At 62.5% G+C, this 115,343-nt stretch carries 94 protein-coding genes, 4 tRNA genes and 3 pseudogenes (2 of these 101 cut by a window edge); 66 read left to right on the top strand and 35 right to left on the bottom strand.

Annotated features, from left to right (window positions below; translation table 11 throughout):
- A protein-coding gene (gene proS / locus AXW84_RS20725; protein WP_068237847.1) for a proline--tRNA ligase crosses the window boundary here: on the bottom strand, positions 1-783 show its 5' portion. 693 nt of this gene lie to the left of the window's left edge; 783 of the gene's 1,476 nt are visible here — the first part of the coding sequence; it begins with the start codon at positions 781-783; its stop codon lies off the left edge, out of view.
- Between the two features lie 271 nt (positions 784-1,054).
- On the opposite strand from proS, the gene AXW84_RS20720 reads away from it, so the two are divergent.
- Both AXW84_RS20720 and AXW84_RS20715 read left to right on the top strand, forming a co-directional pair.
- Positions 1,055-2,458 (top strand): hypothetical protein, encoded by a 1,404-nt coding sequence (locus AXW84_RS20720; RefSeq protein ID WP_068237843.1) that lies wholly within the window; start codon positions 1,055-1,057, stop codon positions 2,456-2,458.
- Positions 2,459-2,539: 81 nt separating this feature from the next.
- Entirely contained in the window at positions 2,540-4,096 is a 1,557-nt protein-coding gene (locus tag AXW84_RS20715; RefSeq protein WP_068237840.1) for an OmpP1/FadL family transporter, read from the top strand.
- A gap of 76 nt (positions 4,097-4,172) precedes the next feature.
- Here AXW84_RS20715 and AXW84_RS20710 read toward each other — a convergent pair whose 3' ends face one another.
- Positions 4,173-5,207, bottom strand: coding sequence for a hypothetical protein (locus AXW84_RS20710; protein ID WP_068237837.1), 1,035 nt, complete (start codon positions 5,205-5,207; stop codon positions 4,173-4,175).
- A gap of 84 nt (positions 5,208-5,291) precedes the next feature.
- Here AXW84_RS20710 and AXW84_RS20705 point away from each other — a divergent pair, with 84 nt between their 5' ends.
- Entirely contained in the window at positions 5,292-6,005 is a 714-nt protein-coding gene (locus AXW84_RS20705; RefSeq protein ID WP_068237834.1) for a c-type heme family protein, read from the top strand.
- A 126-nt stretch (positions 6,006-6,131) separates the two neighbouring features.
- Here the strand turns inward: AXW84_RS20705 and AXW84_RS20700 are convergent, their stop codons facing one another.
- Positions 6,132-7,055, bottom strand: a complete 924-nt coding sequence (locus AXW84_RS20700; protein ID WP_082774022.1) for a DUF535 family protein — start codon at positions 7,053-7,055, stop codon at positions 6,132-6,134.
- 232 nt (positions 7,056-7,287) lie between these two features.
- On the opposite strand from AXW84_RS20700, the gene AXW84_RS20695 reads away from it, so the two are divergent.
- Positions 7,288-8,550, top strand: a complete 1,263-nt coding sequence (locus AXW84_RS20695; protein WP_068237828.1) for a protoporphyrinogen/coproporphyrinogen oxidase — start codon at positions 7,288-7,290, stop codon at positions 8,548-8,550.
- Between the two features lie 83 nt (positions 8,551-8,633).
- Here the strand turns inward: AXW84_RS20695 and AXW84_RS20690 are convergent, their stop codons facing one another.
- The 4 genes from AXW84_RS20690 to AXW84_RS20675 all read right to left on the bottom strand — a co-directional run bounded on the left by AXW84_RS20690 (position 8,634) and on the right by AXW84_RS20675 (position 14,358).
- Entirely contained in the window at positions 8,634-10,472 is a 1,839-nt protein-coding gene (locus tag AXW84_RS20690) for an alpha-amylase family protein (protein ID WP_068237825.1), read from the bottom strand.
- A 137-nt stretch (positions 10,473-10,609) separates the two neighbouring features.
- Positions 10,610-10,849 carry a hypothetical protein gene (locus AXW84_RS20685; RefSeq protein ID WP_068237822.1) on the bottom strand — a complete coding sequence of 80 codons (240 nt, stop codon included), beginning with the start codon at positions 10,847-10,849 and terminating at the stop codon, positions 10,610-10,612.
- A gap of 99 nt (positions 10,850-10,948) precedes the next feature.
- Positions 10,949-12,526 carry a DUF1501 domain-containing protein gene (locus tag AXW84_RS20680; protein WP_068237819.1) on the bottom strand — a complete coding sequence of 526 codons (1,578 nt, stop codon included), beginning with the start codon at positions 12,524-12,526 and terminating at the stop codon, positions 10,949-10,951.
- A gap of 140 nt (positions 12,527-12,666) precedes the next feature.
- The gene (locus tag AXW84_RS20675) at positions 12,667-14,358 is read right to left on the bottom strand and encodes a DUF1800 domain-containing protein (protein ID WP_068237816.1); all 1,692 of its coding nucleotides are present in this window, start codon (positions 14,356-14,358) and stop codon (positions 12,667-12,669) included.
- Between the two features lie 225 nt (positions 14,359-14,583).
- On the opposite strand from AXW84_RS20675, the gene AXW84_RS24110 reads away from it, so the two are divergent.
- The 3 genes and pseudogenes from AXW84_RS24110 (at position 14,584) to AXW84_RS20660 (ending at position 17,313) form a co-directional block, all read left to right on the top strand.
- Positions 14,584-15,267 carry a hypothetical protein gene (locus AXW84_RS24110; protein WP_068237813.1) on the top strand — a complete coding sequence of 228 codons (684 nt, stop codon included), beginning with the start codon at positions 14,584-14,586 and terminating at the stop codon, positions 15,265-15,267.
- A gap of 327 nt (positions 15,268-15,594) precedes the next feature.
- Positions 15,595-16,770: a glutathionylspermidine synthase family protein gene (locus tag AXW84_RS20665; RefSeq protein WP_068237810.1), complete on the top strand. Its 1,176-nt coding sequence runs from the start codon at positions 15,595-15,597 to the stop codon at positions 16,768-16,770.
- Positions 16,771-16,983: 213 nt separating this feature from the next.
- Positions 16,984-17,313: pseudogene (locus tag AXW84_RS20660) on the top strand (GxxExxY protein).
- Between the two features lie 115 nt (positions 17,314-17,428).
- Here the strand turns inward: AXW84_RS20660 and AXW84_RS20655 are convergent.
- The 4 genes from AXW84_RS20655 to AXW84_RS20640 form a co-directional block, all read right to left on the bottom strand.
- On the bottom strand, positions 17,429-18,091 hold the full coding sequence (locus AXW84_RS20655) for a phosphatidylserine decarboxylase family protein (protein ID WP_068237807.1): 663 nt from the start codon (positions 18,089-18,091) through the stop codon (positions 17,429-17,431).
- A gap of 239 nt (positions 18,092-18,330) precedes the next feature.
- Positions 18,331-19,614, bottom strand: coding sequence for a Glu/Leu/Phe/Val family dehydrogenase (locus tag AXW84_RS20650; protein ID WP_068237804.1), 1,284 nt, complete (start codon positions 19,612-19,614; stop codon positions 18,331-18,333).
- Between the two features lie 132 nt (positions 19,615-19,746).
- The gene (locus AXW84_RS20645; RefSeq protein ID WP_068237802.1) at positions 19,747-20,712 is read right to left on the bottom strand and encodes a phosphatidate cytidylyltransferase; all 966 of its coding nucleotides are present in this window, start codon (positions 20,710-20,712) and stop codon (positions 19,747-19,749) included.
- A 39-nt stretch (positions 20,713-20,751) separates the two neighbouring features.
- Positions 20,752-21,735: a CPBP family intramembrane glutamic endopeptidase gene (locus AXW84_RS20640; protein WP_068237800.1), complete on the bottom strand. Its 984-nt coding sequence runs from the start codon at positions 21,733-21,735 to the stop codon at positions 20,752-20,754.
- Positions 21,736-21,928: 193 nt separating this feature from the next.
- Between AXW84_RS20640 and dusB the strand changes: the two genes are divergently transcribed.
- The 4 genes from dusB (at position 21,929) to AXW84_RS20620 (ending at position 26,332) form a co-directional block, all read left to right on the top strand.
- Complete coding sequence (dusB, locus tag AXW84_RS20635; protein WP_068237797.1) at positions 21,929-22,924, top strand: tRNA dihydrouridine synthase DusB; 996 nt, start codon at positions 21,929-21,931, stop codon at positions 22,922-22,924.
- 119 nt (positions 22,925-23,043) lie between these two features.
- Positions 23,044-24,252: an ATP-binding protein gene (locus AXW84_RS20630; protein WP_068237794.1), complete on the top strand. Its 1,209-nt coding sequence runs from the start codon at positions 23,044-23,046 to the stop codon at positions 24,250-24,252.
- A 264-nt stretch (positions 24,253-24,516) separates the two neighbouring features.
- Complete coding sequence (locus tag AXW84_RS20625) at positions 24,517-25,572, top strand: hypothetical protein (protein ID WP_068237791.1); 1,056 nt, start codon at positions 24,517-24,519, stop codon at positions 25,570-25,572.
- A 100-nt stretch (positions 25,573-25,672) separates the two neighbouring features.
- Positions 25,673-26,332 (top strand): LEA type 2 family protein, encoded by a 660-nt coding sequence (locus AXW84_RS20620; protein ID WP_068237788.1) that lies wholly within the window; start codon positions 25,673-25,675, stop codon positions 26,330-26,332.
- A 102-nt stretch (positions 26,333-26,434) separates the two neighbouring features.
- On the opposite strand, the gene AXW84_RS20615 is transcribed toward AXW84_RS20620, so the two are convergent.
- Together AXW84_RS20615 and AXW84_RS20610 are read right to left on the bottom strand one after the other, a co-directional pair.
- Positions 26,435-27,508, bottom strand: a complete 1,074-nt coding sequence (locus AXW84_RS20615; RefSeq protein ID WP_068237784.1) for a lipocalin family protein — start codon at positions 27,506-27,508, stop codon at positions 26,435-26,437.
- 51 nt (positions 27,509-27,559) lie between these two features.
- Entirely contained in the window at positions 27,560-28,309 is a 750-nt protein-coding gene (locus AXW84_RS20610; protein WP_068237781.1) for a carboxypeptidase-like regulatory domain-containing protein, read from the bottom strand.
- 162 nt (positions 28,310-28,471) lie between these two features.
- On the opposite strand from AXW84_RS20610, the gene AXW84_RS20605 reads away from it, so the two are divergent.
- The 8 genes from AXW84_RS20605 to AXW84_RS25240 all read left to right on the top strand — a co-directional run bounded on the left by AXW84_RS20605 (position 28,472) and on the right by AXW84_RS25240 (position 39,618).
- Positions 28,472-28,981, top strand: a complete 510-nt coding sequence (locus tag AXW84_RS20605) for a hypothetical protein (RefSeq protein ID WP_157887164.1) — start codon at positions 28,472-28,474, stop codon at positions 28,979-28,981.
- Positions 28,982-29,062: 81 nt separating this feature from the next.
- The gene (locus AXW84_RS20600; RefSeq protein WP_068237775.1) at positions 29,063-30,802 is read left to right on the top strand and encodes an amino acid permease; all 1,740 of its coding nucleotides are present in this window, start codon (positions 29,063-29,065) and stop codon (positions 30,800-30,802) included.
- Positions 30,803-30,901: 99 nt separating this feature from the next.
- A complete protein-coding gene (locus AXW84_RS20595; protein ID WP_068237772.1) occupies positions 30,902-32,038 on the top strand; it encodes a Fic family protein in 1,137 nt (378 codons plus the stop codon).
- Between the two features lie 101 nt (positions 32,039-32,139).
- Complete coding sequence (locus tag AXW84_RS20590) at positions 32,140-33,030, top strand: DUF4007 family protein (RefSeq protein ID WP_068237769.1); 891 nt, start codon at positions 32,140-32,142, stop codon at positions 33,028-33,030.
- On the top strand, positions 33,014-36,268 hold the full coding sequence (locus AXW84_RS20585) for a hypothetical protein (protein ID WP_071892378.1): 3,255 nt from the start codon (positions 33,014-33,016) through the stop codon (positions 36,266-36,268). Before AXW84_RS20590 ends, AXW84_RS20585 begins: the two co-directional genes overlap by 17 nt.
- Positions 36,258-37,364: a phosphoadenosine phosphosulfate reductase family protein gene (locus AXW84_RS20580; RefSeq protein WP_068237762.1), complete on the top strand. Its 1,107-nt coding sequence runs from the start codon at positions 36,258-36,260 to the stop codon at positions 37,362-37,364. Before AXW84_RS20585 ends, AXW84_RS20580 begins: the two co-directional genes overlap by 11 nt.
- A gap of 24 nt (positions 37,365-37,388) precedes the next feature.
- Positions 37,389-39,146: an ATP-binding protein gene (locus AXW84_RS20575; RefSeq protein WP_082774019.1), complete on the top strand. Its 1,758-nt coding sequence runs from the start codon at positions 37,389-37,391 to the stop codon at positions 39,144-39,146.
- Between the two features lie 13 nt (positions 39,147-39,159).
- The gene (locus AXW84_RS25240) at positions 39,160-39,618 is read left to right on the top strand and encodes a hypothetical protein (RefSeq protein ID WP_157887163.1); all 459 of its coding nucleotides are present in this window, start codon (positions 39,160-39,162) and stop codon (positions 39,616-39,618) included.
- On the opposite strand, the gene AXW84_RS20570 is transcribed toward AXW84_RS25240, so the two are convergent.
- Positions 39,601-40,983 (bottom strand): hypothetical protein, encoded by a 1,383-nt coding sequence (locus AXW84_RS20570; RefSeq protein ID WP_157887162.1) that lies wholly within the window; start codon positions 40,981-40,983, stop codon positions 39,601-39,603. The genes AXW84_RS25240 and AXW84_RS20570 overlap by 18 nt on opposite strands.
- A gap of 245 nt (positions 40,984-41,228) precedes the next feature.
- Here AXW84_RS20570 and AXW84_RS20565 point away from each other — a divergent pair, with 245 nt between their 5' ends.
- From AXW84_RS20565 to AXW84_RS20550, 5 genes are all read left to right on the top strand, one after another.
- On the top strand, positions 41,229-41,555 hold the full coding sequence (locus AXW84_RS20565) for a hypothetical protein (protein ID WP_157887161.1): 327 nt from the start codon (positions 41,229-41,231) through the stop codon (positions 41,553-41,555).
- The gene (locus AXW84_RS20560) at positions 41,552-41,764 is read left to right on the top strand and encodes a hypothetical protein (protein WP_068237751.1); all 213 of its coding nucleotides are present in this window, start codon (positions 41,552-41,554) and stop codon (positions 41,762-41,764) included. The genes AXW84_RS20565 and AXW84_RS20560 overlap by 4 nt, the downstream gene beginning before the upstream one ends.
- Positions 41,765-41,872: 108 nt before the next feature.
- Complete coding sequence (locus AXW84_RS20555; RefSeq protein ID WP_236943183.1) at positions 41,873-42,505, top strand: SDR family NAD(P)-dependent oxidoreductase; 633 nt, start codon at positions 41,873-41,875, stop codon at positions 42,503-42,505.
- Between the two features lie 18 nt (positions 42,506-42,523).
- Positions 42,524-42,754 (top strand): hypothetical protein, encoded by a 231-nt coding sequence (locus AXW84_RS26070; RefSeq protein ID WP_236943182.1) that lies wholly within the window; start codon positions 42,524-42,526, stop codon positions 42,752-42,754.
- A 199-nt stretch (positions 42,755-42,953) separates the two neighbouring features.
- Entirely contained in the window at positions 42,954-43,649 is a 696-nt protein-coding gene (locus tag AXW84_RS20550; RefSeq protein WP_442905616.1) for a helix-turn-helix domain-containing protein, read from the top strand.
- Between the two features lie 18 nt (positions 43,650-43,667).
- Here the strand turns inward: AXW84_RS20550 and AXW84_RS20545 are convergent, their stop codons facing one another.
- Complete coding sequence (locus tag AXW84_RS20545) at positions 43,668-44,213, bottom strand: DUF1684 domain-containing protein (protein WP_157887160.1); 546 nt, start codon at positions 44,211-44,213, stop codon at positions 43,668-43,670.
- Positions 44,214-44,570: 357 nt separating this feature from the next.
- Here AXW84_RS20545 and AXW84_RS20540 point away from each other — a divergent pair, with 357 nt between their 5' ends.
- On the top strand, positions 44,571-45,122 hold the full coding sequence (locus tag AXW84_RS20540) for a hypothetical protein (RefSeq protein WP_068237749.1): 552 nt from the start codon (positions 44,571-44,573) through the stop codon (positions 45,120-45,122).
- Between the two features lie 95 nt (positions 45,123-45,217).
- On the opposite strand, the gene AXW84_RS20535 is transcribed toward AXW84_RS20540, so the two are convergent.
- Complete coding sequence (locus AXW84_RS20535; protein WP_257722070.1) at positions 45,218-46,201, bottom strand: DMT family transporter; 984 nt, start codon at positions 46,199-46,201, stop codon at positions 45,218-45,220.
- 156 nt (positions 46,202-46,357) lie between these two features.
- On the opposite strand from AXW84_RS20535, the gene hemA reads away from it, so the two are divergent.
- Complete coding sequence (hemA, locus tag AXW84_RS20530; protein WP_068237746.1) at positions 46,358-47,635, top strand: glutamyl-tRNA reductase; 1,278 nt, start codon at positions 46,358-46,360, stop codon at positions 47,633-47,635.
- 80 nt (positions 47,636-47,715) lie between these two features.
- Here the strand turns inward: hemA and AXW84_RS20525 are convergent, their stop codons facing one another.
- Positions 47,716-48,036 carry an ArsR/SmtB family transcription factor gene (locus AXW84_RS20525; RefSeq protein WP_068237743.1) on the bottom strand — a complete coding sequence of 107 codons (321 nt, stop codon included), beginning with the start codon at positions 48,034-48,036 and terminating at the stop codon, positions 47,716-47,718.
- A gap of 218 nt (positions 48,037-48,254) precedes the next feature.
- Here AXW84_RS20525 and AXW84_RS20520 point away from each other — a divergent pair, with 218 nt between their 5' ends.
- Entirely contained in the window at positions 48,255-49,367 is a 1,113-nt protein-coding gene (locus AXW84_RS20520; RefSeq protein ID WP_068237740.1) for a mechanosensitive ion channel family protein, read from the top strand.
- 85 nt (positions 49,368-49,452) lie between these two features.
- Here AXW84_RS20520 and AXW84_RS20515 read toward each other — a convergent pair whose 3' ends face one another.
- A complete protein-coding gene (locus AXW84_RS20515; protein ID WP_068237736.1) occupies positions 49,453-50,325 on the bottom strand; it encodes a TerB family tellurite resistance protein in 873 nt (290 codons plus the stop codon).
- 244 nt (positions 50,326-50,569) lie between these two features.
- On the opposite strand from AXW84_RS20515, the gene AXW84_RS20510 reads away from it, so the two are divergent.
- The 3 genes from AXW84_RS20510 to AXW84_RS20500 all read left to right on the top strand — a co-directional run bounded on the left by AXW84_RS20510 (position 50,570) and on the right by AXW84_RS20500 (position 52,086).
- Positions 50,570-50,644: transfer RNA gene (locus AXW84_RS20510), tRNA-Val, on the top strand.
- Between the two features lie 80 nt (positions 50,645-50,724).
- Positions 50,725-50,802, top strand: a tRNA-Val gene (locus AXW84_RS20505).
- Positions 50,803-50,904: 102 nt separating this feature from the next.
- Positions 50,905-52,086 carry a hypothetical protein gene (locus AXW84_RS20500; RefSeq protein WP_068237733.1) on the top strand — a complete coding sequence of 394 codons (1,182 nt, stop codon included), beginning with the start codon at positions 50,905-50,907 and terminating at the stop codon, positions 52,084-52,086.
- 21 nt (positions 52,087-52,107) lie between these two features.
- Here AXW84_RS20500 and coaE read toward each other — a convergent pair whose 3' ends face one another.
- From coaE to nusB, 7 genes are all read right to left on the bottom strand, one after another.
- Positions 52,108-52,722 carry a dephospho-CoA kinase gene (coaE, locus tag AXW84_RS20495; RefSeq protein WP_068237728.1) on the bottom strand — a complete coding sequence of 205 codons (615 nt, stop codon included), beginning with the start codon at positions 52,720-52,722 and terminating at the stop codon, positions 52,108-52,110.
- A gap of 16 nt (positions 52,723-52,738) precedes the next feature.
- A complete protein-coding gene (locus tag AXW84_RS20490; RefSeq protein ID WP_068237725.1) occupies positions 52,739-53,449 on the bottom strand; it encodes a hypothetical protein in 711 nt (236 codons plus the stop codon).
- 3 nt (positions 53,450-53,452) lie between these two features.
- Positions 53,453-53,767 (bottom strand): preprotein translocase subunit YajC, encoded by a 315-nt coding sequence (gene yajC / locus AXW84_RS20485; protein ID WP_068237722.1) that lies wholly within the window; start codon positions 53,765-53,767, stop codon positions 53,453-53,455.
- A gap of 22 nt (positions 53,768-53,789) precedes the next feature.
- A complete protein-coding gene (locus AXW84_RS20480; protein ID WP_071892369.1) occupies positions 53,790-54,299 on the bottom strand; it encodes a DUF1573 domain-containing protein in 510 nt (169 codons plus the stop codon).
- 92 nt (positions 54,300-54,391) lie between these two features.
- On the bottom strand, positions 54,392-55,390 hold the full coding sequence (locus AXW84_RS20475; protein WP_068237715.1) for an isocitrate/isopropylmalate dehydrogenase family protein: 999 nt from the start codon (positions 55,388-55,390) through the stop codon (positions 54,392-54,394).
- Between the two features lie 153 nt (positions 55,391-55,543).
- Positions 55,544-55,852, bottom strand: coding sequence for a YtxH domain-containing protein (locus AXW84_RS20470; RefSeq protein ID WP_068237712.1), 309 nt, complete (start codon positions 55,850-55,852; stop codon positions 55,544-55,546).
- A 79-nt stretch (positions 55,853-55,931) separates the two neighbouring features.
- Positions 55,932-57,230: a transcription antitermination factor NusB gene (gene nusB, locus AXW84_RS26065; RefSeq protein ID WP_236943179.1), complete on the bottom strand. Its 1,299-nt coding sequence runs from the start codon at positions 57,228-57,230 to the stop codon at positions 55,932-55,934.
- 281 nt (positions 57,231-57,511) lie between these two features.
- Between nusB and AXW84_RS20460 the strand changes: the two genes are divergently transcribed.
- Positions 57,512-59,296, top strand: coding sequence for an ABC transporter ATP-binding protein (locus AXW84_RS20460; protein ID WP_068237704.1), 1,785 nt, complete (start codon positions 57,512-57,514; stop codon positions 59,294-59,296).
- Between the two features lie 13 nt (positions 59,297-59,309).
- A complete protein-coding gene (locus tag AXW84_RS20455) occupies positions 59,310-59,708 on the top strand; it encodes a VOC family protein (protein WP_068239848.1) in 399 nt (132 codons plus the stop codon).
- On the opposite strand, the gene AXW84_RS20450 is transcribed toward AXW84_RS20455, so the two are convergent.
- Positions 59,705-60,184: a T9SS type A sorting domain-containing protein gene (locus tag AXW84_RS20450; protein WP_068237701.1), complete on the bottom strand. Its 480-nt coding sequence runs from the start codon at positions 60,182-60,184 to the stop codon at positions 59,705-59,707. The genes AXW84_RS20455 and AXW84_RS20450 overlap by 4 nt on opposite strands.
- Before the next feature lie 181 nt (positions 60,185-60,365).
- Here AXW84_RS20450 and AXW84_RS20445 point away from each other — a divergent pair.
- The 4 genes from AXW84_RS20445 (at position 60,366) to AXW84_RS20430 (ending at position 61,909) form a co-directional block, all read left to right on the top strand.
- Positions 60,366-60,439, top strand: a tRNA-Pro gene (locus AXW84_RS20445).
- 110 nt (positions 60,440-60,549) lie between these two features.
- A tRNA-Pro gene (locus AXW84_RS20440) sits at positions 60,550-60,623 on the top strand.
- Positions 60,624-60,729: 106 nt separating this feature from the next.
- The gene (locus AXW84_RS20435; RefSeq protein WP_157887159.1) at positions 60,730-61,278 is read left to right on the top strand and encodes a hypothetical protein; all 549 of its coding nucleotides are present in this window, start codon (positions 60,730-60,732) and stop codon (positions 61,276-61,278) included.
- Between the two features lie 202 nt (positions 61,279-61,480).
- On the top strand, positions 61,481-61,909 hold the full coding sequence (locus AXW84_RS20430) for a hypothetical protein (protein WP_068237694.1): 429 nt from the start codon (positions 61,481-61,483) through the stop codon (positions 61,907-61,909).
- Positions 61,910-62,156: 247 nt separating this feature from the next.
- On the opposite strand, the gene AXW84_RS20425 is transcribed toward AXW84_RS20430, so the two are convergent.
- Both AXW84_RS20425 and AXW84_RS20420 read right to left on the bottom strand, forming a co-directional pair.
- The gene (locus AXW84_RS20425; protein ID WP_068237691.1) at positions 62,157-62,687 is read right to left on the bottom strand and encodes a GyrI-like domain-containing protein; all 531 of its coding nucleotides are present in this window, start codon (positions 62,685-62,687) and stop codon (positions 62,157-62,159) included.
- A 35-nt stretch (positions 62,688-62,722) separates the two neighbouring features.
- A complete protein-coding gene (locus tag AXW84_RS20420; protein ID WP_157887158.1) occupies positions 62,723-62,914 on the bottom strand; it encodes a hypothetical protein in 192 nt (63 codons plus the stop codon).
- A 203-nt stretch (positions 62,915-63,117) separates the two neighbouring features.
- Here AXW84_RS20420 and AXW84_RS20415 point away from each other — a divergent pair, with 203 nt between their 5' ends.
- The 6 genes from AXW84_RS20415 (at position 63,118) to AXW84_RS20390 (ending at position 70,614) form a co-directional block, all read left to right on the top strand.
- A complete protein-coding gene (locus AXW84_RS20415) occupies positions 63,118-64,524 on the top strand; it encodes an FAD-dependent oxidoreductase (protein WP_204248394.1) in 1,407 nt (468 codons plus the stop codon).
- 123 nt (positions 64,525-64,647) lie between these two features.
- Complete coding sequence (locus AXW84_RS20410; protein ID WP_068237685.1) at positions 64,648-65,364, top strand: LytR/AlgR family response regulator transcription factor; 717 nt, start codon at positions 64,648-64,650, stop codon at positions 65,362-65,364.
- A 150-nt stretch (positions 65,365-65,514) separates the two neighbouring features.
- Positions 65,515-68,403, top strand: coding sequence for a DNA polymerase I (gene polA / locus AXW84_RS20405; RefSeq protein WP_068237683.1), 2,889 nt, complete (start codon positions 65,515-65,517; stop codon positions 68,401-68,403).
- A 63-nt stretch (positions 68,404-68,466) separates the two neighbouring features.
- Positions 68,467-69,534 (top strand): serine hydrolase domain-containing protein, encoded by a 1,068-nt coding sequence (locus AXW84_RS20400; protein ID WP_068237681.1) that lies wholly within the window; start codon positions 68,467-68,469, stop codon positions 69,532-69,534.
- Positions 69,535-69,625: 91 nt separating this feature from the next.
- Entirely contained in the window at positions 69,626-70,048 is a 423-nt protein-coding gene (locus AXW84_RS20395; RefSeq protein WP_068237679.1) for a DoxX family protein, read from the top strand.
- Positions 70,049-70,131: 83 nt separating this feature from the next.
- Positions 70,132-70,614 carry a DinB family protein gene (locus AXW84_RS20390; RefSeq protein ID WP_068237676.1) on the top strand — a complete coding sequence of 161 codons (483 nt, stop codon included), beginning with the start codon at positions 70,132-70,134 and terminating at the stop codon, positions 70,612-70,614.
- Positions 70,615-70,701: 87 nt separating this feature from the next.
- On the opposite strand, the gene AXW84_RS26275 is transcribed toward AXW84_RS20390, so the two are convergent.
- A complete protein-coding gene (locus AXW84_RS26275) occupies positions 70,702-70,824 on the bottom strand; it encodes a hypothetical protein (RefSeq protein ID WP_257722069.1) in 123 nt (40 codons plus the stop codon).
- Positions 70,825-70,891: 67 nt separating this feature from the next.
- Positions 70,892-72,163: a tetratricopeptide repeat protein gene (locus AXW84_RS20385; RefSeq protein ID WP_157887156.1), complete on the bottom strand. Its 1,272-nt coding sequence runs from the start codon at positions 72,161-72,163 to the stop codon at positions 70,892-70,894.
- A gap of 165 nt (positions 72,164-72,328) precedes the next feature.
- Between AXW84_RS20385 and glyA the strand changes: the two genes are divergently transcribed.
- The 3 genes from glyA to AXW84_RS20370 all read left to right on the top strand — a co-directional run bounded on the left by glyA (position 72,329) and on the right by AXW84_RS20370 (position 75,059).
- Complete coding sequence (gene glyA / locus AXW84_RS20380; RefSeq protein ID WP_068237670.1) at positions 72,329-73,621, top strand: serine hydroxymethyltransferase; 1,293 nt, start codon at positions 72,329-72,331, stop codon at positions 73,619-73,621.
- A 94-nt stretch (positions 73,622-73,715) separates the two neighbouring features.
- A complete protein-coding gene (tatC, locus tag AXW84_RS20375) occupies positions 73,716-74,615 on the top strand; it encodes a twin-arginine translocase subunit TatC (RefSeq protein WP_335339477.1) in 900 nt (299 codons plus the stop codon).
- Positions 74,616-74,708: 93 nt separating this feature from the next.
- On the top strand, positions 74,709-75,059 hold the full coding sequence (locus tag AXW84_RS20370; protein ID WP_068237664.1) for a hypothetical protein: 351 nt from the start codon (positions 74,709-74,711) through the stop codon (positions 75,057-75,059).
- Positions 75,060-75,265: 206 nt separating this feature from the next.
- Here the strand turns inward: AXW84_RS20370 and AXW84_RS20365 are convergent.
- Positions 75,266-76,098 (bottom strand): annotated as a pseudogene (locus AXW84_RS20365) (IS5 family transposase).
- Between the two features lie 68 nt (positions 76,099-76,166).
- On the opposite strand from AXW84_RS20365, the pseudogene AXW84_RS20360 reads away from it, so the two are divergent.
- A pseudogene (locus AXW84_RS20360) lies at positions 76,167-76,998 on the top strand (IS5 family transposase).
- Between the two features lie 272 nt (positions 76,999-77,270).
- Here AXW84_RS20360 and AXW84_RS20355 read toward each other — a convergent pair.
- The 4 genes from AXW84_RS20355 to AXW84_RS20340 form a co-directional block, all read right to left on the bottom strand.
- Positions 77,271-79,550, bottom strand: a complete 2,280-nt coding sequence (locus tag AXW84_RS20355; protein ID WP_157887154.1) for a GH92 family glycosyl hydrolase — start codon at positions 79,548-79,550, stop codon at positions 77,271-77,273.
- A gap of 136 nt (positions 79,551-79,686) precedes the next feature.
- Complete coding sequence (gene kduI, locus AXW84_RS20350; protein ID WP_068237659.1) at positions 79,687-80,517, bottom strand: 5-dehydro-4-deoxy-D-glucuronate isomerase; 831 nt, start codon at positions 80,515-80,517, stop codon at positions 79,687-79,689.
- A 16-nt stretch (positions 80,518-80,533) separates the two neighbouring features.
- Complete coding sequence (gene kduD, locus AXW84_RS20345; protein WP_068237656.1) at positions 80,534-81,304, bottom strand: 2-dehydro-3-deoxy-D-gluconate 5-dehydrogenase KduD; 771 nt, start codon at positions 81,302-81,304, stop codon at positions 80,534-80,536.
- A gap of 221 nt (positions 81,305-81,525) precedes the next feature.
- Positions 81,526-82,557: a LacI family DNA-binding transcriptional regulator gene (locus AXW84_RS20340; protein WP_068237654.1), complete on the bottom strand. Its 1,032-nt coding sequence runs from the start codon at positions 82,555-82,557 to the stop codon at positions 81,526-81,528.
- A gap of 435 nt (positions 82,558-82,992) precedes the next feature.
- Here AXW84_RS20340 and AXW84_RS20335 point away from each other — a divergent pair, with 435 nt between their 5' ends.
- The 20 genes from AXW84_RS20335 to AXW84_RS20240 all read left to right on the top strand — a co-directional run.
- Positions 82,993-84,636: a right-handed parallel beta-helix repeat-containing protein gene (locus AXW84_RS20335; RefSeq protein ID WP_082774017.1), complete on the top strand. Its 1,644-nt coding sequence runs from the start codon at positions 82,993-82,995 to the stop codon at positions 84,634-84,636.
- Between the two features lie 170 nt (positions 84,637-84,806).
- Complete coding sequence (locus AXW84_RS20330) at positions 84,807-87,734, top strand: hybrid sensor histidine kinase/response regulator transcription factor (RefSeq protein WP_157887153.1); 2,928 nt, start codon at positions 84,807-84,809, stop codon at positions 87,732-87,734.
- A gap of 281 nt (positions 87,735-88,015) precedes the next feature.
- The gene (locus AXW84_RS20325; RefSeq protein WP_068239842.1) at positions 88,016-88,909 is read left to right on the top strand and encodes a PfkB family carbohydrate kinase; all 894 of its coding nucleotides are present in this window, start codon (positions 88,016-88,018) and stop codon (positions 88,907-88,909) included.
- A 57-nt stretch (positions 88,910-88,966) separates the two neighbouring features.
- Positions 88,967-90,160, top strand: a complete 1,194-nt coding sequence (locus tag AXW84_RS20320) for a glycoside hydrolase family 88 protein (protein WP_068237644.1) — start codon at positions 88,967-88,969, stop codon at positions 90,158-90,160.
- 91 nt (positions 90,161-90,251) lie between these two features.
- The gene (locus AXW84_RS20315; RefSeq protein ID WP_082774016.1) at positions 90,252-93,497 is read left to right on the top strand and encodes a SusC/RagA family TonB-linked outer membrane protein; all 3,246 of its coding nucleotides are present in this window, start codon (positions 90,252-90,254) and stop codon (positions 93,495-93,497) included.
- Between the two features lie 18 nt (positions 93,498-93,515).
- Entirely contained in the window at positions 93,516-94,970 is a 1,455-nt protein-coding gene (locus AXW84_RS20310) for a RagB/SusD family nutrient uptake outer membrane protein (RefSeq protein WP_068237638.1), read from the top strand.
- 145 nt (positions 94,971-95,115) lie between these two features.
- A complete protein-coding gene (locus AXW84_RS20305) occupies positions 95,116-96,315 on the top strand; it encodes a DUF4861 family protein (protein WP_071892366.1) in 1,200 nt (399 codons plus the stop codon).
- 32 nt (positions 96,316-96,347) lie between these two features.
- Positions 96,348-99,014 (top strand): glycoside hydrolase family 3 C-terminal domain-containing protein, encoded by a 2,667-nt coding sequence (locus AXW84_RS20300; protein ID WP_068237633.1) that lies wholly within the window; start codon positions 96,348-96,350, stop codon positions 99,012-99,014.
- 37 nt (positions 99,015-99,051) lie between these two features.
- Positions 99,052-100,092 carry a hypothetical protein gene (locus tag AXW84_RS20295; protein ID WP_068237630.1) on the top strand — a complete coding sequence of 347 codons (1,041 nt, stop codon included), beginning with the start codon at positions 99,052-99,054 and terminating at the stop codon, positions 100,090-100,092.
- 73 nt (positions 100,093-100,165) lie between these two features.
- Positions 100,166-102,079, top strand: coding sequence for a heparinase II/III domain-containing protein (locus AXW84_RS20290; protein ID WP_068237627.1), 1,914 nt, complete (start codon positions 100,166-100,168; stop codon positions 102,077-102,079).
- Between the two features lie 54 nt (positions 102,080-102,133).
- On the top strand, positions 102,134-103,048 hold the full coding sequence (rbsK, locus tag AXW84_RS20285) for a ribokinase (protein WP_068237625.1): 915 nt from the start codon (positions 102,134-102,136) through the stop codon (positions 103,046-103,048).
- 81 nt (positions 103,049-103,129) lie between these two features.
- Positions 103,130-105,736, top strand: coding sequence for an SUMF1/EgtB/PvdO family nonheme iron enzyme (locus AXW84_RS20280; protein WP_157887152.1), 2,607 nt, complete (start codon positions 103,130-103,132; stop codon positions 105,734-105,736).
- A gap of 78 nt (positions 105,737-105,814) precedes the next feature.
- Positions 105,815-106,810 (top strand): GRP family sugar transporter, encoded by a 996-nt coding sequence (locus AXW84_RS20275; RefSeq protein ID WP_068239839.1) that lies wholly within the window; start codon positions 105,815-105,817, stop codon positions 106,808-106,810.
- Positions 106,811-107,008: 198 nt separating this feature from the next.
- Positions 107,009-108,466 (top strand): ADP-ribosylglycohydrolase family protein, encoded by a 1,458-nt coding sequence (locus tag AXW84_RS20270; protein ID WP_335339476.1) that lies wholly within the window; start codon positions 107,009-107,011, stop codon positions 108,464-108,466.
- 73 nt (positions 108,467-108,539) lie between these two features.
- Positions 108,540-110,528: a glycoside hydrolase family 2 TIM barrel-domain containing protein gene (locus AXW84_RS20265; RefSeq protein ID WP_068237620.1), complete on the top strand. Its 1,989-nt coding sequence runs from the start codon at positions 108,540-108,542 to the stop codon at positions 110,526-110,528.
- Between the two features lie 62 nt (positions 110,529-110,590).
- A complete protein-coding gene (locus tag AXW84_RS20260) occupies positions 110,591-111,517 on the top strand; it encodes an alpha/beta hydrolase (RefSeq protein ID WP_068237617.1) in 927 nt (308 codons plus the stop codon).
- Positions 111,518-111,616: 99 nt separating this feature from the next.
- Positions 111,617-112,264 (top strand): DUF4861 family protein, encoded by a 648-nt coding sequence (locus AXW84_RS20255; RefSeq protein WP_068237614.1) that lies wholly within the window; start codon positions 111,617-111,619, stop codon positions 112,262-112,264.
- Positions 112,240-112,539, top strand: coding sequence for a hypothetical protein (locus tag AXW84_RS20250; RefSeq protein WP_204248392.1), 300 nt, complete (start codon positions 112,240-112,242; stop codon positions 112,537-112,539). Before AXW84_RS20255 ends, AXW84_RS20250 begins: the two co-directional genes overlap by 25 nt.
- 97 nt (positions 112,540-112,636) lie before the next feature.
- Positions 112,637-114,034 carry a sugar porter family MFS transporter gene (locus tag AXW84_RS20245; RefSeq protein ID WP_068237607.1) on the top strand — a complete coding sequence of 466 codons (1,398 nt, stop codon included), beginning with the start codon at positions 112,637-112,639 and terminating at the stop codon, positions 114,032-114,034.
- Positions 114,035-114,047: 13 nt separating this feature from the next.
- On the top strand, positions 114,048-115,343 hold the 5' portion of the coding sequence (locus tag AXW84_RS20240; RefSeq protein WP_068237605.1) for a tetratricopeptide repeat protein. Its footprint extends 2,043 nt past the window's final position; the window shows 1,296 of its 3,339 coding nt (coding positions 1-1,296); it begins with the start codon at positions 114,048-114,050; its stop codon lies off the right edge, out of view.

The following is a 115,343-nucleotide window of genomic DNA, read 5'->3' as shown; positions in this document are numbered from 1 at the left end:
GTCTTTGGTGGCAAACTGCACGTCGAAGGCCTTGGCGAAGTTCTGGCCCAGGAAGTGGCTGGTGCCGGCTTGCAGCGCCTTGCCGTCCTGCATCAGCGCCTCGATGCAGTAGGTATCCTCGGCGCCGGCGAACCGCTCGTTGGCGGTCTTCACGCCCTTCACCACCGGCAGGGCCATGTGCTCTTCGGCAAACTCGGCGTACACGTCGAGCATCTGGCGGGTTTCGGCCACGGCCTCCTCGGCGGTGGCGTGGGCGGTGTGCCCTTCCTGCCACAAAAACTCGGCGGTGCGCAGAAACAGGCGGGTGCGCATCTCCCAGCGCACCACGTTGGCCCACTGGTTGATGAGCAACGGTAGGTCGCGGTAGCTCTGCACCCAGTTCTTGTAGGTACTCCAGATGATGGCCTCCGAGGTGGGGCGCACGATGAGCTCTTCCTCGAGCTTGGCGGCGGGGTCCACGCGCAATTTGCCGGGGCGGTCGGGGTCGTTTTGCAGGCGGTAGTGCGTCACCACGGCGCACTCCTTGGCGAAGCCTTCGGCGTTTTTCTCCTCGGCTTCGAACAGGCTTTTGGGGATAAAAATGGGAAAATAAGCATTTTCGTGGCCGGTGCGCTTGAACATATCGTCCAACTGGCGCTGCATTTTCTCCCAAATGGCGTAGCCGTAGGGCTTGATGACCATGCAGCCGCGCACGGCCGAATTTTCGGCCAAGCCGGCGCGCTTCACTAAGTCATTGTACCAGAGCGAATAATCTTCCGCGCGGGTGGGCAACTTTTTACTCATAATCGGCAGCTAAGAGGGTAACCGAAACGGCTCCCGGAATTGGTACAACATTTGACCTACTATACGGGCACCGTTTCGGGGTCAAATTACGTTATTAAACCACAGACCCGAAGGGCCCTCTAACCTCCCGGAAATGCGCTGGCCGAATGCAGCCAACTCTTTCGGTGATTAGCCGTTGAGAAGAAGCCCCGCGCTGGCGCTTCTTCACTAGGATTTCGCCTTCAAAGCTGTTACTTTACGTCTAGTCTATTCCGCCTTTTTCCACTCGCTCATGAAAACCCCGCTCACCGCCTATCTGCCTGCTTTGGCGCTCCTTGCGCTGGGCGGGTGCGCCGGAACCACGGCCGTTACCACGTCGGAGAACGACGGGGTGTATTATTCATCCAAAGACCACACCACGGCCATTGCCACCGCGCCGGCGCAGCGCTACACGCCAGTGCAGCAGGCCCCGTCGCAGGGCTACACCAGCGCGGCTGGGGCCCCGGCCGCCGGCACCGACGAGGCCACCAACCCCGATTACAACGGCAACAGTGCTGCGGCCACTACCTCCGGCTCCGACCAGTACTACGATGGGAGCACGGCCAACAGCTACGATCCCAACACATCGCTTTTCAACCAGCCCTACACGGGCCCCGGTATGGGCGGCTACATGCCCAACAGCCCGTACACTTCGCTGGGCTACGGCGGCGCTGACCCATATGCTTACGGCGGCGGCTTTGGCGGCTACGGCGGTGGTTATGGCGGGTACGGCGGGTTGTCGCCCTACAGCGCTTTTTATAGCCCATTCTATAGCCCCTTCGGGTTTGGCTACGGCTCGGGGCTAAGCATTGGCTTCGGCTTTGGCCGCCCCTTTGGATACGGCTACGGCGGCTATGGTGGCTACGGCTACGATCCTTTTTACAGCCCGTTCTATAGCCCCTTCGGCTACGGTGGGTATGGCTTGGGCTACGGCCTGGGCGGCTACGGCTACGGCGCTGGGTACTACGGCAACAGCTACCGCCGCAACGTAATCTACACCGGCAATGCCGGCGGCCGCGCCGACTATAACGGTGGCAATGGCAACACCGTGCTGGTGGGGCCCCGCGGTGAACGCTCGGCGGCAGCCTATGGCGCCCGCGGCGCTGTTATCAACGGCGGTACCGCCCCGAATAACAACCCGGCAATGGCCGGTGGCCGTGGTACCATGGGCAACCCTGGTATGGCGCCGGGCGGCGTCATTACCAACGCGCCAGCGGGGGGGCGCTTCGACCGTTCGGCCGGAGGCAATGCAACTGGCCAATACGCTACGCCTAACAACATGGACCGGGGGGCGCGGGGCGGTAGCTTTGAGCGGCCCGCCGGCCAGCCGCAAGCCCAGCCGCAGAACATGGGCGGGCAGGCCCAGCAGGCCCAGCGTCACGGCTTCTTCCGCGACATGTTCTCCGCACCCAGCAATGGCATGAATGGGGCCCAGGGCCAAGCCGCCAACGGCAACTATAACCAGCCGCGCCAGCGCTCGTTTGAGCAGCCGCAGCAACGCTCGTACCAGCCACAGCAGCAAACGCAGCAACGCTCGTTTGAGCGGCCCCAGTTTTCGCAGCCTTCCAACGCGGGGCCGCGCGGTGGCGGCGGGTTTGGTGGTAGCAGCGGCGGTGGGGGTGGCGGCCGTAGCGGCGGTGGCCGGGGCCGTATGTAAGGGCCCGAACAACCGATTTTTGATAAGCTTCCCTTTGCGAGCCGGCCCAACGGCCGGCTCGCTTTTTATTTCTTTCCACACATGAAAAAACGGATTTTATGGCTTTGCCTAGCCCTCGCAGTGGGGCAGGCCGGCCACGCCTATGCCCAGGCCCCCGACGATGCGCTGCGCTACTCGCGTCTTCAGTTTGGGGGGCCCGCCCGCACCCAGGGCATTGCGGGTGCCAACGTGGCCCTGGGGGCCGATTTTGGCAACCTCACCAGTAACCCCGCGGGCCTGGGGTTTTATCAGAAATCAGAAGCGCACGTGGGCGTAGGCGTGGGCATCGGAAGCAGCAATAGCTCGCTCAACGGCAGCAACAAGGTGAACGATAACGCTAACAGCGTGAATGTGCCCAGCATTGGGCTGGTGCTGGCTACCCGCCGCCCCGATAACGACCAGAGCTACTGGCGCGGCGGTGCGTTTGCGTTGGGCTTTACGCGGCTGGCTGATTTCAACGTGGCCTCGAATTATTCGGGGAGCGTAACCGATAACCATTCGTTCTTCCAGTACCTGCGCGAAGGGGACGTAAGCCAGTTAAGCAATGTAGATGCTCAATACAGAAACAATCAGTATACCAACATCGACGGGCTGGCGTACGGGGGGTACCTCACTGACTTGCTAGTAAAGCGGCGCAACCAGAATAATCCCAATGCGCCGGCCGATTCCATCGGCACGCGCAACCGGGTGGGCGACATTGCGCAGGGGGAACGGATTGTGTCGTCGGGCTCGATGTCGCAATTTGATCTAGGATACGGCGGCAACTACCGCGACAAGCTATACATCGGCTTGGGTGTGGGCATTGTGAGCAGCAACTACCGGCAGTCACGCGACTTTTCGGAAGCGGAGAATACCGCGTCTACGCCATTTGTTAATCTGCTGCTGCACGACGAGTTGCACACCACTGGTACCGGCATTAACGGCCGGCTGGGCCTAATTTACCGGGTGGCCAACGCCGTGCGCCTGGGGGCCTCGGTGCAGACGCCCACCTTCATGCGCATGACTGACACGTACAGCACGTCGCTGAATACCAACTTTACGCCTCAGGGCCAGACGGGCGCTACCATTATCAGCAACGTGTACAACAGCACCGTGCCGGGGACCTACGACTACACCATCACCACGCCGTTCCGGGCCAACGGAGGCGTAGCTGTTGTCATCGGCAAGTACGGTTTCCTAACCGGCGACGTGGAGTACGTGGGCTACGGCCAAGCGCGCATCAACAACGACCCGAATGGTGCCAACGGCGACAACAGCTCGTTTGCCGCGCAAAACCAGCGCATTCAGGACTTGTACCGCAACACCCTCAACTTCCGGGTGGGGGCTGAGGGCCGATTCGACATCTTCCGGGCGCGCTTGGGCTTCGCCACCTACGGCGACCCCTATAAAACCACCAGTGCTGGCAACAGCAGCGCCCAGAATTTCTACACCGTGGGGCTGGGCATACGGCAGAAGAGCCTGTTTGTGGACTTGGCTGGGGTGTATACCACTGTCAACCGTTACTACTCGCCCTATACCCTCAACAGCGGCCAGGAGCCGGTGGCGGCGGTTAGCAACAGCCGTTTCACGACCAGCGTCACGGCAGGCTTGGCCTTCTAGCCGCGGTTTTTGCCAATGCCCAACGGGGCCCCCGGCAACTTGTTGGGGGCCCCGTTCTGCGTTGTGGGGGAGGTGCTTATTTCTGCACCAGCACTTGGCAAGTAATGACGGTGGCCGGCGTACGCACCAAGTCGGCAATGAGCAGGGCCCCGTACTTGGCGCCGCCGGGGCCCGTGGCAGTGGTATGGAAGGCGATGACCGCACCTTTTACTAGCGGAGCAGTTTGTAACGAATCGCCGCCTGCCACGGTGCCGGTGGCAAACGTGGAAGCGAGCAGGGCGTTGGTGGTAAGGCCTATGAAGTCAGTGGCCGCGAGGGTAGTGGCGCGCAGGGCGGTACTGTGCGTATTTACCCCCCACCCCGTGGTGACGAGGCTGCCGGACTTTGTGGATACCAGCCGTAGCGTGGGGCCCTGGGTGGTGCATACTAGGTCGACCAACGCCCGGTTGGCGGCCCGGCTGGCCACCGATTCGGGGTTGGTGTAGGCCACGGCGAAGTGTGGTAGCAGCAGGCCCTGGCGCAGGTTTACGTAGGCCAGGGCCTGGTTTTGGGCGGCCGTGAGTGGGGTGCCCGGCTGGCCCACGGGCACGGACCCGAAGTAGGCGCGGTAACTGTGCACCACGGCCGTAAGGGAATCGGTGCGGCGCAGCGACAGGCGGTAGGCGCGGCTGGCGATGGAGCCCGTCTCGTCGGTCACGGCGTATTTCCACGAGTCCACCCCCGAGGCCGTGCGGCCCGTCAGCAGGTTGGTGAAGGCAATGTCCTTGGTGCCGGGGGCCAGCAGCGAGTCGAGGTACACCAGCGGAGGGTCATCGGGCGTGCTGGAGGCCAGGTAAGTAGAGATAGTCGTGGGGTACAGCACGGGTGTGCGGGTGGGCGACGACGCGAGGGTGATGCGCAGGTGCTTCAGGTTGGGGCCATCGTCGAGGTTGGTGGTCTGGGCGTAAATCTTGCTGGCCAGCGAGTCGGCCGTTACGGTGCCCGTGGTGATGATGCGCGAGGCGCTGATGAAGCGGGTGGCCCCCACGAAATCGAGGCGCGGCGAAAACGCAATTTTGGTGCAGGCCGCGGCCAGCACCAGCAAGGGCAAAACGCGGAGGAGGAAGCGCATACGGCAAAGGTACGGGCCGGGGTAGGGCCCCCGGCCAAACAAGCCTGCCAACGGCGGGTTGCTGGGGTATATTGCCCGCTCGCTATGGCTACTTTCGTTTCGCTTGCTTCTGGCCGCTGCGCGCTGCGCGGGGCCCTGTGGCTGGGGCTGCTGGCCGCCGCCGCCTGCCGCCCCGACCAGATCGAACACCTCAAAGACCACAAGCGCATCGGCATCGAAGCCGAAAACTGGGTGGTGAAGCGCATCATGCCCGCCGACCTAATGCACGCCACCCGCTGGGCCGGCGACTCGCTCACGGCCACCGCCGACACGCTGCTGCGCCGCACCCTGGCCCGCGCGCTGGCTGCCGGCGGCGTGGCCGGGGCCCTGCCCCTGTGCCGCCCCGAAACATACCCTTTTGTGGATTCGCTGGCCCGGGTGCTGCACGCCAACGCCCGTCGCGTAAGCACCCGCCCCCGCGACCCCACCCACCGCGCCATCCTGCTGGCCGCCGAAACCCAGACCGACACCACCCGCACCCTACACCGCGAATCGCCGGAAGTATTCTTCTACCAGCGCCCCATCGTGCTGAACAACAGCTTGTGTCTGCGCTGCCACGGCACTGTGGGCCGCGACATCGCCCCGGCCGACTACGCCCTCATCCGGCAACAATACCCCCAAGACCAGGCCACCGGCTACCGCCTCGGCCAGCAAATGGGAGCCTGGCAGCTCAGCCTGGAGCGCGGCGGCGTGGCCGAGTTCTGGACGATGAAAACCCGCAAAAAGTGGAAGGAGCACAAGATGCCCAAGCTGTTTTGAGCCCCACTGGGGCCTGGTTGGCCCTAACGCTATCAGCCAAGCATACCCAGCGAAGGCCGGCTGGCTGCGCTGGGTATGCTTGGCTATTTTGCTTGTGTATTATCCGTTGGTAGCGCTCGGCAAAACCTAATTCAGCGCTGCCTGCCGGTCCAGCAAATGGCTTTCAAAGCCAACGCGAACGGCTTCGCAGATTTCGTCTTTGTATTGGCGCTTGCGCAAGGTGCGCTCCCGGCGCTTGCCTTTGATTAGCTCAATGGGCGTCTTGACCAGCGGCAGCGCCAGGAAGAACAAGTTGTCTTGCGTTCGTTCGGCCTGAAAGGACTCCCAGAACGAGTTATAATCAAAGGTAATCGTGTCGTATAGGCGTTCCTCGGTGCTGATGCCGGCTAAAATATTGATATCTAAAGCGGCCGCAACGCCTTGCAGGGCGGCAATGAGCAGGGCCGCTGGGGTAATATCATGGCAGCTTTTGGTGCACTGCCGGATCAAGTCGAAGTTGCGTGTGCCTTGGATGCGGCTCACGAACAGCACCTGCTCTTGCGGGCTGTGGACGTACCGGCCCGGTGCTACTACGAAAGAGATATTGTAGAGCGATACGCCGTTGTGCGCAAAAGTCAGGGCTAAGTCCCCCTCGAAGTCAATGCCGCTGGGAAAGGTGAGTTGAATGCTCATCACGCCATCCTCTTCTCGGCAATCTTGCCAAAGCGGCACCCCGGTGAGTAGCGACGTAAAGAAGTTGCTCTGTACCTGCCGGGTTAAATAATCGTAGTGATTGTAAAGAATACCCAAGCGCGCCTGCCGTGATAAGTTGTTAGCCAAGTAATTGCCTAAATATTTATAGCCTAGTCGGGGTTGGTGCTTGATGAGTGCCCGCAAGCTAGGGCTGTTCATAAGCCGGTTGAGCTTGAAGTGCGCCGGTAAATCGAGAACGATTGGAACGGCGCGCAAACCAGTTTTAAAGGCGAACAGTCCACCACGCTCAAAGGCTTCAGTAACTACGCGGAGCGTAGTGTGAAAAATCGTGGGTACGCGAAGAATAGTTGGATTCATTTTCTAAATAATTGATGTGTGAAAGGAGGAGTAGAAGGCAATGGCATTTATCATTTATTAAACTGTATAAGCGCCGCTAAAAATTATACTAAATATTTGACAAAAAACACTTTAAATACATTTTTAGGTGAATATTCAAAGCTAATTGTTTGCAAGTATTTAACAAAGTTTTGGGACTCGGTGCGCACCGCATGCGCCAACCTTGGGGCCCAGTTTGGAGTTAATCCGGGCCATGACTGCTGACTCTTCTGCTCCCATTGTTATCGTCGGGGCTGGCATGGCCGGCCTGGCTTGTGCTACCTGGCTGCACCGTGCCGGCCGCGCCGTGCGCGTGCTCGATGCGGCCGATGCCGTGGGCGGCCGTGTGCGCACTGACGCCACGCCCGACGGCTTTCGCCTCGACCGCGGCTTCCAAGTGCTGCTGACGGATTACCCCGAGGCCAGGCGCATGTTCGACTATAAGGCATTGGACTTGCGAGCCTTCCGCTCGGGAGCCGTCATCCGGCTGCCCAATGGCACCGAAACGACCTTACAGAACCCGTTGCAACGCCCGCTGGCGGCGTTTTCGGCGCTTGCCTCGCCCATCGGCAGTCTGGCCGATAAGCTGCGCATCCTCAGCCTGGTGCGCCACGTGCAACAGCACACGCCCGAGGAGCTGCTGGCCCGCCCAGCCACCGACACGCTGAGCTTCCTGCGGCGCTACGGCTGGAGCGAAACAATGATCGACAACTTCTTTCGGCCCTTTTTCGGCGGTGTATTCCTCGACCGGGGCCTAAGCACGGCCAGTAACTTCTTCGAGTTTGTATTTCAGCAATTTGTGCGGGGGCAAGCCGCAGTGCCAGCCTTGGGCATGCAGCAGCTACCCGAGCAGCTGGCCGCCCGCCTGCCAACGGGCACCCTCCAACTGAACACTGCCGTAGAGGCATTGGATGGGCCTTCCGTGCGCCTGGCTTCGGGCGAAACGCTGGCCGCCGCGGCCGTGGTGCTGGCCGTAGACGGCCCCGCCCTGGCGCGCCTGCTGCCCGCCGCCGGGGCCCCCGACGCTGGCAGCCGCCCCACTACTAATACATATTTTGTGGCCGAAGGCCACTCGCCCGGCCGCGGCGACGGTTTGCTACGCCTCAACGCGGCACCGGGGGCCCTGGCCCACAACGTGAGCTTCCCCGCCGACGTGGCGCCGGCCTATGCCCCGGCCGGCCGGGCCCTGGTATCGGTAAGTACCCACGGCGATACCGGTCTTTCGGAAGCGGCGTTGACCGTACGCCTGCACGAAGAGTTGATTGCTTGGTTTGGGCCCAACGCCCGGCAGTGGCGGCACCTGCGCTCCTACCGCATCGCGCACGCCCTGCCGGTGTACCCTGCCGGCCAGCCGGTGCAGCAGCCCCTTAAGCTGGCCGAGGGCCTCTACCGCTGCGGCGACTGGACTGCCTACCCGTCGCTGAACGCGGCGCTGGCCACTGGCCGTCAGGTGGCTGAGGCCATTATTGCCGGGTAAAACGTAGCGTGGCTAAAGTCCGTGCTATAATTGGGCAGCGACCGTTCAACTGCGCTGACTCGCAGAGCCCACGCTACACTGTGCTACTTGCGCTTTAGCTCGTATACATGGGCCGAAAGTGGCTCCAGGACTTCGTTGAGGGCTTGCAGGGGTGCGCCGTCATTCAATAAATCGGTGTAGGTGTACACGGCTTGGGTTGTGCTGGGGATGCCCATTGCCTGGAAAGCGGCGGGCGAGATGGTAAGGCCCGGCCGGTAGGCCTTATCGGGGCTGAAGTTGACGACTACCAGCACCTGCTGCTGGTTGGTGTAGCGCAGGTAGGCGTAGAGGTGGTGCTGGTTGTACTGCTTGCCGAGGTTGTTGGCGTCCTGCAGCTCGTAGAATTTGCCCCGGCGAATGGCGTCGCTGGTGCTGGCCAATGTGAGCAGGCGCCTGTAAAAGTCGCGCAGCTGCTTTTGCTCCGCACTCAGCTTGCCGCCGTCGAACTTGCCTTGGTTCAGCCATTTCTGGTGCTCGGGCACGCCCCAATAGTCGAAGATGGTGGTGCGGCCGTCCTCGCTGCTGAAGCCCTCGCTGCCGCGGCCGGGCTCACCCACTTCTTGCCCAAAGTACAGCATCACGGGCCCCGAGGCCAGCGTGGCCGTCACGGTCATGGCCGGCACGGCCCGCAGCGGGTCGGTGGCAAAGTCCTTGCTGGCAATGCGTTGCTCGTCGTGGTTCTCGAGGAAGCGCAGCATGTGCGACGAGAACCCGCGGCTTTCCTGCTGCCACACGTGCGTCAGGTCTTCGGTGCTGCCCTCGTTGCGCATCAGCCGGCGCAGGCCGTCGTAGAGACCCACCTTGTCGTAGAGGTAGTCGAAATGACCCTTTTCGAGGTACGTCTTGTACTCCTTATTGTTGTAGGCTTCGCCGATGAAGACGAGGCCCGGCTTCACCTTTTTCAGCTCGGGTATGACGTAGGCCCAGAACTCGACGGGCACCATTTCCACCATGTCGCAGCGGAAGCCGTCCACGTCCTTCTGGGCCCAGAATACGAGGATGTCGCGCATCTTCTTCCACGTGTCGGGCACGGGGCTGAAGTGCAAGGCCCGGCCGTGCTGGTAGTCCACGCCGTAGTTCAGCTTCACGGTTTCGAACCAGTCGTTCACGCTGGGCGCGGCCGAAAACACGTCGTTGCCGGTGGCCTTGGCGGGGTTTTCGGCGTACTTGCCGTCCTCGCGTGGGCCTTTCAGGGGCCCCAGCGGGTTGTAGCCGGCGGGCACCACAAAGGGCTGGCCGGGCAGGTAGTAGAAGTTGTTCTGGGGCCCAAAGGCCAGGGTTTTGTCGTCGGCCGCGCCCAAGTCCACCACGCCCGCGGGCTTGGCGTCCGACTTGTAGGAGCGGGCCACGTGGTTGGGCACGAAGTCCATCAACACCTTCAGGCCGTGGGCGTGGGTGCGCCGAATGAGCGCCTCGTACTCGGCCATGCGGTTTTTGGGAGCCACGGCCAGGTCGGGAGCTACGTCGTAGTAGTCCTTGATGGCGTAGGGCGAGCCGGCGCGGCCCTTCACCACGTCGGCGTCGTCGGCCGGAATGCCGTGGGTGGAAAAGTCCGTCATGGTGGCGTGCTCAATCACGCCGGTGTACCACACGTGGCTCACGCCCAAGGCTTTGATTTCGTCCAGGGCCCTATCGTTGATGTCGTTGAACTTGCCGCAGCCGTTCTCGGTCATGGTGCCATAGGGCTTGTTCAGGGCCACCTTGTTGCCAAACAGCCGCGTCATCACTTGGTAAATGATGAGCTTATGGTCCTGGGGCACCTCGTCGGTGGTGTTCGGGTCGGCGGCCGGGGCGGGCGCGGGCAGGTGAGTGGGCACGGAGGAAATGGGCAAGGAAGGCGCGGCCAGGGTCAGTAAGCCAGCGGCCAGCAGCAGGTTTTTCATAGGCCGGCAAGTTAAGCAAACGGCGCGCGTGCTGGATTAACAGCCCCGGCTCGGGGCCCCAGCTCACCCCGGTGGGGCCCCACAAAAAAGGCGCGGGCCCTACCGGGGCCCGCGCCTTGCTGGCAGCGTTGCGCTGCTTAATCGTCGCTGCGTTTGATGAGCACCACGGCCACAGCAGCCACGGCAGCAATGCCCAAAATCAGCTGCGTGGAGGTGAATTTTTTGGCGGCTTTGCGCAACAGGATGCCGCCGTTTTTCAGCAGGTCGTCCATGTGCTCGGTTTTGCCTTGGAACACGTGGTAGGCACTTTCGAAGGTGCGCACGAGGTCTTCGGGCATAATTTTTTCGAGTTGGATGTCGAGGTCGTCGGAGGCCATGGGGTTAGGGCAAAACGGGTAAAAGAATCAATTGGAGCGGCCCGGCGGGGCCCGCGCTTTCCTTCTACGGGCCGGCCGAACCGGGGTTGTGGCCCCGCTTTATTCCACCACCAAAATGCGCGAGCCCGACTTGCTGCCCTCACGCACCTGGCAGTAGTAGGCCCCCGCGGCGAGGCCGGCCAGGTCGAGCGGCAGCTGCTGGGGCCCCGCGGCCAGGGCCCGGTCGAAAGCCACCTGCACTTGGCGGCCCAGCGCGTCGAGCACCGCCACTTGCACGTGGCCGCCGGCGCTTTGGTAGGCCACGGTGGCCTGGCCGCCGCGCGGCACGGGGTTGGGAAATACGCTGAACTCGGCCACCTGGGCGGCGCTGCCGGCGGCCAGCGCCGTGGCCGGCCGCAGCACGGGCACGTACGGGAAGCTCTGGCCAAACAGGGCCTGCAATGTGCTGGGCGCCACTTGGAACCAGTCTTGCAGAATGCTGGTGTAGATGCTGCGGAAATCAAATTGCAGCGGGATGTTGTCGTTCACGCTGGCCGCGGCGGGCAGCTGGGGGTTGGCGCCGTGCACGATGGGGTTCACGCGGCTGCCGAACACGAACAGCGGGGCCGCCGCGCCGTGGTCGGTACCTAGGCCCGAGTTGGACCGAATGCGCCGCCCAAACTCCGAAAACGTGAGGCCCACCACCCGGTCTTGCAGGCCCAGCCGCACTAGGTCGTCCTGAAAGGCGGCCACCGCTTCGGCCAGCTTGCCCAGCAGGGCGGCGTGGGTGCCGCCCGTGGTGGCGCCCGTGGCCGGCACTTGCAGCGCGTGGGTATCGAAGCCGCCCATGTTGCACACGTAGATGCGGGTGCTGAGGCCCCCGGCCACCAACTGGGCCACAATTTTGAGTTGGTCGGCCAGGCCGTTTTGGCCGGCGGTGGGGTACAGCGGCGAGAGGTTTTTGGCCCGGCCCGCCGCCGCCTGGATGGTGGTGGTGTACACCTGCGTCTGGGCTACCACCTGGCGGATGAAGGTGAGCTCGTGGCCGGCCGGCGTGGCGGGAGCTGCGTCCACGCCGCCGCTCAGCAGCTGATAGAACGACGAGGTGCTGGCGATGGCCATGCCCATGTTCACGGCGGGGCCCTGCACGCAGTTGCTCACCACCGAGCCGATGGTGACGGCCAATGGGTCGGGGTTTTGGGCGCTGGGGTAGCCGGTGGGGAAGCCCGGGTACTCGCCGTCGAGGTAGCGCCCGGCCCAGCCCGTGGCCAGCGTCACGTCCGACGACGAGCCCGAGGTCCAGATGTCGGTGGCTCGGAAGTGTGAGAAGTTGGGGTTGGGGTAGCCCACGCTCTGCACCACGCCCACCTGCCCGTTCTGGTACAGGTTCTGGAGCGAGGCCATGGCCGGGTGGATGCCGGTGGCCGCCGTGAGGGGCAGCACGGCCGCTTCAGGCAATGCAATGTTGCCGCGCGCCGCCATCAGGGCCCCGTACTGGTCGCGCGGAATAATCATGTTCAGCCCGTCGTTGCCGCCCTGCAACTGGATGATGACCAACACCTTGTCGGTGGCCGTGGTGGCGTTGGTGAGGGCCACCAGCTCGGGCGAGTAGCCGTAGGCCCCCACCGGCAGCCCGCCCAGCAGGGCCGCGCCCGCTGTGGCCGCCGCCGTATTCTGTAGAAAGTCGCGCCGTTTCATATGGAGCCGCTAAATTGTTGACGGATAAATTGTTGGATTGATGATTTGCTCACTGTGGGGGCTGGGGTTTCGACAACAGCCCACAGCTATTCAACCGGCGCGTAGTAACAAAAAGAATTAATCACCAGTCATTCAACAATTTAACTCAGGTGGTATTCGGCCAGGCCCATCAAGGAGCGCAGCATGGCTTGCAGCTTGGTGGCTACGGCGGCTTTCTTGGCGGCCACGGAGGGCGTGGCGGCGTAGGCCGTCCACTCGTTGGTCCACTCAAAATCGGGCAGGCCGGGGATGAGGGCATTTTTGAGGAACGCCAACTGGGTCGCCGTCAGGTCGAGGGGCACCATCAGGCGCACGAACTCGGCGATGACCAGGTTGGGGTCGGAGGCCGTGGCCGGGGGCAGGGCCAGCACCAGGGCCACGGGGTCGATGCGGGCCAGCACCCCGCCGCGCGAAACCCCGTTGCCGATGTACAGGTCCGTCGCCTGGTTGCGGCGGGGCAGCGTCACGGCGTTGATCCACAGCTCGTGGAACTGCGGCGTTTGGTAGTAGGGGGCCCAGCCGGCCACGTTGGGCGGGTCGCCCAGGGTTTGCTGCTGCACCAGGGCCAGGCCGTAGAGGTATTCCCAGTGGGCGTACTGCGCCACCAGGCTGCTAGCCGGTGGAAACGCCACCTGCATCTGCCGCACCAGGCCCACCGTGAAATCGAGCGGGCTTTTGATGCGGCAGCCCACGGCGGCCACGTCAAAAAAGTGCTCCGAGCCGAAGAGCTTGCGCAGCACCGGCACCACCTCAAAGTTGCTCTGGACAAGCAGCGTAGCCAGCGGCTGAATGACGTTGGCTTCCGTGTCCGCGTCAATCGAGTAGTACACAAACCAGCGGTAGAGCTTGCGCACCAGGAACCGCGCCGTTTCGGCCTGCGCGAAAATGAGGTTGATCAAATCCTGGTACTCGGCGGCCCCGTTGGGCGCGATAACGGCGTTGCCGAAGGCCGCGGAGAACTGCTTGGGCTTGGCGTCGTGCCGGCTGGCGGTGAAGTAGCCGTTGATGGCCACCCGGTCGTCGCGCCAGCCAGTGAGCACCCGGGCGGCGGCCTGCACGTCGGCCTCGGTGTAGTTGGTGTAGTTGCCCGCCCCAATCAGGGGCCCCTTGCCTACGGTGAACAGCTCCAGCAGCTCGCGGCCGTAATTCTCGTTGGGGGCCCCCACCACGCTCTGGTTGCCGTTGAGGTAGCGCAGCATGGCGGGGTTGACGGTCACGTCCTTGGCCAGTTGGCGCACGTTGCCCAGCGCGTGCTGGCGCAGCAGCCGCACGTACTCGTAGCCGTAGCGAGCGTCGTTGATGTTGCCGAGCTCCACCACAAAATGGTTGTGCCAGAACAGCGTCATCTGCTCGCTCAGCGAGGTGGTTTGGCCCAGCTGCTGGCCCAGCCACCAGTCGCGCAGCGACACCGAGCGCACCCCTTGCAAAGTTTGGTCGAAGGCCTGCGTCACCCAGGTTTGGCCAAGGGGCACGGTCGTGTCGGTGGCCGACACGTTCAGGGGCGGGGCCGGGGTCCCGGGAGCCGCCAGCAGGCCGTCGAGCGTGGGGCCCAGGCCCGCCGCCGCGGCCGTAGTTATTTCCGCCCGGGTGGGCCCAAACAGCGTGCGCCGCAGCAGGTGCGCGGCCTGGGCCGGGCCCCAGGGCCCCGCGTAGGCGGCCAGGGTGCCGGCGGTAGTGCCGGCCAGGCGCAGCGGCAGCCGCTGGTTGGCGTGGGGGCTGATGGCCTCGGGCGGCGGGGGCCCCGGGGCGGGCGCGGGGGCCCCGGGGCGCTGGAGAAAAGCACGGCGGTTCATGGGCGCTTGGGAAAAGTGGGCGCGGGGTTTTCCTAAAGATGGCGCAAATGGATGAAAGTTTAATGATGAAGAAGTTATGAGTAAAAAAAGATGCCTGGGGCAGCGGGTAGCCGCTGCTTTGGGCCCGCCGCCGCTGGCCTTGCCGGGGCCCCAGGCGGGACCGGCGCGGCGGTTTTTGGGGTGGATGCAATACCTTCGGTGCTGGTCTTTTTCCCTCCCGCAGCCATGAAAAAACACTTTCACTCCCTCGGCGACTGGCGCCGCAACGTGCTGCTGGTGGCAGCCGCCGGCAGCCTCGGCCTCAGCCTGTCCGCCTGCTCGGGCGACGACGGCCGCCGCGCCGACAACAACGGCGCCGACGGCAGCTGGAGTGGCCAAACCTACAGCCAGGGCGTCGTCACGGAAATGACCGAGGTGAAGCCCGGCGAGTGGAAAATCACCGCCGAGCGCCCCGCCGGCAAGGAGGAAGTGGCCGCCGTGCTCCACCACTTCGACGGCAAGGTGGACACCCTCCAGGGCCAGGCCCTGCAACGCCAGATGCAGGACTACAGCCGCCAAAACCCCGAAAACCGCGCCCAAAGCTCGGGCCTGATGAACGTGCTGATGTGGAGCGGCATCGGTTACATGGCCGGCCGCTACATGACGCCCAACCCCGGCTACTACGCCAACCCCGGCCTGCTCCAGCAAAACCAGGGCTGGCGCGCCAACGTGGCCCGCGAGCGCCAGGACCAGGGCCGCGGCTTCTTCGGCCGGGGCTTCGGCGGCGGCCGCACCTCGGCTAACGCCGGCATTCAGGAAAGCGGTTCCACGGTGCGCTCCTCGCCGCGGCCCAGCTTCCGTAGTAGCGCCCCGGCCGGCCGCAGCAGTGGCTTCGGCAGCCGCGGCGGCTTCCGCGGGTTCGGGGGTTGATGCCGCTGGGGCCCCAACTGCGATGCAATTGAGTTAATTAAAAGAACGTCATGCAGAGCTAAAAGAACGTCATGCAGAGCGTAGCGAAGCATCTCTCCCGCGTAACTAGAGCGGCTTCGGAATCAGCGTACAGTTAGCGACTGGGTAGTTGTAGAACGGAGCGGCACCCTGTTTAACGTCCGCCTAGCAACGGAGTGCCACTCCGTTTTTACAAGGCCCTGGACACTGACTCCGAAACCGCTCTAGTTACGCGGGAAAGATGCTTCGCTGCGCTCTGCATGACGTTCTTCTTTGTTCGTTTTTGCCTTATCTACACGCCAACCAAAAATGGTAAACTTGCTACCCCTCACCGGCGACGTCTCGCCCGCCGTGCGCGCCCTGGGCTGGGACTGGGCCCTGGAAGACGCCTGCCAGCACTACGTGGCCCGCGAAGCTGTGCAGCTCGCCGAGGCCGACGCCGAAACACTGCTCCAGGCTGCCGACACGCTCTACGACATGCTGGTGGCCGCCATTCCCGATCCCATCCCGGACGCGTTTTTGCAGCAGCTGGCCATCGCGCCCAACCTCTGGGAGGCCGTGCGCCACTCCTGGAACGACGAGCGCCACTGGCACCTCTACGGCCGCTTCGACCTGGCCCTCACCGCCGAGGGCCCCAAGCTGCTGGAGTTCAACGCCGACACCGCCACCGGCCTGCCCGAAGCCGCCGTGGTGCAGTGGGCCAGCCTGGTAGCCGCCGGGCAGTCGGGCGACGACCGCCAGGCCAATGGCCTCTTCGAGGGCCTCGAAGACCAGTTCCGCCACTGGCGCGCCCTCAACAACGACCGCCAGGCCACCCTGCTACTCGTGCACCTGCCCGGCAGCGCCGAGGACGAAGCCAACTGCGGTGTGCTGGCCGAGGCCGCCCGCACCGCCGGCTTCGCCGACACCTACGTGTGCCCGGTGGACGATATGCGCGTATCAGTAGACGGGGCCGACCGCGGCGTGTGGGCCGAAACCGTGCCCGGGCAGTGGCAGCGGTTCGATTTCCTGTTCAAACTCGTGCCCTGGGAAATCCTGGCCGACGAGGAGCCGGCCCTCACCACCGACCTCACCCACCTGCTGCTCACCCGCGACGTGGTCATCGCCAACCCCGCCTACGCCCTGCTGTTCCAAAGCAAGGCCCTGCTGGCCCGCCTCTGGGAGGTATTCCCGCACCACCCGCTGCTGCTCGAAGCCAGCCTGGGGCCCCTGCCCGGCCACCACGTGCGCAAGCCGCTGCTGGGCCGCGAGGGCCAGAACGTGGCCGAAGTGGGCCCCGACGGCCAACCCGCCGCCGAAGTACCCGGCGAGTTCGGCGACCAACCCACGCTCTACCAGCGCTGGGCCGAGCTGCCCACCGATGCCCCGGGCCGCCGCTACCAGGCCGGCGTGTTCTGGGCCGGCGAGGCGTGCGCCATCGGCTTCCGGCGCGACGCTGGGCTGATTACGAACCTGTCGGAATTTGTGCCGCACGTTTTGTTCTGAACCGCAGATTAAGTGGATTTAACGGATAAGAACGGATTCGTTGGGGCCCTAATTGGGGCTTCCTTGGGCTATTCTCTCACCTTGTGTTTTAGCTGGTTTATTCTATATTTTTGGTTTATCGTTTTTATGGAAAAGGTTTTTTATGGAAAAGGTTACTGTTGATTTAGTGTCCTATAAGGAGTTGACGGGTAAGGTGATTGGTTGCGCAATGCGGTGCATCGCGTGTTGGGTACGGGTTTCCAAGAGGTTGTTTATCAGCGGGCGCTGGCCGTGGAGTTGGCGTAATGCAGCATTAATGCCCAGCGCGAGCTGGAAATGCCGATTTACTACCGGCAACAAGAAGTTGGTTCGCGTCGCGTCGATTTCCTGATCGAAGACACGGTCTTGCTGGAGTTGAAAGCCCTGCACGAGCTCACGCCCACCCACCACGCCCAAATCATCAACTACTTGGAAGCCGACCGCCTGCCTATCGGCCTGCTCATCAACTTCGGGGCACCCTCCCTCCAATACAAGCGCTTCGTGAAAACGCACCCAGTGTACTAATCAGTGCCTAACCCCAAACCAAAGCACCCTGGGCCCCGGCCCCAAAAGCAAAAAACGGATAAAAACGACCCCCAAGGAATCCGTTCTTATCCGTTAAATCCACTTAATCTGCGGTTCAGACCTTCAGTTGGCAAATTACGGTTTCGCCGCCTTTCACTTTCTGGCCCAACTCCACCTTCACATCGGCGTCGATGGGTACGAACAAATCGACCCGTGAGCCAAACTTGATGAAGCCGAACTCCTCGCCCTGGTTCACCTCGTCGCCCTCGTTCACGTACCACACAATGCGGCGGGCCATGGCCCCGGCAATCTGGCGGAAGAGCACGAGGGGCCCCGCGTCGCTTTCCACTACCACGGTGGTGCGCTCGTTTTGGGTGCTGCTTTTGGGGTGCCAGGCCACCAGGTAGTTGCCGGGGTGGTACTTGAAGTACTTCACCATGCCCGAAATCGGGTTGCGGGTCACGTGCACGTTGATGGGCGACATGAACACGCTGATTTGCTTGCGCATATCGTCGAAATACTCGGGCTCGTACACGTCCTCAATTACTACTACTTTGCCGTCGGCCGGGGCCAGCAACAGGTCTTCGTGGGTGAAAAGGTGGCGGAACGGGCTGCGGAAAAACTGGAGCAGCGCCAAAAACGCTACGACCGAAACTCCAGCAAAAATGCGGTTGAAGAGCACCGCCCCCCGGTTGAACTGGTAGAGGGCCAGGTTCAGGGCCAGCAGCACCAAAACAGTTACGAACAGGATGCGGCGGCCTTCTTTGTGTACTTTCATAAAGCGCAGATTTTGCAGGATATGCGGATTTCGCAGCGTGCAAAATCAAGGTTGTAGAGTATAACAGGCTTAACGGTAACCAGGGGAAACTAGGTTGCACGGCCCGAAAATTACGGCCAAATGCAGAAACGGCACGGGCCAGGGGCCCGTGCCGTTTCTGCTGGGGAAACGCGGCCGAACTTAATGGCCCTGGGGCCCCTAAGATCAGTGCAATGCGGCGGAGCGGCGGACGCTCCGGCCTAGAAGCCGCCGCGGAACTTGTAAGTCTGGGCGACCTTGTCGATGGCCACCACATAAGCCGCGATGCGCAGCGAAATGTTGTATTTCAGGCTGGTTTGGTACACTTTCTCGAAGGCGTCGGTCATGATGCGGTCGGCGCGCTCGGTCACCATCTCCTCGGTCCACTTGAAGCCCTGCTTGTTCTGCACCCACTCGAAGTAGCTCACCGTCACGCCGCCCGAGTTGGCCAGGATGTCGGGCACCACCGAAATGCCTTTTTCGTAAATGATGGGATCGGCCGAGGCCGAGGTGGGGCCGTTGGCGCCCTCCACGATTAGCTTGGCCTGGATTTGGCCGGCGTTGTGCTCCGTAATAACGTCCTCCACGGCGGCGGGCACCAGCACGTCTACGGGCGAGGTCAGCAACTCGTCGGGGTCCATGGGCACGGCCCCGGTGAAGCCTTCGAGGCGGCCGCCGTGGGCGTTTTTGTAGGCAATGGCCTCGTCGATGTTGATACCGTCGGCATTCCAGTAAGCCCCCGATATATCGGATACGGCCTTTATCTTCAGCCCTTTGTCAAACATCAGCTTGGCCGTCCAGGAGCCCACGTTGCCGAAGCCCTGAATGGCCACCGAGGTGTTCTCAATGGCCATGTCCAGCTTGACCATTGCGGCCAGGCACGACACCATCACGCCGCGGCCGGTGGCCTCGGTGCGGCCCAGCGAGCCGCCCATCACCAGGGGCTTGCCCGTCACAACGGCCGAAGACGTCATGCCCACGGTTTTCGAGAACTCGTCCATCAGCCACGCCATTTCGCGGGGGCCCGTGCCCATGTCGGGGGCCGGAATGTCGCGGTCGGGGCCGAATACGTCCTTGAGGGCCAGCGTGTAGGCACGGGTCATGCGCTCAATTTCGCCGGCGCTCATCGTGGTCGGGTCGCAGATGATGCCGCCCTTGGCGCCGCCGTAAGGAATGTCCACCACGGCGCACTTCCAGGTCATCCAGGCCGCCAAGGCCTTCACCTCGTCGAGGTACACATTCTTGTCGTACCGGATGCCGCCCTTACTGGGGCCCAGGATGGTGTTGTGAATCACGCGGTAGCCCTCGAACACGCGCACCTTGCCGTTGTCCATCGTCACGGGGATGTGCACGATGACCTGCTTGTCCGGGGTTTTGAGGACGTTGTAGGTTTCTTCGTCCAAACCGAGGATTTCGGCGGCGACGTTGAAGCGGGACATCATCGATTCCAGCGGGTTTTCGCGGTCGATGAGGGGTGCGGGTTCTTTATAAACGGTAGCGGCCATGATTGATAATAGGGGTTAATGAGGGGTTGTCGGGTGGGATGGGAAGAATACGTTTTGGCGGCGCAAAGGTATTGATTGCGCACCATATACGAACGATTGTTAGTGCCGTATTGTCCCGCCGCCGCTCCGCAATTACCCCGCCAATAGTTGCAGCAGCACCAGCACCGGCAGCACCAGCAGGAATGCGTCGAAGCGGTCGAGCAGGCCGCCGTGGCCGGGCAGGAACGTGCCCGAATCCTTCACCCCCGCGCTGCGCTTGAGCATCGACTCGGCCAGGTCGCCCAGGGGCCCAAACACCGCCACCACGCCCGCCGCCACCAGCCGGTGCGTGAGCGGAATGTCGGGCACGAACTGCCCAAACGCCCAGCCGGTAACCAATGCCAGCAGGGCCCCGCCGGCCCAGCCCTCCCACGTTTTGCCCGGCGAAATGCCGGGCGCCAGCTTGTGCTTGCCAAAGTTTTTGCCCGCGATGTACGCCCCGGTATCGGCCGCCCACACGAGGACGATGAGGCAGAAAACGTGGCGGGGGTCGTAATTTTTGTACTTGTCAAACGCAACGGCATTGAGGAGCGCCATCGGCAAACTGATATAGAGTAGTCCGGCTAAAGTTGTGGCTATATTAGTAAACGGCTGCCCATTATTGGGCCAACGAATTATTTCCCAAACAATCAACACGGGCGTTAGCAGCGCTCCAAATATGAAGGCTAAGTAAACGATAGAGTCAGCGCTTAAAAAGCGAATTAATTCTAACGAACCCTTAGTTGATGCAGCAGGGTCAAGTGGCGGATATGCGGTTGTGCCACCAGCTAATAAACCGAAGAGGTCAGATGTAATAAAGTAAACGCAACCGAAAATGACCGTCCCCGCCACCATGCCAATCCACTTGGCCGGCCGGTACCCACCCGCCCGCATGATGCGGTAGAACTCCTTGAGCATTACGGCCTGCACGGCGGCGAAAAACAGCCCGAACGAGATGGGGCCCCCGTAGGTGCAGCCGATGAGCAGCGCCGCCGCCACGGTGCCCCAGATGACGCGCAGGCGCAAGTTGCTGGGGACGCGCTTGGCGGGGGCGTCGGCGGGGGGCAGGTCGGGGTTCAAAAGCAGGAGTGAAAGAAGGGCAAGGGAAAGGACGCCAAATTACTGCATGGGTTGGCCGGGGCCCACCGCTACGCCCTGGCGGCTGACGGTGCGCATCTGGCGCGGGGCCCCCATGCGTTGGCGCAGGCCCCAGAGCAGCCCGCCCGCCAGCGCGGCCGAAGCCAGGGCCAGCGGCCAGGGCAGCGCCGCGGTGCTGTCGGGGTCGAAGGCCGTGTTCCAGCCGAAGGCCCCGCGCTGCACCAGGTACAGCAGCACCAACTGGAAGGCGTTGTTGGTGAAGTGCGCGGCCATGGGCACCAGGATGTTGCCGCTCCACTCGTATAAGTAGCCCAAGATGAGCCCCAGCACAAAGCGCGGCACAAACCCGAAAAACTGGAAGTGGATGGCGCTGAAAATGGCCGCCGCTATCCACACGCCCGCGTGCCGCGACCCGAACCAGCGCACCAGGTTCTGCTGGATGACGCCCCGGAATACCAGCTCCTCGGCCACGGCCGGTACCACGGCGATGACGACCACGCCCACCACCAGCCGCCCCGCGCTGCTGAACTGCGTCAGGAACTTGGTGAGGGCCCCGGCTTGGTCTTCGCTGGCACGGGCCCACACCTCAAAGCCGTGCAGAACCGTGGGGAAGTGCACGTCCGCGTTCCACGCCACCAGCACCGACATGAGGGGAATAAGCACCAAAATGAGGGCTCCCGCGGCCAGCGGCCAGCCCGCGCTGCCCAGGCGGCGCGGGGCGAAGTAACCCGCCCACGGCGCGCCCACTACGGCGGGCATGAGCGCGGCCCCGGCCCCCAGCCCGGCCAGCGAAAAGCCCTGCAAAAGCATCAGCGCGGCCCAGCCGTGGGGATGGCCGGCGGGGTTGGCGCTAATTTGCCCAAAGGCGGCCAGCGAGTAACCGTACACCTGCGTGATGAGCAATAGGGCCCCAAAACTGCCCAGGCACAGGCCGGCAAAGGCCAGGCCCACCAGCACCAAAATTTGCAAAAGCGGGTGCATGGGGTGGGCAGGGAAACCTTTCATGGCGGCGGGCAAGTTCGGGAGGTCGTAAATTTACCCCAGATTTAATTTAGGCTTGATTAACGCAAGCCAACAAGGACGTCATGCTGAGCCTGTCGAAGCATCTCTACCGCGCAAGCAGCCCAATCGGCGCAGCGAAGCGGGAGAGATGCTTCGGCTGCGCTCAGCATAACGTTCAAAAATCCCGCTATTTCCCGTGGTCAACATAGGTCCCAATATCCAGCTTCCCGACTTCCCGCTCCTGCTCGCCCCGATGGAGGACGTGAGCGACCCGCCCTTCCGCGCCGTGTGCAAGGCCAACGGGGCCGACCTGATGTACACCGAGTTCATCTCCTCGGAGGGCCTCATCCGGGCGGCGGCCAAGAGCCGCAAGAAGCTGGATGTGTTTGATTACGAGCGGCCCATCGGCATCCAGCTCTTCGGCTCCGACGTGGAAACGATGGGCGAGTGCGCCGCCATCAGCACCGAGGCGGGCCCCGACCTCATTGACATCAACTACGGCTGCCCAGTGAAGCAGGTGGCCTGCCGCGGCGCCGGCGCGGCCCTGCTGCGCGACGTGCCGAAGATGGTGGAAATGACGGCCGCCGTCATCCGCAACACGCACCTGCCCGTGACGGTGAAGACCCGCCTGGGCTGGGACGAAGGCACCAAAAACGTGGAGGACGTGGCCGAGCGCCTGCAAGACATCGGCATTGCAGCCCTCACCGTGCACGGCCGCACGCGGGTGCAACTCTATAAGGGCGAGGCCGATTGGCGGCTGATTGCCAAAATCAAGGACAACCCGCGCATCCACATCCCCATCTTTGGCAACGGCGACATTACGACGCCCGAAAAGGCGCTGGAGTACAAAAACCGCTACGGCGTGGACGGCGTGATGGTGGGCCGCGCCAGCATCGGCTACCCCTGGATTTTTCGCGAAATCAAGCACTACGTGGCCACCGGGGCCCTGCTGGCCCCGCCCACGCTGGAAGAGCGGGTGGCTATGTGCCAGATGCACTTCGACCGCAGCGTGGAGTGGAAGGGGCCCCGGGTGGGCATCTTCGAGATGCGCCGCCACTACGCCCACTACTTCCGCGGCCTGGAGGGCGCCAAGGCTTGGCGCACCCGCCTCGTGGACGCCGAAACGCCCGAGGCGGTGTACGAAATCATGGCCGAAATTGCCCGCAGCGAGGCCGTACTGGTGGGGGCTTAGTTGTCGGTTGGTTGTTGTCAGTTGTTAGGCAGTGGGGCAAGCATGAGTTATTTGCTATGAATTACGTTAGCAACTGCTGCTGACAACCGACAACGAACAACTGACAACTAAGGCCCTGAATGATTCCGATTTACGACCAGAAATCCCGCGTTAAAATATTGGTGGCGGTGGGGGCCCTGCTCATCGGGGCGGCCACCGTAGTGTACACCAACATCTTGGTGCGGCAGGTGGCCCAGCGCGAGCAGGAGCAGATTGAACTGTACGCCAAGGCCCAGCGCTACATCGTGAACTCGGAGGAGGAAAGCGGCCTCATTTTCGTGCAGGAGCAGATTATCAACGTCAACAAGACGATTCCCATCATCTTTACCAACGAGTCGGGCGTTATCGGTGGGGCCCGCAACGTGGACATTCCGCGCCACCTGGCGCCGGCCGATTCGGTGGCGCGCCTGCGCCACGAGCTGGCCCTGATGAAGGAGCGCCACCCGCCCATTGTGGTGGAGTACGCCGCCGGGGCCCGCGACTACATCTACTATAACGACTCGCACCTGCTGGCCCAGCTGCGCACCTACCCGCTGGTGCAGCTCGGCGTCATCAGCTCGTTGGCCGTGATGGCCTACTTCGCCTTCAGCTACTCGAAGCGCTCGGAGCAAAACCGCGTGTGGGTGGGCCTGGCCAAGGAAACGGCCCACCAGCTGGGTACGCCCCTCAGCAGCTTGGTGGGCTGGCAGAGCTACCTGCGCGAGTCGGAGCGCTTTGCCGGCGAGCCCATCGTGGAAGAGCTGGGCAAGGACATCAAGCGGCTGGAAATCATCACCGAGCGGTTTTCCAACATCGGCTCGGTGCCGGTGCTCAACGACGAAAACCTGCTGCAAGTGACGCGCAACGCCATTGCCTACCTCGAAAGCCGGGTGTCGAAAAAGGTGAAGTTCTCCATCGAGACCGACCTGCCGCTCGACACCCCCGCCCGCGTGAACGTGCCGCTGTTCGACTGGGTGGTGGAAAATATCTGCAAAAACGCCGTGGATGCCATGGAAGGCCGCGGCGCCATCACGCTGCACCTGCGCCGCGTGCGGGTGCGCCGCAGCTGGTACCGCCGCGCCGCGCCCGGCCGCCAAGTGGCCGTCGACATCACTGACACGGGCAAGGGCATTCCCAAAAACAAGCTCGAAAGCGTGTTCCTGCCCGGCTTCACCACCAAGCGCCGCGGTTGGGGCCTGGGCCTAGCCCTGGCCAAGCGCATCATCGAAAACTACCACGAGGGCAAGCTCTTCGTGAAGTGGAGCGAGTTGGGCCGCGGCACCACGTTCCGCATCGTGCTGAACCAATGAGCGATAACCTGCACTAAACGGTAAAACTGGAGGAAGAAGCCCGGCGGCCGTGGCTGCCCGGGCACCGCGTGGGAACTGGGGCCCCAGCCGCCCCGTGCAGAAGCTAGTCAGTGTGCAACGATTAGCACTGAGGACGAGCGAGCTATAAGAACATTCAACGGGAAAAAATAACTATACTAATAACTGGACCGTATACGGCCCGGATTTTATTGTGTTTAACCAAGTTTATTTTTCGAGAGGCTACAATGCCTTGACCCCATTCCCATGAACCCTACTTTTGACCCGAACAACCCGAACCGCCCAGCAACCGCTGTAACCAATACTACACTGGAGAGCCTGGCCTATGCCGCGCCGACCGCCTACGCGGCCCCGCAGCGGCGCATTTCCTGGGGGGCCGTGTTTGCCGGGGCCCTGCTGGCCCTTATCACGGAACTGGCCCTAAGTCTGCTTGGTGCGGGCATCGGCCTGAGCACCGTTGACCCGCTTCAGGAGCAAAATCCTGTGAATGGCCTTGGCACTGGGGCCGTCATCTGGTATGGTATCAGCACCTTGGTGGCCCTGTACGTGGGTGGCTTGGTGGCCGGCCGCTTGGCCGGGGCCCCGCGCCGCGCCGATGGCCTGCTGCACGGCCTGCTAAGCTGGGCGCTGGTAACGCTGTTCACGTTTTACCTGCTCACCACGGCTGTGGGCAGCATCATCAGCGGGGTGGGCGGCGTGGCCGGCCGGGCCCTCACCGCCGCCGGCAGCGGCATCGCGGCCGTGGCCCCCGGGGCTGGCGACGCCATTAAGGGCGAACTGAAAGAGCAGGGCATTGACCTAAACGATGTGAAGCGCGAAGCCCGCCTGCTGCTGCGCCAAACCGGTAAAGCCGACCTCCAGCCCGCGGCCCTCGAAGGCCAGGCCCGCGCAGCCGGCCGCACCGCTAAAGCCGAAGCCGGGCAAAGCGCTGCCAACCCCCAGGACGCTGGCGACAACTTTGACCAGCTCATTGATAACCTGACTTCGAAAGCCGAAAACATTGGCAACGCCGCCGACCGCGACGCTGCTGTGAACGTAGTAATGAAGCGCACCGGTAAGACCCGCGCCGAGTCGGAGCAGATTGTGGACAACTGGATCAGCACCGCCAAACAGGCCCAGGCCAAGCTGAAGGAAGCCAAGGATGCCGCTGCCCTCAAGGCCCGCCAGGCCGGCGACGCCGCTGCCTCGGGCTTGTCGAAGGCGGCCATCTTCGCCTTTATTGGCATGGTGCTGGGCGCCGCGGCCGCTGGCTTCGGTGGCCGCCAGGCCACGCCCGACGAGCGCCTGGTAACCCGCGCGTAACGGCCTGTAGTTGAACGGCCTTCCCAGTGCGGGGAGGCCGTTTTTTTACGCCCTTTTATTCCCTTCTGGCCATTTTTCCCACTCTTTCCCCCGTTTCTTCATGGCTGTTTTTTCGCTCACGCGCCGGCCCTCGGGGCCCCATCTGTCCGCCGCCTTGCTTGGGGCTGCACTGTTCGCCAGCAGTTGCGCCGGCCTCAACCAACAAAAGGAAGATGGTAAAAACTTCAAGGACTGCGAGTTCATGCTGCAAGCCATCGAGCAGGCCACGCTCGGTGGCGTGGACGTGACCAACGTGTGCTCGGCCGCCGACTTGAGCGGGGGCGACCGCGCCCGCATTGTGGCCGCCTACGCCACCGGCTCGCTACCCCTGAACATGCGCGTGAACCTGCAAGTGGCGAACCCCAATAACGAGGTGGCGGCCCTCAACGACTTGGATTATAAGATACTGCTCGACGGCAACGAGGTAGCTACCGGAGCCACTACCCAGCGCATCGAGGTGGGACCCAACAGTACGGCCATCGCCACGGTGCCCGTGAATGCCGATGGCGGCCTCGAATCGGTGGGCAACTTCGCCCTGGGTCTCGCTGACCGCAACCGCCAACCCACCCGCGTGACGATTGCCATCCGCCCCACCGTGAAAATCCTCGGCACCACCATCAAGCGCCCCGGCTACGTCACCGTTGAAAAAGACGTGACGGCTCGCCAACTGATCAACGAGCGCGCCACCCGCCCCAATTCGCTGAAAACCCCGCGCCCGTAAGGCCACTTATCAGGTGTCAATTAACATTTATACAGCCGTTTAGTTAGCCAATTGGGCCCGCAGAACGGCTGTTAAATGTTAATTGGTAACTGATGAATGAAATCAGCGGTTCGTGATTTCCACGTAGGCCTTGCCCGTGACGGGCTGGCCGCGGTGGGTGCCCGTGACGCGGCACATGCCCTCCCAGTAGTACATGGTGAAGGCGTGGAAGAAGCGCAGGGCCAGCTCCTGGTTGGGCACCAGGGGCTCTACGGTGAGGTCGTAGCCCTGGCTGGGCACCTGCACGCGCCACTTGGCGGGGTACTTTTTCTTCGATTTTGGGCTGGTCCAGTACGTGAGGGGCGTGAGCGTGAAGTCGGGCCCGGTGAGGTGCAGGTTCTGGCCGTCGGCCCCGCCAAAGGTGCCGTTGCTGAGGGTTTGGCCGGTTTCGGAGTTGCGCAGCGTGTTCAGCATCAGCTCCTCGCGGGGCTGGTCGAGCTGGATGCTGAGCCAATCCCAGCCCACGCCCTTGGCCACGATGCTAGTGCAGTTCCACTGCCGGTCGTACCACAGCTCGCCGGTTACCTGGTGGGTTTTGCCGGCCACCGTGAGGGTGCCGGTGGTGGCCAGGCGCGGGTAGGAGTAATAGCCGGCCGTGATGCCGCCGCCGTAGTTTTCGTAGCCCGTGCCGCCGCCGTGCAGCATCACGGCCTTGGCAGGCGTGGTGCGCAGGTCGAGGGCGTAGCCGGCGTTTCGCTTGCCGGTGAGGGCGGCTTGCAGCTGGTAGCTGCCCTCCTGGCCATCAAATTTCCAGACCTGGGGCCCCTTGTGCTCGCGCAGGCGCACGGGCAGCGAGTCGGTGAGCAGGCGCGGCAGCTTGCCCAGCTTGTAGTCGTAGCGGAACTGCTGGCCCTGGGGGTCGGTCAGGGCCAGGTTCACCATCTGGTAGTCGTCCTTGCCGTCCTTCAGGTTGAAGTGAAAAAACACGTACTCCACCCCGAACTGCTCGCCGGTGGCCGCGTCGGTAAGGTGGCCGGTGAGGTACCACCACTCCAGCGAGTTTTTGGGGTGCACGGCTTCCTCGCGGGGCAGCTCGGCGCGAGTAGCGGTGGGGTTGAAGCGGGTAGTGGGGACGGGCTTAAAAGTGGAACACGCGGAAACCAGCAGCAAACCCAGGGCAAAAGGCAGAAATCTCATACCCCGAGAAAAGGCTTTTCGGGGCGGAAAAGTTTGGCCGGAGCCATCGGTTTAGCCCCGGCGGAAAGGCTGGGCGAGCCAGTAATAGAAGCGGCGCGGGTGCCAGGGCCAGGGCTTGCGCAGCGAAACCGGGCTAACTTCTCCCAACCATACGGTGCTGAGCGCAAGCGCCATTTCCAGGGTGGGGGCCCCAGCTTTGGCCGCAATCGTTATTTGCTGCGTCTCATACCCAACGAAAGAAACGGTCGCAGTCAAGCGGTCAGGCCTAGCATAGCTTTCCGGCACCGTCAATTGAAAGGTGCCGTCTGCTTTGGTTGAGCACCAAGTGTTGGTGCCTTGCACGGAAACCGTAGCGCCCGGTAGCCCCTCGTGGGTGGAGCCATCGGTTATCCTGCCTTGCACCAACACCTGCTTTGATAACTGGCTGCCGGCCACCTGCGCCGCCGCCGGGGCCCCCAGTGGCCGTAGCTCCGTGGGTACTTGTGCCACTGCCGGGGCCCCCACACCTTCGCGCAAGCCCCACACCGCCGCGGCCGCCGCTAGCCAGGCGCGCCAGCGGCTGGGGGCCCCCACGGCCAAGGGCTGCAAGGGCCTGCCCAACTGCTCCGCCGCGAACCGGCCGCAGGAGCGGCCGGCCGCTTGCTGCAACACGGCCAAAATCTCGGCGTCAGTTTTTTGGGTAAAGTCCACCACCGTATTTTGGCAGGCGGCGCAGTGGCGGCCGGGGCCCCGGGGCGTCATGGCGGCCCAGCTTTCGGCGCAGGGCGTGGGGATGTGGACGGAGGTGAGGCGAGCCGCCATAAGCAATGAAATAGGAGGTGGTTCCTCTCCTGATGCCGGGCCTTCCCTAATTGCACACGGGGCCCTAACAATTGCCCAGCAGTCCGCCCAACCATCCCTACAAAACCTTGTACCTTGGGCAGCGTTGAACCGGCGTTGCCCACCCTTTTGCCCCTGCTCGTTATGGCTCCTTCTTTCCGCATTGCGTCGCTCGTGCTGCTACTCACGCCCTTGGCGGGCCGTGCCCAATCGAGCGGGTTGGGGCTGGAAGTCCCGGCCCCAGCGGCGCCCAGCAAGGGCCGTTTCCTGGCGGGGGCCTACGCGGTGGGCAACTACGTGCCGCTAAATACCCCCGCGGCCTACGGCTACGGGGTGCAGCCCTACCTGCGCTACCAGCTGGGTGCTAGCGCCACCGGCCGGCCGCGGCCCTTTGTGCAATACACGTTTGACCCCTACCGGCTACAAGCCTACGGGGCGGGGGCCCCGTACGGCCCCGAGGGCGGCGCCTTGCCGGCCAACGCCGGCTTCGCGCCGCTGGCCCTGCGCAACGGGCCGTATAATAATTCTTATGGTAATTATAACGGCTACGGCGGCGGCATGGGCACCGTGTCGGTGGGCGTGCCGGTGCGCATCGGCAGCGGTTCGGCGGTGCTGAGCGTGGGCGGCAGCGTGATGAGCAGCCTACTGCGCTAAGGCAGCGGCGGGCCCCCGGCAGACTACAAGCCGCTCAGCGGCCCTATCTTTTGCCCTTCAAACCCGCCCCGCTTGCCTTTCATGCGTTCCGATAATTCTCTTTTTCGCCGCAAAACCATCGCGGCCATCTTGCAAAACCCGCCCGCCGACCACGAGGGGCCCGGCGGCGGCCTCGAGCGCCACCTCACCGTGCGCGACCTTACCGGGCTCGGCATTGCGGCCATCATCGGGGCCGGTATTTTCAGCACCATCGGCAAGGCCAGCCTCGACGGGGGCCCCGCTGTATCGATGCTGTTCGTATTTACGGCGGTGGCCTGCGCGTTTTCGGCGCTGTGCTACGCCCAATTTGCGGCCACTATCCCGGTCAGCGGCTCGGCTTATACTTACGCCTACGCCTCGTTTGGCGAACTGGCCGCCTGGATCATCGGCTGGGCCCTCATCATGGAGTACGCGGTGGGCAACATCGTGGTGGCCATCTCGTGGAGTGACTACTTCACGGGCCTGATGGACGGCATTGGCTGGCACATTCCGGCCTACCTCAGCACCGGGGCCCAGGGGGCCTACCAGGGCTACGCGGCCGTGCAGGCCCTCATGGAAGCTCACTTGCCGCTGGCCCAGGCCACGCCGGCCCAGCTCGAAGGCTACAAAATCTGGAACTCGGCGCCGGTGCTGTTCGGCGACTGGCACCTAGTAGCCGATGTGCCGGCTTTCGGCATCACGGTGCTCATCACCTGCCTCGTGTACATTGGCATCAAGGAAAGCAAATACGCCTCCAACCTACTGGTGGTGTTGAAGTTGATAGTGGTGGCGGTGGTCATTGCAGTGGGGGCCTTCTACATCAAGCCGGCCAACTGGCACCCGTTTGCGCCCCACGGCGTGGGCGGCGTGCTCAAGGGCGTGTCGGCGGTGTTCTTCGCCTATATCGGCTTCGATGCCATTTCGACGACGGCCGAGGAGTGCAAAAATCCGCAGCGCGACCTGCCCCGGGCCATGATGTACGCCCTCATCATTTGCACGGTGCTCTACGTAGTCGTCACGCTGGTGCTCACCGGTATGGTGAGCTACAAGGAACTGGGCGTGGGTGACCCCTTATCGTTCGTGTTCGCCAAAGTGGGCCTGCCGCGCCTCTCGGGCCTGGTGGCCGTGAGCGCCGTGTTTGCCATGGCCTCGGTGCTGCTGGTGTTCCAGCTGGGGCAGCCGCGCATCTGGCTCACCATGGCCCGCGATGGCCTGCTGCCCAAGGTATTCACCCGCATTCACCCGCGCTTCCACACGCCCTCGTTTGCCACCATCGTCACGGGTATTTTCGTGGGCGTGCCGGCCCTGGTGCTCAACATGGACCTGGTGGTGGACCTGACTAGCATCGGCACCCTGTTTGCCTTCGCGCTCGTCTGCGGCGGCATCCTCATCATCGACCCCTACGGCCGCTCCGAGGCCCGCTTCACGGTGCCGTACATCAACGGCAAGTGGCTGGTGGTAACCGTTTTGGTCATCGGTGGGGCCCTGCTCTGGCGCTACAACCAGGCCGAGGTGCGCACCTTCGCCCACCTGGCCAGCTTCGGCGAGGGCTACGAGGGCTTCCGCCACCAAATCCCGATGCTCGTGTTCCTGCTGTTCTGCGGGGGCCTGGCCGTGGTGTCGTTCCAGAAAAGCCTCTCGCTGCTGCCCACCCTGGGTCTGCTCATCAACTTGTACCTGATGACGCAACTCGGCATTAGCAATTGGGTGCTGTTCTTCGCTTGGCTGCTGATCGGGCTGGTGGTGTACTTCGGCTACGGCCACAAGCACTCGCGGCTGAACGGGGCGGCAGTGGGGGAGTAGAAACCTGGATTATAGAATTCCATAATCCAGGTTTCAGCCTAAACTTGGATTATGGAATTCTATAATCCATCTTCGCACTTCAATTAAATAGGTAGTGTGATGGACCTGAAAAGCTTTCGGGCAGGATTTTGGCAGCCGCAAGTTGGCTATAAAAGTTTCCAGCCGAGCCCTGTTAATCAGACGTTTACCTGGGACGACCCGGAACTAAATGTGTTGCTGGAAGAGGCCACCCTAAAGTTGGGCGAGCTGAACACGTACTCAGAACTGGCCCCGAGCATCGATTTGTTCATTCAGATGCACGTGGTGAAGGAGGCAACGCAGTCGAGCCGCATCGAGGGCACCAAAACGGCAATGGACGAGGCGCTGATGCGCAAGGAAGACCTGCAACCCGAGCGGCGCGACGATTGGGAGGAGGTGCATAACTACATCGATGCGTTGAATGGGGCCATCACCGAGCTGGACCGCCTGCCGCTGTCGCTGCGCCTGCTGCGTAATACCCATCAGCAACTGATGCAGGGGGTGCGCGGGCAGCACAAGACTCCCGGCGCGTTTCGCACGAGCCAAAACTGGGTTGGCGGGGCCACCCTGCGCGACGCGGCCTTCGTGCCCCCGCACCACCTCGACGTGCCCGCCTTAATGGGCGACCTCGAAGCGTTTCTGCATAACAAGGAGGCACGAGTGCCGCACCTCATCAAAATTGCCATCGCCCACTACCAATTCGAAACCATCCATCCGTTTCTGGATGGTAATGGCCGGCTGGGTCGCCTGCTGATTACGCTGTATCTCGTCAGCAACGGTATTCTGCGTAAGCCGGTACTCTATCTGTCGGACTTCCTGGAAAAGCATAAGAGCAGTTACTACGACAACCTCACGCACGTGCGGACGCACAATGACCTGAACCGCTGGTTGCGCTTTTTCCTGGTGGCCGTGGCCGCTACCTGCGAGCAAGCGCTCAGTACGCTCAAGCGGGTGGTAGCCTTGCGGCAGGAGGTAGACGGCGAGCGCATCCACCCGCTGGGCCGGCGCATTCCGCAGGCGCAGCAGGTGCTACGGCTATTTTATCAGAGCCCGGTGCAATATGCCCGCGACGTGGTGCAGGCAATGGATGGTGCCCCCACGACTACCCAAAAGCTGCTGACCGACCTCGAAGGATTGGGCATTCTGCGGGAGGCCACTGGCTTCAAGCGTAACCGGATATTCGTCTTCACGGAGTATTTAGCCTTGTTTGAGAAGTAAACAACCGGCAGCTTTTCAGAGTCAGTGGCTTAGCCAACCCCGCCGATTTCCGGCCCAAAGTGCCCCCAGCGCCCGGCGTACCTTCGCAGAAAAACGCCGCCATGCTTGCTTCCCGTCTCTTATTTCAGGGCCATGACACCTTTCTCTGCCGCAATAGCTGGCTGAAAAAAGGCTACGACTTCGTGCAGGAAGGCGGCGGCTTCAACGATGCCGACGCGGTGGTGCGGTTGGGGGTAGGCAAGAATATGGTAACGGCCATTCGCTACTGGCTGCGGGCCTTTGGGCTGGCCAACGAAAATGACGAGCTGCTGCCGGTGGCCCACGAGCTGCTGGCCGCCACCGGACTCGACCCCTACGTGGAAAGCGAGGCGACCGTGTGGTACCTGCACTACCTGCTGGTGCGCACCGGCCGGGCTTCGCTCTACCATTTCGTATTCAACGAGCTGCGCAAGGAAGGTTTTTCCTTCAACCGGGCGCAACTGCGGCAGTTTATTGTGCGCAAGTGCGCCGAGCGCAGCTCCTCGATTAATGACAATACCCTGGACTCGGACCTGACCGTGTGCTTGCGCAGCTACGCGCCCTCGGGCAAAAGTGGCCGCTCGGATAAGGTGGATATTGAGGAGGAATCGAACGGCCTGCTGCAAGACCTGGGGCTGCTCACCATCAGCAATACCGATGAGGGGGTGCGCTACCACATCGAAAACCTGGAGCGGCCCGAGCTGCCCTGGCCCGTGGTGCTGCGCGTGATTTTGGAAAACCCGGCCTGGGGCGACAACATCAGCTTCACCGACCTCGAAGTGGCCCCTGACTCGCCGGGCCTGGTATTCGCCCTTAACTCGGCCGGCTTATTTACTAAAATCGAGGAGATGATAGCCCGGTTTCCAACGGCCATTATCTACTCTAGCACGGCGGGCAACCGCGTGCTGACCCTTAAGCGCGAGCTGCTCGACGTGGCCGCCATCATGCAGGAACACTATGGCCAAACCGTTTAGCCCTTCCGTCAACATTGTGCGCGACGCGGCGCAGCCGCTCAATTATCTGCCCACGCCCAACGCGCAGCTCGTGTACCGGCAACTGGGTGCCAACTACCGCACGGGCACGCACTGCTTCAATATCGTGGGAGCCTATGGCACGGGCAAGTCGGCCTTTCTGTGGGCCTTCTGCCAAACCCTGACCGGGCAGCAAACTTACTTCGCGGCCGATGGCGACCCGCTGACGGGCCGGCCGGCGCGGTTTGAGCAGTTTGTGGGGCAGTATGTGTCGCTGCGCGAGGTATTTGCGCAGCGCTTCGTGCCGGGCGGCTCAGCCGCTACGCCCACGCCCGAGATTCTGGCCGGCATCGAGGCCCACTATCGCGCCCACGCGCCGGGCCTACTCGTGCTGGTGCTGGACGAGTTTGGGAAGTTTCTGGAACACGCGGCCCGCGAAAACCCCGAGCAGGAGCTGTACTTCATTCAGGAGCTGGCCGAGTATACCAACGATGCCACCAAGCACGTGCTGCTGCTCACCACCGCCCACCAAGACGTGAGCGCCTACGCCGTGGGGCTGAGCCGCCCGCAGCGCCTGGAATGGGAAAAGGTGAAGGGCCGCCTCAAGGAGCTGACCTTCAACGAGCCGGTGGAGCAGCTGTTACTGCTTGCTGCTGAGCAGCTGGCTACCAATGAACTGCCCACCGCCCCCGACCCCGCCACCAACGAGCGGCTACTCGCGGCCATTGCGCAGGCGCAGGTGTTTCCGCTGCGCGACTACTTCACGGCCGAGATGCAGCGCCGGCTGTGGCCGCTCGACCTGCTGGCTGCCGCCGTGCTGGTGCAGGCCCTGCAACGCTACGGGCAAAACGAGCGCTCGTTGTTTTCGTTCCTGCGGGCCAACGACTACCTGGGCCTGGAGCAAAGCGCGGCAAGCGGCACCTACTACAGCGTGAGCCGGGTGTACGACTACCTGAGCTACCACTACTACGCCCTGCTTTCCTCGCGCTTCAATCCCAACTTCGCGCAGTGGGCCATCATCCGCGACTCACTCGACCGGCTCAGCAAACACTTCGAGCAGCAGGCCGACCTCGACGCGGCCCGGCAGCTGGTCAAAACCATTGGGCTGCTCACCATCTTCGCGCCGGCTGGGGCCGAAATCAGCGCCGAGTTTCTGGAAGTGTACGCGCAGACGAGCCTGGGCGTGCCCGCCGTAGCCAACGCGCTGCGGACGCTGCAAACGCAGCAAATCGTGCGCTTCGTGGCCCACAAAAACAGCTACATCCTGTTTGAGGGCACTTCGCTCGATATTGAGCTGGCCATTGACGAGGCCGGCACCCTCGTGGAGCAGGTCACGGACGTGGCCACGCGGCTGAGCGGCTTCTTCGATTTTCCCTACATTCCGGCCAAGCAGGTGTCGTTTGAGGTGGGCACGCCGCGCATTTTTGAGGTGCGCATGACCGACCATGTGCTGCTCGATGAGCCGGAGGGTGAAGTAGATGGCTTCATCAACCTTATTTTCTCGGATACCATTACCGAAGAAACGCTGCGGCGCACGGTGGGCGAGCGGCGCACGGCCACGCTCTACGGCATCTACCGGCGGGCGGGCGAGATAAAGCGGCTCATCCGGGAGCGCGACAAGGTGGCCAAGGTGCGCGACCAAAACCTGGGCGACCGCATTGCCGTGCGCGAGCTAGATGGCATTCTGGAGCACCAAGATGCCCTGCTGCGCCACTACGTGCTCGATAGCCTGTACGCTGCCGACGGCAACATCACCTGGTTTTTCAACGGGCAGGCGGCCACCGCCTTTGAGGGCCGCCGGGCCTTCAACCGCTGCCTGTCGGCCATTGCCCACGAGGTGTACCCGGCCACGCCTGCCTACCGGAGCGAGCTGGTCAACCGCACCAATTTGTCGGTGCCCATCCTCACGGCCCGCAAGAACTTCATTCGGGCTTTGTTTGAGAAGTGGCAGTATGCTGAGCTGGATTTCCCCGCTAAAAACTTCCCGCCCGAAAAAACCATCTACCTCTCGCTGCTCAAGGAAACCGGGATGCACCGGATATTGGGCGGCGAGTACACCCTGACCGCGCCCACCAACACTACTTTCTTACCCCTTTGGGAAGCGTCGGAGGCGTTTTTGCAGCGTTCGCAGGACGGGCACCTCAAGGTGCGTGAGCTAATGGACATGCTCACAGCTAAGCCCTTTAAGCTCAAGCAAGGCTTCGTGGACTTCTGGGTGCCGGTGTTCCTGTTTATGAAGCGCCACGAGTTTGCGCTCTACGGTGAGCAGGGCCGCTACATTCCTGACCTCACGGCTGACGTAGTGGACTTGTTTACCAAGAACCCGGCCCTGTACACAGTGAAGGCGTTCTCGCTGCTGCCCGAAAAGCTGGCGCTGTTCAACGAGTACCGCGAGTTGCTGGAGCTTGCGCCCGCCGAGCAGATGTCGAACAGCAGCTTTATCGAATCCATCAAGCCGTTTCTGGCTTTTTATAAGCAATTGCCAGCTTACGCTAAGAAGACAACCAAGCTTTCGGCCACTACGCAGCGGCTGCGCGAAACTATTGCTGTTGCCAAAGACCCGGAAGCGGCTTTTTTCGAGCAGTTTCCGGGCGCGTTAGGCTTCAACCGGCTAGAGCTTCAGCGCGATGCGGCCATGCGCGAGCGCTACGTAAGGACGCTGCAAGATGCCATTGCCCGCCTGCGGCAAGCCTACCCCACTTTGTTGCAACGCCTCGAAGAGTTTATTGCCCACGAGGTAGCAGCTACTGAGCCCGAATTTGCGCAGTATAAGAGGCAGTTGCAGGACCGTTTTCGGGGCCTCAGTCCGGCGCAGCTACCGGAGGGGCTACGGCAGTTTCAGCAGCGCTTGATGTCGCGGCTTGATGACCGAGATGCTTGGTTAAATTCGATGGCCAATGCGCTGTTGAGTAAAAGCCTAGCTGATTTCACCGATGCTGACGAAACGCGGTTTCAGGATAAATTTCAGCAGTCTGTACACGAATTGGATAACCTTAATGACCTTGTACAGCGGCAGCATGAATTTAATCCAGACGTAGAAGATTTCTTCCGTATCAGCATAGCGGCGTTTGGAGAAACAGAGAAAAAACTTATTATCCGTCGGCCTAAGCTTGCGAGCGCTGCTCGCACAGCCGATGCTGAAGTAGAAGAAAGTATTCGAGCGTTGCTAGGGCCGGACAAATCACGAAACCGGGTTATCTTGGCCCGACTATTACAGGAGCAACTATCCGATGAAGAATAAGCCACTTCGGCATGTGTTAGGTATTTCGGGCGGCAAAGACAGCGCCGCGCTGGCTATCTACCTGCGCCACCGCCACCCCGAGCTGGAAATGGATTACTATTTCTGCGACACGGGCAAGGAATTACCAGAAACCTACACCCTCATTAGTAACCTTGAAAACTACCTAGGGCAGAAAATAACGCACCTCGACGCGGTGACAGGTAGCCCCGAAGACTCGTTCGACCACTTCGTGCAGGTGTACGGCGGGTTCCTACCCTCGTCGAGTGCCCGGTGGTGTACCAAGAAGCTGAAATTGGAGCCGTTTGAGCGCTACGTGGGCACCGACCCGGTAGTATCCTACGTGGGCATTCGGGGCGATGAGGACCGGGAGGGCTACATCTCGCGCAAATCTAATATTCAGTCCATCTTCCCATTTCGCCGCAACATCTGGAGCGAAGACGTAGTGCAGCGGGTGTTGCAACCCGATTCCCTATCCCGTTTGGGCGGACTTTATGCCGAACTAAGCGAGCCGGCCACCCGCTCGCGCATACTCGCCCTCGCCGAAGCGCCCGTAAGTCGGAGTTTCACCCGCCCGCAGAAGCTGAATGCACTGCTTGATGCTGACGTGAAGCTGTTTAACCAAGTAGTATTTCAGCTACTGCGTGATACGGCCTATCCTTTAGCACAGGCTCCTGATTTTGCTTTGCTCGACAACGATGAGAACCTGATTCGGGAAGACATTTTTCGGTTGCTGCGCGAAAGTGGGGTGGGTGTGCCGGCCTACTACGAGAAGCGCACCTTTGAAGTAGATGGCCAAACGGGCGAGTACGCCCGCAGCCGCTCCGGCTGCTATTTCTGCTTCTTTCAGCAAAAAATTGAGTGGGTATGGCTCTATGAGCAGCACCCTGAGAAATTCAAGCAAGCACTAGCCTACGAAAAAGACGGCTACACGTGGATGGAGGAATCACTAACCGACCTCATTAAGCCCGAGCGTATCCGGCAAATCAAGCTTGATACTATTGCAAAACAGCAGCGTACTAGGCAGCCACAAAGTGTATACCTATTGGACGTTCTTGAGGATGAAGAAAGCGTAGGTTGCGCTTCCTGTTTTATTTGAGCATTTTATAAACTCATAAATTCGATGAACTCCCCTGTTTTTCTGCCAATAAATCCTGGTCGCGTTTTGTACGGCCTTAGCCGTATTGGCTATACACCGGAATCGGCCGTTTGTGATATTGTTGATAATGCAGTAACTGCGGGGTCAAAAAATATTGATATCCTCATAGTAAAACGAGAGGTAAAGGGCCGTGACACTCTTCGCAACAACGTTAGTGAATACCTCATTATTGACGACGGGAAGGGAATGGATGAGGCTGGTATTCAAAACGCGCTAACCCTTGGCGCGTCGGAAGTCAACTATGCCTCGAATTCACTGTCGAAGTTCGGATTGGGTTTAAAATCGGCGGCGTTTTCGCAGGGTGATGAATTGGACGTAATCTCATCGCCGGGAGGTGGAGCACCATTTATTAAGTACCGAGTATCGCTGCCGAGCATTACGGACGAGTATTTCGCTACCCGTCAAGACCTGTCCGACGAGGACCGTACACTATTATCGAAGTATCTGGCCGATGGACACGGTACAATAGTGCGTGTGGGTGAAGTGCGACGCGAAGGGCATCCGTCCGTGCGAGATACGTTAGAGTTGCTACGCTATCGGGTAGGAGTTATTTACTACTACTTCATGCTCGATGGAGCACTTACTATTCGTCTGGAAGACAAGAAAATCGCGCCCGTTGATATATTGTTTACCAAAGAGGCACATGGCAACATGGACGACGCGACTTGGAATGGCCGCGAAGTCAAGTGGTTGCAACACCCGCTTGAAATCCCGCTCGATAAAGAAACCGGGGTAGTTTGCACGTTAGAAGTGACGCAGCTTCCTCACCCGCCAACCTTTACTGCTGATGGCCGGGGTCAGGACAAAATAATCCGCGACCAATATCGCATAACCGCTAAAAATTACGGATACTACGTGTACCGTAACAAGCGCCTTATTGCCTGGGCTGATTCACTTGACGGCATGATTCAGACCGACCAAGATTTATGGTCGTTCCGTGGGCGTATTCTTATTGACGACTCGGCCGATAATGTCTTCAATATTGACGTTAAAAAAACGTCCATGAAACTGTCGGAAGAGGCTTGGGATGCCATCTTCGACCTTACCAAACACTACAAGCGTAATAGTATCAAAGCATGGAATCGGGCCATCATGCTAAAGAAAGAGGCGGAAGCACAGGATGCCAACCGTCACAGCAACGATATCATCGCGCATCTCAACACCCCCGAAACTCTTCCGGGACAGCCGGTACTCTCACCTACCAAAAGCGCGGAAGTAGATGAACAGATTGCAGAATCCTTCAAAGCCAATGTGCAGCAGCAGGCTGAGCAAGCGGCGGCTATAAAAGCCGCCGTGCATGGCCCTGATAGCGACCCAAAAACCGAGGAAGAGCAGTTTGAGGAAGTACTAAAAGGCGACCCGAATCCTTACCTGACTAAAATATTCCGGGTGCCGTCGCTGCCTGACAATCAATTGTGGGAGCCGTATTATGATGCTCAACACGAGTATTGTGTGCGTATCAATCGTTACCACCGTTTTGCTAAGCTGTTATTTGAAGAAAACGCTAATAATTCAGACATGCAGGTGCTGTTTGAGTTATTTCTACACCAATTGTCGGTTGCCGAAGTACAGTTCCGCAAGCTCTTTCATGAAAACTTCCCTAGTCTAAAACTGAGTGACGAGAAGGTTGAAAAATTGACTAGTGAGTTTCGTAAGTACGCCGCTGGCAACCTGGCTTATATGTGTGGCAAGCTTGATGATAAGCTCCCGCGCAACGAATAGCCGCTAGAAGCTTATGTCGAATGTGGTACGTACCGAAGTAGCCGATATTTTTAACGGTCGTGACAGGGCTTACATATATATCTGGCTTTCAAAACTGGCCGGAGCAGTGTATGTAGGCCAAACCGCTGGACCCAATGGTACCCTAGGCCGGGGCTACGCGCATTTTCGCAGTCGTGGGCAATTACGCCGACAGATGGACAAAAAGCTAGGCGTGGAGCCAGAGGACTTCAATGACTTCCTAATAACTTCTTATTTACTACCAGTAAAAGAAGAATTTATTGGCCCTGAAAGCTCCTACCGCGAAGCCGTGGAATATTTGGTTCAGCGCACGTTACAATTGCGGCGCGGACAAGTGCGGCCAGGATTTCGTATTATCTCTTGGGTACGAGACAATGACCGAACCCGAGACTTATCCGTGCAACTATTAGCACAGCAGATAACCGAAGATTTTCTACTACATTATAGTTTGTAATATCCTTCTGCGGCGATGAAAGGTGCTACCCAACAGCTTCAGCAGCTCTGGGTTGAAGCTGAGGTTCTTGGTTACGTTCTTTAGCAGGTCCTGCGCATCGGTGCTATCCACGGCGATGGCATCCTTGCGCTTCTTTTCCAGCTCGGCGAGGCGGCCACCGGGCTTGCCGAGCTGCGCCATCAGAAACTTGCGCAGCTCCTTAGTTTCCTCGCCCTCTTTCAGCCGGTCGCGCGAGCCCATAAACAGCTCGCCGCGAAACTTGGGTAGCAGGTGAGTGCAATCGACGTGAATGAGCAGGCTGTTTTTCAGCAGGCTGAGCTTCAGCGCCCGCGTGATAAACTCCGATGAGTAGGAGCCGTGGACCTGCCCGTTCATGGCGAAGAGCACGGCCATGTTGTTCTTGAAAAACTCGTCCTGAATGGTCTTGTTGCTTTCCTTGACCGTTTTGCCCTCCACCTTGGTGCGAAACACGTAGCACGTCACGCGCATGGCCCCGAACTCACGGGTCTGGAAATCTTCCGTGAAGCTCGTTTCCACGTACTTGCTGTCCTGCTTTTCCAGCCGCTGCTTCAGGCCGTAGAGCACCCGCTCTAGGGCTCGGTCTTTGGGGTAGCGCTCCTTAGTTTCGACGGTGAGCAGCGGCAGCGCCGGGTCAAACAGGTATTCGTTGAGGCTGCGGCCCAGGTCGCGGGTCACCATGCGCGAGCCCTCCGGCAGCTTATAAGAATACAGCTTGAGCACGGTGCCTGTGGTAAACCGGCGGTTGTGCAGGCCCAGGTCGAGGTCGGTGATGGGGAACGATGGAATGCGCCCGCCAACCGTGAAGTACTCGTACCAGGTGTTCTTCTTGTCATTCTCCTCATCGGCCCGCAGCTGATGCTTGCGGGTGAGTGTGAAGCCGAACTCGCCCGTACCATCGTAGCGCCGCGAGGCAATAAGCTGATAGCCATGCCGGCCACAAAACACAATGGCCCCGCTGCCGCCCATGTTGTACTTGCCCTGCACAAAATGCACGTTGTTCTTATTGCCGCGCAGCAGCGACAGCAGCGTAGTTTCGAAGTTAGCCGGGTGCTGCCCCTCGCCGTTGTCGTAGAGCACGAGCGACGGCTGCCGCACCGACCCCGAAGCGATAATCTGTATGTTCTCAGCCTGCGCCCGCCGGAAGCCCGGCAGGTCCCAGTTGGCCGCCGCTGCCCCGTAAAACAGCCGCACGGCCTCGTCCATCGTGCGGGGCGCGGCGGCCGACGTGGGGTCCAGGTCCGCCTCGTAGTACTTGCGCATCAGGGTGGCATCAATCGAGTTAGTCAGCTTCTCCACGAGCGCCGCAATCGGCGAAGCCTGCTGATTCTCGATAACGCCGTACATATTCTCGTTGCCCCCTAGCGGCTTCCAATTAGCCTGAGCAAATACGGCCGGCTCTCGTTCAATAATTCGCTCCACCGCCTGCTCGTCGGGGCAATTGAAAAGGGCTAAAAATAAAGCTTTTAGGTCAGTAGTGTTTGTAAATAAATCCATGTGTTTGCCGGGCGTACTTTCAGAGGCAAGGTAAGCTTTGAGGAGCGGCTATACACCAGAATTTCACTATGAAACTACTCTTTCTTACCTTGCTCTTGGCCCTGCTTCCCCTGGCGTTCGGCATTTGGGTAAATAGCACTGCCCCTTACCCACCCACCCGCGCCTACAGCCCCGCCCACTGCACCCGCTACTGCGCCGCCCACAGCTGCCGCCACGCCACCCGCGCCAACAGCCCGGTGTACTTCCGGCTGCGGCCGCTGTACGCGGCTACCGTTGCAGGGCTGATGGTGGGCGGTGGGGCGCGCTATGCGGCGGTCAACATCGGCTTTTACCTGGTATTTATTTCGGGGCTGCTCTTGTGGCTCACGTATGGGGCGATGCGCAATGCCCGGCGCATCCGCCAATTCCGCCAGCTGGTATGAGCCCGTTCGACCATCTGCTGGCCCGTTTCGTTCACCTCGCGTTCTGGTACTGCTGCGACTTTATGGTGAACCTCGGCAACCGCACCCATACGTCTTATAACGAGGCCAATACCTGGGTGCTGCTGCTTGGTATTCCGGGGCTGCTGACGGTGCTCGTGGGGGTGCGGGTGGCACAGGGGTTTCAGCTGCGGCGGTTGCGCCGCCGGTAGCTGGGCCAAAGGAATTGAGCTTTTTAGCAAAGCAACATTGAGCCGCTCAACAAAGCTGGCTCCGGGGCCCCGCCAGACCTTTGCAGGGAACTTAACCCTTTCAAAATCATGAGCAAAGTATGGTTTATCACCGGCAGCTCGCGCGGCTTGGGCCGGAGCCTGACCACCGCTGTGCTAGTCCACGGCGACCAGGTAGCCGCCACCGCCCGCCACCCCGAGCAGCTCGCCGACCTTGTGTCGCAGTACGGGGCCCGCATCCTGCCGCTGGCGCTGGATGTAACTGATAACAAGCAAATATCCGACGCCGTGGCGGCTGCCGTGGCCCGCTTCGGCCGCCTCGATGTGGTGGTGAACAATGCCGGCTTCGGCATCACGGGGGCGGCGGAGGCCTACACTGGGGAGCAGGTACGCGGCCAGCTGGAGGTCAACCTCTACGCGCCCATCGCCGTGACGCGCGCCGTGCTGCCCTACTTGCGCCGGCAGCGCAGCGGCCACATCCTGCAAATCAGCTCGATGGGCGGGCGCGTGGGCAACCCCGGCGTGAGCATTTACCAAGCGGCCAAATTTGGGCTGGGCGGCTTCAGCGAGGCGCTGGCCAAGGAAGTGGCCCCGCTGGGCATCCGCGTGACGTGCGTGGAGCCCGGCGGCTTCCGCACCGACTGGGCCGGCGCGTCGATGAGCTACGCCCCGGCCGTGGAAGGCTACGAAATGACCGTGGGGCCCCGCATTGAGCTGTTTTAGAGCGGTGGCTTCGTGCCCATGGGCGACCCCGACAAAGCCGCGCAGGTCCTGATTGCCCTCGCCGCCCACCCCGCGCCGCCCGTGCACCTGCTGCTGGGCAGCGAGGCCGTGGCCATCACCGAATTTGCGGAAGCCGCCAAGCACGCCGAGCTGGAGCAGTGGCGCGCCGTCAGCATTTCCACCGACCACGACGAAGCCGTTAACTTCCTGGAAACGGCCGCCGGCCAAGCCTACGTGCAAAGCCGCTAGCCCGCCGGCTGGCCACATTACCCGGGCCGGCTGGTCGCTAACCCGACGCCCAGCCGGCCGCGCGGCACCTTATTTTAGCCCATGCTCAGCCGCCAGGAAGCGCCCGCCAGGCCCCCCATTCTCTACTCCTGCTACACCAACCTCAGCCGTGAGGGCGAGCAGTTCGTGCCTGAGCATATGTTCAGCTGCCAGCTGCTAGCTGGCCGGCACGCTGCTGCTCTACGACGGCGACCAAACCCACGAGCTGACGGCCGGCACGTTCCGGTTGGTGAAGCGCAACCACTTGGTCAAATTCAAAAAGCAGCTCTCCGCGGACGGCGATTTTCAGTCGCTGTCCGTGTCGTTCGACCAGGAAACGCTGCGGGCGTTCAGCCGCGAGTACGGCTACCGCGCCGAGCCGCTGCCGGCCGGCGGCGCCTTATTCCCGCTGCGCCCCGACGCCCGCTACCAGGGCTACCTCGCCTCGCTGGGGCCCTACCAGCAGCTGGCGGCGGCCACGGCCGGCCCGCTGCTGGCGCTGAAGGTGCGCGAGGCCCTGCTCATTTTGCTGCAAGCCAACCCCGCGCTCAAAGACGTACTTTTTGATTTTACGGAGCCGGGCAAAATCGACCTGGCCGCGTTCATGGAAAAGAATTTTCGCTTCAACGTGGCCCTCAGCCGGTTTGCTTACCTCACGGGCCGCAGCCTGGCCACGTTCAAGCGCGATTTTGAGAAGCTCTTTCGCCTGTCACCCAGCCGCTGGCTGCTGCAACGGCGCTTGCAGGAAGCCCACTACCTGCTCAAAGAACGGGGCTGGGCCCCGTCGGACGTGTACCTGGCAGTGGGGTTTGAGAACCTGTCGCACTTCTCCTTCGCCTTCAAAAAAACCTACGGTCGGGCCCCATCCCACCTCTGACCGGCGCCGCCCGGGGCCCTAATAGTCGCTCTGCACCCCGGCCGGGATGGCCACCGCCAGCCGGTTTTCGACCGGCGGCACGGGGCAGGAGTAGGCCGGGCTGTAGGCGCACGACGGGTTGTATGCGCGGTTGAAGTCGAGCTGCAGGGTGCGGCTACCGGCGGTGGGCTCGCGCAGGTCGAGGTAGCGCCCGCCGCCGTAGCTGCCGTGGCCGTTGGTGAGGTCGGTGAACGGCACGAACAAGTAATCGGCAAAGCCGGGCCGCGTCATCAGTTCCAGGTTTTGGTACACGCTCAGCTTCAACGCCTGGCCGGCCAGCGTGAAGTACAAGTCGCCGTACTTGCGGTACATCGGCCGGCGGGCGGTGCTGGTGGGCATGGCAAACGGCGCGGCCGTGGAGTCGCGCACCAGCCGCGCCGGCACGCAGTAGCGGTAGCCCACCGGGTAGTAGGGCAGTGCCCGAAACGCCTGCCGCGCGGCCGCCGGCAACGGCGACTCTTTGGGGTCGCTGAACTCGTGGTTCAGGTCGCGTTGAAATTTGGCTACGCTCCGGGCGTGAGACACTGAGTCGGTTCGTGCCCCCGGCGCCGTTTGTGCCAGTGCGGGGGGGGCGCACAACAGTAGCCCCACCCCGGCAATTAGTTGAAAGATGCGCATGGCGTAAAGCTAGGGCCCCGGGTGGCGCCTCTAAACCTACCATTGGCTACCTAGGGGCGAAGGGGTTGGTGAAGCGGTTTAGGAAGTCGTCGGTACGTCATGCCGAGCGCAGCCGAGACATCTCGCGCGCAGCAGTAATCCAATCGGCGCAACGATGCATGCGAGATGTCTTGGCTGTGCTCGGCGTGGCGGCCTATTCTTGACTTTTTAGGCTTCCTAAATCGCTTCGATATTTGCCCCGGCTTACTGCCTCACCGCCCGCCCGTGCTGCCGCCCGGCGAAACCGCCCTGCTCACTTTTCGCCTGCACGGCACCATTCCGGCCGCCGCCGCGCATGCGCTGCAAGCCGCGCGGGCCCAGCCGGCCGGCGCCGACTACCACCGGGCCCAAAAGCAATTCTTCGCCCGCTTCGACGCCGTGCTCGACCGGGGCCCCAGCGGCCCGCGCCACTTCGAAACCGAGAAAATAGCCGAGGTGCTAGCCGGCGAAATCCTGATGCTGGCTGAAACCGGCTTCGTCGTGCACGGCTTCGCCATTTTGCCCAACCACGCGCACCTGGTGCTGCACCTGCCGGCCCGCAGCGGCCTGTCGTTCGCCAAAGCCGTGGACCTGCTGCACCTGCGCACCGCCGCTGCCTGCCGCCGCCTGGTGCGCCCCAAGCTGCCGCCCGAAGCGGAGTTCTGGCACGCCGGCTGGCTCGAAATTCCGCTGCTCGCCGCCGCCGAGCTGGCCGGGGCCCTAGCCTACGTACGCGGCAACGCCCGGGCCGCGGGCCAGCCGGCGCGGTTCCAGGCGTGGCCTTATGTGAATGAGTAGATGAAGGAATGGTTGAATGGAAGAATGAGTGAATGGAGGAATAAATATTCGTAAGCTTGGCAAATTTTCATTCACCCATTCTTCCATTCACCCATTCACCGCGCCCGGTGGATGATGAACACGCCGGCCAAAATAATGGCCATGCCCGCCGCGTGCCATAGGTTGAAGGCCTCCCCGTCGAGGGCCCCCAGGCCCAGCGCCACGATGGGGATGAGGTACGTGCTGGACGAGGCAAACAGCGCCGTGGACTGCTGGATGAGCTTGTTGAACAGCACCATAGCTACCGCCGTGCTCATGGTAGCCAGCAGGGCGATGTAGCCAAATGCCGTCCACGCCCCCGGCACCACCGCCAGCTTATGCACAAAATCGGTGCCCAGCAGCAAATAAGCCAGCGCCGGGCCCCCGATGAGCAGCAGCAGGACGGCCGTGACCGTAAGCGGCGCGAGGCCGCTTAATTTATATTTTATCACATTCACACTTAAGCCGTAGCCCACCGTAGCCGCCACGATGTAGAGGCCGTACCAGGCGTTGCTCGCGCCGGCCGGCGCGGTGGCGGCGCCGGCGCCGCCCAGGCCCATCAGCACCACCGTGCCCAGTAGGCCCAGGCCCACGCCCAGCGTGCGGGCCCCCGTAAGGCGCTGCCCAAACAGCAGGGCCCCTACCAGCAACGCAAATACCGCCGTGAGGGCATTGAGCACGCCCGCCAGCCCCGAAGCCAGCCGCGTTTCGGCGTAGGCGAACAGAAACGCGGGCAGTAGTGTGCCAACTACCCCGCTCAGCGCTAGCCACTTGAAGCGGCTGCGCTCGACGCGCCCCACGTGGCGCAGGGCAAACGGCAGCAGCAGCAGGGCCGCCACGCTCACGCGGCAGGCCCCTAGCTCCAAGGCCGAAAACACCACCAGTCCCTTTTTCATTAGAATAAACGACGTACCCCAAATGGCGGCCAGCAGCAGCAATAGGCCCCAAGCCGCAGCAGGGGTAGGCGCTGCGGCCGGGACGGGCAGGGATGTTTCGGGAGCAACGGCCAAGGCGGTGGGAGCGAGAACAGACGGAGCCGCTGGCAGGGTGGGTACGGGCATAGTGCAAATGTACAGCCGGCGTTTAGCCGAAATATCCGGCGGTTTGCCCACCAAATAATTGCTTTGCCAAGCCCGAACCCTATTAGTAATTAAGCTGTTTTAATCTTCGTCAATCCAGCCGTAATTTTGTGGCCCCGGTCTCCTCCCGGCTTCCCTATGTCTCACCCGTTTAAGGCCGTTAGTCTCTCGTTCAAAAAAGCACCCCTCGCCATCCGCGAGCTGTTGGCCTTGGATGAAGCTGCTTGTCGCCGTTTCTTGAATACGCTGCGCCAAGAGCTGGGCCTGTCCGACCTGCTCGTGCTCAGTACCTGCAACCGCACCGAAGTGTACTACGCGGCCGACGACGACCGCAGCCGCGAAATTATTCTCGCACTGGGGGCCCTCAAGGGCCGGCCCGACGTAGGTAACTTCTTGCCGTACTTCGACTTGCTAACCGCAGCCGATGACGCCGTGCAGCACTTGTTCGACGTAGCCATGGGCCTCAATGCCCAGGTAGTGGGCGATTTGCAGATCAGCAACCAAGTGAAAATGGCCTATCAGTGGTCGGCCGACGCCGACGCCGCGGGGCCCTTCTTGCACCGCTTGCTGCACACCATCTTCTTCACCAATAAGCGCGTGCAGACCGAAACGCGCTTCCGCGACGGCGCTGCATCGATGAGCTACGCCACCGTGGAGCTGGCCGAAGAACTGACCGCCGACGTGGCTAACCCGCGCGTGCTGGTGGTGGGCCTGGGCGAAATCGGGGCCGACGTGTGCCGCCATTTGGCCGTTAGCAAGGCGTTTGCCAGCGTTGCGCTCTGCAACCGCACCCGCAGCAAGGCCGATGCCCTGGCCGAGGAATGCGGGGGCCTGAAGGTGGTCAACTTCGAAGACCTAACCGGGGCCCTGCGCGACGCCGACGTCATCATCTCGTCCATCAACCGCAGCGAGCCGTTCTTCACCACCGACCTGGTGCAGCACCTCGACGTGCTGAGCTTCAAGTTTTTCATCGACCTGAGCGTGCCCCGCAGCATTGCCCCCGACGTTGAGCTGGTGCCTGGCGTGCTGGTCTACAACGTTGATGCCATCCAGAGCAAGGCCTCCGCCGCCCTGGAAATGCGCCTAGCCGCCGTGCCCCAGGTGCGTGCCATCATTGCTGAGAGCATTGCCGGCATGCAAAGCTGGGCCAAGGAGATGCTGGTTTCGCCCATCATCCAGAAAGTGAAGGCAACCCTGGAACAACTGCGCCTCGAAGAGCTGGACCGCTACCAGAAAAAAGCGACCCCCGCCGAAAGCAAGCTGCTCGACGAGGTGACCCGCTCGCTTATGCAAAAGGTGCTTAAGCAACAAGTGCTGCACCTCAAGGCTGCCTGCCAGCGCGACGAAGCCGAGGCCGGCCAGCTAATGGAGCTGCTCAGCAACTTCTTCGACCTCGAGCGCCAACCGGTTGCTTAATCTTTCAAAAAATAATTTATAAAACGCAAAAAGGTCGCCCATCGGGCGGCCTTTTTGCGTGGAAAGCCAGCGCAACAGCGCTAAACTTTGCCCGAATAATCTTCCAGCGTATCGATAACTTTCAGCAGTTGGGGCACGGCCAGCGAGTAATAAATCTTGGTGCCCACTTTGGTCGATTTCAGCACGCCCCGGTCTTTGAGGGTAATCAGGTGCTGCGAGGCAATGGCTTGCGGCAAGTCCAGTGCTTGATAGATATCGGTGACGGACAGTTGGTTGTCTTTGCCCTTGCCTTTGCCGAGCAAGTCGACGATGGCCAGGCGCTTGGGGTGGGAGAGTACTTTTAGCATTGCCGCGGCGCGGTCCAGCTGCTGCGCTTCAACGCGCGAAAGGAGAGGTTTCATGCAGTAATTTAATGAGCCTATGTATTCTATTAATCTAGAATAAACCTTATACAATATCTTTTGAAATATAGTTCGGCCGCGGGCAGGTATAACATTCGGGCCGAGCACTGGCAGGGGCTCAAGCACGGGGCCCAAAATAGTCCCCAAAACCAATAGGCTAGCGCCTAGACGCGTACTTAGACTCAGCAATAAGTTGCTTTTCGTTCTCAGAATAAAATATGGAAATACCTCCTTTTCTGCACCACCAAGTGCTGGGCAACGGGCTAATCGATTACGCGTGGGCCCTGCTGGTGCTGGTGCTGGGCGCGGGCCTGAACCGGCTGCTCTCGCGCCTAGTCAGCACTGCGCTGTTTCGCCTCACCAAGCGCTACACGGCCGGCGTGAGCGAAACGGAGCTACGCGACTTGCTCATCCAGCCCCTGAGCATCCTGCTGTTTCTGGTAACGTTCTACATCGCCTTTGGCCTGATTCGCTACCCGTTGCCGTTGCAGGGCGTGCCCGGCGTAGAGCCTTGGCCCAAGGTGGCGCTGCTGGGCCTGTTCCACTTAGGTGTGATTATTGCCGTATTGTGGGGCATTACGCGGCTCATCGATTTTGCGTTGCTGGTGGTGCAACGCCGCGCCATCCTCAAGGCCGTGGGGACCAACCGCCTCGACAACCAGTTTTTGCCCTTTGCCAAAGACTTGCTGAAGGTGTTTGTCTCCGTCATTGGGCTGCTGGTAATCCTAGGCCAAGTGTTTGGCGTGAACGTGACGGCCCTGATTGGGGGCCTGGGCATTGGCGGTTTGGCCGTGGCCTTTGCCGCCAAGGAGAGCCTAGAAAACTTGCTCGCCTCGTTTACCATCTTCCTCGACCAGCCCTTCGGTGTGGGCGACCTCGTGACGGCCGGCGACGTGAGCGGCACGGTGGAAAAGATTGGCTTCCGCAGCACCCGCCTGCGCACGGCCGAAAAAAGCTACCTAACCGTGCCCAACAAAAGCATGATTGATAAGCCGTTGGATAACCTATCGCTGCGCACTTCGCGCCGGGTGGGCTTCACGCTCATTTTCGACCAACGTACCACCAGCGCCCAACTCCACGCCATTATTGCCGGGGCCATTGCCTCCGTGCAGGCGCACCCGCTCGTGACGCAGGAAGTGCAGATAAAATTTAACGCCCTCACGCCCAATGGCAAAGAAGTAACCGTGCAGTACTTCATCGAAACCAGCAGCTACGACGAATACCTCGACACGAAGGAAGACCTCAACTACCGCCTCGTGGAGGTGGTAGAAAAGGAGGGCGGCCTGTTTGCCAGCACCACTACCACCACCCTGGTCAAAGCCGGCGCGTAGGGCCCCATAGAATAAAAAAGCGGCCACTCCAGCAGGAGCAGCCGCTTTTTTGCATTAAAAACGTTCAGGATCAAGGCCTTGGGGCCTAGCGGTTGCCGCCAAAGATGCCGCTGAGCAAGCCGCCCATGCCGCCGCTCAACAGGCCACCGAGGCCGCTGCCGCCTGCGCTGGCTGGCTGCGAGTTGGGCTGGCCGCCCAGCCCGCCCAAAATGGACATCATCGAACCCAACCCGCCGCCGCCGATGGCCGAACCCATGCCCGAGCCTTGGCCGCCGCCCATCACGCTACCCAGCAGGCCGCCGAGCATGCCACCCATGCCGCCTTGGGTCGCCCCACCCAGCAGGCCGCCCATGCTGCCGCCCATTACACTACTCAGCAAGCCGCCGCCCGACGACTGGTTGCTATTGTTATTGTTGCCGCCCATGCGCGAGATTACCATCGGGGCCACCACGCCGAGCAGGCCCGCCATCAGGGCCCCCTTGGGAATGCCTACGCCGGAAAGCTTGCCGCCCATGCGTTCCAAAAAGCCCTCTTTGGCTGGGTCCTGCGGGTCGTGGGGTACGGTAGCAGCTTGGTCGACCACCGTTTCCAGGGTTTGCTTCTGGTCAGCGTTGATGCCCAGGTACGCGGCCATTTTGCTCACCATGGCTTCTTCATCGTTGGAGTAAGCTCCGTCGGCACGGGCAAAGCTGATGAGGTCAGTGATGAGCGAAAAACGCAAATCGCTGCTTTTCAACACGTCTAGGTTCTGCTGAATGGTCTGGTTATTTGAGTCTTGGGCGGCGGCCAGCACCTGCTGCGTTGAGCCGTCCGACAGGCCTGCCTGCTGGGCCAGGGCCTGTAAAAATTCGGTTTCGTTACCCGACGCCTGCCGGTCGGCCGTGGCTAGGCTGGCAATAGCACTTAAATAGGCCGTTTTCTCGGCTTCCGAATAGTTTTTTAAGAGTTGCGTATCCATGGGTGGTGAAAGGAAGGAGATAGGCAAAATTGCCAGGTACTTCAACGCAGGCGAGCAAATTACGTTTTGAGGCCCCGCGCTGCGACCAGTTGGGCGAAAAAGGTCGAAATTTATCTATCTGAAAATAAAATGGTTGACTACCATTTTCTGCTTTTTAACCCAGAAATAGCGCTCTGGGGCCCCGACGGTTTGGACTAGGCAAATAAAATCCCCCATCTTTGCATTCCCAAACAAAAATACCCCCGGGAGATTAGCTCAGCTGGTTCAGAGCATCTGCCTTACAAGCAGAGGGTCACTGGTTCGAACCCAGTATCTCCCACACTGATAAACAGTTATTTAGTATACTAACAAAGTAGCAGTTTTGATTTTGGTTTACACGTTGGTTTAAACAAGTACCCCGGGAGGTTAGCTCAGTTGGTTTAGAGCGCTTGCTTCACACGCCAGAGGTCGAAGGTTCGAATCCTTTACTTCCCACCATCTTTTGAAACGCCCACTTGGCCCCGGCCGGGTGGGCGTTTTGCTTGGGGCCTCCAGACGGTCCTGCCCACTTTGGGGCCCCAAATCGTTAATTTTGCCCCAATGAGCTACACCCTGCACGAAGTTGATTCGCCGGCGCGGCACCGGCAGTTTCTCGCGGTGCCGCAGCGCCTGCATGGCCACCGCCCGCAGTACATCGGCCCGCTCGACAACGAAATCGAGGCCGTGTTTGACCCCCGCAAAAACCCTAACCTAGCTACTGGCGAGGCCATCCGTTGGGTGCTGCTCGATGCCGAGGGCATTGCCGTGGGCCGCGTGGCCGCCTTCCTCAACCGCGAGGCCGTGGACGTGAAAAATTCCGACCTGCCCACCGGCGGCCTAGGCTTTTTTGAGGCCCCCAACGACCCCGTGGCGGCCCAGCACCTCTTCGATGCGGGCCGCGCCTGGCTGGTAGCCCGCGGGATGCAGGCCATGGACGGCCCCATCAACTTCGGTGAGCGCGACCGGTTTTGGGGCGTGCTCATCGACGGGTTCGAGTGGGAGCCCAATTACGGCATGTTCTGGCATCCGCCATACTACCAGCAACTATTTGATAACTACGGCTTTAAGGTTTATTTTAAGCAATATACCTGCGCTCGGCCGGTGCTAACGGAATTGCACCCCAGCTTCGCCCAGCGCTTGGCCGGCTTCGAGGCCGACCCGCGCTACCGCTTCGACTACGGCCGCAAGGCCGACCCCGAGAAGCTGGCCCAGGACTTCCACCACGTGTACAACTTGGCCTGGGGCCGCCACGCGGGCGTGAAGCCCATGAACCTCGACCAGGCCCGTGACTTAGTGCGTGAAATGAAGCCGGTGCTCGACGAGCGCCTGCTGGCCTTCGCGTACTGCGACGACGAGCCGGTGGCCTTCTTCCTCAGCCTGCCCGAGCTGAACCAGATTTTCAAGCACGTGGGCCGCCGGCTCGACTTGCTGGGCAAGGTGCGCTTCCTGTGGCAGCAGTGGCGCTACCGCCGCAGCCGCGACAAGAAAATGCTCGGCATCATCTACGGCGTGGTGCCGGCCCACCAAGGCACGGGCCTCGACTCAGCGCTGATTCTGGACGCGCAAAAACGCTTCATATCAGGTGGCTACACCGATATTGAGATGAACTGGATTGGCGACTTCAACCCGCGGATGCTGGTGACCACGCGCTCCATCGGCGCCAAAATTCGTAAAACCCACGCCACTTACCGCTTCCTCTTCGACCGCGACCGGTCCTTCGAGCGCAGCCCCATCATCCGCTGAGGTGGGCCCTGGGGGCCCCGGCTACCCGGCGGCCGGGGCCCCCAGGGCCCGCAGTTGCGCGTCGAGGGCCAGCACTTGGGGCAACACTAATTGTACGTCGTCGTTGTGAACAACGTAATCAGCGCGCTGCTGGCGCTCGTCTTCGCCCAGCTGCTTGCCGATGATGGCCCGTACATCGGCGGCGGTTCGGTGCGGGTCGCGGCGTAATACGCGGGCTTCACGCACGGCCAGCGGCGCGGCCACGGTGATGATGCGGTCGAGGGTTTTATAGGCCCCCGACTCGTAGAGTAACGCCGCCTCCTTGAGGATGTAGGGGGCCCCGGCGGCTTGCTGCGCGGCGGCCCAGCGGACAAAATCCTCGCCCACCCGTGGGTGGACCAGCGCATTAAGCTGCGCTAGCTGCGCCGGGTTGGCAAACACGGTGCGGGCCAGCGCGGGGCGGTTGAGGTGCCCGGCGGCGGTGTAAGCGTCAGGACCGAAAGCGTTTAGCAACTGCCCGCGCAGTAGTACGTCGTGCTCCATTACCCAGCGGGCGCGTTGGTCGGAATCGTACAGTGGGATGCCCAGCAGGCCGAACACGTGGCTCACCACGCTTTTGCCCGACCCAATGCCGCCGGTGATGCCAATGCGTAACATGCGCAAACAATGAAAATTAGTGGGTGCCGCGCCGGCTAGGCGGACGGGCCTGGAGCTCGGCGCGCACCTGGGCAGCGGCGGGCTGCACCAGCGCGGGGGCCTGCACCGCCAGCCGCGCCGTGCCGGGGCCCGTACCGGCGGGTACGGCCACCGGGTAGGGGCTGGGTAGGCGCGCCACCACGCTGGCGGGGCCCCGAAACGTAAGGCTGGCGGGCTCGAAGCGCGCCGTGTAGGCCGGGGTGCGGCCCGAGTCGGGGGGGGCCAGTACCAGCGGAAGCCGCCGCGTGGCATAGCGGTCAAAGGTCAGGCGTAAGGTGTCGCTGGCCCACTCATCTACTTGCAGGCCTTCCAAGGCCGTTTGGAGGCTGTGCTGCCAGGTGCTGGCCGATAAGTAGCGGGTGCCGGGGCGAGGCACTGGATGCAGCTCGGCCGGGTGCAAGCCCATGCCAAGATTGGCCCGCAGCAAGCGCCAGCCCTGGCCGGTAACGACCACGGGCACAGCGGCCGGCAGGGGCCGCAGCGACACGTAATGGGCCGTATCGTAGTGCCAGGCAAGCGGGCAGCTAAGGCGGGTGCTGTACGTTTTATTCAGCGCATTCATCTGCCAAAATAAGCCCGCGGCGAATAGGCACACGGCCGCAGCCCGGTAAAACACGGGCTCTTGGCTGATGAATGGGTGCACCAGCCACCGGCCCAGCTGGCCGGCCCGCGCCCAGGGCCCCGACATTGCCTATACGGCGGCGTCGGCCGCCTTGGTGCCTACTTCGCGGGCAATGGCCGAGCGGTCGAAGCGCAGCTTCACGCCGCGGTCCACTTCCACCACCACCGTCTCTTCGGTCAGCTCAATCACCAGCCCATGCAGGCCGCCGATGGTGACGACGCGCGCGCCCTTGGCCAAGGCCTGCCGGAACTTCTTGGTGTCGGCCGAGCGCTTTTGCTGGGGCCGGATCATGAAAAAGTACACCACTGCCGCAATAGCGACCGGGAACAGGAATTGGGTGTAGTCCGCGGGGGCGGCTTGCAGCAACAGGGTCAGGAACGTCATAAAACGGGGCAAAAAGGCGGGATTATTTGGCGGCGGTGGCGCCGGTCAGCACGTTGCCTTTGATGGTAATGGTGGTGATGCTGGGCTGGGTATTGGCCCGCACGTTCACCTGCTTGCTGATGAGGCCCTGCTTGCCGCGGCTGTCGAACTGCACTTCCAGTGTGCCCTTGGCCCCGGGCGCAATGGGCTCCTTGGTCCAGTTGGGGGTGGTGCAGCCGCAGGAAGCGGTAGCATCAGCAATGAGCAGCGGCGACTTACCGGTGTTGGTAAACTCAAAGGTGTGCTTCACTTTGTTGTCGGCCGCAATGTCCTTGAAATCAAATTCCTGCTCGGCAAAAGTCATTACCGGAGCGTTGGGGTTTGGGGTTTCGCTTTCCCCCACCACGTTGGGGTTGTCCACGGTGGGGTTGGCGGTAGCGTCGGCGGCCTGGTTGGCGGCGGCGTTCATGCCTTGGGTGCCCACGTCGGCGCCTTTGTCGCGGTTGCAGGCAGCGAGCAACAGGGCCCCGGCTAGGAGAGAGGTAAGTTTCATTCTAGTTGTCAGTTATTCGTTGTCAGTTATTGGATCGTATCATATCAGAACAATACTGACAACCGACAACGAATAACTGACAACTAAAAGTCCTAAAGCTTGTCGATGATGTGCTGAGCAAATTCGCTGGTGGTGGCGTGGCCGCCGAGGTCACCGGTGCACTGGTCTCGGTGCAGCAGGGTGTCGTCCAAGGCCTTGTCGATGCGGTCGGCCACGACGTGCTCGCTCAAGTGGTGCAGCATCATAATGGCCGAGCGCAACAGGGCCGTAGGGTTGGCCTTGCCCTGGCCGGCAATGTCGGGAGCCGAGCCGTGCACGGCCTCGAAAATGGCCATGTTGTCGCCGATGTTGGCCCCGGCCACCACGCCCAGGCCGCCCACTAGGCCAGCGCATAAGTCGGAGAGCAGGTCGCCGAACAGGTTGGTCGTCACAATCACATCGAACTGCTCGGGTTTACTCACCAGCTGCATGCACATGTTGTCGATGATCTTGTCTTCGAATACGATGTGCGGAAACTCGGCTGATGCTTCCTTACAGGCGTTGATCATGATGGTGCCGGCCATCTTGATGATGTTGGCCTTGTGGGCCAGCGTCACCTTTTTGCGGCCGTGGCGGTTGGCGTAGGCAAAGGCGGCGCGGCAAATTTTGCGCGAGCCTTCCACTGTCACGCGGGCAATGGAATCGGCAATGCCCAGGCGCTCGTCGAATACTTCCAAGCCCGAGTATAGCCCCTCGGTATTTTCCCGAAACAGCACCAAGTCAATGCCTTCGTAGCGGGTGTGGATGCCGGGCGTGGTTTTGCTGGGCCGCACGTTCTGGTAGAGGTCGTACTTCTGGCGCAGCGTCACGTTGATGCTGCGGAAGCCCTTGCCCACCGGCGTAGTGATGGGCCCCTTGAGCGCCACCTTGTTCTTCTCGAGCGACTTAAGTAGTGCCACCGGAATCAGTTCGCCCGATTGGTCAAACGTGGTTTGGCCGGCGTTCTGTTCTTCCCATTGCACAGGCACCTGCGCGGCGGCAAAAATATCGGTAACGGCTTTGGTAATTTCCGGCCCGATGCCGTCGCCAGGAATAAGAGTTACTAAGTGCATTCTGTATAATGTACTAATATGAGGAGATGAGAATGTGGAAATGTCTCAAGCTGATGAACTACGATGGGTCTACAGCAGCCACCTAGGAAGCTGGCTGAGCGGCCGCGTCTTAACTCATTAAGACATTTTTTTATCCCCACATTTTCACATCAATTAAGCGCCCTTGCGGGAGTTGATTTGGTTAATGAGTTGGTCCACGTCGCCAAGCAATTGCTCGGCTTTGTCGCGGGCGTCGGAAATAACGCGCTGCCCCTCGGTTTTGGCCGATGAGGCGCCCAATTCGCGGCTCGTGACGAGGCCTTCGGCGAGGTCGGCCAGCATGGCGCGCGATTTCTCCAGTTGGTAGCTTAACCAAGAGCGAGTTTCGCGGCCCTTTTCGGGCGCGTAGAGCAGGCCAAAGAGGGCCCCAGTGAGGGCGCCGCCCGTGAAACACAGAATGCCGGTGGTGGTTTTGCCAGCCATGATGCGGAAAGGAAGGGTGAGAAATGCGCTGTTTTACGAAATATACGGCCGCCAAGATACCCCGGGGCCCCCACCGGCGCTACTGGTTGTCGAGCAAGCCGCGGCCCGATTTGCGAATGTCGCCGCTGGCGGCCAGGTCCTGGGCCAGCTTATCGAGTACACCGTTCACAAACTGCTTGCTCTTGGGCGTGCTGTAGAGCTTGCTGATTTCGATGTACTCGTTGATGGTCACCTTCACCGGGATGCCGCGGAAAAGCTGCATCTCGCACAGGGCCATCTTGAGGATAATTTTGTCGAGCAGGGCCACGCGGTCCACGTCCCAGTTCTGCACCGAGCCGCCGATGAGGCCCTCAAACTTGGCGTCGTCCACCAGCGTCTGCTTAAACAAGGTGTCGGCAAACTCGCGGTCGTCGGCCCAGTTGGCGCTCAGGTTCATCAGCTCCTGCTGGTCGGTGGCCGCGTAGGGCAGCATCTTCAGGGTTTTCAGCACCAAGTTGCGCACAATCGGCCGGTTTTCTTCCCAGTTCAAGTCGTCAATCTCCAACTGGCGCGGTAGCTCTTCGCCCTTGAAGATAAACTCCTTGTACAGGAAGCGAAGAAATTCTAGGTCGGCTTCGTACTCGGCTTCCTCGCCACTGGCGGCCAGGTTGGGCCCCTCGGCTTCGGCCGCGGCCGGGGAGATAATGGCTTCGTCGGGGCCCTCTCCATCGGTACCATCAGTGGCTCCAACTTCGGTTTCCGCGTCGGCCGTGGCCAAGGTGGCGGCCGACAGCGGCTGGCCCTTCAGGTAGGCCAGCACCGTGGGGTGGGCGCTCATTTCGTCGCGCCAGGCTCGGCGCAGGGCCTCCAGTTCCTCGGTACCCAGCCACTGCAGCTTGCGCCGGATGGTGAGGCCCTGGAGCTGTTCGTTGGCCATGAGCTTGGCGATGGCGGCACTGCCGGCCAGGCGGCTGGTGTCGAGGGCGTTGTCGCGGGGCCCCAGGCGGCGGCGGGCTTCGCGGTCGGTTTCTTCTTCCAACACTTGCAGCAGCGAGGCGGGCAGGTTCAGCAGGTGCAGGTACTGGTCGTGGATGCTTTCGGCGCCGGCCAGCAACTGCCCGCCAAAAAACTTGCCGTCCTTCTTCACCTGGTCCTGGAAGTAGCGGATGGCGTCGTTCAAGGCCAGGTCCACGGCCTTGTCGTCCGATTTTTCGGGGGCCTCCTGGGTGCGGTACCACTCGCGGAAGCGGGCCTCGCCCAGCTTGCGCTGGCCTTCGAGCTGGCGGCGGTCGGGGGCCACCTCGGCGTTCAGGTCGGGCTCAAACGCCTCCGCGATGCGGTCCTGGGCCAACCCGAAATCGGCCCCCACGGCCTGGTGGTAGGCGTAGAGGGATTGCATGACTTTGATGCGGAGGAGGCGGCGGTTCAGCATTATGTATAACGGTAGGCGGTAAGAAAGAAGCACTGGGCGGCAACGGCCCCCGGGGCCCCGAAGGCGCGGGCTGGGCGTAACTTTGCACCGGGGCGCAGGTTGTGGCCGGGGCCCCATGGCCGGACCGGGGCGCCGAACCATGCGCCCGCCGGCCCGTTTTTAAGGGGAGCCGGCCCGGCGCGCTGTTCGGCGTTGCGGCCGCAAAAGTACCCCGTTTTTTCCGATCCCGCCCTTTTTTCTGCCCGTCTGTGCGCGCCCTCACCGCTGTCAATCCGTTCATTTACCGCTACAAATGGCACTTCCTCGGGGGCGTGCTGTTTGTGGTGCTGAGCACACTGCTGACCATTTTTCCGGCCCAGCTCGTGCGCTACGCTTTCGACTTGGTGAGCGAGGGCATCGACCTCTACCACCTCTTCGCCGGCACCCAGGCGCAGAGCGGCGTCTACGATTTGTTCGGCCGCAACGTGCTCTTCTACGGCGTGCTTATCATCGTGCTGGCGCTGCTGCGGGGCATCTTCCTGTTCTTCATGCGCCAGACGCTCATCGTCATGTCGCGCCTGGTCGAGAACGACCAGAAAAACCAGGTGTACCTGCACTACCAGTCGCTGCCACTCAGCTTTTACCGCCGCCACAGCACCGGCGACCTTATGTCGCGCATCAGCGAAGACGTGGGCCGCGTGCGCATGTACTTGGGCCCCGGCATCATGTACTTTTTGCAGCTCGTGGTGCTGTTCGTGCTCATTGTGCCGCTCATGCTGATGGTGAACGTCAAGCTCACGCTTTACACGCTGGCGCCGCTGCCGGTGCTCTCGGTCAGTATCTTCTACGTCAATAACTTAATTGAGCGCAAGTCCGACCAAATCCAACGGTCGCTGGCGGCCATGACCACCTTCACCCAGGAAGCGTTTTCGGGCATTCGGGTTTTGAAATCGTTCTCGCGCCAGGCCGACTCGCACGCCCAGTTCACCAAGGCCAGCAATGAGTATAAGGAAAAGTCGCTGAGCCTCAACTTCGTGAACTCGCTGTTCTTTCCGCTTATCCTGTTCCTCATCGGCCTGAGCACGCTCATTACCGTGTGGGTGGGCGGCCAGGAGGTTATCCGCGGCACTATCACCACGGGCACCATCGCCGAATTCCTGATCTACGTGAACCTGCTCACCTGGCCGGTTACGGCCTTGGGCTGGACGTCGTCACTAGTGCAGCGCGCCGAGGCCTCGCAGGCCCGCCTCAACGAATTCCTGGACCAGAAAACCGACATCGTGTCGCGCCAAAACCTGGAGCATGAAATGCAGGGCGACATCGTGTTTGACAACGTGTCGTTCACCTATCCCGACACTGGCATTAGGGCCCTGCACAACGTGAGCTTCCGCATCCGGCCCGGCCAAACGCTGGCCGTCATCGGCAACACGGGCTCGGGCAAAAGCACCATCGCCGCCCTGCTCTGCCGCCTCTACGACACCACCGCCGGCCAGGTCGAGGTAGACGGGATTGACGTGCGCGACTATTCGCTAACCAGCCTGCGCGAGCAAATTGGCTACGTGCCGCAGGACGTGTTCCTGTTCTCCGACAGCATCCGGCACAACATCAACTTCGGCCTCGACCAGCCGTCGGAGGAAAAGATGCTGCAAGCCGCCCGCGACGCGGCCGTGTACGACAACATCATCGCCTTCCCCGAAGGCTTCGACACAAAGGTGGGCGAGCGGGGCATCACGCTTTCCGGCGGCCAGAAGCAGCGCGTGAGCATGGCCCGGGCCCTAGTGAAGGAGCCCAAAATTCTGATCCTGGATGACTCGCTGTCCGCCGTCGATACCAAGACGGAGAACACCATCCTGGGGGCCCTGCAGCGCATCATGGCCGACCGCACCAGCCTCATCATCTCGCACCGCGTGAGCTCGGTGAAGCTGGCCGACCACATCCTGGTGCTCGACGACGGCACCATCGTGCAGCACGGCACCCACGAGGCCCTCATGGCCGAGCCCGAGGGTCTATACCGCGCCCTCTACGAGCGGCAGCTGCAAGCCGAGGAAGCGTAATCTACTGATGATCATGAAGCAACGCCTCGCCCACATCACGGTGCTCGTGCGCACCTACGATGAAGCCATTGACTTCTACACCAACGTGCTGGGCTTTGCCCTCGCGGCCGATGCGGACCTGGGCGGCGGCAAGCGCTGGGTGGTGGTGGTCCCCCAGGGCCCCACCGCCGGCTGCGGTTTGTTGTTAGCCGAAGCCCACACCGAAGCAGAAAAGCGCACGGTGGGCCAGCAGGGCGGCGGCCGGGTGTGGCTATTCCTGCACACCGACGACTTCTGGCGCGATTACTCCGTGCTGCAAGCCCGCGGCCTGCGCTTCCTCGAGGCGCCCCGCGCGGAGCCCTACGGCCACGTTGCCGTGTTTGAAGACATATACGGTAACCGCTGGGATTTGCTGGAGCCGCTGGGCAGCTAGTCGCCGAGGTGTACGCGGCGCATGCCGGTGCGCAGGCCGGCCGTGCAGTGCACCACGTAGTAGCCCGCGGGCAATTGCGACACGTTCAGCTCAATGGGCTTCGCGCCGGCCATCACGTTGCGGGTAAGTACCGGGCGGCCGGTCGCGTCGTTCACCTCGATGGTGGTGGGGCCGGGCGCGTTGGTGTGCACCGCGAGCTGCCGGGTGGTGGGGTTCACCTCTGCCTTGATTTTGAGCGCAGTGGGATCGGCCGCTGGTGTGGCGGGGGATAGGGCCACGGCGGCGGCCTTTGCGGCTTCCGGAATGGCCGCCGCCGCGGCTTTGCTCGGGGCAGGGCTGGCGGCGGGGGCCTTGGCCGGCGCCGCTTTCGCAGGAACTTTGGCTAGAAGTTTGGCGGGAGCCTTGGCTTGGGCCCGGGCGGCGGCCGGGTCTAAGGCCAAAAGCCCGCCGCAGAGGATAAAGAATAGAATTTTCATAACGATCAAAAGAATAAAAAAAGCCGATAACGACGGCATGGATAAAAGTACATAACCGCCCGCCAATCACCCGAATGCGAGGCGCCGTGGTCCCTGGCTGACCGGGACGAGTAAAAAATAATTGGCCGTTGCTTGCACTGGGCGCGGCAAACGCCTTACCTTTGTTGCTCCAATTACCCATCGGGGTGTAGCGTAGCCTGGTATCGCGCCAGCATGGGGTGCTGGAGGTCGTAGGTTCGAATCCTGCCACTCCGACTTAAAGGGCAGCTGCTCTTGAAAGCCCCCGAACTTCGTGTTCGGGGGCTTTTTTCGGCCGCTTCGGGAATTGGAAATGGAAACGGGCGCCGCCCCATCGGCCCCAGTTTCGGGGTGTAGCGCAGCCCGGTAGCGCGCGTCGTTCGGGACGACGAGGCCGTAGGTTCGAATCCTGCCACCCCGACCCGCAAAAAAGCCCGGCCCTTCTCTCGCAGAAGGGCCGGGCTTTTTTTGTGCGCCTCCGGGGGAAATACATTTGTTGGAACGTTCCACGTTTCCTTTCCACATCTATGAAAAGAGTACTTCTACTTGCGTTGCTGGCCCTTGCTGCCGGCACCGCCCGTGCGCAAACGCCACTCACCAAGGGCAAAGGCCTACTAACGGGCACCATCGGCTACCAACGCGTGAGCAGTGGGGTAACGCGTGATCTTTTCGAGTTTGCCCCTACAATAGGCACATTCGTGGCCGATAATTTGGCATTGGGCGTTAGCGCCAGCATCAGACTATACAGTGGCAACGCGAATAGCTTCGGCAGCAATTCATACGCCGTGGGGCCTTTTGCCCGGTATTACCGGTTCGTGGGTGGCGACAAATTTGCGCTATTCGGCCAAGGCAGTCTGGGCTATACCCGCACGAACGAGACAGGTTCTAATGGTTACAACCAAGGCTATTTGAGCGTGACGCCGGGGCTGGCTTTCTTCCCCATTCCGCGCTTTGGCTTGGAAGCTTCCCTGCGGGGCCTCACGTACGCCACCAACTTTAATAGTACTTCCACACTGGACTTAGGGTTTAGCCTGAATAATTTTCAGCTGGGCGCAGCTTACTATTTCGGTAAGTAGACCTTGCGCTTTGCAGGATATTCATCCACGCCGCGGCGATTGGGCGGGGCCCATAGTGATTGAAAAGGGACCCTGAATACTGTAAGAGGATTTTTTAACGATAAACAGCTGCTTGCCAGGTTATTTCTGGCACACAAAAAAGCCCGGTTAGTCGCTTGTCCTTACCCAAATCTTGCAGTCGGGCTTTTTCTATCTTCGCCCTATGAAGAGATACCTACTCCTACTGGTCCTGCTCGGAACCACGCTGGCCGGCTGCCACAAGGCCGACCCCACCCCCGATGACCCCTTACTCGGGCATTGGCAAAGTGACGCCATCACGTACCAGGTGTATGACCCAACTGGGAAACTCGACCCAGCCGCCTTTGCTGGTGGTCTGAGTTCGGTAACCAATCAGGTAGTTCACCTGCTAGACGTTACCTCCACGACCTTCACCTTCAACGCGAACACCCCGGGGGTTACACCCACCAGCGAGACCTATACGCGGACGGGAGAGGTACTTACTTTTCCGAATCAGGCAACGTACCAGACGTTCGCCGCTCGCTCGCTCACCGCGACCGCCTTCGTATACGAGGTAACCAATCTCCGCTCGGATGGCAGCCGCTTCGTTGCCACGGTCCCGTATCATCGGTAGCCGTGTGCCGGTACCCGCCGCCAGATAAGAAAGCCCCGCTCATCACTTGTCCTTACTTAAAACTCAAACGCCCTTCCGGCCATGTGGCTGGAAGGGCGTTTTTGCGTGGTTGTCTACCTAATTTGTCACTTTTCAAGCGGGGTAATCCAGTAAAAAACGAGCCTTAGCGTTACCTCAGAAAAACCGAGAAAAGATTTGGGTAAGGACAAGGTAGTCACCGGGCTTTTTTGTGTGCTCACTTGGGGCCCTATTTCACTCCTACCCATACTTCAGCGGTTTCGCCGGGGCCGAAGCGTTCGAGGTAAAAGTTGCGGGGCGTCAGTTTCTGGGCCTTCACCGCGTCGAGGGCGGCAGGGTAGAGCTTGTTGGGCGAGAGCAAATAGCTAACGCCGGCCACGCGGGCAGCCACTACGCGCTGGCCGGCGGGCACGAGGCGGTAGCGAAGGCCGGCGGGCAGGGGCCGCAGCGTGTCGGCCACAGCTAGGCCGATGAAGGCGCGCACGGTGTCGTGGGCGGTTTCGGGGTTATTGTAGTAGAGGTTGGCGAGGGCGGCGCCGGGCAGGCGGCCTTGGTCGAGCACCTGCTTGGCGCGGCGGAACAGGGGCCCAAAGCCGTCGCCCTGCGCCGAGCCAGCGTAGGCCTGCCCGGCCAAAAACACTGGGGCGGCAGTAGTTTCAAGGGCGGCGGCGGCGGGGCGGAAGCCGCCAAGCCAAGCATAAGCCCCCACGGCCAGTACGCTGAATAATATAACAGCTAGGAAAATGTAGCGGGTCATCATGCCGCAAAGGTAGCGGCGGGGCCCCGTGGGCGGGGCTAGTATACCAAATCGGGGTGGCCGCAGAGCAGCGTGTCGGCGTATTCGCCGATGAGGTAGCCGTAGAGAAAAAACGTGGAAGCCGTTTCGTGGGTCCACTGCCCGGGGCCTACGGTGGGGGCCGAGGGGGTAAAGCCCGTGTTGGTGTTGGCATCAAAGTGAGCACAGGCTTCCGGTAATTCTCTCATCATGCAAAAAATCTATCTTTTTATTCAATCGCCTGCATAAATATCCGAAGTAAGGGCCCCACCAAATTGCCGCTGGGCCCAGGTTTCGGCTAACAGCGCTTTCGGCGGCCCGAACGGCTTGAAAGATTGTCCCAACGAACCTCACCGGCCGGCGGCTGTTACTGGGTGGGCGTAGCTTCGCAGCCGTTTACCTTCCTCGTATAACCATGGCCTTGCCCATTATTTCTGCCGCCGAAGCGGTTTCGGCGCCGCCGGCCGGGGCAGCGGCGCCCCTCACGGTGGCGGGGGCGGGGCTGGTGGGCTCGCTGCTGGCGCTATACTTAGCCCGGCGCGGCCACGCGGTGCAAGTGCTCGACCGCCGCCCCGACCTGCGCCTGCGCCAGCGCAGCGAAGGCCGCTCCATCAACCTGGCCTTGTCGGACCGCGGCTGGCGGGCCCTAGAGGGCGTGGGCATTGCCGACGACATCCGGCAGGTCAGCATTCCGCTCTACCGCCGCGTGATGCACGACCGCCAGGGCCAACTCACGGGCCAGCCCTACGGGGCCCCCGGGCAGGCCATCTACTCCGTCAACCGCGACCAGCTCAACCGCACGCTGCTCGATTTGCTGGAGGCCCGGCCCGGCGTGCAGCTGCGCTTCGGCCAGCAACTGCAGCGCCTCGACCTGGCCGGCCGCACCCTGTACCTGCGCGACGTGGCCACCGGCCGCGAGTATGCCGAGCCCTACACCCAGCTGTTTGGGGCCGATGGGGCATTCTCGGCCGTGCGCGGGGCCCTGCAACGCACCGACCGCTACAATTACTCGCAGGAATACTTGGAGTACGGCTACAAGGAGCTGACCATTGAGGCGGGCCCTGGCGGCATGTGGGCCCTGGAAAAAAACGCGCTCCACATCTGGCCCCGCGGCCAGTACCTGATGATTGCGCTGCCCAACCTCGACGGCTCGTTCAACGCCACCCTGTTTTTCCCCTACGAGGGCCCCACGAGCTTCGCCGCCCTGCCCGACGCGGCGGCGGTCACGGCCTTTTTCGCCGACGTGTTTGCCGACGCCGTGCCGCTGATGCCGGGCTTGGCCGAGGAGTTTTTCACCAACCCCACCAGCTCGCTCGTCACGGTGCGCTGCTACCCTTGGCACGCGGCCGATGTGCTGCTGCTCGGCGACGCGGCCCACGCCATCGTGCCGTTCTACGGCCAGGGCATGAACGTGGGCTTCGAGGATTGCACCGTGCTTGATGGCCTGCTGAACGCGCACGGCGACGCCAACTGGCCCGCCGTGATGGCCGCCTTCGAGCAGCAGCGCAAGCCCAACGCCGACGCCATGGCCGACCTGGCCCTCTACAACTTCGTGGAGATGCGCGACCGGGTGGGCGACCCGCGCTTCCTGCTCCAGAAGCGCATCGAGAACAAAATTGCCGCCCTGCACCCCACCCGTTGGGTGCCGCTCTACACGCGCGTTACGTTCTCGCACCTGCCTTACGCCGAGGCTTGGGCCGCCGGCCAGCGCCAGGATGCGGTGATGGCCCAACTGATGCCTTACATTCAAACCGAAGCCGATTTCGACGATCCAGCCGTGCAGGCGCACCTAGCCGAAGAGCTAGGCCACGCCGGCATATAGGGGCCCCACAGAAAAAAAACGGGAACATCGGGACCAGTGCCGACTTTTGCTAGCCCAACGGCTATCTTAGCCCTGCCAAGGGTGCTTTTCGCCCAGTAGTTTTACCCGCCGGGCTCCTCGCTTATGCTTACCTGCGCCATCATCGACGACGACGAAATCAACCGGCTCACCCTGGAGCATTACGTGAGCCTCACGCCGGGCCTGGAGCTGAAGGCCTCGCTGGCCGACGGCATTGCCGGCTTGGCCTACCTGCGCGAAGGCCACGCCGTGGACTTGCTGTTCCTCGACATCGAAATGCCCCACCTCAACGGCTTGGAGCTGTTGCGCTTGCTGCAAGACCCGCCCGCCGTTGTCATCACCACCGCCCGCAACGATTTTGCCGTCGATGCCTTCGAGCTGCAGGTGACGGATTACCTGGTGAAACCGTTTGAGTACGGCCGCTTCAGCCAAGCCGTGGAGCGCGTGCGCCAGCACCCGCGGCCCCAGCCGGCCGCCGCGTCCGGGGCCCCCGACGCGCCCGCCAACGCCGACGTGTTTGTGAAGGTGAACAGCCGCATGGTGCGCATCAACTTCAACGACGTGCTTTACGTCGAGGCCCTGTCCGATTACGTCAATATCGTCACGGCGCAACACAAGTACATCGTCTACACCACCCTGAAGGCCCTGGAGGCGCGGCTGGCCGTGTTCCCCAACTTCGTGCGGGTGCACCGCAGCTACTTGCTCAACACGCAGCACATCGAATCCATCGAAGACAATACCGCCAACCTAAAGGGCGGCTACTACGTGCCCATCGGCAAGTCGTACCAGGAAGGCTTTTTCAAGGGGCTGTCGAAGATGTAGTTAAGCGAATAGTTCTGTTTGGGCCCCCGGAAGTTGCAGTTGCTGCCTCTTCCAGGGGCTTCGCTTTTTAGGGCCCCAAGCCTCGCTGGAGCCCCGCCAGGAGGCGGGGCGGCCAACGGCCGGCCCGCCCCCGCCGTACTTTTGCGTGCCATGACCGACGCCGCCGCTGCCGCCCCCAAAAAGCTCTTCCTGCTCGACGCTTTTGCCCTCATCTACCGCTCGCACTTTGCGTTCAGCAAAAACCCGCGCATCAACTCCAAGGGCATGAACACGGGAGCCGTATTGGGCTTCACCAATACCCTGGTGGAGGTGCTGCAAAAGGAGCGGCCCACCCACATCGGCGTGTGCTTCGACGGCCCCAAAAAAACTTTCCGCCACGAGCAGTTTGCCGACTACAAGGCCCAGCGCCAGGCCATGCCCGAGGACATCGGCATCGCCCTGCCGTACATCAAAAAAATCATCGAGGGTTTCCACATTCCCATCCTGATGATGGACGGGTTTGAGGCCGACGACGTAATTGGCACGCTGGCCCAACGCGCCGAGGCCCAGGGTTTTGAGGTGTTCATGATGACGCCCGACAAGGACTACTGCCAGCTGGTGACGGACAACATTAAAATATACCGCCCGGCTTTCATGGGCAACGCGGCCGAAATTCTGGACGTGGCCCACGTGCTGGCCCGCTTCGAGATTGAGCGCGTGGAGCAGGTCATTGACATCCTGGGCCTGCAGGGCGACGCGAGCGACAACATCCCCGGCATTCCCGGCATCGGCGAGAAGACAGCCAAAACGCTGATTCAGAAATACGGCTCGGTGGAGAACCTGCTGGCCAACGTGGACGAGCTGAAGGGCAAGCAGCAGGAGAACGTGCGCAATTTCGCCGAGCAGGGCTTGATGAGCAAGGAGTTGGCCACCATCCACGTGAACGTGCCGCTGGAGTTTGAAGCCGACAAGCTGGTGCTCGACGCGCCCGACGAAGCCCGCTTGCGCGAGCTGTTCGACGAGTTGGAGTTCCGGCAGCTGGCCGCCCGCGTGCTGGGCGGGGGCCCCGAGCGCACCCCGGCCAGCGTGGCCAAGCCCGGCACCACCGGGGCGCGGCGGCCCCGGCCGGCGGCCGGCGGCCAAGCCTCGCTCTTCGGCAACCCCGGCGACGAGGCGGTGGCCATTGGGGCCGAATACGGCGAAACCGGCCAGGCTGGGGCCCCCGACGGGCCCCGCCGCCGGCTCGAAGACGTGCCCTACCAGTACCACCTGATGGACACGCCCGCGCGGCGCCAGTCGCTGCTGCACTTCTTGCTGCGCCAGGCGGAGGTGAGCTTCGACACCGAAACCACGGGCCTGAATACCATGACGGCGCGCCTCGTGGGCCTGAGCTTCTGCTACCGGCCGGGCGAGGCCTACTACGTGCCCGTGCCGGCCGACGACCTGCCCGCCGCCCAGGCCATTGTGGACGAGTTCTGCCCGTTTTTTGAGAGTAAGGACATTCTCAAAATCGGCCAGAACATCAAGTACGACCTCAGCATCCTCAAGCACTACAACGTGGAAGTGGCGGGGCCCCTGTTTGACACCATGCTGGCGCACTACCTCATCGAGCCCGACATGCGCCACAACATGGACGTGCTGGCCGAAACCTACCTGCACTACGCCCCGGTGCCCATCACCGACCTCATCGGCCCCAAGGGCAAGAAGCAAATCACGATGGCCGACATCGAACCGGCGCTGGTGAAGGATTACGCCTGCGAAGACGCCGACGTGACCCTGCAACTCAAGCACGTATTCGAGCCGATGCTCAAAGAGCTGGGCCTGCTAGAGCTGCTGAACACCGTGGAAAACCCGCTGGTGCCGGTGCTGAGCAGCATCGAGTACGAGGGCGTACGCATCGACTCGGTGGCGATGGGCGAATATTCGGCCGAGCTGCAGGGCTACGTGACGGAGCTGGAGCGCCAGATTTTCCAGGAAGCCGGGCAGGAGTTTAACATCGGCTCGCCCAAGCAGCTGGGCGAGGTGCTGTTCGACAAAATGCAGGTCGGCGGCGGCAAAATCAAGAAAACCAAAACCGGCCAGTACGCCACAGGCGAGGAAATCCTGAGCCAGCTCGCGGCCGACAACCCCATTGCCGCCCTCATCTTGGAGTACCGCCAGCTCAGCAAGCTGCGTAGCACCTACGTGGAGGCCCTGCCCCAGCTGGTGAGCGTGGTAGACGGCCGCGTGCACACCAACTTCAACCAGGCCGTGACGGCCACCGGGCGCCTGAGCAGCACCAACCCCAACCTGCAAAACATCCCCATTCGCACCGAAAAGGGCCGCGAAATTCGCAAAGCCTTCGTGCCGCGCGACGACCAGCACCTGTTGCTGGCGGCCGACTATTCGCAGGTGGAGCTGCGCATCATGGCCGATTTTTCGGGCGATGCGACGATGATCGAAGCTTTCCGCCAGGGCATCGACGTGCACAGCAGCACGGCCAGCAAGGTGTTCCGGGTGCCGCTGAGCGAGGTGGACGGCGAGATGCGCCGCAAGGCCAAAACCGTCAACTTCGGCATCATCTACGGCATTTCCGCTTTTGGCCTCGCCCAGCGCATCGGCATCAGCCGTAAGGAAGCCAACGACATCATCGATACCTATTTCCAGGAGTTCCCGTCGGTGAAGCAGTTCATGGACGACAGCATCAACCGAGCCCGCGAGCTGGAATACGCCGAAACGCTGCTCAAGCGCCGCCGCTACCTGCGCGACATCAACTCGCGCAACGCCACGCTGCGCGGCTACACCGAGCGCAACGCCATCAACGCCCCCATCCAGGGCACCGCCGCCGACATCATCAAGCTGGCCATGGTCAATATCTACAACTGGCTGCGCGAGGAAAAGCTAAAAACCCGCATGATCCTGCAAGTGCACGACGAACTCGTATTTGACGCCGTGCAGGAAGAAGTGGCCTACATCACCCCCAAAATCAAGGAGTTGATGACTCAGGCCCTGCTGCTGCCCCGCGGCGTACCGCTGGAAGTAGAAGTGGGCACGGGGCGCAACTGGCTGCAAGCGCACTAGGCTGGCTTGCCATTTCCACCGAGCTTTGGGCCGCTCCTTGACTAGCCAGGGAGCGACCTGAGCATGATGAAGAACATGATACTACTGCTGTTGTGCACCTTGATTAGCCAGGGGGCCTTGGCGCAACGGGCAATTGAGCTAACGGCCTTGCTCCAGCGCCACGGCGTGCCCGGCATGCAGGTGGTGTATACCAAAGGCAAAACCGTAGAATCTTATAACCTTGGGGTGCGCGAAGCGGGTGCCAGCCAGCCCGTTACGGCGGCCACCACGTTCGAGGCGGCGTCGCTGGGCAAGGAAATGCTGGCGTACGTGGCCTTGCGGTTGCACGACCGCAACCTGCTCGACCTCGACAAGCCGCTGTTGCAGTACCACGATTACCCCCGGCTGCGCGGCCAGCCCCGGGCCACCCGCATCACCGCGCGCATGGTGCTGTCGCACACGGCCGGCTTGCCCAACTGGGCTGAGAACCCGACGGGCCCCGGCTGGAAAACATCGGCCCTGGTGCTGGAATACGCCCCCGACAGCTGCTGGAATTACTCGGGCGAGGGCTACACATTTTTACAAAAAACCCTGGAGTACCTCACCGGCAAGCCTTTTGAGGTGCTGGCTACGGAAGAAATATTCAAGCCTTTAGGACTGAAAAACAGCAGTTTTACCTGGCAAGCCTCGTTTGCTGCTACCGCTAGCGCCGGCCACGATGGTGAGGGTAAACCTTCGCCCATCGACCACTTCACCGACCCCAACGTGGGGTATAGCTTGTACGCCACAGCGGGCGACTACAACCGTTTTTTGCAGGCGTTCCGCACGGGTAAGGGGTTGCGGCCCGTGACGGCTCAGTTGCTGCTCGCGCCCGCCACAGCCGCCGACCGCTGCGGCCAGCCCACCACCGCGGCCGACCCTTACATTGCTTGGGCGTGCGGCGTGGGGCTGGCCACCACCAGCCAGGGCCTCGCCCAATGGCAATGGGGCGACAACGGCAACTTCAAAGGTTTTTTCATGACGCTACCCGGCAAGCAGGAAAGCTTGCTGATTTTCACTAACAGCTCCAACGGCCCCAAATTGGTGGACGAAGTGATGCAGTTGTTTTTCGGGCCAGGCCAGTACTGGGCCACGCAGTGGCTGGCTGAATGAAGCGTTGGCTAGCAATAAAATGACTTGCTGGCCAAGCCAAAAAATTATCGCTCACCGTATAGCCGAGCTTTCGGCCAATCCGCTTAAAGCTATGCCACATAAAGCCCAAACGACAACCTTGCAAAACGTGGCCCGCGGCCTCTTGGGCAACTTCATGGTTGTAGCCGGCACGGGGCACCTCACCTTTGCCTGGCAGGATTTCCAGGCGCAGGTGCCTGACTTTGTGCCTCTAGACAAGGATACTGTCGTACTGGAGTCGGGGGTGGTAGAAATCGGCTTGGGATTGGCTCTGCTGTTCTTAAAAGGAAAAAACCGGGTGCGCATGGGCGTGGGCCTGGCCGTATTCTACACGCTTATTTTCCCCGGCAACCTGCACCAGTACGCCAGCCGCATTTCCGCCTTCGGCCTCGACACCGATGCCAAGCGGCTCGGACGGCTGTTTTTCCAACCCGTGCTAATCGCCGGCGCGCTGTGGTCAACCGGGGCCCTAAAAGTGCTCATGAAGAAAAAATAGGCCGCGCGTCTTTCAAACCGCCCGCCGGAAACCACCGCCTCATTGGGGCCCGCAATTACATGACTGCAAGCAATCTAACCCCCATGGACCGGCCCAACCAAAAGGGCCTGGTGGCCGAGCTGACCAGCCTGCTCACCAAGGGCAACGCCCACGCTACTTTTGAGGAAGCCTGCGCTGACTTGAAGCCGGCGCAGTGGAACCAACGCGTACCGGAGGTGCCCTACACTATCTGGCAGCTGGTCGAACACGTGCGCATCGCGCAGTGGGATATTGTAGAGTTCTGCTTTGAACCCCGGCACGAATCGCCAAAGTGGCCGGACGGCTACTGGCCTACCCAAGATGCCACCGCTGACGAAGAGCAGTGGCAGGAAACGCTGGACTACATTCGGCAGGACCGGCAACGCTTTCTTTATCTGCTGCATGCCCCCGGCACCAACTTACTGGCGCCCTTGCCGCACGGCACTGGCCAAACCATCTTGCGCGAAGCTTTTCTCATTGCCGACCATGCAGCTTATCATACCGGCGAAATCATTCTACTGCGCCGCCTGCTGCACACCTGGAAATAAACGGTAGCGCTAATCATGCGCTGCTTGCTAAAAGCCAAAGAGCCCGGAGTGTCTGACGCTCCGGGCTCTTTGGCTTTTGGAAGAAGCCTACTTCTTCTGGGTTTTCACCTTCTTGCCCGAAGGCTTGTCAACGATTTCCTCTTCGTTCTTTTTTTCCTTGTTCTTGGTGGCGGGGTCGGTGTGCTTCGGGGTGCTGGTGGGCGTGGCCATGGTGCAGATTTTTTAAGGATGGATACCTGCTGTGTACGCGCGCCAGGGCCCTGGCGTTGGGCTGAAGTTAGGGGCGAGAATTTAGCACGCCGGCGGCCAGCACACGCAATGCATTGGTCTGGTAAGGGTTGAGCGAATCGGCGGCTACGCGGCGCAGGGCGTCGCGGGCGGCGGCGGGCTGCTGAGCCTGCCAATAAGCCATGCCCAAGTGGTAGAGGGCACGGCGCGCCAAGGGCCCTCCTATGACCTCAGTTAAGCGGTGCAGAGGCGGCTGAGCTGCTTGGTTATCACCCGATTGCAATAGGAACAGTCCCCGGTAATAGCTCAGCGTATCGGCGCCAATTTCGCTAGGCGACAGGCGGCCCAGCGTGTGCAGGGCAGTAGGGTAGTGACCGGCGCGGTACTCGGCCAGGGCCTGGGCCAGCAGGGGGCGGCTGCGCTCCTGGGCCGGCGTAAGGGCCAGCGCGGGGTCGAAGCGGTAGTAGCTGGCCCAGCTTTCTTGGGGCTGGGCGGTGCGGCTCGTCGTCCACCAAGCGGTAGCGGTGCCCAGCGCCACCAGCAGCGCCGCCATGGCCCACAGCAGGCTGCGCCGCCGGTGGCCGCGGCTGATGCGCTGGAGCCGGGCCAGCGAGGTGGTGCGTTGGTCGAGGCGGCGGTCGAGCAGGTGCAAGCGCAAGCGCAGGGTGTCGTGGCCAGCTGCCCAGCGCAAATCGGCCGTAAACTGTTCGTAGGCGGCGTAGGCTGTCGCCAAGTCAGCATCGGTGGCCAAGCGCTGCTCAAACGCTTCCTGAGCCGATTCGTCCAAGGCCCCGTCGGCGAAGCGCTCCAGCGCGTCGAGGTGCGTACGGAAGCCGTGGGGTGGGTTCGTCAGGTCTACCAGGCGGCGCAGGCAGGCCCCTTTCTGGCGGCGGGCCACGGCGGGGTTGGCAAAGCCTAGCTTGCCGCTCATTCGCCCGAAGTTGTAGCCGTGGAAGTAAAAATACGTCAGCAGCCGCTGGCAATCGGTCCCGAGTTGGTGGAAGTGCGCCAGTCGTTGCTGGCGGCGGCTGGCCTCGGCGGCGGGCAGGGGCGCGGCCGCAGCGGCCAGTTGCTGCTCGGCCAACTGGTTCACGTGGGCCGGCACGTCGGGAGGCAAGCGCGTGAGGCGGCCATCGGATACTTGGTCGTAGAAATCAAGCAGGGCCCCTTGCAGTAACGCGTACGCCGCCGGGGCTCCCAACTGGTGCTGGCGCAGGGCCCAACGGGCAAACACGTCGCGGCGCTGCTGGTAGAAATCAACGAGAAATTTCTGGTTGCCAACGCGCAAGTGCGTCAGAACCTCAGCAAGTGGCGTAGACATAATAAATAGTATTTAAAAGTGATTGATAATGAATAAAATAATCGAATAGCCTGATTGACTAGTATTTTTAAATGAAGGTATGGTTTTATTTGCGAACTGCCCAAGCCACGGCTGGTGGCCCCGAGGCCCGTGGGCGGGGTGGCGGAGCCATTGTACCTTTGGGCCATGGAAATCACCGCCCCTGCCCGCCTTCACGATGCCGCCGTGTTCGGCCTCATCGAACAAGAGAAAATCCGCCAGACCCATGGCCTGGAGCTGATTGCGTCCGAAAACTACGTGTCGGAGCAAGTGATGGCTGCCCAAGGCTCGGTGCTGACCAACAAGTACGCCGAGGGCTTGCCCGGCAAGCGCTACTACGGTGGCTGCGAGATAGTTGACCAGGTAGAGCAGTTGGCCATCGACCGCGTGAAGGAGTTGTTTGGCGTGGCTTGGGCCAACGTGCAGCCCCACTCCGGGGCCCAAGCCAACGCCGCCGTGATGCTGGCCTGCCTCAACCCCGGCGATAAAATCCTGGGCTTCGACCTGAGCCACGGCGGCCACCTCACGCACGGCTCACCGGTGAACTTTTCGGGCAAGCTCTACCAGCCCAGCTTCTACGGCGTGGAGCAGGAAACGGGCCTGATTGACTGGCAGAAGGTGAAAGAAATTGCCCGCCGCGAGCGGCCCAAAATGATCATCTGCGGGGCCTCGGCCTATTCGCGCGACTGGGACTATAAAACCCTGCGCGAAGCTGCCGACGAGGTGGGGGCTCTGCTGCTGGCCGACATCTCGCACCCGTCCGGCCTTATCGCCAAAGGCCTGCTGAACAGCCCATTCCAGCACTGCCACATCGTGACGACGACGACCCACAAAACCCTGCGGGGCCCCCGTGGGGGCCTCATCATGCTGGGCCAGGACTTCGATAACCCCTTCGGCCTTAAAACGCCCAAGGGTGAGGTACGGCCCATGTCGGCCCTGCTCGATTCGGGCGTGTTTCCCGGCACGCAGGGCGGGCCCCTCGAGCACGTGATTGCCGCCAAAGCCGTGGCCTTTGGCGAGGCGCTGAGCGACGATTTCACGACCTACGCCAAGCAGGTGGCCGCCAACGCCCAGGCGCTAGCGGCGGGCTTCACGGCTTTGGGCTACAACATTATTTCGGGCGGCACCGACAACCACCTGATGCTGATTGACCTGCGTTCGAAGGGCCTCACCGGCAAGCTGGCCGAAAACACGCTCATCAAGGCTGATATCACTATCAACAAAAACATGGTACCGTTCGACGACAAGTCGCCGTTCGTGACCAGCGGCATGCGCATCGGCTCGGCCGCCATCACCACCCGCGGCTTGGGCACGGCCGACATGGGCCGCGTTGTGGAACTCATTGACGAGGCCCTGACCTACCACGCCGACGACACCCGCCTGGGCCACGTGCGCCGGCAAGTGAACGCCTGGCTCCAGGATTACCCGCTCTTCGCTTAAATCTCGTAGGTGCCCCGGCGCGGGCCCAGTTGGTGGGCCCGCACGGGGCCCCACCGGCGGGGCCCCCGAAGCCGTTTACCCCAATTCCTGTTCTGTGCAACCGCAACCGCAAACTTCCCCCTCGCTGGGCGACCAGCACGAAATGTCCTTCATCGACCACCTGGAGGCGTTGCGCTGGCACGTCATCCGGGCGGCGATTTCGGTGGTGGTGTTTGCCACAATTGCCTTCTTTTCGAAGAATTTCCTCTTCCACACCCTGATCCTGGGGCCCTCACGCGCCGACTTCTGGACCTACCAGATGTTCTGCAAAATGGGCAAGCTCTTCGGTAACGCCGAGCCCTGCGCCGACCACGTTAACTTCATCATCCAGAACCGGGAGATGAGCGGGCAGCTCTCGATGCACATCAGCACGTCCGTCATTGCGGGTTGCATCTTGGCCTTTCCGTACCTGTTCTGGGAGCTGTGGCGCTTCATTAAGCCCGGCCTGTACCCACACGAGCGCCAAAACTCGCAGGGCGCCGTGTTCTTCGTGTCGATTCTCTTTGTCGCGGGTGTGCTGTTTGGCTACTACATCGCCGCCCCGATGAGCATCAACTTCCTGGCCGGCTACACCGTCGACGCCAGCATTGAGAACCAGATTGACTTGCAGAGCTACCTGAGCACGCTCACCACCATGACGCTCTCGTGCGGACTGGTGTTTGAGTTGCCCATGATTGTGTTCTTTTTGGCCAAGGCCGGGGTCGTGACGCCCGAAATTATGCAGCTCTACCGCAAGCACGCCATCGTGGTCATCCTCATCATCGCGGCCATCATCACCCCGCCCGATATCACGGCCCAGATCATCGTCACCATCCCCATCTTGCTCCTCTACGAGCTTAGCATTCACATTGCCCGCGTGGTGCGCCGCGGCGACGCCGCCCGGCTCAATGCCAAGCTGGCCCGCCAGCAAGCCGAAGAAGAAGCCCGCACCGCCATCGGTCCGCCTGTTAACTAATTAACATGCTCTGGTTTCATTCGGTGGGGCCCCAGCCACGGCGCCTTCGGGCCCGCGGCCCCACCTCCTTATATATACTAGGTGTATAGTACCATGCGCCCGAACCACTTCATCATCCTAGGGGCCATAACCGCCGCCAGCCCCTTGGGCAGTTGCCAACAAACGCCCGCCACCATTGCAACTACCGAAGCCGTTTCGGCCGCAGCTACTCCAGTTCCTGCCGGGGCCTCCACCGAAGCGGCGGCGCGCGCCGCCATCGGCCGATACCTGCAAGGCCAATTTAACGCCAACTTATATGTCATCGATTCAGCCCGCGCCACCGATCTCGGGGCCTATTGGCAAGTCCTAGTACCCCGTACCGACTGGATCCACCGCATGCCCAACCGCGCCGCCTTCGAGGTAAACAAGCAAACAGGTAGCGTGAAAACGCTGCCAGTAAAGTAATTGAGTAAAATAATAGGCACAACGTTACGCAAAAAGTACCCCGAAGCACTTATAAGTAATTGTCTTACAGATGCTGAAAGATTAACGAACGCTAGACTTACCTCTAAGCTCAACAGAGTATATGGTAAGAGTGCTAAGGGCGACGCCAATCAAAAGAATGTAGTACTCCCCAAAAGTTGGACAGGTTAGGCGGGCTATCTTAGAGGCTATCCAAATAGGCAGTTATACCAGGTGATTCGCGCAAGCAAAATGAAGCATGGCCAGGTAGTTTTCGGGCTTTTTGGCCCAGCGAATGAGCAAGTGCCGGAAGCGGTTGCGCCAGGAGTGGGTCCGCTCCACGGCCCAGCGCCGGGCTTTCTGGCCGGCTTTTTTGGCCTGGACTTCTTCCCCCCGCGGGCGGATGTGGGCCGTGTAGCCGAGGGCCGCCAGCAGTTCGCGCACCTGCTTCGAGGCGTAGCCGGCAGCCAGGCACAGCCCCTGCTGCCCGCCCGCCGCCCGGTGGGCGTCGCGGGCGGCTTCGGCCTGGGGCGGCACGCTGGCCCAGGTGCTCTCCACCAGCTTCCCGTCGTGGCGGTTGGCCCCGTCGAGCACCAGCCCCACCGGGATGCCCCGGGCCTCCGTCAACAGGCTGCGCTTGACGCCGCCGTTGCCGCGGTCCGGGGGGTTGGGCCCCGTTTTTTTTTCCGCCCAGCGGCGCTTTGTGCAGCGAGCCGTCGAGGGCCATCCAGGCAAAGTTTAACCCAAGCAGCTCGTCGTAGTCGCCCAGGGCCTCGTCCCAGCGGCGGGCAAATACGCCGGCTTGCACCCACTGCTGGAACCGGCTGTGGGCGGTACTGCTTTGGCACAAACCGGTTGCATCCAGCCCTTTCCACTGGCAGCCCGTGCGCAAAACGAAGAAGATGGCGCTCCGCGCGTCCCGGTCCGGGATGCGCGGCCGATGGCAGCCCAGCGGGTGGGCCTTGCCCACATGCGCGGGCAGCAGGGGCGCTAACCGCGCCCAAAGCGTGTCTGAAATCGTGAATTCTTGAACTGTCGCCATTAGCCAAAGTTAATCCCCTATTTGGATAGCCTCTTAGAGGCTATCCAAATAGGTTGTAAGTTGGAGTTATGGCGACAGTTCAAGCGTTTACCATTTCCGACACCTTATGGGAGCGGCTTTCCCCGCTCTTGCCGGTCCATGTGCCCAAAGCCCACCCTTTGGGCTGCCACCGCCGCCGCCTTGCGGACCGGGAGGTACTGAGCGCCATTTTCTTCGTTCTGCGCACGGGTTGCCAGTGGAAAGCATTGGATGCGACGGGTTATGCAAAAGCTCCACGGCCCACAGTCGGTTCCAACAGTGGGTGCAGGCGGGCGTATTTGCCCGCCGCTGGGACGAGGCCCTGGGCGACTACGACGAGCTGCTTGGGTTAAACTTTGCCTGGATGGCCCTCGACGGCTCGCTGCACAAAGCGCCGCTGGGCGGAAAAAAAAACGGGGCCCAACCCCCCGGACCGCGGCAACGGCGGCGTCAAGCGCAGCCTGTTGACGGAGGCCCGGGGCATCCCGGTGGGGCTGGTGCTCGACGGGGCCAACCGCCACGACGGGAAGCTGGTGGAGAGCACCTGGGCCAGCGTGCCGCCCCAGGCCGAAGCCGCCCGCGACGCCCACCGGGCGGCGGGCGGGCAGCAGGGGCTGTGCCTGGCTGCCGGCTACGCCTCGAAGCAGGTGCGCGAACTGCTGGCGGCCCTCGGCTACACGGCCCACATCCGCCCGCGGGGGGAAGAAGTCCAGGCCAAAAAAGCCGGCCAGAAAGCCCGGCGCTGGGCCGTGGAGCGGACCCACTCCTGGCGCAACCGCTTCCGGCACTTGCTCATTCGCTGGGCCAAAAAGCCCGAAAACTACCTGGCCATGCTTCATTTTGCTTGCGCGAATCACCTGGTATAACTGCCTATTTGGATAGCCTCTTAGAGTCGTTTTATCCCCCATTGCTATAAAAAGGCCAATATCAGAAACTGCTCCGATAGGGTTTTTCTCAAAAAAGGAAAATTCTCCCAGCTGGCCGCTTTAGGTATGGATAGGGCCGCTCTTTGGTCTTTGCGCCGTACTAACCCAGGTTGTTGAAGCCTCGAAGCGTATTTGAGCTAATACCACCAACCTGCTTTAAACAACCCTCAAGAATTGATGAATGCACGTATTTGCAGGAACATGCCACTTTGGTAGGACCAAGGCCGATTATTTCTTTGCCTGCTTCCCTTCTTCTGTAGCAGCCACGGGCCCCATCTCAAACTCCAGCACGCCGCCCCGCACGATGTCCTCGTGCGTGATGAAAAAGTTGGCGTACGGCTTCCCATTGAGCTTCACCGACTGCGCATAAATGTTTTCCGGGCTGGCGTGATGAGCTATGATGCGAAAGAGCTGGCCCTGGGGCAGCCGCAGCTTCACCTCGGGGAAGACCGGGCTGGTGAGGTAATACAGGTCCTGGCCCGCGTTGGGGAAGATGCCCATCGCGGAAAACACGTACCACGAGCCCATTGCGCCGCTGTCCTCGTTGCCGGGGTAGCCTTTTTCGGTGTATCCCTGGCGCATGAGGCGGCGCACGTAGTAGCTGCTCAAATCGGGGCGGCCCGCGTGCTGAAACAGCTGCACGGTCAGGAAAGAGGGCTCGTTGTCGGCCTGGAGCAGCTTGTAATCGAAGGCATGTTGCAGCTTGGTGACGAAGGCGGCCCTGCCGCCGTTGAGCACGATGAGCGTATCAATCTGGTGGGGCGCGAACCAGGAATAGGTCCAGGAACTGCCCTCGTAGAAGAACTGCCGCCACGAGGCCTGCCGGGCCTTCAGGTCGATGGGTAGGAAATCCTTGTCCTGGGTTTTGGGCACGATGAAGCCCTTGAAGCCGTCGCTTTCGGCGGCGGGGTTCCACAGGGCCACCCATTTTTTGCTGCGGGCCAGGTAGCGCGCGTAGTCGGCGGAGTGGCCTAACCCGCGGGCCACCTCGGCGGCGCAGAAATCGTTGTAAGCGTACTCCAGGGTCATGTTGCCGGCCATCGGCCCGAACGGAATCCAGCCCTGCTTCTTGTAGTAGCCTAGCAGCGGCTCCTCCTTGCGCCAGGCAAAGCTGCCCAGGCGCTCCTGGTCGGCGTGGTAGCGCAGCACCTCGTAGGCCTTGTTCCAGTCCACGCCGGGCAGCTTTTTCACGTAGGCGTCGGCGATGATGTTATCCACGTTGTTGCCGCCCTGTTCCTCCACCATGTCATTTCCGGCGATGTAGGCGTCCTTCACCACCCCGTTCTGGGCCAGGCGGGCCGCGAAAGAATTGATGGTGCCCGCCACCATGGCCGGGTTGAGCAGCACCTGGAGCGGGTACATCGTCCGCCAGGTGTCCCACACCGCAAAATGGTCGTCCCACGCCGGCACGTCTTTGCCGAAGTCGGGCAGGTCGTTGGTCCGGTCGCGGGGCATGAGCAGCGCGTGGTACAGGGCCGTGTAAAAGATGCGGCGCTCCGAGGCGGAGCCGCCCGCTACTTCCACCTTGGCCAGCTGCTGATTCCAGGCCGCCTGGGCCTGCTTTTTCACCGCCGCGTAGTTCCAGCCCGGAATCTCCGCATCCAGCCACTGAACCGCCTGCGCCGTGCTCTTCAGCGAAACCCCTATCTTGAGGTACACAGCCTTGCCGGCCGTGCTGCGGAGCTTGAAATAAGCCCCTACCCGGTCGTTGGGCTGGCGCAATGAGTCGGCGGCCTGGTCGGGGCTAACCGTACCATTGAGCCAGGTGCCGACGGCGGTGGGCGCCTGGCTGAGCCGGGCACAGAAGTACACATTGTAGTCTCCGCCGCCAAACCCACCCCGGTAGGTGCCGTAGCCCCGGATTTCGTCGTGGGCGGGAGTTGTGAACGCCACGCGCCCGGCCAATACCTTGCCGCCCACAAAGGGCACGATGTCGCGCACGAGGCAGTGCGTGATGTCGAGCAGCAGGTGCGCGTCGTCGGATTTTGGAAACTCGAACCGGTAGATGGCACTGTGCGCGGCCGGCGTCACGGCCACGCCGATGCCGTAGCGGCTCAACTTCACCGCGTATTCGTAGGGCGTGGCGTGCTCGTTTTCCTTGGGCGAATCGTGCGCCTCCTCGCCGGTAGCCAGGCCAATCTGCGGCGAGAGAAACACCTGCCCGTACTTACCCCAGCCGGTGCCGCTCACGTGCAGCTGGCCGAAGCCACGGATGGGCTGGTCAGGCGCGTACCCGTCGTGGCTGCCCTTGGCGGTTTGCGGACTCGGGTTGATGGAGCCGAACGGCAGCTGCGGCCCGATGACGCAGTTGCTGTAGCCGTCGGTATCGATTACCCCGATGTTGGGGTCCACGTAGTCCACCGGCTGCCGGGCCTTGGGCGCTTTGGCGGCGCGGGCCGGGGCCCCGCCCAGCTGCTGGCCGGCGGCCGGAACCCCAACGCATAGAAGTCCCGCCAGCGCCAGCCAACCGCTGGTCCGGCACCGCGCCGTCATTGTTTTCGTGTTCATGCAATACCTATTATTAGTCATCTGATTGGTCGTCCGCGCGAGTTGCTGGCACCCAGGCGGTGCGAGCGGCAACCCGATTTTTCGCTGACGCAGCATAGTGCTCAAGGGGCAAACTTCAGTTGCGAGTAGTTGAAAGTCAAAACAGTCCGTGGAGGGGCACGGGGTCCATGTCGGTGTATTCGCGGTTTTCGCCGGCCATGCCCCAAATGAAAGCGTAGGCGCTGGTACCGCAGCCCGAGTGGATGGACCACGGCGGCGAGATAATGGCCTGCTCGTTGCTCACCCACAGCGGGCGCGTTTCCTGCGGCTGGCCCATCAGGTGCAGCACGCGCTGGTTTTCGGGCAGGCCGAAGTAGAGGTAAGCTTCCGTGCGCCGGTCGTGGGTGTGGGCGGGCATGGTGTTCCACACGCTGCCCGGCTCCAGCTGGGTGAGGCCCATCACCAGCTGGCAGCTCTGGATGCCTTCGGCGTAGATGTACTTGTAGATGGTGCGGGCATTGGCGGTTTCCGCCGCGCCCATGCGTACCGGCGTGGCTTCGGCCTGGGTGCGCCGGGCGGTGGGGTGCGCCGCGTGCGCCGGGGCCGACAGCAGGTAGAACTTAGCCGGCTCGCTGGCGTTCAGGCTCCTGAAATCGACGGCCTGCGCCCCGCGGCCCACGTACAGGCAGTCCTGCGCTCCCAAGTCGTAGGCGATGCCGTCGACCAGCACCCGGCCGGCCCCGCCGATGTTGAGGATGCCCAACTCCCGGCGCTCCAAAAAATACGCCGCTTTCAGGGCTTCGGGGCACGGCAGTAGCAGCGGCCCGGTCCCCGGCAGGGCCCCACCCACCACCAGGCGGTCGTAGTGCGAGTACACCAGCCGCACCTGGCCGGGCTCAAAAATCGTCTCGATGAGAAAGTTTTCCCGCAGGGCGGCGGTGGAGAAAGCAGCGACCTCGCGGGGGCTGCTGGCGTAGCTTTGGGTCATGTTTTTGCTTGAAAAATCACCTTCCCATCCAACCGCCGTCGACGGTGAGGATGGTACCATGAACGTAATCGGCGGCGGCCGAGGCCAGAAAAACGGCCGGTCCCTGGAAATCCTCCGGCCGGCCCCAGCGCCCGGCCGGGATGCGGGCCAAAATGCCCTGGCTGCGGTCGGCGTCCTGGCGCAGGGCCGCGGTGTTATCGGTTTCCACGTAGCCGGGCGCGATGGCGTTCACGTTGACGCCGCGGCTGGCCCATTCATTGGCCAGGGCCTTCACCAGCGAGCCGATGGCTCCTTTGCTGGCCGCGTAGCCGGGCACCGTCACGCCGCCCTGAAACGACAGAAGCGAGGCCGTGAAGATGATTTTGCCGCTGCCCTGGGCCAGCATCTGCCGGCCGATTTCGCGGGCCAGCCGGAACGGGGCATCCAGGTTGATGGCCAGTACCTCGTCCCACAGCGCGTCGGCGTGCTCGGCGGCGGGGGCCCGGCGGATGGTGCCCGCGTTGTTTAGCAGGATGTCGATGCGCGGGAAATCCTGCTGCACCTGGGCAATAAACGCGTCAACTTGTTCGCGCCGGCTGAAATCGGCCTGGTAGGCGCGGAACTCCCGGCCCAGGGCCCGCACCTGCTGCTCGGCCTCGCTGCCGCTGGGGGGCAGCGAGGCCGACACACCGATGATGTCAGCCCCGGCCGCCGCCAGGCCCACGGCCATTGCCTGGCCAATGCCCCGGCTACAGCCCGTAACCAAAGCCCGCTTGCCAGCCAGGCTGAACGGCGAAAAACTACTCATTACTGGGCCCGGATTAGTAGTGATTTTGATGACACCGGCTGGCTAGTAGCGGGGCCCGTGGGCCAAGGTTACGGGGTGATACTGACAAAAAAAAGCGAATTTCCGGTTTTGTTGCCGCAAGCGTTTGCGGCAGCGCTTGCGGCCCTGATTTTGTGGCGCACGGCCTAGCCCGGCCCGCCCGCTTGCCCGCCACAAGCCCCGTAGCAGCGCCGGCCGCGGGTTCAGGGAAGTGCGTTGCGCAGCGAAGATTCCCGGATGACCAGCTGCGTGCCGAGCACTTTGGTTTCAAGCGGGGGCTGCTCGTGGTCGGCGTCGAGCTGCCGGAGCAGCAGCCGCACGGTTTCGATGCCCATTTCCGGCAGGGGCTGGCTGACGCTGGTGAGGCCCGGCGTTTGCAGCGCGGCAAACGGCTCGTTGTTGAAGCTGGCAATGGCCAGGTCCTGGGGAATGCGCACGCCCCGCTGCTTGAGCGTGTACATGGCCGGAAACGCCACCCGGTCGCTCACCACAAGCAGGCCGTCGGGGAGCTGGCGCTGGCTTAATAGCTTCTGAGTCTGGGCAATGGCGTCTTCCTGGGTGAAGTCGCAGTGGAGCAGGTGCTCCCGGCGGGCGGGCAGCCCGTGCCGGGCGAGGGCCGCCTGGTAGCCGGCCACCCGCTGGCTGCTGATGAGCAGGTTGGGGGGCCCCGCCAGGAAGCCGATGCGCTGGCAGCCCTGCTCAATCAAGTGCTCGGTGGCGTTGAAGGCCGCCGCTTCGTTGTCAATGATAACCTTAGAAGCCGCGATGCCGTCGGCACAACGGTCGAACAGCACCAGCGGGAAATTCTTGCGGGTGAGGCGCTCGATGTGCTCGTAGCTGCTGGTGTCGCGCGAAAGCGCAATTAAAAAGCCTTCTACCTGGCTGCGCATCAGGTTTTGGATGTTGGTAATTTCGCGCAGGTGCGATTCGTTGGACTGGCACACCAGCACGCTGTAGCCGGCCAGCATGGCCGCGTCTTCGATGCTACTGAGCAGGGCCGAATAAAAATGGTAGCTTAGGCTGGGCATGAGCACGCCAATGGTTTTGGTGCGGCTGTGGGCCAGGTTGGTGGCCAATTGGTTGGGCTGGTAGTCCAACTCGGCGGCCAGCCGGTGCACGGCTGCGCGGGTGTCGGCGTGCACCTCGGGCATGCCGCGCAGGGCCCGCGACACGGTAGACAAGGAAATGTTCAGCTCCCTGGCAATGGCCTTGAGGGTGACCGGCGTGCTTTTCATAAGAATAGGGCGAAGTGGATATTGGCAAGAAACGCCGGTGTACTACCGCGCCGCGCCCTGCGGCGGCGCGTAGACGCAGGCCACGCAGCGGCAGACGGCCTAAAGTGGCAATAAGACATTTTGAAGGTAGTGCCGCGCCGCTAAAATAATTCCCGCAAGCGTTTGCGGCAGCGCTTGCGGGAATTATTTTACCAATTAGAGGCAAATAAGCCCGTAAAAACTTGCCGCTAAGGTGAAAAGCGCGCAACTTGGTTAAGCTAACCCCAATTAGCCTGCGGCTATGGGGCGCAATTGTAGCAGTACAGCAATTAAATGACGGGGCAGAACAGGGATGTTTTTTATAATTTTTCCGATGTGAATTGTATTCAATAAGTCTTTCACCGTGCGAGGCAATTAGCTGGCGGTTCTATTTCAAATCCTACCCACTTTTTTCAAATGAAAAGATTTCTGCTAGCTTCATTGCTCACCGCCGCCAGCCTGTCCGGGGCCCACGCAACCGACTACTACGTCAAGGCTGATGGGGGCAGCAACACCAATGCGGGCACGCTGGCCGCGCCCTTCGCTACCATCCAGTACGCGGCCGACCGGGCCCAGACGCCCGGCGACGTGGTCTACATCCGGGCCGGCACCTACATCACCACGGGCAGCAGCCTGCTCTACGTCAAGTACTCGGGCAGCGCCAGCGCGCCCATCACCTTTCGCAATTACCCCGGCGATGCCAAGCCCCTGCTGCAATTCAGCGGCTACTACGGCGTCTACATCGGCGAAGACGTAAACCAGCCGGGCCAGGGGGTGTCCTATATCGAGGTCCTCGGCCTGCGACTGCAGGGCAATAACCGCAACATCCTGCTGGCCGATGCCCTGAACCAGACCAATAGCTGCGCCAACCCGACCGGGGGCTACGACGCGCGCTACCAGGGCAGCGGCATCGCCGTCAAGGGCACGGCCACCGTCCACCCGCACCACATCCGCATGGCCGACAACGAAATCTTTGAGTGCCCGGGCGGCGGCATGGGGTCGGCGCGGGCCGACTACATCACCATCGAGAACAACCTGGTGTACAATTGCGCCTGGTACACCAATACAGGGGCCAGCGGCATCAGCGTACTCGGGGGCTGGGACTTTGACACGCGCACCGACATCTACCGCACCATCATCCGCAACAACCGCTGCTTCGGCAACCAGCTGCTCGTGCCCTGGTTCACCGGCGGCGTGTGCAAGGGCTACACCGACGGCAACGGCATCATCGTCGATTCGCACCGCAACTTCGGCTACACGGGCCGCACGCTCGTGGCCAACAACCTGGTGGTGGACAACGGCGGGGCCGGTATCGTCTTCTTCCAGAGCGACCACGGCGACATCATTAACAACACGCTCTACCACAACGTGAAAACCGACACCAACAACGGCGGCGACCTGGGGGTAGCCTACGCCTCGGACGTGCTGGTCCAGAACAACATCGCCGTGGCCGCTACCAAGTACACGGTCCAGGTCAAGTACGCCAGCAATGTCACGCTCAACGCCAACCTGTTTTTCGGCGGCACCGGCACCTCGCTCACCAACAATAACACCGGCACGATTCCCAACACCAACGCGGTGGTGGCCGACCCCCAGTTTATCAGCCCCAGCACGGACCCGTTCAGCTCGGACTTCACGCTCAACGCCGGCAGCCCGGCCATCGACAAGGGCGTGAATAATAAGCTCTCGGCCACCGACTTGGCCGGCAACCCGCGCGTGGCGGGCAGCCTGCCCGACCTGGGGGCCTACGAGCGCGCCGTGGCGCCCGCCATGCCGCTCGCCGCCCGAGCTGGTGCTGAAGCGCTGGCCGCGCTCGAAGTCTATCCCAACCCCTCCGTCGGCTTGGTCATGCTGCGCTACACCACCGCCAGTCCGGGGCCCGTGCGCCTCGAATTGCTCGACGGCCTGGGCCGGCGCGTGGCCTTGCTAGTGGACGGCGACGAGCCAGCCGGCGCGCATAAAAAGGAGTTCAGGGCCCCGGCCCGGGCGGCCGGCCTGTACCACGTGCTGCTGACCACGCCGGCGGGCCGCGTGAGCCAGGCGCTTTCGCTGGGGCAGTAGCGGGGGCCGGCCGGCGAATATTTCTGGGCCGGTAATAAAGGGTGCCCGCTGCTTCTGGCAAAAGCCGTAGCAGCGGGCATTTTTAAAGCAAGCCTGTTTCCGGCCAAACTACTCCCATTCCCGCGCATTTGCTGTTACCTTTCCCTATTCGTTACCCACTCTTTTTAAACTTGACCCCGCCTCAGTTGCGCTGCATCAAATCGTTTGCGTGGCCCGAATTTTGGGCCCGCCCGCAAATCGTGTGGGCGTTGTGCATGGGGCTGCTGGCGGGTTGTACGCCTTCGGGCCCCCAGCCCCGAACCTACCGCATCGTATTTTCGCAGTGCAATACCGCGGGAGCCTGGCGGCAAGCCATGCTGGAAGGGATGCGGCGCGAGCTGAGCTTTCACCCCGAGGTGCAGTTTCGGATGCTCGACGGCCAAAGCAACACGGAGCGGCAACAAGCCCAAATCCGCGCCCTGGGCCCCGGCGAAGTAGATTTGCTGATTGTCTCGCCCTGCGGAACCCAGGTGCTGACTATAGCTGCTGCCGTGGAGGAAACCTACGGCCGGGGGGTACCAGTAATCTTGCTCGACCAGCAAATGGGGTTGCGCCACTACACGGCCTACGTGGGCAGCTCGAACCTGGAAGTGGGCCAGGCCGCCGCCCGCTACGCGGCGAGCTTGCCGCGCCAGCAGGGCCACGTGGTCGAAGTGCAGGGGCTGTCCAGCACGCTGGGGGCCGCCGAGCGGCACCGGGGCTTTGTGCAGGGCCTGGCCGCCTACCCCGGCCTCCAGCTGGTGGGCCAGGTGTCGAGCAGCTGGCGCGGGCTCAGCGCCAAGGCCGAGCTGACGGCCCTGCTGCGCGCCCACCCGGAAGTGGACGTCATTTTCGCGCACAGCGACGTGCTGGCCCTGGGGGCCTACCGGGTGTGCCAGGAGCTGGGCCGCGCCCGGCAAATTCGCATCATTGGGGTGGACGGGCTGCCGGGGCCGGGCAATGGCTTGCAATTGGTGCAGGACGGCGTGCTGGCGGCCACCATCCGGCAGCTGCCGGGCGGGGAAGAAGCCATCCGCCTGGCCCTGCGCGTCCTCAACCACCAGCCGTACGAGCGCGAAAACGCGCTGGGCATCACCGTCATCGATGCGGCCAACGTGCTGATGACGCGCCAGCAAACCGACCAGCTGGCCAGCCAGCAGCAGGACATTGAGCGGCAGCAGGCGCTGGTGGGGGCCCTGCAAGCCACTTACGCCAGCCAGCACACGCTGCTGTTGGGCCTGCTGGGGGCGTTGCTGGCGGTGGCCGGCTTTGGGGCCCTGGCCTGGCGGGCGGGCCGGAAGCAGCGTCACCTCAACGGCCAGCTGGCCCTGCGCAACGAGGAAAATGCCCGCATCAACACCCAAATCACGGCCCAGAACGAAGAAAACACGCGCATCAACGCGCAGTTGACGGTGCAAAACGAGGAAATCAGCCGGCAACGCAACCAGCTCGAAGCGCTGGCCGCCCAGGCCCGCACCGACACCGAGGCCAAGCTGCGCTTTTTTACGAATTTCTCGCACGAGTTGCGCACGCCCCTCACCCTGATTCTGGGGCCGGTGGAGGAATTATTGACCGGCAAGGCGGGCCTGACCGCCGCCCAGCGCCACGACCTGGGCCTGGTGCGCCGCAACACCCAGCGGCTCTTGCAGCTAGTCAACCAGCTCATGGATTTCCGCAAGATGGACGTGGGCAAAATGCCCGTGCGGGCCAGCGAGGGCAACTTAGTGGACTTCGTGGGCGAAATCGTGGACGTGTTCGAGCGCCCGGCCCGGCTGCGCGGCATCCGGCTGCACTGGCTGCCGGCCGTGCCGGTGCTGCGGGCGTGGTTCGACCCCAATATCCTGGACAAGGTTTTGTTCAACCTGCTCTCCAACGCCCTCAAATTCACCCCCGAGCAAGGGCAGATTACCGTGCGCCTCCAACTCGGCGACGCGGCGAGCCGCACCGTGCGCATCAGCGTGGAAGACACCGGCCACGGCATCAGCGAGGCCGACCGGGCGCACATTTTCGAGTGGTTTTACCAGGGCCGGGCCGACGGGACGGGCACGGCGCAGGGCTCGGGCATGGGGCTGGCGCTGGCGCTGGGGCTGGCCCGGCTGCACCAGGGCCAGCTGGCCCTGCGGAGCCAGCCGGGGCAGGGCAGCACCTTCGAGCTGACCTTGCCCCGCGAGCTGCCTGCCGCCCTGCACGCCCCGCCTTCAGCCGCCCCCGAAACCGCCCGCCCCGCGCTACCCAACCTGCCGGCGGAGGCCGCTGCCCTGGCAACGGCGGCCGAGGCAACCGTTACGGACCTGCCCGCCGATGAGCCGAGCGACACGCTGGTGCTCGTCATCGAGGACAACGCCGAGGTGAGCGACTTTCTGGCGCGCAAGCTGCGGACCAATTTCCAGGTGCAGACCGCCGCCGATGGCCCCGACGGCCTGCGCCTGGCCACCGACCTCATTCCCGACCTGGTGGTGTGCGACGTGATGATGCCCGGCCTGAGCGGGCTGGAAGTGGTGGCCCGCCTGCGCGAGGACTGGCGCACGAGCCACATCCCGGTCATCCTGCTCACGGCCCGCGGGGCCCCCGAGCAGCAGCTCGAAGGCGTGCAGGCCGGGGCCGACCTCTACCTGACCAAGCCCTTCAACCCCGCTTTTCTGCTGGAAAGCGTGCGCACGCTGCTGGCCAACCGGGCCCGCCAGCGCGCGCATTTTCAGCGTGAGCTGAGCCTGGACAAGACCACCGTGGCGCCCACCCGCCCCGACCAGCAGTTCCTGGCCGACCTCACGGCCATCGTGGAAGCCAACCTGAGCCGCACCGAGCTGAATGTGGACGACGTGGGCCGCAGCCTGAACCTGAGCCGGATGCAGCTCTACCGAAAAGTAAAGGCCCTGCTGGGCACCGGGGTGACGGAATTTATCCAGGGCATTCGCCTGGCCAAGGCCCGCCAGCTGCTGCTCGACGACGCTCTCACCATCGCGGAGGTGGGCTACGAGCTGGGCTTTTCGTCGCCGTCGTATTTTTCCAACAGCTTCAAAGCGAAGTACCAGGTTTCGCCCTCCGAATTTCGCGCCTTCCATACCACCCCGGAGGGCTAAAATGCCCGGCACGAGGCGCGCGGCCCGGAACAGTGCCAGCACCGGTTGAAACAGGCACTGCCAATCGGGAAAACCCCGCCGTGCCCCCCGCGCATTTTTTCAAGGCTTGCTACAAAAGTACAAGTCTGCGCCGTATTCCCTGATTTATTAAGACTTAAACAGTTAAAAATAAGTTAGTTACTGATATTTAGTGCGGATGAAGGATTTGTGCATGAGTTTGTGCTAAATGAGCAGGCTCTGCTTTAGCGGGGCGCTGACATTTGTCAAAAATCAACGCCATCATGTTGCCATCCGCCGCCATCGTCTGCTTTGGAGAGACCCTGTGGGACATGCTGCCCACCGGCCGCCAGCCCGGCGGGGCCCCCGGCAACGTGGCCCTGCACCTGCACCAGCTCGGGCAGCCCGTGCAGCTTATCAGCCGGGTAGGCGACGACGAGCTGGGCCACGAGCTGCTGGCCTTTCTGGACGCTCGCGGCCTCGACCCGGCCCTGGTGCAGCGCAGCGACACCCACCTCACCGGCGTCGTGAAGGCCAACATCGGGGCCAGCGGTGCGCCGGTGAGCTACCAGATTGCGTGGCCCCAGGCCTGGGATTACATCCAGCACACCGGGGCCCTGCGCACGGCCGTGGCCCAGGGCCAGATGCTGGTGTACGGCTCGCTGGCCGCCCGCAGCCCGGTGAGCCGCGAAACCCTGTACCGGCTGCTCCAGCACGCCGCCTTCAAAGTATTTGACCTCAACCTGCGCCCCCCGAATTACGCCCGTGAAGTGGTGAAGTACCTGCTCCAGCAGGCCGACCTGGTGAAGCTCAACGAAACCGAGCTGGCCGAGGTCATGGGCTGGCTGGGCCAGCCGGCCGCCGCCAGCACGGCGCTGCCGTGGCTGGCCGGGCATTTTGGCCTGCGGGCCGTGTGCCTCACCCAGGGCGCGGCCGGGGCCGTGCTCTACGCCGAAGGCATGTGGTACCACAGCCCCGGCTACGCGGTGGCCGTGGCCGACCCCATCGGCTGCGGCGATGCGTTTTTGGCGGCGCTGCTGGCGGGGTGGGCGGCCGGCACCGGCCCCGCCGAGTGCCTGCGCCGGGCCTGCGCAGCCGGGGCCGTGGTGGCCGGCCGGCGCGGCGCTTCCCCCGCCCTTACCGAAACCGACCTCCTCGCCCTGCTCCACGCACCCTGAGCACCGGCCGTTTCCTTTCGCATTGCTCAACCCACTCATTTGCGCCCACTCGCCCCCATGTTTAAAAAGGCCCGCCTCCTGTTTTTGCTGCTGCTGCTGGCCGGCCCGGTTTGGGCGCAAAAGGCCCCGGCGCTCAACGTGGCCAAGGAATTTGCCCTGGCCGGGCAGCAGTACGAGCGGATGCTGCAAACCCACCCGGACGTGAAGCGCACGCCCCAGTCGAGCAACCCCGACGGCACGAGGAAGGACATGCCGACCTCGTGGTGGTGCAGCGGCTTTTTCGGGGGCTCACTCTGGTACCTGTTTGAACAAACCAAAGACCCCAAGTGGAAAGCCGCCGCCGATAAGTGGAGCCTGAACCTGACCCCGGAGCAAACCAACACCAGTACCCACGACCTGGGCTTCATGCTCTACTGCGCGCTGGGCAACGGCTACCGGCTCACCAAAAACCCGGCCTACCGGCCCATCCTGCTCACCGGGGCGCAATCGTTGGCGACGCGCTTTCACCCGGAGTATGGCGTGATTAAAAGCTGGGACGAATTCAAAGGCTACAATTACCCCGTTATCATCGACAACCTGATGAACCTGGAGTACCTGTTCTGGGCGGCGCGGGAATCGGGCGACAAACGGTTCTACAACATCTGCGTCTCGCACGCCGACAGCACGCTCAAAAACCATTTCCGACCCGATTACAGCTCCTACCACGTGGTGTGCTACGGGCCGGGGGGGAAAGTATTGAAGCGCCAAACCGCCCAGGGCTACGCCGACGAATCGGCCTGGGCGCGGGGGCAGACCTGGGGCCTGTACGGCTACACGGTGCTGTACCGCGAAACCAAAAACCCCAAGTACCTGGCCCAGGCCCAGCGCATTGCCGACTTCTACCTGCACCACCCCCACCTGCCCGCCGACAAGATTCCCTACTGGGATTTCAACGCCCCCGGCATTCCGAACGAGGAGCGCGACGCTTCGGCGGGGGCCGTGGCGGCCTCGGGCCTGCTGGAGCTGTGCACCTACTCCGGCCCCGCCGGCAAAGCCTATTACCAGGCGGCGGTGAAGATGCTGCAAAGCCTGGCCAGCCCCGCCTACCGGGCCCGACTGGGCGAGAACAACAACTTCCTGCTCAAGCACAGCGTGGGCTCCAAGCCGGCCAAATCCGAAGTGGACGTGCCGCTGGTGTACGCCGACTACTACTACCTCGAAGCCCTGCTCCGCTACGAGGCCCTGCGCCAGCTGCCGGCCTACCAGCTATAGCTTTTCCCGTGGCCGGGGGCCGGGGCTGGTTCGCCACTCCCGCGCCTGCCGGGCCATTTAACGCACTTTTCTCACCCATTTCTCCATTCCCATGACTCCTCATTTACTCTCTTCGCGGTGGCTGGTGGTGCCGGCGCTGCTTAGTGGCCTGGCGCTGCCGGCGCAGGCCTTCCCGGCCGGCACCGCGCCCGGCGGTGCTTATTTCCGGCTGGCCCGGCCCAACCCCACGGCCAAGGTGAGCGGCCGGGTCGTGGATGGTAAGGGTGAAGGCATCCCCGGCGTGACGGTGCTGGTGCAGGGCAGCACGCTGGGCACCACCACGGGCCCCGACGGCTCGTTCGCGCTGGACATCCCCGCCACCATCGCCAACCCGGTGCTGCGCATCAGTTCCATCGGCTACTTGGCGCAAGAAATCGCCGTGGGCAGCCAGGCGGAAATCAACGTGACGCTGAAGGAAGACACCCAAAAGCTGGACGACGTGGTGGTGGTGGGCTACGGCACGCAGTCGCGCAAAGTGGTGTCGACGGCCATTTCCACCATCGAGGGCGCGGACATCAGCCGGCAGCCGGTGGGCACGCCCGGCGAGGCGCTGGCGGGCCTGGCCCCCGGCGTGACCGTGACCTCGGACCGGGGCGGCACGCCGGGCGCGCCGCCGAGCATCGTTATCCGGGGCGGCGGCTCGCTGGGCACCACCGCCGACCCGCTGTACGTGGTGGACGGCTACCCCTTGCAGGATGCGTCACAGTTCACCACCATCAGTCCGAGCGACATCGCCTCGATTGAGGTGCTGAAGGACGCGGCCTCGGCGGCTATCTACGGCTCGCGGGCGGCCAACGGCGTCATCATCGTGACCACCAAGCGCGGGCAGGCCGGCAAAACGGTGTTCCGGCTCACGGCCTACACGGGCTTGCAGCAAGTGAACAAGAAGCTCGACGTGCTGAACCGGGACGACTATGTGAAGTACCAGAAGTTTCTGGCCCGGACGCGCAACTATCCCAACCCTCCGTCAGTCATCGCGTTCGATGCCATCACCGACCTTTCCACGCTCTCGGATACCAACTGGCAGAACGAGATTTACCGCAACGCTAAAATTACGGAGTACCAGCTCTCGGCGTCGGGCGGCAACGACCGGGCCCGGTTCGCGGTGTCGGGCGGCTACTTCCAGCAGGACGGCGTACTGAAAGGCACCGACTACCAGCGCTTTAACCTGCGCTTTAACATGGATGCCGATTTGGTGCCCAAACTCAAAGTCGGCTTCACGGTGGCCCCGTCCTACTCCATCCAGAACCAGCAGTCGGCCGCCGGGGCCTACAGCGGCTCCAACAGCAGCGAAACCGTGGGCACCCGCGGCGTGCCCAACGTCACGGCCCTGGGCATTTTCATGCCGCCTACCATTCCGGTGTTCCGGGCCAATGGCGACTACGGCCAGGGCTACAACGCCCCCGAGCGCCAGCCCAACGGCAGTCAGTTCTACCAAAACAACCTGTATAACCCGGTGGCGGTGGTGGACCTCAACCAAAACCGGCTGAACAACTACCGGGTGTTCGCCAACACCTACCTGGAGTGGGAGCCCCTGGCCGGGCTGCGGTTGAAAACCAGCGGCGGGGCCACGCTCAACATCGACCAGCAGCACGCCTACATTCCGGCCACGCTGGCCTCCGACGCGGCCCAAGCGGCCAACCTGTCCACTCCCTTTATCTCGACGGTGTTCGCCCGCGAGTCACAGCTGGTATCGTTTGATTACCTGTGGGAAAACACGGCCACCTATACCAAGTCGCTGGGCGACCACAATTTCACGGTGCTGGGGGTGTACTCGCTCCAGAAGTTTCAGGCCCGCTCCACGGCCGTGGCCGGGCGCGCCGGCTCGTTTGCCAATACGCTGCTGGAAAACCCGCTGGCCTCGCCCGACCGAACGGGCGACCTGGGCTACAACCAGAACGCGTTTTTGTCGTACGTCGGGCGCGTCACCTACGACTACAAGCGCAAGTACATCGCCACGGCCGCGCTGCGCAGCGATGCTTCCTCGCGCTTCGGGCCCAACAACCGCTTCGGCTACTTCCCGTCGACCTCGGTGGCCTGGCGCGTGAGCGAAGAGTCCTTCTGGGAGGGGCTGAAAAATGCCGTGAGTGAGCTGAAGCTGCGCGCCAGCTACGGCCAGACCGGCAACGCCAACATTGGCAGCTTTAACTACCTCAACAGCGTGGTGGGGCGCAACTACAGCTTCAACAACGCGCGGGCCATCGGCTACGCCCAGAGTGGCCTGGCCAACCCCGACCTGACCTGGGAGAAGAACAGCCAGACCGACCTGGGCGTGGACGTGGGCTTTCTGAACGATAAATTTTCGGTGTCCCTGGACTACTACAACCGCCTGACCCAGGGAATGCTGCTCAACCGCGACCTGCCCGGCACCGTGGGCTACGCCGTGAACTACCGCAAGAACGTGGGCGAACTGCAAAACCGCGGCTTGGAGCTGGCGGCCACCGCCAACCTGAAAGTGGGGGCCGTGCGGTGGACCATCAACGGCAACATTTCGGGTAACCGCTCGAAAGTGCTGGACCTGGGCGGCCCGGCCTTGTTCCCCGGCGAGCCGGCCCAGAACTGGCCCAACGTGTACCAGGTGCGGGTGGGCGACCCGCTGGGCGACTTCAACGGGTTCCGGGCGCTGGGCATTTTCCAGAACGCCGACGACCTGGCCAAGTACGCCCAGACCGGCAACAAGGGCGACAAAGTGGGCAACTACATCATCCAGGACACCAACGGCGATGGCGTCATCACGGAAGCCGACCGCGTCAAGGTGGGCAAGGGCGTGCCCGACTTCCTCTACGGCTTGTCCCAGACCCTGGCTTACAAGAATGTCGACCTCTCCGTGACGGTGCAGGGGGTGCAGGGCATTCAGGTGGTTAATGCGAACCTGCGCAACCAGAACGGCAACGGCAGCTTCAACAACACCCACGAAGTGGCCGACAACATGTTCGACCCCGAGCACCCGACCGATGCCCGGTACACGATGGCGGGTTCCGGTGGCTTCAACTTTGGCAACCAGCTCATTGACCGGGCCGTTTTCAACGCCTCGTTTCTGCGGGTGCGCAACGTGTCGCTGGGCTACACCCTTCAGGGAGCCGTATTGCAGCGGGCCAAGCTCCAATCGGTGCGCTTCTACCTAACGGGCCAGAACCTGCTCACCTTCACCAAGTACCCCGGCCTCAACCCCGAAGTGAGCATCAACGCCGGCCCCTTCTCCACCAGTACCAACCCCGCGATTATCCGGCCGGGCCTCGACCAGGGAGCCTACCCGGCCAACCGGACCTACACGGCTGGCGTCAACATTGCTTTTTAATCTTCTAATCCTCTCGATATGAAACGGTACACTCTCTCCCGGCGCCTGGCGCTGCTGGCCGGCCTGGTACTGGCCGGCAGCGGCTGCCAAAAATTCGTCGACCTCACGCCCGCCGACAACATCGTGGTCGCTAACTTCTACAAAAGCGAAGCGGACTTCAAGCTGGCCCTGACGGGTACCTACAGCAACCTGCGCGGTATCTACAACGACTACTACCAGTACGCGGACTTGCCCGCCGACGACACCCGCACCTTTGGCGAGAGCGAAGTCAACCGGGGGCCGTTCGACAAGCAGACCTGGCTGCCTTCCACGCCGCCCCTGTCGACTGCCTGGAACGATGCCTACCGCACTATTTCCTTCGCCAACGTCATCATTGCCCGGATTGACCCGATTCCGTTTGCCCTCCCCGCCACCAAAACCCAGTACACCGGCGAGGCCAAATTCCTGCGGGCCCTGATGTACTTTAACCTCGTACGTTATTTCGGCGACGTGCCGCTGGTGCTCACTGAAATCACGAGCGAATCCGATGCGTACACCTACAGCCGCAGCCCGGTGGCCACCGTGTACGCGCAGATTGAGAAGGACTTGCTGGACGCCGAGGCGGCGCTGCCCGCCACCTATTCGGCCGCCGACATCGGCCGGGCCACCAAGGGCGCGGCCCAGGCCCTGCTGGGCAAAGTGTACCTGCAGGAGAAGAAATGGCCCGACGCCGAAGCCAAGCTGGCCCAGCTCGTGCTGAACCCCAATCCCTACCAGATTTTGCCCAACCCGGCCAACGTGTTCGGCCTGGGCAAGGACAACAACGCCGAAATTATTTTTGCCGCGCAGTACGCGGCCAGCGGGTTCCAGGAAGGCAACCGGTTCGTGCACGAAATGGCCCCGGCGAACTCGGGCACCACCATCACGGGCGTCGCTGGCAACAGCACGTGCATCGGTACGCTGGCTTTGTACAACGCGTTTGAAGCCGGCGACGCGCGGAAAACGGCCTACATCAGCGTGTTTGTCGGCGCGGTGACTAATGACCCGTATTACTGGGCCAGAAAGCTCATTTATCCGGTGACGCAAATCAACGAAGGCGACAACGACTGGCCCATCCTGCGCTACGCCGACGTGCTGCTCATGTACGCCGAGGCCCTCAACAACAATGGCAAAACGGCGCTGGCCATCCCGCAAATCAACCGCATCCGCACCCGCGCGGGCCTGGCCGCCAAGCCCCTCACCCTCTCGGGCCCCGATACGCAGCTGGCCATCGAGCAGGAACGCCGCGTAGAGCTGTGCTTCGAAGGACAGCGCTGGTACGACCTCATTCGCTGGGGTAAGGACGTGAGCACCATGCTCGCCTTTAAGGCCGCTTACACCACCCTGGACCCAGCCAACAGCAACCTCAACCCCCGCCCCGAGAACCGGCTGTTTCCGCTGCCCAGCCGCGAGCTGGCCCTGAACCCCAACCTGACGCAAAACCCCGGCTACTAAACCTGCGACAGGGCCCGCGCCGCACTGGCTCCGTGGTGAGATAGCCAGTTGCCTCGAAGCTGCAACCTCGCAGGCTTCGTGCGCGGGCCTTGCCAACGGTTTTTTTTAAGGCTGACGCCGCTTTTTCCCTTGCATGATAATTCCGATGCTGCTCCCTTGTTGGCTTGCGGTCCAGCTTAGTGCCCCGGCGGCCCCGGTGCTCACCGTGCAGGTGCGCAACCCGCTGGCCGAAAGCCGTCCGGCCACCACCGTGGCGCTGGACCTGCGCCACTTGCACCTCACGGCCACCCCCGAGCGCCTGCGGGTGCGCGACGCGGTTAGCGGGAAACTGCTGGTGTCCCAGTTGGTCGATAACGACGGGGACCATGTCTGGGACGAGCTGCTGTGCCAGGTGACGCTGGGGCCCCAGGAGCGGCGGCGGCTGGCCATCGAGCTAGCCCCGGCCGGGCAAGTGGCGCAACCTGCGCCCGCAGTGGCCTATTCCCGCTTCGTGCCCGAGCGCATCGACGACTACGCCTGGGAAAACGACCGGGTGGCCTTCCGCACCTACGGGCCGAAAGCCCAGCAGCTCACCGAAGCCGGCTCGAAGGACGGTACCCTCACCAGCGGGATGGACTGCTGGCTCAAGCGCGTGCCGTATTCCATCATCGACAAATGGTACGCGGGCTACGCGAAGGACCCGACATTCTACCACCACGACCGCGGCGAAGGCTACGACCCCTACCACGTGGGCGACAGCCGCGGCTGCGGCGGCCTGGGCGTGTGGAATGACCGGGACTCGACCCTGGCCGTGTCCAAAAACTTCATCCGCTACCAAACCCTGGCCACGGGACCCCTCCGCACCGTGTTTGAGCTGACCTACGCGCCCTGGTCGGCCGCCGGCCAGCAGCTGACGCAACGCACCCGCATCACCCTCGACGCGGGCCAGCAGCTGAGCCGCTACGACGTGTTTGTGGCCGTTGACCACGGGGCCCTACCCCCCTTAACCGTCGGCATCACGCTGCACGAGCAGAAAGGCACCGTGGCCGGTCGGCCAGCCGCTGGCTGGTTCCGCCACTGGGAGCCCATCGACGATTCGGAGCTGGGCACCGGCCTGGTGATGGCCCCCGGCCAGGTGCAAAACTGGTGGACCTACCGCACCACCCGCAAGGAGCAAAGCCACCTGTTCGTGCGCCTCAAACCCGCCGCGCACCTCACCTACTACGCCGGCTACGGCTGGACTAAAGCCGGCCGCTTCCACAACGTGGGCGACTGGGAAAGCTACTTGGCCGCCGAAGCGCGCCGCCTGGCCGCGCCGCTGGAAGTGACGGTGCTACGACCCGCCCCGGCGGGCAAGCACAGCTAAAAAGCGGCTTCTATTTGCTGAAAACGACTCGCATGAAATCCAATCCCCTTAACTTTTTTATCGGCATCGTACTCGTGCTGAGCGGGCTGGCCTTCGCGGCCTTCCGCCCGCCCGCTGAGACACCAAAATACCTCGACGCCTCCCTGAGTACCGAGGCGCGGGTGGCCGATTTGGTGGGCCGGCTCACGCTCAATCAGAAAATTAAGCTATTGATGTACACCGGCACCGCCATCGACAGCGCCGGACTGAAAGTGCCGGCTTATAACTGGTGGAACGAGTGCCTGCACGGCGTGGCGCGGGCCGGCAGGGCCACCGTCTTCCCGCAAAGCATTGCCTTGGCCGCCACCTGGGACCCGGCCCTGGCCGGGCGCGTAGCCACGGCCATTTCCGACGAAGGCCGGGCCAAGTACGAGGAGTTTGCGCGCCACGGCCAGCGCGGCATTTACCAGGGCCTCACCTTCTGGACGCCCAACATCAACATCTTCCGCGACCCGCGCTGGGGCCGGGGCATGGAAACCTACGGCGAAGACCCTTATCTGACGGGTCGGATGGCCGGCTCGTTTGTCCAAGGCATTCAGGGCGACAACCCCAAGTACTACAAGGCCATTGCCACCGTGAAGCACTTCGCCGTGCACAGCGGCCCCGAGGCCACGCGCGGCCACTTCGACGCCCGCGTGAGCGACCGGGACCTGTACCAGACCTACACGCCGGCCTTCAAAACCTGCATCCAGGACGCCAAGGCCTACTCGGTGATGTGCGCCTACAACCGCTTCCGGGGCGAGCCCTGCTGCGGCAGCAACTTCCTGCTCACCCACCTGCTGCGCCAGCAGTGGGGCTTCAACGGCTTCATCGTGACGGACTGCGGCGCGGTGACGCTTTTCTACGAAAAAGGGGCGCACGAGGTAGTGCAAACCCCCGAGCAGGCCGCCGCCCTGGCCATCCGGGCGGGCTCCGATTTGGAGTGCGGCGAAGCGTTTAACGCGCTCGACAAAGCCCTGGCGCAGAAGCTGGTGAGCGAAGCCGAGCTGGACGTGGCGCTGAAGCGCCTGTTCACGGCCCGCTTCAAGCTGGGCTTTTTTGATGACCCCGCCGGCAACCCCTACACCAAAATCCCCTACGCCACGGTGGAATCGACCGCCCACATCCAACTGGCGCTGGAAACGGCCCGGAAGTCCATCGTGCTGCTTAAGAACCAGAACCACACGCTGCCGCTGGCCAAAACCATCAAAACCCTGGCCGTCATCGGCCCCAACGCCGACGACGAGGAAGTGCCGCTGGCCAACTACCACGGCTTCCCTTCCCACGTCGTCACGCCGCTGGCGGGCCTGCGCAACCGCCTGCCGGGCACCAAAATCCTGTATGCCAAGGGCAGCCGCCACGTCGCCGAAATACCGTCGCTGGACGTAGTGCCCACGGACTATCTTTTCACCACGGCCGCCGCCACGGAGCACGGGCTCCGCGCCGAGTACTACCTCAACGCCAAATTCGCCGGCCCGCCCGCCCTGCGGCGCGTGGACAAAACGGTGGACTTCTACTGGATAAACAACCTGCCGGCGGCGAATTTCGACCGCGAAAACTTCAGCGCCAAATGGACCGGCTACCTCAAGCCGCCCACCTCGGGTCGCTACAGTCTGGGCCTGCACGGCTACGAGCAGTGCGAGTTGCGATTCAACGACAGCCTGGTGGCCCGCATCAACAACGAGCACGAGCCCGACCTCAAGTACAAGCCCTTTGTGCTGGAAGCCGGCAAAACATACAAGCTGGAGCTGCGCTTCGCCAACACCAAGCCCGCGCCGCTGGTGCAGCTGAAATGGGAAATGCCCAACCAGAATTTGCAAGCCAAGGCCCTGGAAATTTGCAAAAAAGCCGATGCCGTGGTGCTGTGCATGGGCCTTTCCTCGCACCTGGAAGGGGAGGAGATGAAGAATTTCGTGGTGGACGGCTTCAACAAGGGCGACCGCACCAAGCTCAAGCTGCCCGACACGCAATTGGCGCTGATAAAGGCCGTGCAGGCCCTGGGCAAGCCCGTGGTGCTGGTGTTGCTGAATGGCAGTGCCGTGGCCGTGAACTGGGAAGACGCCCACCTGCCGGCCATCGTGGAGGCCTGGTACGGCGGGCAGCAGGCCGGCAACGCCCTGGCCGACGTGCTCACCGGGGCCGTGAACCCCTCCGGCCGCCTGCCCATCACCTTCTACACCTCCGAGACCCAGCTGCCATCTTTTGATAGCTACGACATGGCCGGCCGCACCTACCGCTACTTCACCGGCCAGCCACTCTACCAGTTCGGCTACGGGCTGAGCTACACCACGTTTGCCTATTCCGGCCTGCAACTGCCCGCCACCGCCGCCCTGGGCCAGCCCATCACGGTTACGGCCACCGTGCGCAACACCGGCCCCCGCCCGGGCGACGAAATCGTGCAGCTCTACCTGGCCAACACCAGCAGCAAGAACCAGCCCGAAATCCGCACCCTGAAGGGCTTCCAGCGCGTGTCGCTGAAGCCCGGCGAGGCTAAAACGGTATCGTTCCGGCTTGCTCCATCCGACTTTTCCACTATCGACGACACCGGCCAGCGGGTGCTCAACCCCGATGCCTTCACCGTGGCCGTGGGCGGCCGGCAACCCGGCAAAGCGGCCGGCCCCACGTCGGTCCTCAGCAAACCCCTGCGCTTGACGGGCGCGCCGAAAACCTTGAAACTGTAGCCCGTTGAGGGCCCTAAAATATGACTATCAACGCAGCATGAGCAAGTCAACCACGTATGCCGGGGCCTTGCTCCTGGGCACGGCGCTGCTGCTGGCAGGCCCGGCCAGCCACGCCCAGGGCCTGAAACGGCTGACCAGCCGGGCACCGGCCGGCCAGAAAGCCGCGCCCCAACCGACCCTGGTTTTTCAGTCCGGCTTTGAAGGCACCTCCCGCGTGGGCCCCGACCCAAAGGAGCTTCCTAACCCGGCCCACCCCGGCTACGCCCCGGAAGTCATCACCGGGGTGGATAATACGCTCGGTCGGAAAAACGACTGGGTGGCCGACCTCGACCGCAGCCCCGACGGCGGCACGTTCATGATTCAGTACACCGGCGGCGACTCCACCAAACGCTGGGCCCGCATCATCCCGGAGCCCGGCAACCCCGGCAACCATGTGCTGGCCTTTCAGCTCAACGACTTCTGGGAAGCCGACGCACACCAAGTGAAAGCCCGCGTGCAAACTGCTCTCTACGGCATCAAAAGCGGCTACCGGGAGTTTTACCAATCGGTGCGGGTTTTCCTGCCGGAGGATTTTCGCGCCCTACGCAAGTACCCCGACAAGATAAAGTGGCTGACCATCTCCGAGTTCTGGAATAACACGTGGTGGGAGCCGACGGCAAAATACGGCTTCCGCATCACGCTGGGCATCGGCAAGCCGGTGAAGGAGGAAGGGGATTTGTGCTTTATTCTAAACGCGGAAAACACCGGGCAAATCGAGGTGTGGAACGCCAACCAGCACCCCGTGAAAGTGCCCATCGGCCAGTGGTTTACGATGGACTACTATTTCAAAGAGGGCGATGCCCAAACCGGCCGGTTCTACATGGCCATCACCCCGGAAGGCGGGGCCCGGCAGGTGGTATTCGACGTGAAAAACTACACGCACAGCACCACCGACCCCCGACCCGACGGCCTCACCGACTACAACCCAATGAAGCTCTACACCTCGAAGGACGTCGTGGCTTTTATGCGGGCGCAGGGCAAGCCGCTGCAAATCTACTGGGACGATTTCAAGCTCTGGAAAAACAAGCAGCCCGACTAAAGGCCGCTTTAATCCAAGCCAGGGCAAGTATTTTCTACCAATTGATTACGCCAATTCACGCCATACCCGCCTCATGAACCCACCCGTTCTATTCCGCAGCCTGCTGCTGCTGCTGCTCCTGACGGGGCTGGCGGCCGGCGGGCAGCCGGCGGCCGTGGCTTCAACCGGCCCCATTGCGGCCACCACCCCGGTGCCGGCCCACCCGCGCCTGCTGCTGCTGGCCGGTCAGGAGCAATCCATCCAGCAGACCATTGCCGCAGACCAAACCTGGCGGGCGGTCCACCAAAGCATTCTCGCGGAATGTGACAGGATGGTGGGCTTGCCGGTGCTCCAACGTATCAAGGTAGGCCGGCGGCTGCTCGACGTGTCGCGGGAGTGCCTGCGCCGCGAGTTTTTTCTGGCCTACGCCTGGCGGATGACGCGGCAGGAAAAGTACCGCCGGCGGGCCGAGCAGGAGCTGCTGGCCGTGGCCGCCTTTAGCGACTGGAACCCCGCGCACTTCCTCGACGTGGCCGAAATGACCACGGGCGTGGCCCTGGGCTACGACTGGCTTTACAACGACCTATCAGAAGCCACCCGCGCCACCGTCCGCGAAGCCCTGCTGAAAAAAGGCCTGGAGCCCTCGCTGCTGCCCGAAAACAACGGCTGGCTGACGAAAACCAACAACTGGAACCAGGTGTGCAACGCCGGCATGGCCTTCGGCGCGCTGGCGCTCTACGACGAGCAGCCGGTGCTGGCCCGCGCCGTGCTCAACCGCGCCATCGAAACCGTGGTGATTCCCATGCGCGCCTACGGCCCCGACGGTGCCTATCCCGAAGGCTACGGCTACTGGGGCTACGGCACCAGCTTCAACGTGCTGCTCATCAGCGCGCTGGAGAAGGCCTTTGGCCAGGATTTCGGCCTGAGCCAGCAGCCCGGCTTTCTGAAAACACCGGGCTACCTGCTCAACATGACGGGCCCGTCGGGCAACGCCTTCATGTATTCCGATTCCTGGCCCGCTGGGGGGCCGCAGCCGGCCATGTACTGGTTTGCCGCCAAGCTCAAAAACCCTTCATTGCTGTGGGTAGAACGCACCCGGTTGGAAGCCGCCGACGCTAGCCAGCACGTCCAGAACCGCCTGTTGCCGGCCCTTATGCTGTGGAGCCACGGCATTGCCCTGCGCGATATTCCGGCCCCAGCCGCCACGCAGTGGGTGGGCGGCGGCCCCAACCCGGTAGCGCTGCTGCGCACCTCCTGGACCGACCCCAATGCCTTGTACCTGGGCCTTAAAGCCGGCTCGCCCGCCGTCAGCCACGGGCACATGGACGTGGGCTCGTTCGTTTTCGAAGCCGACGGCGTGCGTTGGAGCATGGATTTTGGAGCCCAGGACTACGAGTCGCTGGAGTCGAAGGGCATCGACCCGTTCGGCAAGCAGCGCTGGGACGTGTTCCGGCTTACCAACTTCGCCCACAGCACCCTCACCGTCAACAACGGCCTGCAAGCCGCGAAAGGGGCCGCCGTGCTCACCGGCCACTCGGCCGCGCCCGATTTCCAGAGCGCCACCACCGACCTGAGCCCACTGTACCCGGCCCTGGCCGCCGCCCACCGCGGGGTGGCCCTGGTAGATGGGCGCGCGGCCGTGGTGCGCGACGAGCTGACCGGTGGCTCGGCCGCCGCTACCGTGCGCTGGGCCATGCTCACGCCCGCCACCGTGAAAATCCTGAATCCTACCACCGCCGAGCTGACCAACCACGGCAAAAAGCTGCGGCTGCAAGTGGCCGAGCCGGCCACCATCACCCTCAAAACCTGGCCCACGGTGGGGCCGCACGACTACGACGCCCCCAACCCCGGCACCACCCTGGTGGGCTTTGAGGTGACGGTGCCAGCCAACGCGAAAGTGCCCCTTTCGGTGCTGCTGGTGCCGGGCAGTGCGGGCGGCGGGGCCCCGCGCAAGGTGTTGCCACTGGCGCAGTGGCCGCAGCAAACGTCCGCTTCGGCCGGGCAGTAACGCGGTTCGCACCACCGCTTTTCTCATCTCCTCCCTTTCTCAATTCCGCAAGTTATGAGTCCTAATATTCTGGTCATCGGCAGTACCAACACGGACATGGTGATTAAAACCGACCGGTTCCCGCAGCCGGGCGAAACGGTGCTGGGCGGCCGGTTTTTGACGAATCCCGGCGGCAAGGGGGCCAATCAGGCCGTGGCGGCGGCCCGCCTGGGCGGGCAGGTCGCGTTCGTCACCAAGCTGGGCGACGACCTGTTTGGCCAGCAGGCCCGGCAGCACTTCCAGCAGGAAGGCATTGGGGCCGACTATCTGCTGGCCGACCCGGACCACCCCTCGGGCGTGGCCCTGATTACGGTGGACGCCGCGGGCGAAAACAGCATCGTGGTGGCCCCCGGTGCCAACGGCACTCTCAGCCCCGAAGACCTGGCGCGGGCCGCGCCTGCCTTCGCCCGCTGCGCCGTGGTGCTGATGCAGCTGGAAGTGCCACTGGCCACCGTGACGGCCGCCGCCGCCCTGGCCACGGCCCACGGCAAGCGGGTAATCCTGAACCCCGCCCCCGCCATGCCGCTACCCGATGCGCTGCTGCGGCAGCTGTTCCTACTCACGCCCAACCGCGCGGAGGCCGAAACCCTGACCGGCATTCCGATTACGGACGAAGCGTCGATGCGGGCGGCGGCCCGGTTCCTGCGGGAAAAGGGCGTGGCCAACGTGGTCATCACCCTCGGCGGGGAGGGCGCTTACCTCTGCACCGAAACGGGGGCCCGGCTCCTGCCCACGGCCCGCGTGCGGGCCGTGGATACCACCGCCGCCGGCGACGTGTTCAACGGGGCCCTGGCGGTGGCGGTGGCCGAGGGAATACCGCTGGAATCGGCGGTCGAATTCGCCAATCAGGCGGCGGCCATTTCCGTCACGCGCATGGGCGCGCAGGCCTCCGTGCCCTACCGACGGGAGCTGTTGGGTGTCAGTGCGTAACGCGAAAAAATGCCCCTGATTCGCGTCGAATCAAACCGGGATTTATTTATCAACAAGGCGCTGGCGGCTAGTCAGTTCATCATGGGATATATCGTTAAAAAATTGCCGTTGCTGGCCGCCATACTCTTCCTGCTTATCGGCGGAAATACGTGGGCGCAAACGCCGCCGGGCCCCGGCAAGGGCGTGCTCGTGTTTCCGTTTTCGGAGTTCGTGAGCCGGTCGGACTGGGGAGTGCCCATCACCTGGAAGTACCGGCCGTTTGCCGGCGTGAAGGAAAACGAAACGGTCATCGCGCCCCCCGCTTTCAACGAGGACTGGAACGGCTGGTACAAGGGCATGAAAGCGTACCAGACCTACCTGCGGGGCCATTTGAACGACACGGCGGCACTGTACCTGGATATGAAAGTGGTGAAGAGCCAGAGCGTGCGCCTATATTTTAAGCGCGTGCTGAACGATATGCGCCTGCGGCCCGGCGACCGCATCGTGTTCAACGGCCAGGCCAAAAACGACCGGGGCAACACCCGCTTCAGCATCAAGCTCATCTACATTAAGATAGGTCAGCAAAACAGCCACGCCGTGGTGAAAACCGCCAACGTGGACAGCGTGCGCATCACCACGGCGTGGACGAGCCTGCACCGGGAGTTCCGCGTGCCCGCCTTCGACACGCTGAAGCTGATGGTGCAGCCCACCGTGCTCTTTGAGAGCAACAGCGCCGCCGCAACGCAAATCCAGCTCCGGGCCCTCACCTTTTCCGTGCCCGCCACCAAGCTGAATCAGGCGAAATACGACGCCCTGCGTCCCTCTTTCTACCCAAAATCGCCGGCTGTGGACCGCCAGCTCTACGACCGGAAGGAGATGCAGTGGACGAAGAAAAACTACATTTCGGGCTACGCTTATTTGTGGGACCAGGACTTTTGGGACGCCGACAAAAAGACCTTCACCGTGCAGAAATACTGCGACAAGATGAAGCGCGAGTTCGGCGGATTTCAGTCGGTGCTGTTCTGGTACAGCTACCCCAACATCGGCATCGACCAGCGCAACAGCAGGGACTTCCTGCGGGCGCTGCCGGGCGGGGGCATCGCCGCGCTCAAGGCCATTGTGAAGGAATTTCACGCTAATGGGGTGAAGGTATATTTTCCCTATACCTCGTGGGAAATTGACACCCGCCGCACCAGCACGCTCACCGACGAGCAGGACCTGGCCCGCCTCATCGCGGAAACTGACGTGGACGGGGCGTTTCTGGATGTGTATTTCGACGCGGGCGAATTCCAGCCGGAACTGGATAAGGTGAAGCGGGGCTTCAGCCTGGGCACCGAGCACCACCCGAGCCTGCAAAACATTCAGGGCTACAACGCCCTCACGTCGTCCTACGGCCAGACCCTCCAGCCATACAAAAATAACGGGGTATCGCGGGTGAAATGGCTGATTCCCGAGCACATGCAGTGGACCATCAACCGCAACGCCCGCGACCGGCAGAACAATATGGCCTACAGCTGGATAAACGCGCAGGGCCTCATCGTGTGGGAAAACGTGTTCGGCTACGTGAACCCCTGGAACGCGCGCGACCGCCAGGATTTACGGAAAATAAACGCCATCTACCAGCAGTTTTCCGGGCTGTATAACTCGGATTCCTGGAAGCCATACTTGCCCAGCGGCCACGCCAAGGTGCACATTTCTTCCTGGGAGAATAAGGACAGTAAAATCTGGAACATCATCACCGATTCGGCGGGGGCCGTGCGGACGGTGGCGCTGCCGGTGGGCGACAAATCCTGGCACTACTACGACTTGTGGAGCGGCCAAAAGCTGGCCGTGACCGGCCAAAAGGTCACGGTGCCGATTGCGCGGTTTGGCTGCGTGGTCGGTTTTAAAAACCAGCCATCGGCCGCCGTGGCGGCGCTGCTGCGCCAGCAGCGGCAGGAAACCGCCACGCCGTTGCCGGTTACGGACCCGCACGTCGCGTTCGTGTCGACCAAACCGTTCAAAGCGCCGCCGGCCATTGGGCCCGGCCACGGCCCCGCGCCCGGCAACCTGCTGGCCGTGAAAGCGGGCGAGTACAACCTGGTGACGAAGGGCGTGAAGCGGGAAAGCGAGAGCTTCCCGGACGCCGACGGCAAGAACAACAACGACTACCGGACGGAGAAAAACAGCTTCGGCAAGGAGCTGATTGTGCATCGCACGAAAGTGGCCGTACCCGCTTTCAACATCATGCCACGGGCCGTGACCAACGGCGAATACGCCGCCTTCGTGCAAGCCAGTGGCTACGCCCCCGCCGACACCGTGGATTACCTGCGTCACTGGCCGGGCCGCACCTGCCCAGACTCGCTGAAGAACAAGCCGGTGGTGTACGTGAGCCTCGACGATGCCCGCGCCTACGCCGCCTGGGCCGGCCTTCGGCTGCCCACCGAGTGGGAATGGCAAATCGCGGGCGAAGCCCACGGTCGCGATTTCGTGTACAACGAAGTGTGGGAGTGGACCGAGAGCGAGCGGTTTGACGGCCACAACCACTTCGTGTCATTGCGCAGCGGCTGCGCGGGCTGGCAGCTGCAAACCTCGCGCTGGTACTTCCCCGGCCAGGCCACCAACAATGCGCCCGGTGGGCCCCAGCCGCTGGATTTTCATTGCAAGTACTTCATCATGAAAGCGGGCTACGACCGGGCCGGTACGCTAGGCTTTCGCTGCCTGAAGTAACGGGCAGCGGCTGACGCTGCTTCCATCATCGTGCGCCTGCTGCTCACAAAATCCCTTTTCACCTTCCCCATCCGCCCTGTGTTTATTATCAATACCTACGCCACGGCGGTCAGTTTTTGCCTGGTCACGATGCTGTGCTGGGGCTCCTGGGCCAACACCCAGAAACTGGCCGCCCAGCAGTGGCGCTTCGAGCTGTTTTACTGGGACTACGTGCTGGGCATTGTCCTTACGGCCCTGGTGTTTGGCCTCACGCTGGGTAGCACTGGGGAGGCCGGCCGCAGCTTCCTGACCGACCTGCGGCAGGCCGATGGCGCCTCCATCGGCTCGGCCGTACTGGGCGGCGTCATTTTCAACGCGGCTAATATCCTGCTGGTGGCCGCCATTGCCATTGCGGGCATGTCAGTTGCGTTTCCGGTGGGCATCGGCATCGCGCTGGTGTGCGGGGTGGTGGTCAACTACCTGGGCAATCCGCTCGGTGATTCCACGCGGTTGTTTCTGGGCGTGGGGCTGGTGGTGGTGGCCATCTTGCTGAACGCCTTTGCCTACCGCCGGGCGGCGGCCAAGGCCCAGCAGGTGTCGGGCAGGGGGCTGCTACTAGCGGTGGTGGCGGGCCTGCTGATGGGCTTCTTCTACAAGTACGTAGCGGCGTCCATGTTCCCAAATTTCAACGTGCCGCTGGCTGGCAAGCTGAGTCCCTATTCGGCCGTATCCTGCTTCGCCGGGGGCGTGCTGCTCAGCAACTTTCTGTTCAACACCCTGCTGATGCGGCGGCCGTTCAGCGGCACGCCCGTGAGCTACGCCGACTACTTCCGGGGCAGCGGGCGCAGCCACCTGATGGGCGTGTTGGGCGGAGCCATCTGGTGCGTGGGCATGTCGTTCAGCATTCTGGCCTCGGGCAAGGCCGGGCCGGCCATTTCCTACGGGCTGGGGCAGGGCGCGACGGTGGTGGCTGCCGTCTGGGGCATTTTCATCTGGAAGGAATTCCGCAACGCCCCGTCCGGTACACCACTGATTCTGAACGGGATGCTGCTGTGCTACCTCGGCGGACTGGCCCTCATCATTGCCGCCCACTAAGCGGACGACACCCCGGCAAGCGGGCCTTTAGCGGGTTGCCAGCCCCCCTCACTTCACTACCTCACGTCGCAACTGATGCGAACAAACTCCTTCCCCCGCGTTGCCCTGGCCTGCGGCTTGGCGTGTGCGCCGGCCCTGGCGCCGGCCCAAAGTCCGGCCAAACCGCGCCCGAAAACGACTTCCGCCCCCAAGACGCTCGTGCTGACCAAAGCGGCGCTGCAAAACAAAATTAAGGGCGGCTGGGCCGGCCAAACCATTGGCGTGACCTACGGCGCGCCGGTGGAGTTCAAGTACAACGGCACGATGATTCAAGATTATCAAGCGATTCCGTGGTACGACGGCTACCTCAAGAAAACGATGGTGGAAAATCCCGGCGTTTACGACGACCTGTACATGGACCTTACGTTCGTGGAAGTTATTGAAAAGGAAGGCCTCGATGCCCCGGCGGCGTCCTTCGCCAATGCCTTTGCCCACGCGGGCTACGCCCTGTGGCACGCCAACCAGGCCGGACGCTACAACATTCTGCACGGTATGGCGCCGCCGCAATCGGGCCACTGGCTCAACAACCCGCACGCCGACTGCATCGACTACCAGATTGAGGCCGACTTCGCGGGGCTGATGTCGCCGGGGATGCCCAACGCGGCCTCGGCCATCAGCGACAAAGTGGGCCACATCATGAACTACGGCGACGGCTGGTACGGCGGCGTGTACCTGGGGGCCCTGTACTCGCTGGCCTTCACCTCCTCCGACATCCCGTACCTCGTGCGGGAAGCCCTGAAAACCATCCCGAAGCAGAGCAACTACCACCAGTGCATAAGCGACGTGATTCGCTGGCACGAGCAGTACCCCCACGACTGGAAACAGACCTGGTTCGAGGTGCAGAAGAAGTGGAGCGCCGACATCGGCTGCCCGGATGCCGTCTTCCAGCCGCTAGACATCGACGCCACCGTCAATTCGGCCTACGTGGTCATTGGCCTGCTCTACGGCGAGGGCGACTTCACGAAAACGATGGCAATATCGACCCGCTGCGGGCAGGATGCCGACTGCAACCCGTCGTCGGCGGGCGGCATTCTGGGCACCATCCTGGGCTACGACCACATTCCCGCCTACTGGAAGCAGGGCCTGGCTGAGGCCGAGCCGCTGGACTTCAAATACACCAGCACCTCGCTCAACGACGTGTACGACATCGGCCTGCGGCACGCCCTGCAAGTGGTGCAGCGCAACGGCGGCAGCGTGCGCGGCGAGCAGGTTACTATTCGCGTGCAGGAACCCACGCCGGTGAAGTTCGAAAAAAGCTTTGCGGGCCATTATCCCGTGGGCCGGCTCGTCGTCAACAAGCCGCTGAAAGATGAGTACAGCTTTGATTTTGACGGCATTGGCTTCGTGGTAAAGGGCGAGGCCGCGCACACGGGCGCGCAGCCGGGCCACGTCTTCAAAGGCGAAGTGTACGTGGACAATCAACTGCTGGAAGCGGTGGAGTGGCCCACCGATTTCACCACCCGCCGCTACGAGCTGGCCTGGAAATACCAGCTGCCCAAAGGCAAGCACACCGTGCGCCTGAAACTGCTGAACCCCACCCCCGCCTCCGAGTGCCGGGTGAAGGAAGTCCTCCTGTATTCGGACCAGCCCACGTCGGCCCTAGCGGCCACCCATTAATTATTACCGGCCAATTTTCCCCGTCCTACTTATGTTCAGTTGTCATCTTGCGGCTTACTATAAACCACTGCTATTGAGCGGGCTGCTGGCGCTGCTGGGCCACCCCGGCCAGGCGCAGGTAAAGTCGCCCGCCCCGTCGAACATCCTGACGCAGCCCGGCGCGTTTTCGGTGGGCTGCAACTACTGGGCCTCCTACGCCGGCACGCATATGTGGCGCGACTGGCGGCCGGCGGTGATTGAGCAGGATTTCAAGCAGCTTTCCGAAAATGGCATTACCGTGCTGCGGGTGTTTCCGCTGTGGCCTGATTTCCAGCCCATCCACCAGATTTACGCCGGCGAAGGGGCCCCGAAGTACGTCGGGTTTGCCGATGGGCAGCCGCTGCCGGCCACCGGCGTGGGCAGCAACGGCGTGAGCGAAGAGCAGCTTCAACACTTTGAAACGCTGGCCGCGCTGGCACAGAAGTACAAGCTCCAGCTGGTAGTGGGCCTGGTGACGGGCTGGATGAGCGGGCAGCTCTACGTGCCGCCGGCGCTGGAAGGCCGCGACATCCTCACCGACCCGGAGTCGCTGACCTGGCAGCAGAAGCTTGTGACCACGCTCGTGCACCGGCTCAAAAACCAGCCCGCCATTCTGGCCTGGGACTTCGGCAACGAGTGCAACGTGATGCAGAAGGTGGACAACCACTACCAGGCCTATGTGTGGTCGGCCATGATTTCCGGGGCCATCCGCGCCGAAGACCCGAGCCGGCCGGTGGTGTCGGGGATGCACAGCCTGAGCGCGGCCGACGATGCGCCCTGGCGCATCATCGACCAGGCCGCTACCACCGACGTGCTGACCGCGCACCCCTACTCGCTCTGGACCAAGTACGCGGGCCAGGACGGCATCAACACGATGCGGACCATCCTGCACGCGGCGGCCGAAACCCGGCTCTACGGCGACATCGGCGGCAAGCCGGCCCTGACGGAGGAAACCGGCGTGATGGGCCCCATGACCGGCGGCGAAAAAGAAAAAATCGCCTTCGCCCGCACGGCGCTGTTCTCGAACTGGGCCCACGACTGCAAGGGCACGTTCTGGTGGTGCGCCTACGACCAGCTCAGCTTTAATTACCCGCCCTACAACTACGCCTCGGTGGAGGCCGAGCTGGGCCTGATTCGGGAAGACCGCACCCCCAAGCCGGTGCTGGGCGAGCTAAAAACCTTCAGCCACTTCGTGCAAAACCTGCCCTTCGGCACGCTGCCGCCGCGCAAAACCGAGGCCGTGTGCATCCTCACCGAAAACCAGGACACCTGGGCCGTGGCCTACACCAGCTTCGTGCTGGCCAAGCAGGCCGGGGTTGATTTTCAGTTTCAGAAGGCCGGGCAGGAGCTGAAGGACGCGCCGCTCTACCTGCTGCCCTCGCTGAAAAGCATCGACCCGTTCCGCAAAGACTACTGGTTTAAGCTCCTGGACAAGGTGAAGGCCGGGGCCACGCTGTATATGTCGCTCGACGATGCTTACCTGCCCACCTTCAACGGGCCGCTGGGCGTGGAAGTGGCCACCAACAGCAAGCGCCGGGGCCCGCTGACCTTCGCGGCCAAGCTGCTCGGCGACAGCGTCCGGTTCAGCACCAGTGCCGAGCGCAAGCTGCAAATTGACCCCAAGCAGGCTACCGTGCTGGCAAAAGAAGCGGACGGCAACCCGGTATTGCTGAAATCCGCCTACGGCAAGGGCAGCATCTACCTGCTCACCTTCCCGCTGGAAATGAACCTGACCACCCAAACCGGCGCGTTCGACCAAGGGCAGCCGGCCTACGCAGCCATCTACAAGGAAATAGCCCGGCCGCTGCTCAAAGAGCGCATCCTGACGCAGGAAAATCCTTTCATCGGCGTGACCGAGCACGCGACCAGCAAAACGGAAAAGGTGGTCGTGCTCATCAATTACAGCCCCGCGGATATTTCGACGGCCACAACCACGCAACCCGGCTGGAAGCTGGCGGGTAGCCTCTACGGGGCCCGGCCGGCGGGCAGCGCTTTCACCGTGAAAGCGAATGACGCGCTGGTCCTCACGTTTCGCAAAAACTAGGTTTTCCTCATGCTACTACCGGGCCGCCGGCTTTTTTGGCAACCCGCAGAAATCCCCGCTTTATGAAACCACTTTCGTTCCTGCGTGCGGTCGGCTTCATGCTGCTGGCTTCGAGCCCAGGACTCGCGCAGCAGGTCATCCCGCTCTATACCGGCACCATTCCCGATTCGAACCCCAGCGAGCTGCAGGAGGTCAGCGTCACCCCGCCCGGTGGCGGCGTGCGCGTTTCCACCGTGGTGCAGCCCAACCTGACGGTTTTCCTGCCCGACCCCGCCACGGCCAACGGCACGGCGGTCATCATCTGCCCCGGTGGCGGCTACGGCTTCCTGGCCGTTGATAGCGAAGGCAACGATGTGGCCAAGCGCCTCAACCTGATGGGCGTGGCGGCCTTCGTGCTTAAATACCGCTTGCCCAATGACCAGAGCCAGCCCGACAAATCCATCGCGCCGCTGCTCGACGCGCAGCAGGCCCTGCGCCTAGTGCGCCAGCAAGCGGCCAAGTATAGTGTTAACCCCGAGCGGATTGGGCTGATGGGCTTTTCGGCTGGGGGCCACCTGGCGGCCACGGCGGGCACGCATTTCGCCCAGCCCGTGGGGGCCAGCCCCGGCCCGGAGTCGGTGCGGCCGGCGTTTCTGGTGCTGCTCTACCCGGTCATCAGTTTCACCGACAGCCTGGCCCACAAAGGCTCGCGCAATAAGTTGTTGGGGCCCACCCCATCGGCGGAGCAGGTGCGGCTGTATTCCAACGAGTTGCAGGTGACGGCCCAGACGCCGCCCACCTTCCTGGTGCACGCCCAGAACGACGAGTGGGTACGCGTCGGCAACAGCCTCGTGTTTTACCAGGCCTGCCTGCGCCACGGCGTGCCGGTCGAAATGCACCTCTACCCCAAGGGCAGCCACGGCTTCGGCCTTAACAACAGAACCACCAAAGACCAGTGGCCCGACCGCCTGCGCAACTGGCTCGATGCCAACGGCTGGCTGACCAAATAGCGGCAGCCGTCCCGCCGCCGAAAACCGCGACGCGAAGAATCTTCCGTTCGATTTATCAGATCCTCAGTGATTTACCCAAGTGCTTGAACGACTAACCATATGACTGGCTTCCCCCTGAGCAGCGGCTTGCTGGTGCTGTTTCTTGCAATGAATGCCCCCGCGAGCCGGACCCAGGCCGGGCCCGTACCGGGCCGGATTGTGCTGCGCAACCCGCAGCGAACCGCCCGCGCCAGCGAAATTATCCGCATTGCCCGGTCGCGCTTTCAAGGCGTGGGGGTCGGCTATTTTCCGCTGGTGAAGAAAGGAGCCAAAACGTACGTCACCCAACTCGTTGACACCGACGCGGACGGCCGGTGGGACGAGTTGCTGCTCGAAGCATCGCTCGGCGCCAACGCCCGCGATACGCTACGCCTGACGTGGGTGCGGGCCGGCCAGCAGCCGGCCTTTGCAAAGCTGACCAACGTGCGCTTCAGCCGCAAAACCAAAACGGGCCAGCCCGAGGCGGAAATACCCTTCTTGGAGCGCCCGCGCGGGTTCACGCAGAACATTGCCGACCCGGTTTACCAGCTGGAAGGGCCGGGGATTGAGAACGATAAAGTGGAATTCCGGGCGTTTTTTGACCGGCGCAACGGCAAGGACGTGTACGGCAAAATCCGGCTGGAACCGGTGCTGGAGCAGGTGGGCGTGACCGGCAGTTGGCACATGCTGCAACCCTGGCGCTGGTGGCGGCCATGTTCCTGCACATGACCGTGGGCGTGCTGCTGGGCTACTGGGGCGGGCGCCTGTTTGGCTTGTCCCGGCTCAACAGCCGCACCATTGCCATCGAAGTCGGCATGCAGAACGGCGGCCTAGCCTTGGGCATCGCCGCCCAAATGGGTCGGATTGCCACCCTGGGCCTTGCCCCGGCCGTCAACGGCCCCAGCATGAACACCACCTTCTCCCTGCTGGCAACGTGGTGGGGCCGCCACGCGCCGGAGAACGAGCCCCTTCCCGCGCCTGGGCTGGTACCGGAGGTAAGCTAATGTCATTTAATTAGAACGCCCTGTTGACTTTCTAAACCGCTTCAAAACCGCTTCAGCTCTGCGCCAAGGCAATGCCGCTGATTTTTCATTTTGTTTAATGGCCAGTAATTTCAACTCTTCACCCGTTGCGCCGCCCGCCGTGACCGGCGCGGCTTACAACACCGCCTACATTGTGGGCATTGCGTTTATCTCGGCGCTGGGCGGCTATTTGTTCGGGTTTGACTTTGCCGTGATTTCCGGGGCCCTGCCTTTTTTACGGGTAGCGTTCGGCCTGAATGCCTGGTGGGAAGGCTTCCTCACCGGTTCGCTGGCCCTGGGGTGCATCGCGGGGTGCCTGGTGGCCGGCCGGCTGGCCGACCGCTACGGCCGCCGGCCGGGGCTGATGCTGGCGGCGGGCATCTTCGCGGCCTCGTCGCTGGGCATGGCGTTCGCGCCTTCCCTGGGCGTGTTCGTGGTGATGCGCTTCCTAGCCGGCATCGGGGTGGGCATGGCCTCCATGCTCAGCCCGCTGTACATCGCCGAAATATCGCCGGCCGCCGTGCGGGGCCGCAACGTGGCTATCAACCAGCTCACCATCGTGCTGGGCATTCTGGTGACCAACGTAGTGAACTATGCCCTCTCGGACAACGGCCCCGACGTGTGGCGGTTGATGTTTGGGCTGGGCGCGGTACCGGCTGCACTTTTCCTGCTGGGCCTGGTCTGGCTGCCGGAAAGCCCGCGGTGGCTGGCCACCACCGGCCAGGTGGCGCAGGCCCGCGCCGTGCTCGGCAAACTAGGCAATGCGCCTTTCGTGGACGCGACGCTGCGCGATATCACCGCCGCGGTGCCCGGTGGTCCGGCTCCGGCCTTCCGGGCGGTGCTGGCCCGGAGCGTGCGGCCGGCGATGGTGGTGGGCATCACCCTGGCGGTGTTTCAGCAGCTGTGCGGCATCAACGTGGTGTTCAATTATACGTCCACCATTTTTGCCGCCGCCGGGGCCACCCTCGACCGGCAGCTGCTCGAAACCGTGGGTATCGGCGTGGTGAACCTGGCTTTTACGCTGGTGGCCATGCTGCTGGTGGACCGGCTGGGGCGGCGCCCGTTGCTGCTCTTTGGCTCGCTGGGCCTGGCGGTGCTGTACTTGGTGCTGGCATTTCTGTTGCAGCGCCACGCCGCGCCGGGGCTGGTTTCGGTGGTGGTGCTGCTGGCCATCGGCACCTATGGGCTGTCGCTGGCCCCGGTGACGTGGGTGCTTATTTCCGAGATTTTCCCCAACCACATCCGCGGGGTGGCCGCTTCCGTGGCCACCGTGTCGCTGTGGGGCGCCTACTTCGTGCTGGTCTTCACCTTCCCCATTCTGGCGCAAGCCATTGGCACTTACGGGCCTTTCTACCTGTACGCCGGCATCTGCCTGCTGGGCTTCCTGTTCATCCGGGCCCGGGTAAAGGAAACCAAAGGCCAGACCCTGGAGCAGCTAGAGCAGCGCTATACTCAACCCGGCCCCGAAGGCCGATAACCTCCTCGTAATCATGACTGAAGCAGATGCGCCCGCCGTGCGGGTATGGCAGGAAACGGTAACCATTCCCACCTACGGCACCGGGGAGCCCGACAAGAACCCCATGTTTTTCGAGAAGCGCGTGTACCAGGGCAGCAGCGGCGCGGTGTACCCCTACCCGGTCATCGACAAGATTCTGGACGACAAGCAGGACCGGGACTACGTGGGCTTGTTTTTGGAAAACCGGTACCTGAAAATCCTGATTTTGCCGGAGCTGGGCGGCCGCGTGCAAATGGCCTACGACAAGCTCCGGCAGCGGCATTTCGTGTACTACAACCAGGTCATCAAGCCCGCGCTCGTGGGCCTGACGGGCCCTTGGATTTCCGGGGGCATCGAATTTAACTGGCCCCAGCACCACCGCCCGAGCACGTTTGAGCCCGTCGATTTCCGCCTGGAAGAACACGAAGATGGCAGCAAAACGGTGTGGGTGAACGAGGTGGAGCGCATGTTCCACACCAAGGGGCTGACCGGGTTCACCCTGCACCCCGACCGGGCCTACCTCCAAATCGACGCGCAGCTCTACAACCGGACCCCGCTCCCCCAGACCTTTCTGTGGTGGGCCAACCCGGCCGTGCGGGTCAACGACGATTACCAGTCGGTGTTTCCGCCGGACGTGAACGCCGTGTTCGACCACGGCAAGCGCGACGTGTCGTCGTTTCCCATCGCCACGGGCACCTACTACAAGGTGGACTACGCGCCCGGCACCGACATTTCCCGCTACCGCAACATCCCGGTGCCCACGTCTTACATGGCCATCCGGTCGGCGTACGACTTCGTGGGCGGCTACGAGCACGATACCCAGGCGGGGCTGCTGCACGTGGCCGACCACCACGTATCGCCCGGCAAAAAGCAGTGGACCTGGGGGCATTCCGATTTTGGGCGCGCCTGGGACCGCAACCTCACCGACGATGACGGCCCCTACATCGAGTTGATGACCGGCCTGTTCACCGATAACCAGCCCGATTTTACCTGGCTGATGCCTTACGAGGAGAAGACCTTCACGCAGTATTTTTTGCCCTACCAGGCCCTGGGGGTGGTCAAAAACGCCACGAAAGACTTGCTGGTGAACCTGGAAGTTGTGGGCAGCGAAGCCGTGGTGCAGGTGTTTGCCACGTCGGTGCAGCCCCGCTGCCAGGTGCAGCTGCGCGTGAATGGGCAGCTGGTGCTGGACGACGTCCGGGACCTGGCCCCGGAAGCCGGCTACGCGCAGCGCGTGGCCCTGCCGGCCGGCACGGCCGAAGCGGCGCTCCTGCTGCTGGTGCGCGACGCG

The sequence above is a fragment of the Hymenobacter sp. PAMC 26628 genome (assembly GCF_001562275.1).
Lineage (GTDB): Bacteria > Bacteroidota > Bacteroidia > Cytophagales > Hymenobacteraceae > Hymenobacter.
Note: the sequence above shows the minus strand (reverse complement) of the source record. Positions and strands in the feature narration are given on the sequence as shown.

What these genes read in the sequence shown, in the direction of transcription:
- AXW84_RS20720 (WP_068237843.1), top strand. Translation starts at nt 1,055, where the DNA reads ATGAAAACCCCGCTCACCGCCTATCTGCCTGCTTTGGCGCTCCTTGCG.
- AXW84_RS20715 (WP_068237840.1), top strand. Translation starts at nt 2,540, where the DNA reads ATGAAAAAACGGATTTTATGGCTTTGCCTAGCCCTCGCAGTGGGGCAG.
- AXW84_RS20710 (WP_068237837.1), bottom strand. Translation starts at nt 5,207, where the DNA reads ATGCGCTTCCTCCTCCGCGTTTTGCCCTTGCTGGTGCTGGCCGCGGCC.
- AXW84_RS20705 (WP_068237834.1), top strand. Translation starts at nt 5,292, where the DNA reads ATGGCTACTTTCGTTTCGCTTGCTTCTGGCCGCTGCGCGCTGCGCGGG.
- AXW84_RS20700 (WP_082774022.1), bottom strand. Translation starts at nt 7,055, where the DNA reads ATGAATCCAACTATTCTTCGCGTACCCACGATTTTTCACACTACGCTC.
- AXW84_RS20695 (WP_068237828.1), top strand. Translation starts at nt 7,288, where the DNA reads ATGACTGCTGACTCTTCTGCTCCCATTGTTATCGTCGGGGCTGGCATG.
- AXW84_RS20690 (WP_068237825.1), bottom strand. Translation starts at nt 10,472, where the DNA reads ATGAAAAACCTGCTGCTGGCCGCTGGCTTACTGACCCTGGCCGCGCCT.
- AXW84_RS20685 (WP_068237822.1), bottom strand. Translation starts at nt 10,849, where the DNA reads ATGGCCTCCGACGACCTCGACATCCAACTCGAAAAAATTATGCCCGAA.
- AXW84_RS20680 (WP_068237819.1), bottom strand. Translation starts at nt 12,526, where the DNA reads ATGAAACGGCGCGACTTTCTACAGAATACGGCGGCGGCCACAGCGGGC.
- AXW84_RS20675 (WP_068237816.1), bottom strand. Translation starts at nt 14,358, where the DNA reads ATGAACCGCCGTGCTTTTCTCCAGCGCCCCGGGGCCCCCGCGCCCGCC.
- AXW84_RS24110 (WP_068237813.1), top strand. Translation starts at nt 14,584, where the DNA reads ATGAAAAAACACTTTCACTCCCTCGGCGACTGGCGCCGCAACGTGCTG.
- AXW84_RS20665 (WP_068237810.1), top strand. Translation starts at nt 15,595, where the DNA reads ATGGTAAACTTGCTACCCCTCACCGGCGACGTCTCGCCCGCCGTGCGC.
- AXW84_RS20655 (WP_068237807.1), bottom strand. Translation starts at nt 18,091, where the DNA reads ATGAAAGTACACAAAGAAGGCCGCCGCATCCTGTTCGTAACTGTTTTG.
- AXW84_RS20650 (WP_068237804.1), bottom strand. Translation starts at nt 19,614, where the DNA reads ATGGCCGCTACCGTTTATAAAGAACCCGCACCCCTCATCGACCGCGAA.
- AXW84_RS20640 (WP_068237800.1), bottom strand. Translation starts at nt 21,735, where the DNA reads ATGAAAGGTTTCCCTGCCCACCCCATGCACCCGCTTTTGCAAATTTTG.
- AXW84_RS20630 (WP_068237794.1), top strand. Translation starts at nt 23,044, where the DNA reads ATGATTCCGATTTACGACCAGAAATCCCGCGTTAAAATATTGGTGGCG.
- AXW84_RS20625 (WP_068237791.1), top strand. Translation starts at nt 24,517, where the DNA reads ATGAACCCTACTTTTGACCCGAACAACCCGAACCGCCCAGCAACCGCT.
- AXW84_RS20620 (WP_068237788.1), top strand. Translation starts at nt 25,673, where the DNA reads ATGGCTGTTTTTTCGCTCACGCGCCGGCCCTCGGGGCCCCATCTGTCC.
- AXW84_RS20615 (WP_068237784.1), bottom strand. Translation starts at nt 27,508, where the DNA reads ATGAGATTTCTGCCTTTTGCCCTGGGTTTGCTGCTGGTTTCCGCGTGT.
- AXW84_RS20610 (WP_068237781.1), bottom strand. Translation starts at nt 28,309, where the DNA reads ATGGCGGCTCGCCTCACCTCCGTCCACATCCCCACGCCCTGCGCCGAA.
- AXW84_RS20605 (WP_157887164.1), top strand. Translation starts at nt 28,472, where the DNA reads ATGGCTCCTTCTTTCCGCATTGCGTCGCTCGTGCTGCTACTCACGCCC.
- AXW84_RS20600 (WP_068237775.1), top strand. Translation starts at nt 29,063, where the DNA reads ATGCGTTCCGATAATTCTCTTTTTCGCCGCAAAACCATCGCGGCCATC.
- AXW84_RS20595 (WP_068237772.1), top strand. Translation starts at nt 30,902, where the DNA reads ATGGACCTGAAAAGCTTTCGGGCAGGATTTTGGCAGCCGCAAGTTGGC.
- AXW84_RS20590 (WP_068237769.1), top strand. Translation starts at nt 32,140, where the DNA reads ATGCTTGCTTCCCGTCTCTTATTTCAGGGCCATGACACCTTTCTCTGC.
- AXW84_RS20585 (WP_071892378.1), top strand. Translation starts at nt 33,014, where the DNA reads ATGGCCAAACCGTTTAGCCCTTCCGTCAACATTGTGCGCGACGCGGCG.
- AXW84_RS20580 (WP_068237762.1), top strand. Translation starts at nt 36,258, where the DNA reads ATGAAGAATAAGCCACTTCGGCATGTGTTAGGTATTTCGGGCGGCAAA.
- AXW84_RS20575 (WP_082774019.1), top strand. Translation starts at nt 37,389, where the DNA reads ATGAACTCCCCTGTTTTTCTGCCAATAAATCCTGGTCGCGTTTTGTAC.
- AXW84_RS25240 (WP_157887163.1), top strand. Translation starts at nt 39,160, where the DNA reads ATGTCGAATGTGGTACGTACCGAAGTAGCCGATATTTTTAACGGTCGT.
- AXW84_RS20570 (WP_157887162.1), bottom strand. Translation starts at nt 40,983, where the DNA reads ATGTACGGCGTTATCGAGAATCAGCAGGCTTCGCCGATTGCGGCGCTC.
- AXW84_RS20560 (WP_068237751.1), top strand. Translation starts at nt 41,552, where the DNA reads ATGAGCCCGTTCGACCATCTGCTGGCCCGTTTCGTTCACCTCGCGTTC.
- AXW84_RS20555 (WP_236943183.1), top strand. Translation starts at nt 41,873, where the DNA reads ATGAGCAAAGTATGGTTTATCACCGGCAGCTCGCGCGGCTTGGGCCGG.
- AXW84_RS26070 (WP_236943182.1), top strand. Translation starts at nt 42,524, where the DNA reads ATGGGCGACCCCGACAAAGCCGCGCAGGTCCTGATTGCCCTCGCCGCC.
- AXW84_RS20535 (WP_257722070.1), bottom strand. Translation starts at nt 46,201, where the DNA reads ATGCCCGTACCCACCCTGCCAGCGGCTCCGTCTGTTCTCGCTCCCACC.
- hemA (WP_068237746.1), top strand. Translation starts at nt 46,358, where the DNA reads ATGTCTCACCCGTTTAAGGCCGTTAGTCTCTCGTTCAAAAAAGCACCC.
- AXW84_RS20525 (WP_068237743.1), bottom strand. Translation starts at nt 48,036, where the DNA reads ATGAAACCTCTCCTTTCGCGCGTTGAAGCGCAGCAGCTGGACCGCGCC.
- AXW84_RS20520 (WP_068237740.1), top strand. Translation starts at nt 48,255, where the DNA reads ATGGAAATACCTCCTTTTCTGCACCACCAAGTGCTGGGCAACGGGCTA.
- AXW84_RS20515 (WP_068237736.1), bottom strand. Translation starts at nt 50,325, where the DNA reads ATGGATACGCAACTCTTAAAAAACTATTCGGAAGCCGAGAAAACGGCC.
- AXW84_RS20500 (WP_068237733.1), top strand. Translation starts at nt 50,905, where the DNA reads ATGAGCTACACCCTGCACGAAGTTGATTCGCCGGCGCGGCACCGGCAG.
- coaE (WP_068237728.1), bottom strand. Translation starts at nt 52,722, where the DNA reads ATGTTACGCATTGGCATCACCGGCGGCATTGGGTCGGGCAAAAGCGTG.
- AXW84_RS20490 (WP_068237725.1), bottom strand. Translation starts at nt 53,449, where the DNA reads ATGTCGGGGCCCTGGGCGCGGGCCGGCCAGCTGGGCCGGTGGCTGGTG.
- yajC (WP_068237722.1), bottom strand. Translation starts at nt 53,767, where the DNA reads ATGACGTTCCTGACCCTGTTGCTGCAAGCCGCCCCCGCGGACTACACC.
- AXW84_RS20480 (WP_071892369.1), bottom strand. Translation starts at nt 54,299, where the DNA reads ATGAAACTTACCTCTCTCCTAGCCGGGGCCCTGTTGCTCGCTGCCTGC.
- AXW84_RS20475 (WP_068237715.1), bottom strand. Translation starts at nt 55,390, where the DNA reads ATGCACTTAGTAACTCTTATTCCTGGCGACGGCATCGGGCCGGAAATT.
- AXW84_RS20470 (WP_068237712.1), bottom strand. Translation starts at nt 55,852, where the DNA reads ATGGCTGGCAAAACCACCACCGGCATTCTGTGTTTCACGGGCGGCGCC.
- nusB (WP_236943179.1), bottom strand. Translation starts at nt 57,230, where the DNA reads ATGCAATCCCTCTACGCCTACCACCAGGCCGTGGGGGCCGATTTCGGG.
- AXW84_RS20455 (WP_068239848.1), top strand. Translation starts at nt 59,310, where the DNA reads ATGAAGCAACGCCTCGCCCACATCACGGTGCTCGTGCGCACCTACGAT.
- AXW84_RS20450 (WP_068237701.1), bottom strand. Translation starts at nt 60,184, where the DNA reads ATGAAAATTCTATTCTTTATCCTCTGCGGCGGGCTTTTGGCCTTAGAC.
- AXW84_RS20435 (WP_157887159.1), top strand. Translation starts at nt 60,730, where the DNA reads ATGAAAAGAGTACTTCTACTTGCGTTGCTGGCCCTTGCTGCCGGCACC.
- AXW84_RS20430 (WP_068237694.1), top strand. Translation starts at nt 61,481, where the DNA reads ATGAAGAGATACCTACTCCTACTGGTCCTGCTCGGAACCACGCTGGCC.
- AXW84_RS20425 (WP_068237691.1), bottom strand. Translation starts at nt 62,687, where the DNA reads ATGATGACCCGCTACATTTTCCTAGCTGTTATATTATTCAGCGTACTG.
- AXW84_RS20420 (WP_157887158.1), bottom strand. Translation starts at nt 62,914, where the DNA reads ATGATGAGAGAATTACCGGAAGCCTGTGCTCACTTTGATGCCAACACC.
- AXW84_RS20415 (WP_204248394.1), top strand. Translation starts at nt 63,118, where the DNA reads ATGGCCTTGCCCATTATTTCTGCCGCCGAAGCGGTTTCGGCGCCGCCG.
- AXW84_RS20410 (WP_068237685.1), top strand. Translation starts at nt 64,648, where the DNA reads ATGCTTACCTGCGCCATCATCGACGACGACGAAATCAACCGGCTCACC.
- polA (WP_068237683.1), top strand. Translation starts at nt 65,515, where the DNA reads ATGACCGACGCCGCCGCTGCCGCCCCCAAAAAGCTCTTCCTGCTCGAC.
- AXW84_RS20400 (WP_068237681.1), top strand. Translation starts at nt 68,467, where the DNA reads ATGATGAAGAACATGATACTACTGCTGTTGTGCACCTTGATTAGCCAG.
- AXW84_RS20395 (WP_068237679.1), top strand. Translation starts at nt 69,626, where the DNA reads ATGCCACATAAAGCCCAAACGACAACCTTGCAAAACGTGGCCCGCGGC.
- AXW84_RS20390 (WP_068237676.1), top strand. Translation starts at nt 70,132, where the DNA reads ATGGACCGGCCCAACCAAAAGGGCCTGGTGGCCGAGCTGACCAGCCTG.
- AXW84_RS26275 (WP_257722069.1), bottom strand. Translation starts at nt 70,824, where the DNA reads ATGGCCACGCCCACCAGCACCCCGAAGCACACCGACCCCGCCACCAAG.
- AXW84_RS20385 (WP_157887156.1), bottom strand. Translation starts at nt 72,163, where the DNA reads ATGTCTACGCCACTTGCTGAGGTTCTGACGCACTTGCGCGTTGGCAAC.
- glyA (WP_068237670.1), top strand. Translation starts at nt 72,329, where the DNA reads ATGGAAATCACCGCCCCTGCCCGCCTTCACGATGCCGCCGTGTTCGGC.
- AXW84_RS20370 (WP_068237664.1), top strand. Translation starts at nt 74,709, where the DNA reads ATGCGCCCGAACCACTTCATCATCCTAGGGGCCATAACCGCCGCCAGC.
- AXW84_RS20355 (WP_157887154.1), bottom strand. Translation starts at nt 79,550, where the DNA reads ATGAACACGAAAACAATGACGGCGCGGTGCCGGACCAGCGGTTGGCTG.
- kduI (WP_068237659.1), bottom strand. Translation starts at nt 80,517, where the DNA reads ATGACCCAAAGCTACGCCAGCAGCCCCCGCGAGGTCGCTGCTTTCTCC.
- kduD (WP_068237656.1), bottom strand. Translation starts at nt 81,304, where the DNA reads ATGAGTAGTTTTTCGCCGTTCAGCCTGGCTGGCAAGCGGGCTTTGGTT.
- AXW84_RS20340 (WP_068237654.1), bottom strand. Translation starts at nt 82,557, where the DNA reads ATGAAAAGCACGCCGGTCACCCTCAAGGCCATTGCCAGGGAGCTGAAC.
- AXW84_RS20335 (WP_082774017.1), top strand. Translation starts at nt 82,993, where the DNA reads ATGAAAAGATTTCTGCTAGCTTCATTGCTCACCGCCGCCAGCCTGTCC.
- AXW84_RS20325 (WP_068239842.1), top strand. Translation starts at nt 88,016, where the DNA reads ATGTTGCCATCCGCCGCCATCGTCTGCTTTGGAGAGACCCTGTGGGAC.
- AXW84_RS20320 (WP_068237644.1), top strand. Translation starts at nt 88,967, where the DNA reads ATGTTTAAAAAGGCCCGCCTCCTGTTTTTGCTGCTGCTGCTGGCCGGC.
- AXW84_RS20315 (WP_082774016.1), top strand. Translation starts at nt 90,252, where the DNA reads ATGACTCCTCATTTACTCTCTTCGCGGTGGCTGGTGGTGCCGGCGCTG.
- AXW84_RS20310 (WP_068237638.1), top strand. Translation starts at nt 93,516, where the DNA reads ATGAAACGGTACACTCTCTCCCGGCGCCTGGCGCTGCTGGCCGGCCTG.
- AXW84_RS20305 (WP_071892366.1), top strand. Translation starts at nt 95,116, where the DNA reads ATGCTGCTCCCTTGTTGGCTTGCGGTCCAGCTTAGTGCCCCGGCGGCC.
- AXW84_RS20300 (WP_068237633.1), top strand. Translation starts at nt 96,348, where the DNA reads ATGAAATCCAATCCCCTTAACTTTTTTATCGGCATCGTACTCGTGCTG.
- AXW84_RS20295 (WP_068237630.1), top strand. Translation starts at nt 99,052, where the DNA reads ATGAGCAAGTCAACCACGTATGCCGGGGCCTTGCTCCTGGGCACGGCG.
- AXW84_RS20290 (WP_068237627.1), top strand. Translation starts at nt 100,166, where the DNA reads ATGAACCCACCCGTTCTATTCCGCAGCCTGCTGCTGCTGCTGCTCCTG.
- rbsK (WP_068237625.1), top strand. Translation starts at nt 102,134, where the DNA reads ATGAGTCCTAATATTCTGGTCATCGGCAGTACCAACACGGACATGGTG.
- AXW84_RS20280 (WP_157887152.1), top strand. Translation starts at nt 103,130, where the DNA reads ATGGGATATATCGTTAAAAAATTGCCGTTGCTGGCCGCCATACTCTTC.
- AXW84_RS20260 (WP_068237617.1), top strand. Translation starts at nt 110,591, where the DNA reads ATGAAACCACTTTCGTTCCTGCGTGCGGTCGGCTTCATGCTGCTGGCT.
- AXW84_RS20255 (WP_068237614.1), top strand. Translation starts at nt 111,617, where the DNA reads ATGACTGGCTTCCCCCTGAGCAGCGGCTTGCTGGTGCTGTTTCTTGCA.
- AXW84_RS20245 (WP_068237607.1), top strand. Translation starts at nt 112,637, where the DNA reads ATGGCCAGTAATTTCAACTCTTCACCCGTTGCGCCGCCCGCCGTGACC.